Origin of the sequence: Chroococcidiopsis sp. CCALA 051, from assembly GCF_003015105.1 — a bacterium.
Classification (GTDB): domain Bacteria; phylum Cyanobacteriota; class Cyanobacteriia; order Cyanobacteriales; family Chroococcidiopsidaceae; genus Chroococcidiopsis; species Chroococcidiopsis thermalis.
In genome coordinates, this window is the sequence record NZ_PYCI01000007.1 from 1 (window position 1) to 85,146 (window position 85,146).

Sequence of the window (85,146 nt, forward strand, 5' to 3'; positions counted from 1 at the left end):
ACAAGGGAGAGACCAATGACCAATGACCAATGACTATTCCACAGTCGGAATAGTGAAGTGAAACGTACTACCTTTGTCTTTTCCTGCTGATTCTGCCCAGATTTTCCCGTTCCAGCTATTGACAATTTGACGACAAATTGCTAAGCCTAAACCCGTACCTCCTGCGGTGCGACGGAGCGCGCCTTCTTCTTGGTAGAAGCGATCGAAAACAATTTCGAGCCGATTGGGTTCGATACCGCGTCCGGTGTCGGAAACGGTAACTTCTAGCGTCGTGCCACCATTAGTACGTGCGGCGATCGCGATCTGTCCTGTGGGAGGCGTAAACTTGCAGGCGTTATCCAACAGTTTAGCGATTAACTCTACCAACCAGTCTCCATCAACCCTAATCAGAGGAAGTTGGACTGGAATTGTGCTGACGATCTGCGGTAAATCTTCTGGGTTAGAACGGGTGCGGACGCGGCTGAGGGCAAGCTCGACGCACTCATCTAAGGGTAAAGTTTCAGGATGCCATTCTACCCGTCCGCTTTCTAAGTTGGAGAGGGTGAGAAAATCTTGGACTAATTTGCGCATCCGCTCGGAGTCGGTAAGAGCAGTGCTGAGCATGACTTGCCGCAATTCTAAGGGCATATCTGGCTCGGTGGCAAGGCTTTCCAAACAAACTTGGATCGTCGAGAGGGGGGTACGAAGTTCGTGTCCAGTAATCGCGATGAGGTTGCTGCGGGTGCGATCGAGCGCCTCTAATTGCTGGTTGAGGTCTTCTAGATTTGCGTAAGCTTCGGCTTGAATCAATGCTGCGCCTACCTGAGTGGCGATCGCTTCGACTAAAGAAGTTTCATCTGCCGTCCACTGGTGTGGTTGAGAACCACAATAATGAGATTCGACTATTCCCAATAACTTACCTTGGTACAACACTGGCATTAACAACCAAGAACGAATATCCAGCTGTTTTACGAGCTGTTGTAGCAGGGGTGAATCAGTCACGCGGGTGTCAGTTTGAGTATCGACAATACAGATCGATCCTTGCTGACAGGTCATTTCTTGAAATAAGGGATTTTTTTGTAAAGGCATGACTTTTCCTACTACTGAGGAAACGCCAGGTTGTAAATATTCGTGGGCGATCGCCACCCTATCATCGTTAGCTTGGGCGCGATAAATCAAGCAACGGCAGGCAGCCAGGGCAATTCCCAATTCGCGAACTGCGACTTTCAAAATTTCTTGGGGATGTAACGGTAGTCCGGTGGCGCTACCTTTGCGAATCGCAGCGGTAATCGAGTTGATGAGGCGTTCTTTCCGTTCTTGGGCAGCAATCGAGCGGTAGGCTTTGAGTAATTTGTACTGTCCGGCTTGCAGGTACGTTACTAATCTCTGGACGAAAGGATTGGTATCGATCGCCGCAGGATCTAGCGAGGGTAAAGTAATGGGGGCAGCAGTTTTAGACTTTTTCGCTGACGATCGCCTTTGTGGAAATATACCGAAGCGATCGCGCGCGAGTTCGATTTTAGGGGCTAATTCTGGTCTGTAATGTAAAATGCGTTGAAGTAACAGCTCGGCTGCAATACAGCTAATTTGTCGCTCGGAAGTCCAGATACCTTCAAACTGGCGGGTGGGATCCATATCCACCGCTGGTAAATGAGGTGAGGGTTTAATCTGGACTATGCTGGGGCGTTCGCGACAAATCAGGCAAGTGCTATAATTTTGCCCGATCGCGACGAGATGCCATTCTTGACTTAATGATTCTGTTGGATCGAAGGCGATCGTTTCGTAGTATTCGGAAGCATTCGTAAAATCTGTCTCCGGTGCTGCTAGTACGTAGACTTGATTCGTTTGCCGAGCAAGGCGTTTGTAGCGGTGGGCTTCTTGACGATAGAAGCGTTCCCGCTGAAAGCTAGCAATCAGCAACGGTTGGTCTGAAGTCGAAGCAAGCACTTGGTCTTCCATCGCATGGGACAAAGCCGTTAAAGAAGCTTTGAAATAAACTTGGGGTCGCAGTTGGGGTACTGCTACTAGCAGATCGCTTAGCACAGAAGTCAAATTGCTCATGACTGTGTTTGTCGATCGCGTTACCTGCGTACCACCCTGCCAGGAGAACTAGGAAGCGCGATCGCTGCTTGCTTGCATCGAGGGTTCTCTATCAACCATCCTACCGATACTGGGGACTAGGAGCTAGTAGTCAGTTATCAGGGAGCAGGGGGAAGAGAGCTGAGGGAGCGATCGGGAGCTGAGGGAGCTGAGGAGCATGGGGGAGAAAATACCAAATACCAAATACCAAATACCAACAATATCCTTAGATAGATAGATGTTGTAAAAGTCAAGTAAAAATAGTATAAGTTAATCTTTAGAACTAAAAATTCTAAGTATATAAACCTATAGAGGGTTGCATCTAGGCGAGTTTGTGCCTTTTATTAAAACTTATTAAGCGACGAGAGAAATCTTCTGTCGTTTGCGAGTCAGAAGGCTGCCAAAGGAAATTGGCAGCATTCTTCAGATCGATTTGTAGTTACTGCTCAATTACCAGAAAATAATGAAAATCGCTCAGATTGCTCCTCTGTGGGAACGAGTCCCACCCTTTCGCTACGGTGGTATTGAATTAATCGTTAGTTTACTAACTGACGAATTAGTCCGGCGCGGTCATGAAGTCACGCTGTTTGCCTCTGGTGACTCGATTACTACAGCTCAGCTCAAGTCAGTCCACAATAAAGCATTACGTCTCGATCCCAGTGTCAAGGAACCAGGGCTTTACGAGCAAATGATGCTGTTTGAGGTTTTTAGCAACGCCCATCATTTTGACATTATTCATTCTCATGTTGGCTGCGCTGCCTTGCCTTACACTGGTTTTGCTAAAACGCCTACGGTACATACAACTCACGGTATTTTTACTCCTGATAATGAAAAGATGTTTCGGCGTTTTGCTTGGCAACCATACATCAGTATTAGCGAAGCGCAACGAGAACCTCGTCTAGGGTTAAATTACATTCAAACTATCTATAACGGTATTGATACCTCTATCTATCCGTTTCAGGCTCAACCTAGTCAACCAGCTTATCTGGCTTTCGTCGGTCGCATATCTCCTGAAAAAGGTCCGATTGAAGCGATGAAAATAGCCCGCGCTGCTGGTTTACCATTAAAAATGGCTGGCAAAGTCGATCCGGTGGATCGAGAATATTTTCGCGATCGCGTTGAGCCATTAATTGACGGTGAGCAAATTCAGTACCTTGGGGAAATATCTCATGAAGAGAAGGCTCAGCTTTTGGGTGGAGCTACAGTAACTTTGTTTCCGATTACCTGGCGAGAACCGTTTGGTCTAGTCATGATTGAGTCAATGGCAACAGGCACGCCTGTAGTTGGCATGGGTTTGGGTTCCGTACCAGAAGTGATTGCTCATGGTAAAACAGGCTTTGTTTGTCATTCTCTAGAACAAATGGTGGATGTGATTCCCGATGCGATGAAAATAGATCGCCAAACATGTCGCGACTATGCGATCGATCGCTTTAGCGTCCAAGCGATGACGAGCGCATATGAAAAGGCGTATCAAACTTGGAAGGGGTAGGGGAAAATTCAAAATTGAGCAGACGGTGGACGGTTGACAGTTGATGATGAGTGGCTGGTGGCTGGCGACTAGTGACTAGAAACGATTCTAGCCACCAGCCACTAGTCACTAGCTGGCTTTTCTCCCGATGTCAGTACGCCCCTGGAACTAGAAACGATTCTAGCCACCAGCCACTAGTCACTAGTCACTGATAACTGACAACTGTTTGCCTTCGTTACTTTATGAGTTGACCCCTGGATTGAAAGCTAAGATTTTTTAACTTTATCGCAAACATCTTTAATGAGTTGTATTTCTATTTAAGATCTGCTTACAATAATTTACATTGTTCAAATTAGTGTAATTAATTATTGCTGACGCTTATAGAAATTACAGATATAAGCTGCAACTTTAAGCGCAAAAGTCGTAGAGAAAAAGTTGTTGCTGAAGGTGGTAAAGCCAATAAAAAAATTGCGATCGCACGGTCTACTAAGAAGGTTGATAATAATAAAACTGGGTCGCACACCTATAACAGCAAAAAGCCTTTGGTATGACACTGGATACGATAGCAACGCAAGACAGATTAGAAATAAGTGGTAGAGTATTCGTTCCCGCAGAACAATTGCCAATTCCAGAATGGCCCTGCGTGTTGAGCGAAAGACCACAACCGACTTTGACGATTAAAGACGACGATCTATTTTTGGTGACAGATACGCTAGGAAATATTGCTGGCGGCTGTTATAGCGATGATAGTGCAGCTAGCATGGGGTTATTTTGCTGCGATAGCCGATTTCTAAGTCGCTTAGAATTACAGATTGAGGGGCGATCGCCTTTTTTACTCAGCAGTACCGCCGATAAAGGGTTTTCCCTTTCTGTCTTATGTACTAATCCTACAGTAGACAATCGATTGAAAGCTGACACCCTTGGCATTCGTCGCGAACTGGTTTTGAATGGAGCACTATTTGAAGAAATAGAAATTTCCAACTACAGCACGAGTGCCGTCAGCGTTTCTATTAGCCTGAGTTTTGATGCCGATTTTGTCGATTTATTTGAAATTCGCGGCTTCAATCGAGAAAAGCGCGGTAAATTGCTACGGCTTGCCGCAGTAGATGGAAGACAGAAAGAGAAAGGAGACAAGGAGGACAAGGAAGGCAAGGGAGCAATTACCAATTACCAATTACCAATTACCGATTACCAACCTCCAGAAACGCTCACCCTTGCTTACCAGGGTTTAGATAATTCCATTATGGAATCGCGGTTGCAGTTCCAACACACTCAGCCAGATTTATTCAAAGGCTATACGGCAATTTGGCAGCTAGACTTGGCTTCCCACGAAACCAAAAAGCTCGGTTATCGATTGTCAATGGCAATTAACGATCGCTCGGCTTCTACCGTTCACGCTCCCAATACATTAGTCCAAGCCAGAGCAGCGGAAGACTCAGAAGAACAGCACTGGTGTCAGCAAAGTACGCAAATTCGCTCTGATAAGGCTGATTTCAACCATATCGTCGAGCGAGCCGAGCAAGACATGTATTTGCTACGGCAATCTTTTGGCAAGTATAAAACTGTTTCCGCTGGCGTACCTTGGTTTTCTACCCTGTTCGGACGAGATTCGCTGATCGCGGCGGCTCAAACTTTAATGTTAAATCCGGCGATCGCCCGCGAAACTTTGATTTTACTCGCAGCTTATCAAGGCAAAACTGAGGATGAATGGCGGGAAGAGGAACCAGGTAAAATCCTACATGAAATCCGCATGGGAGAAATGGCACGTTGCCAGGAAATCCCCCATACGCCTTATTACGGTACGATCGATGCTACTCCTTTGTGGTTAATGCTCTATGCGGAATACTTTGCCTGGACTCACGACTTAGAAACCCTAGATCGTTTGTGGTCAAATGCTTTAGCAGCAATGGATTGGATCGATCGCCGCCTCAAACCAACAGGATATTTATCCTACTTCCGCAAGTCACGCGGAGGTTTAGCCAATCAAGGTTGGAAGGATTCTGGCGATTGTATAGTTAATCGTCAAGGAGAACTAGCCACAGGGGCGATCGCTCTATGCGAAGTGCAGGCTTATGTCTATGCCGCAAAAGTGCGACTGGCAGAAATTGCTCGGATGAAGAAGCGGCTCGATCTTGCCGAAAAGTGGCAGGATGAAGCCAGAGAGCTGAAAGTTCGATTTAATCGCGATTTTTGGCTGTCCGACCAGGATTTTTGCGCATTGGCGTTGGATGGGGAAGGCAAACCAGTCGATAGTATTACCTCTAATCCCGGGCATTGTCTGCATCTAGGCATTTTTACACCTGAAAAAGCCTACAGCGTTGCCGAACGGCTCCGAGCGCCTGATATGTTTAACGGTTGGGGAATTCGCACTTTAAGCAGTTTATCCCCCGCCTATAATCCGATGGGCTACCATCTCGGTTCGGTTTGGCCTCACGATAATTCTCTCATCGTACTGGGACTGCGATCGCTCGGGCTAGTGGATCAAGCCTTGGACGTATTTCAGGGGTTATTCGACATGACACTTCAGCAACCCTACCAGCGTCCACCAGAACTATTCTGCGGCTACGAACGCAATGGCGATCGCGCTCCCGTCCAGTATCCCGTGGCTTGTTCTCCCCAAGCTTGGGCAACGGGAACCATTTTTCAGTTATTGCAAACAATTATTAATCTCGTACCTGATGCCCCAAATAATTGCTTGCGAATCATCGATCCGGCTTTACCAGACTCCATCAATCGCCTATCCATACACAATCTACGTGTCGGTCCTACCTTACTCGACCTAGAATTCGAGCGTGCTGGCAATACGACTGCCTGTCGCGTGGTCAAAAAACGCGGTAACCTGCGTGTGGTGATCGAAGCGTAAGAGAATTGGTTGTTGATGAGTGGCTGGTGGCTAGTGGCTAAAATCTTTTCTAGTCACTAGCCACTAGCCACTATTCACTGATAACTGACAACTGATTCCTAGTATGATGAACACTAGAGTTGTTTTGTGAATTTGTTGTCACAGATTGTTATGGACGCTATTTTGACACTGGGTTGGGTTGGATTGCTGGTAACTTTTACTTGGTCTATTGCTATGGTCGTTTGGGGTCGTAACGGACTGTAATAAATCCCGTGGATACAATACCAGTTTTTAACATTCTGGCGATCGCGGCGTTTGGTCTTTTACTGGCGGTCACTGGTGGTATCGGCTACCTGACACTGGTAGAATGGCGCGATCGCCGTCGTCGCGATCGGGAAAACAAAGAACTTCGTCGTTCTAGCAAGGCAAAGAAACAACGAAAGTGAATTCCGAATTCCGAATTCCGAATTCTCCTCACGTACCACTTAATCCTAGCTCCTCACCCCTAATTTCCCATTCTCCACGACGAATGAAGCGAGCGTTCTCACACTGGCTTCGAGTTGGCGGATGGTTGAAACGATCCGATAGTTGGTGACGAGGCGATCGCGTGTCAAGTGGCATCGAACGTACCCCCGATAAGTTCCGTTAAAAAATTTGGTGTGGGGGTTTCTGCTCATCGCGATCGTCGCCGTCGGAATAAACTGCTTGGGAAAATTGGAAGAGATAGAAGTGCCGACAAACTCAGTGCCAACGGTGGGGGAATTAGGATTTTTAAAGTCAAGTTTGAGGTCGTGTACCCAACTGGAATGCACGTCGCCTGTAATCACGATGGGGTTAGCAGGTTGGCGTTGCGCTAGAAATTTCAGCAATCGCTGACGCGCTTCGACATAGCCGTCCCACTGATCGAGGTTGAATAACTCCGAACGAGAGCGCGGATCGACATCGAATTGAGCGAGTACGGTTTGTTGAGCAAGAATATTCCACCGTGCTGCGGAGCGAGTTAAGCCTCGAAATAACCATTGTTCCTGCTGGTGTCCCATCATCGTTGCATTAGCAGCGAAAGCTTCCTGACAGCGAGATTTAAATCCGCCGCCGCAGGGCTGCTGAGTCCGGTACTGGCGCGTATCTAAAATATTGAATTGAGCTAAGTCACCAAACGTAAAGCGCCGATAGAGCTGCAACCGAGAGCCTTGGGGTGCGCGATCGCGTCGTAAGGGCATATGCTCGTAATACGCTTGGTAAGCAGCCGCCCGCCGTCGCCCAAAAGCAGATGGCGAGTCGCCGAAGGCAGAGCGATCGCCTGCATAGTTATTTTGTACCTCATGATCGTCCCAAGTCACGATCCACGGAAAGGCAGCATGAGCCGCTTGGAGGTTGGGGTCGGTTTTATATAAAGCGTAGCGGTTGCGGTAATCGGCAAGACTAACAGCGGCGGGAGTACGGTGCGATCGCACGCTATCGGTGCGGGAGCCGCCATCATAGATGTAGTCCCCTAGAAAGACGACTAGCTCCACATCTTCCTTGGCTAAGTTTTGATGCGCCGTATAATAACCGTTCTGCCAATCTTGACAGGAAGCAAAAGCAAAAGTGAGTTGTCCGAGTGCCTCATTCAGCGCGGCAGTGGTGCGCGTGCGTCCAATTGGACTTTCGGCATCCCCTGCTTGAAATCGATACCAATACCAACGTCCGGGTTGTAACCCTTCTACCTCAACGTGGATGGCATGGGCGAATTCTGGAGTGGCGATCGCTTCTCCCTGCTGGACGATTTGCCGCATATTTTCATCAGTTGCCACTTGCCACTGGACGACAACCGATTCGGCAGGCATCCCGCCACCTTCAAGCGGATCGGGTGCGAGGCGCGTCCAAATAACGACACTCTCTGGCAGTGGATCGCCGGAAGCTACACCCAACTTAAACGGATACTGGGAGAATTTCGGTTTCGCGATCGCAGTTTTTGTCTGCCATTGACTCGCGATCGTTCCAGCCGCCAAAGCCGCTGCACCAAGCAGCAACTCCCGCCGCTGCAATTTGTTATTTGTCATTGGTTATGGTCACTGGTCACTGGTCACTGGTCACTGATAACTGGTCACTGGTCACTGATAACTGGTCACTGATAACTGCTCCCTATTCAGCGCGACAGTAATTGTACGATTGTTAAGCCAAGGGCGATCGCCACTGTCAAGCCAGTGATCGTGGTAAAGTTGCGGATCATTTGTAACTGGCGTTCGGTGTCGCGCAAAGAGGATTGCGTCAGACGCAATTCTGTTTCAAGGTTTTGTTGTTTTTCAAAATATTGGGGACTAAAGCCAGCTTGCTCTAATTTTTGAATAAAATCTTCTAATTCTGCATTTAATTTAGTATCGACAATTTCGCTAATCGCCGCGTGCGTTGCCTCGTCAGCCGTCCATTCTTGCCAAAAATGCTTCAGTCGCTTCGATACCTCTTCCCGTAATTCACTGACTTGCTTGGCGAGTTCGGCATTATAGTTACTTAAATGAATATCCGCGCTACCGAGTTCGTCTTGTAAATGTGTTAATTCTCCTTTAAATTCTCGCCAACGGACATCAATTGCAGTTTCGATCGCCGCTAGACGTAAGTTAACATCTGTTTCTAAGTTGATGAGGTCTGCTTTATTTGCTTTGACCTGTTCTAGATTTGCTTGTAATTGTTGGTATGATTGCCCTAGAGCGGCAAATTGAGCTGGAATTTGTGTGAGTGAATCTAAGACAGCAAATGATTGTTTGAGGCGATCGCGCAGCTCTGTTAGTTCTTGTTCCACAGACAATAGTTCGGTCAGATTATTTTTCATAAGATTTTTTTGACTCAGGCTTTAATTTGGACATTAAATAAATTATCCAAAATTCTTCAGTTGCGCCAAACTTTGACGAAGAGCAATGATTTTCTCGTTCAAAGCATTGCAGTTTTCACTGACGGCACGAAGATCCCTGATTTGTTTTAGGACTAATAAAGTGCGATAAGGTTGGGAGCTATTGCCAAATAAGCGCAAAGCTTCTGTAAGTAAAAAAGATAAATCTTGGTTCTGGTTCCAAGGAGCATTGATATGGGTCAACCAGTTAAAGGCAGTAGCTGGATCGACATCTACGCCCGCTTGGTAAAATAACAGTAAATCATCAGACGACAATTTCTGGTCAATTCCTGCTTGAAAGCCGACACCGAGATGTCTTAGGGCTGCATTGCGGTCTGGTGAGTGGCTCTGAGACGATAAAACGCCAGCTAGGTAAAGGGCAGATAAATTGAGCGGTTTTTCCCACAGCTGTTGCTTAACGTAAGCTAGCAATTCTTCTACCCAATTTTGACTGATGGCAAGGTGAATCGTTTCTGATAAAGACTCAGGATCGAAACGATCTAATTGTTGTTCTACCTGACGCTGCCATAGCGACAGCACCTTAGTCTCCGCAGCTACAGTCGTTTTGGCAATTGGCATCGCTTGGATGCGCTCGGTATTCCGTCCTGTAATTTTGCCGCTAATTTTCTCCAGTAACCCAGGACCAATTTGAGTGTATCCTTTGTGTACGGCACGAATCACGTTGACCAGTTCTTCGGCAGGAGTGTCTTTCAACAGATAACCCTTGGCTCCAGAACGCAACGCTTCAGCTAAGTATTCCTCGTCGTCGTAGCCGCTAAGAACGATCGTTTTTGTGGCTGGAAAGCGTTCGGAAATGATGCGCGTTGCTGTCACTCCGTCCATTCCAGGCATCTGAATATCGATCAGCGCGATATCGGGGTTGAGCATGTCTACTTGTTCGACCGCCGCTTGACCGTCGCTAGCACTGCCGATAATATCCATCTCAGGATCGAGTTCTAGCAATGCTTTCAGCCCTTGGCGAATCAGTTTTTGATCGTCTACCAGCAAAATCCGAATCATGCAGCAAACATTGACAAGTTAAAGGGTGGTGACTGGCAAGAGGTTGGCGATCGCTTGCAGTAAGTCGTCCGTGCAAAAGGGCTTGGTAAAATACTCCGTCGCACCCAGACCGAACGCTGTTTGCCGATGCCACTGATTTTCCCGCGAGGTCAATACGATGACTGGGAGTTTTTGCCATTGGGAGGAAGCACGGATTTCCCGTAGTAAGGATAACCCATCTACGCGGGGCATCTCCAGATCGGAAATGGCTAGGTCGAAGCGTTCCTCTGAGGAAGAGAGCTTTTCTAGAGCCTCTTGCCCATCACGGCACTGTACTACTTTATACCCTGCTGCCGTGAGAATCCGCTCTAAAATTCGCCGAAATGCGATCGCGTCATCTACGATCAAAATTTTGGGAATCTCTTCAGTTGTAGCTGAAAATGTCTCCTGTCGGCTGCTTTCTTGACGAATTGTTGCTGGTGCGACCGAAAACTGAGATAGCAGTTCTTGAAACCGATCGGGTGAGAGAACGGGAACGATTTCCCCCGTACCCAGCACCGTACAACCGAGCAGGTAATTCGGAACTTTCACTGTAGCGTCAAAAGGCTTGAGAACTAATTCTCGCTCTCCCAACATCTGATCTACAGCCAGCACGACTGTCTCTGCCTCAATCTCCAACACGAGTCCCAAACGTTGGTCTAGTTCGGTAGCGTTAGCGAAGCTTAACGAAGTTATCGCCCCGCGCCGCCATTGGTAAGGTAAAAACTGTGGTAGATAGTACAGTCGAGCTGGGAGATTGCGCCAAGCGATCGTGCTGCCGTGCTGCAATCCCGTCCCGTATTCCGACAAGACGACAACCTCTTTAACCTGAGAAGCGGGAAACGCCAAGGTTTGCTGCTGGCATTTACACAATAGCAGCGGCAAAATATTTAAGGACATGGGAATGCTAATGGTAAACTTAGTTCCTTGCCCTGCTGTAGTTTCCACGCCAATCGTCCCACGCAAGCGCTCGACTTGCAGGCGAACGATATCTAGTCCTAAACCGCGCCCTGATAAAGTCGTAACTGTGGTGGAGGTGGAAAAACCAGAACGAAACAAAAATTCCAAAATTTGCTCTGAAGAGAGTACAGCAGTTGAGTCGCACAGTCCGAGTGCTTCAGCTCGTTGTCGCACTGCGGTCAAGTCAATCCCGCGCCCGTCATCAGCAAGAGTAATAATCAGTTGATTACCTTCAGTTACAGCAATCAGACTCATCCGCGCTATGGGAGATTTACCACTTGCCTGCCGCTCTGAAGCAGATTCGATCCCGTGGTCGAAAGCATTGCGAAATAGATGCAACAGGGGAATTTTCAACTGTTCGAGGATCGCCCGATCGATCGTGGTTTCCCGTCCTTCGATCGCCAACTGAACGGATTTGCCGTAGCGTTGGCTAAATGATTGTTGGGCAGCGGCAAACTGGTTTGCTAAGCTGCCAAACTTGACTAGGCGCGACTCGGTTAAATCTCCGCGTAAGTCGTCGAGTTGCTGGCGTAACTCTACCAAAGCTTCCCGCATTTCTAGAGAAATAAATTCCACATCCGCCCTAGCTTCTTGCACCTGGACGATCAGCTCTTGCAATTCTTGTAAAGAATTAGATGTGGGTATTTGGTAGTCGGTCGTCAGTAGTTGGTAATTGAGTGGTGCGTGGGGAGAATTCGGAATTCGGAAGTCGGAATTCGGAATTAATTGTGACTTGTGACTTGCGACTTGCGACTTAATAGCTGCTCCCTGCTCCCTGTTCTTTCTGCCAAGTGTGGCAAGTTGGTTGTAAAGAGCTTGCATGTCTTCGCTGAGGGGGTTGAGCTGGGCAGCCCGCTGTTTGAGCGTGAGATCGACCTGATGTAGTTGTTCTTGATATAAAGATAGCCGTTCGTAACTGATAAACAACTCGCCAATGGTGTTATCGATCCGCTCTAGTCGCGATACGGGTATTTTTAAATTTAAACTGCGGATGCCGGAGGCGATCGCCAGGGAATCGTTCAGGAGTTGGGAATCAGTAGGAGGATGCGGTGCGCTCGGATTGAAGGTTTGGGAGTTGAGCAGCAAAAATTCTTCTCCAGTTGCCTCAGCTCTGGGACTCGGTGGCAGCGATTGCAAAAAATTTTCAATTGCTGTTGTTGTAGGTAGTAGGGTTGTTGCTTCTAAGCGATCGACTCCTTCGGGATTGTCGATCGCCGTGACAATCAAGCTACCGATCTGTTCGATGCTCAGGGAGATCAACTCATAGGCTAACTCCTGCTGCTCTACCCGTTCGTGCTGTAAGGCTTGTAATAGGTCTTCTAGGTGATGGGATAGGCGGCTCAGGGTGGTAAATTGAGCGATTCCCGCTCCACCTTTAAGGGAATGAGCTGCCCGCAGCATGGTAGAGTATAACCCGCTCAAATTCACCTCGGGATCTGTTGCTTGCAACTGGCGAATTCCCTGTTCCAAGACTGACAATTGGTCTGGGGCATCTTCGTACAGGAAACAAGTGCGTATTTCTTGAGTAATTGCCTCTAAGCTTGCAGCATCCAGCACCATAGTTAATCTTCTACTCGAAATCGGGACACGGAAAGTTGGAGTTCGCGGGCGACCTCAAGGAGTTCCTGTAGCGTAGATAGCACGGCAGCAGATTCGGTCGAAGTTGTTTGGGCGATCGCTGCTACTGTTTGCATGGTTTGATTGACCATACAGGAGTTATCTGCTTGAGAAACTGTCCGCACGGAAATTGATTGCAGCAATTGGTCGATTTCTTGACCGATCTGTGCCATATCCTGCAAGTTGGTTTTCGTTCTTGTCACCAGTTGGGTTCCTATTGCTACAGAGGCGTTGCTAACTTCCATCGTTTTTAACACATCGCTGGTTCCTTGCTGGATAGTTCGCACCAATCGGTCAATTTCTTTAGTTGCGTCTGTGACTCTTTCTGCTAAGCGTCTGACTTCATTAGCCACGAGGCGAAACCCTTTACCATTTTCTCCAGCTCTCGTTGCTTCGATTGCGGCGTTGAAGGCGAGGACGTTGGTTTTTTCAGAGATTGTCGAGATAATGCTGACGATTTTAGAAATTTCTTGGGAAGATTCCGCTAGCCGTTTGGCTTTTACAGTTGTCTCCCAAACATTGGCGCGGAGTGTTTCCATGCTATTGACAGTCTCGTCCATCGTTCGATCGCTATCTTGGGCTGCATCTAGTGCCTGACGAGCGATGGTGGCGGCGGTTTGGGCGGAACTGGCGATCGCTTGAATCGACTGTTCCATTTCTTCTACCGAAGTCAATGCTTCTGCCACTGTTTCGGCTTGGGTGTTGGCTTCACAGGCAAGTTTTTCTACAGAAGCTTCGCTGTCTACGGCTGAAATTTGCACCTGTTCGGCGGCTGATTTAACTTGCAAGACTATCTCGCGCAAGCTGGCAATAACTGTATTAAATGCATCAGAAATTGCGCCTGTTTCCCCCTGCGAGACTTTAGCTCTGACAGTTAAGTCGCCGTGTTTGACTGTTTCCGTCTCTAACAGCAAGTTTATCATGCCCCGCTGTAACCTTTCTTTTTCCTGACGCTGGCGGGTTTCTGAGGTGCGCATTGCCTCTAGGTTCGCTTCAATGTTTGCCGTCATCGCATTTAATTGCCGCGCTAGAATGCCTATTTCGTCGCCGCGCTGAGAATTTTCTAATCTCTCTCCCTGCTTGCCCTCACCTACTGCCTGAGCGAATTCTGCTAGTCGTCTGAGCGGGCGGGCAAAGGTACTAGCAATTGGAATTGCCATCAATGCTGCTATTAATAGCATTCCCGCTCCAATTCCATAGGCTGTTTTTTGCTGTTGGGCAAGCAGCTCGTCTAATTCTGACATTGGGCGAGCTACAAAGGTCATGCCTACAGGCTTGGCTTTGGTCGGATTGAGTTCTTGCTGGTGGTCGTACAATGGTTGGTATATGCCCAGGTATTCTGCACCAGCAATTGTTGTTTTAGCAATAACTTCTTGTCCTTTACCGAGAACGGTGGCGGCTATAGCTTGAGGAGATCGCGTGCCGATATCTCGGGTTTTGCCGTCGCTAGCCGGAATGTTAGAGGAAATTCGCCAGTCTTGAGCATAGACTGCTGAGATGGGAATGCCCACCCGTTGTTTTAGACTATCGTTATTTAAAAAGTTCCGGTTTTCCACTGAGGCGACAATGACAGTACCCACGACTCGATTGTCGATTTCGATCGGGTGGACGACGACACCCACTAAAGCAGCTTTCCCACCATCGATGCTGGATTGACTCGCAGTTGAAGGCTGTGCTGCTTGAGCTGGCGACTGTAACCTGATATTTGCTTGTTTGTCTTGCCCCAAACGTTTGAGAAAATCTTCCTTCCATAACTCCATGCCTTGCAGCGTTTTGCCCGTGCGCAAGGCATTTTGAACGATGGGAATATCTGCCACATTTATCCCCAAGGGCAAGGACACGGGCTGATATTGTGGTGAGAGTTGAAGTTGTTCGGCGGAGGGGTTGAACGATACTGGGGATAAGGTTTGAATGTATTGGGCTACCGTTCTACCCCGAGCATCGGTGACAATTCTCAAGTTTTTTTCTACCGAGTCGCTTTCATCAGAAACTTTCAAACTCTCCATGTAGGTTTGCAATTGCTGTCGATACGCACTGACTTGGCTTTGACTGTTCAAATCGATCTTCAAAGTTTCGACGAGCCGAGCGATCGTATCTGCCTCTGTCTGTGCCTCGTCCACACTCCACATCACGTAGTCTTCATTGAAGTACGACCCATCCCTTTGTAACGACTGTCTGGCTTTTTGCAGTAAGGTGTCTCGGGTGACTGTGACAATTCCTTGGGTGATGACGACAATTGGGAGGGCGGTGCTAATTATTAAAACAATAGCGAGTTTAGTGCGGAAGTTGAAGTGTTGCCAGGCATTGGTAATTCTACTGCCAGCTACTCTCATTCTCAGCATGAGTGGCTGTGGGCTAACAGTGCTTTCCAGCCCCTCTCCCAAACTTAATTTGGATTCTGACAGTGGTTTGCCCGTTTCCGAGCTATTTGCCTCTCGCCACCCATCAGATCTTTCTAGAGTTTCCAGCGCCTTTCGCGCCACAGAGCCGTAAATCCCATCGGGATCTTGCGCGATCGCTTCTCGGTAAAATGCGGCAGCTTTGATAACATCTCCCGTCTGCTCTAAGGCATTCGCGAGCGTAATTTTATTCACCAAATCTTTTGGTTCGCGTTCGACTTCTGCTGCTAGCGCCGCAATGTGCTGTGGCGTGGGCAGATTTGGATAACTTTTGCTAGATGCTGTCATGGATGTACTGAGGTGCGATCGCAGGTGGATAGAGCCGTAAAAATAGCATTCACATTCAGGGCAGTTACGGGGCGTTCGATCTGGGCAACACCAACGCCATAGAGCTTTAAAGCTGGCGGAAATTCTGCCGGTACGGGCTGAAACTGCTGCGGATCGAGCGAGACAATTCCCTTGAGCAGCGACACCACGCAGCCGACTTGCCGCGAATCTTGCTCTCTTGCCACATGAGCGCTCCCGTTCAGCACGACAAGAGTTAAGTTGGTCTTGGCATGAGCATTTCTGACCGAACTAACTAGCCCCAACAACCCGCTTAAATCTAGTATCCACAACAACTTACCGCGCTGGTTTGCTACCCCTAACAATGTTGATGCTACGCCAGGGATGGGGCAAATTTGCTCTAGCGTTAAGGTTACTACACCTACCGTCTGTTCCAACGGTAATAACAGTTCGATTCCCGGCGATAGCTGAATGTGAAAGTATTCGGTGAGCATTAGAGCCAACTAGGCAGTGGAATGCGGTGACTAACTGAGATGACTACACACTGTCTGGACTAGATCGAGTGGTGCAAAAGGTTTAGCAATATAAGCATCTCCTCCTTGACGTAAAGCCCAAAACCGATCGAATTCCTGATCTTTCGAGGAACAAAAAATAATTGATATATCTTCAAATGTCGGACTAGCACGCAGTTGGCGACATAAATCGAGTCCGCTGATCCCAGGCATAACAATATCTAATACGATCAGATCTGGTCGGTGGTTGGCTGACAACCAGTGCAAAGCAGATTCTGCCGAGTCAACACAAACCACATTTAAGCCAACTTGTTGCAATAAAGCCACTATCAACCGTCGATCGGTCGGGCTGTCTTCAACAACTAAAACGGTTTTCATCTATAAATTTCAGCTAAAGTAAAAAATATCTGGTTGTAGTTGTTGATAGTTGACTTTTTCTAGTTTTCCACCGTGGAAGTAAAATTGGGTTTTGTATTTACTAGCTTATATTTGTTCAGGTGTTAACTTACACTCCTAAAACAGGAACTTATCAAAATTTTGTAAATTTGTCTAGAGATAGCAGCAGATCTTAACCGTAAAATTGTATACAGGTAAGTAGCGAATAGGTAGGTTTCGGGTAGGGGGCAGGAAAGAATTTATACTAATTACTCACCCCTCCCTAACCGCCACTGACTACTCGCTAAACTACCGACCCGCTCATTTACGGGTTATCGATAATGACTTGAATCCCTCGGTCAATTGTTGCATCTGCTTCTGCTGGTGTAACTGGTCTAGGGGTAAATAAATCTCTTTGTACTGGCTTGATTTGGATTGCTCTAGGGGCTGGCAGTTTGGCGGGAGCAGGCGATCGCCTTGTTGTGGTTTCTAGTTCTATCGTGCCTAAAATTTCTGCATTTCCTCGGGCGATCGTTCGTTTCTGTAAACTTTCAACTGTTGAGATGTTATTGATACCAGAGTTGACCTCTGTTTGAGCTAAAACTGGTTGACCCAAGGCGGCTGTTACTAGCAAGATAGCAGTTGCAATAAGAGAAAATCGTAGGTAGAGCATAGCTTTAGCTTGTCAAAACAAGCGCGAGGTTTGAGTAAACTTCTACACTCCATAGGTCGGCAAATAAGTACGTATATTGCAGACACGCACTAACCTAATTCGCACCACCTCTCATTTCTATTTTAGTTGTGCTTTTTAGATTAAACTTATAATTTTTCTTATGGTACTAAAACCGCTCTATAAAAATCTGTATCCAGACTCACTAAGTTTCTCTGTTATTTGTGAGGGGAGTCGAGAGTCGAGAGTCGGAATTAACTGGTCACTGGTCAGGAGTCACTAGTCACTGGTCACTGATAACTGAAAACTGCTGCCAACAAAGATAGAGCGCTCTGGGAACGTGGAAACAACCTTTCCATTTGCCACCTTTAAGGTTTAATAAGACTTGTCCCTGGCGATCTAAGTAACCGAACCATTCGCCATATTCAGGATCGGCAAAATGCGACCAAGTGTAATCGTGCATTTTTTGATACCACTCCCAACACGCTTCGCGTCCCGTCAGGCGATATCCCATTACCAGTGCTACCAATGATTCTAAATGCACCCACCACAGTTTTTGATTCCATTCCAGTTGCTGAGGTGGATGTCCGTTAGCATCCATAAAATAGTATAAGCCACAGTATTCGTTATCCCAGGCAAAATTGAGAATGTTGAGGATTACGTCAACTGCTTGGTTAATCGTTTTCGGATCGTTGTGGCGGCGTGCAATATCCATGATGAACCACATGGCTTCAATCCCATGACCGGGGTTAATGAGTCTGCCATCAAAACAGTCAATATGGGAACCATCTGGAGTCACGTTTTCATACATTAAGCCGCGATCGCGATCTAAAAAATCGGTCATGACTTCGCGCACGGTGACAGCTAAAATTTCCTCTAGGCGATCGCTGGGTAGCAGCCAGTCCATTTCTAGGGACAAGTTGGCTAAGATCATCGGTACTGCTAGCGATTTGAGCGATCGCGTCCCAGGATATGCTTTGTTATATTTGCCTTTGGGATTGTCCTGACGGCGTAAAACGTTGTTGTAAGCTTGCAAGGCGACATCTTTTGCCCAATCTTCTCCTGAAGCTAAGGCATACTTACTAAATGCCATTGCCGCGAAGCAATCGGAAAAGATATTGTATGGCTGTACCAAAGGATTACCAGCGCGATCGAGAGCAAAGTACCAATTACCTTCAGGATCTCGTCCGTGTTTTGCTAGAAAATTTGCGCCGTTTGCGGCAATTTTGAGCCACTCTGGACGTTTTTCTAGTTGGTTATACAACATGGAGAAGATCCAAACTTGGCGATTTTGCAACCAGATAAACTTGTCGGTATCGTAAACTTTCCCCGCGCGATCGAGACAGGTAAAGTAGCCGCCTTGCTCCCAGTCAACTGAATGTCGCTCCCAGAACGGAATTACGTCGTTGAGCAGAGCGTTTTTGTACAGTTCAGCCAGTGCTTGAAAATCTTGCTGCATAAGTTTGGATAGCACGAGGGAGCGATCGCCACTAATTATCACCTTGCTATAAATAATTCACAAGGGCTGGTTCGCGTTTATTCAAGAGCGATCGTAGATGACAATGTTAAATTGCTCCTCCTCAGAAGGAGGTTGAAAGTATTTGGTTATTTCCTCAAAAACCATATCGCTGACAAAAGCTGATTCCGATTGATTTTTACTTCGCTCTTTTAATTGACGTTTGCAAAGGTCATCAGTTGCGTTAATGAAGTATAGCTCGTGGGCTGCATTAGCTTTCTCAAACAATCCGCGAAACCACTTGCGTTGGTTGATTGTATTGGCTGAAAAATCTAGAACGACCGATATTTCTCTAGAGAGAAGATCGCTGATATGGGATGAAATCGCAGTCCGAAGGCGTGGCGAGTATTTAATATAGCTGGGAATATCGACAATTTCGTCAGGATAAAGTTGGGCAAGTAGCTCATCTTCAACGAAAAGAATTGCGTTGTATTCTTTGGCTATCTGCCTTGCTAACGTAGATTTTCCCGCAGCCATTTTTCCACAGAAGAAAAATAGGGTTGATTTGATATTCACTTTAAGTCTTGCTTAGGTTTGGCGATCGTGCTTCACCGTTATGACGACACTTCCTTGTTTGTGTCCTTGTTCGACATATCTGTGAGCCTCGGCAGTTTGTTCCAATGGATAACGCCGATCGATAACTGATTTTATCTTCCCTGCTTCAATCAGCTCTTTGAGGAAAATTAAATCTGCTTTACGCTCGATTGCTGTCCCGCCTATGACTTTCTTGCTGCTGGTCATTGAAGTCCATAGTCCTCGAAGTATCGGGGACAGATTTATGTGGACAGCTCTGAGATAAATTCCTTGTTTCTTGAGCGATCGCAGACAACCTGAAAACGAACTCTTGCCTACCGTGTCAAAAATAATATCGTAGGTCTTACCGCTTTTAGTAAAATCTTCTTGAGTGCGATCGATAACTCGATCGGCTCCCAGAGATTTCACTAATTCTAAATTTGCCGTACTACATACCCCAGTCACTTCTGTGCCAAAGTACTTGGCAAGCTGCACGGCAGCCGTACCTAACGCTCCAGAAGCCCCATAGATCAGAACTTTTTGTCCGCTCTGAATCTTCCCTTTATCTCTCAGGAAAATCAGTGAGGTTGTTGCCCCAAAAGGAATGGCGGCGGCTTCCTCATAGGTCATGTTAGTAGGCTTGATGGCGATCGCTCCTGCTTCAGGCAGACATATGTACTCGGCATTAGCGCCAAGACTGATTCCCGCTCCAGCAAATACGCGATCGCCTGCTTGGAATTGCGTTACATTTTTGCCAACCGCTTCAATTTCTCCAGCTAGCTCGCTCCCCAGGATCGCGTTCTTTTTAGGTTTTAAGAAACCATAGAAAAATCGTACGGCGAATGGGTCAGCCTTGCGTAGGCGCAAATCCGCCGAGGTTACTGTTGTCGCATGTATTCTTATCAATACTTCATTGTCCTTGGGAGTAGGTTTTTCTACCTCCTTTAGCTGCATAACCTCCGGCGATCCGTATTCCGTGCAGACAATCGCTTTCATGAATGCTCCTCTAAGATAGCTTTAGTGTTAGCCCTCAACAAGCACCTTAACGCTCAATACGTTCAAGTTCTTCACGAACAACTCTGCGTAAGGTTTCCTCTAAAGGTTCGCGACTCTGCTGAATATGCTGGCGCAAAGCTTCGTTAATCATAGTTTGATAATTTCCTCCGCCTGCACTGTGAGCTTGTTCGCGAAACCATGCTAAAACCTCGTCATCTAGCCGAATTGTGATCCGAGTTTTTCCAGGTGGTGTTGGGTCAATCGCCCCTCGTTTACCCCGACTAAAATCATATTCTGTTTCCATTGGTAAGCCACCTCAACTGTAGTATGCATAACTGTACATACTACCAATGGAACAGCGCCCCAAGCAGTTATTCGATCGCATTCATCATACTTGTTAAATAAAGTATCATTTTAGGTCATAAAAAAGTAGGGTGGGCAATGCCCACCCTACTAACAAGTAAACATTAAACAACGGATAATTTTTGCTCTTTCTCTTGCATGTATTCGGTGACAATTTGCCGGAATTGTTCGCCTTCGATTGTCTCGTTATCGACTAACAAATCCACTAAGCGATCGACTAAATCGCGATTTTCGCGGATAATTGTCCGCGCTTTTGTAAATGCTTCAGTCGCGATCGCCCTAACTTGATTGTCGATTTTTCTTGCCATTTCTTCAGAATATTCCGATCGCTCCATCCACCCTCCCCCTAAAAATACTTCGTTATCGGGGCTTTCTAAAGCGACTGGACCCAAATTTGACATTCCGTATAATGTCACCATTTCTCGCGCTAGGTTAGCAACCATTTTTAAGTCTCCAGAAGCACCCGTAGTGACTTCTGAATCGCCAAATACTTCGGCTTCAGCAGCTAGTCCTCCCAGGGCGATCGCAATTCGGTCTAAAATCCAAGCGCGACTCCGCAAGTAGCTACTGTCTACATTTTCCTCGTCGGGTACGCTTTGGGCAAAACCACCAATTCCACCCGAACGGGGAATAATTGTCACCTTATTTAAAGGATCGGAATTTTTCAGCAGCGTAATTAATAAGGCGTGTCCGATTTCATGATAAGCCAACAACCGCTTTTTCTTACTATCTAATAATGGTGTCAGCGACAACCCAATCGTAATTCGGTCGATCGCATCCATAATTTCCAACGGTGTAATCGCCTCTTTGCGCCGCCTTGCCGTCAGAATCGCCGCTTCGTTGAGTAAATTCGCTAAATCTGCACCAGAAAAACCAGGCGTGCGTTGGGCGATCGCTTCTAAAGAGACGGAATCATCGACTTTCTTATTACGAGCGTGGACTTGTAAAATTCCCAGTCGTCCTTTATATGCTGGCAGATCCACCGTAACTTGGCGATCGAAGCGACCAGGACGTAATAATGCTGCATCGAGTACGTCAGGACGGTTCGTCGCAGCAATGATGATAATTCCCGTATTGCCTTCAAACCCGTCCATTTCTGTGAGTAATTGGTTGAGAGTTTGCTCTCTCTCATCGTTTCCACCACCAATTCCCGCACCTCTTTGTCTGCCTACCGCATCAATTTCATCGATAAATATTAAGCAAGGGGCATTTTCTTTCGCTTTCTTGAATAAATCCCGTACCCGCGACGCGCCCACACCGACAAACATTTCGACGAATTCGCTACCGGAGATGCTGAAAAATGGGACTGCTGCTTCCCCAGCGATCGCTTTTGCTAGTAATGTTTTCCCCGTTCCTGGAGGTCCGATTAACAAAACTCCTTTAGGAATTTTTGCCCCAACTGCGGTAAATTTCTCTGGCTGTTTGAGGAAGGTGACGACTTCTTGCAACTCTTCTTTGGCTTCGTCAATCCCTGCAACATCGTCAAATTTCACGCCCGTTTTAGCTTCCATCTGGAATCTAGCGCGAGACTTGCCAAAACTTAGGGCTTGGTTAGAAGAATTAGCTGAACGACGTAACAATAGCAACATCAACGCCATCAGAGGCACGATCCAGAGTAAATTTGCTAGCAGACCCACTGCAGCCCTACTATCAGCAGAAGAATTGACTTCCAATGGGACTTGTCTATCTCTAGCTCTATTAATTAATTCTGGATTTTGTTGTAATAACAATACTTCTTTAGGTGGTTCGTCCGCCTTTTGTCCCTTGAGCTGAACTTTAGCAATATTCTGCGCTGGGTCAAGCTCTATTCTGGTAACATCTCCGCGATCGATGCTGCGTAACAATTCGCCGTAATTCAGCGTATTGGAATTTTCTCTTTGCGCCAGTACCGGAGTACCTACAAGCATTGACTGCAATATCATTCCGCTTGCTGCCAAATGCCATAGACTTCGCTTCGCCATATTCATAGCTTTACTACCTGCTGGCGATCGCCGATCTAATGACTGTTTGCGCGAACCTCTCATATTAAAATGCCCTCTGTCGCTGCCTTGACCCATAAACTGTTTTGCAAAGGACGGTAGGTACGATCCACCGTTCTATTTCATACTTAACAGATTGAAGAGATTTTGCCTTAGCTCCAGCTATAAACTCAATTCTTCCAATCTCTAGTGTAACTTCCTGAATTGGTTGTCAGTTATCAGTGTGGAGACGTTACATGTAACGTTTGTACAAATAACGTCTGTACAAAGTTGTCAGCGATCGGTAACCTCTTGCCAATGACTGATGACCAATGACCGATGACTTACTAGTATTTCCTCAAATTTGACATCCCCTGGTAAAAGCCGCTATATTTAATTTAAGCATACTCGTAATGATTATGAGTATCAATAATTGAGAAACTTGACAAAGCCATCAAACTAGTGATGTAGAGAATTTTCTAGTTTTGATTTCGCAATAGTCAAAAAATATCGTCAACAAGGATTGAGATATGGTTAAGATTGTGGGTATCGGTGGCAGCTTGCGGAAAGATTCCTACAGCCAACTCGCGTTAGAAATTGCAGCAAGGCGAGTCGAAGCACTAGGAGCAGAGGTAGAAATTTTAGATTTAAGGCAGATGCAGTTACCCTTTTGTCATGGGGGCGACGAGTATCCAGGCTACCCAGATGTAGAGAGGTTGCAGAATACCGTCCAGCAGGCTGATGGCTTAATTTTGGCTACACCGGAATACCACGGTAGCATTAGCGGCGTGCTGAAGAATGCTTTAGATTTGATGAGTTTCGACCAGCTAGATAGTAAAGTGGCAGGACTAATCAGCGTGTTAGGCGGTCAACCAAATAGCAATGCTCTCAACGATCTGCGGTTAATTATGAGATGGGTTCACGCTTGGGTGATACCGGAACAAATTGCGATCGGACAAGCGTGGAAAGCTTTTGGTGCTGATGGCAAGCTATTGGATGAAAAATTATCGCAACGCTTCGACCAATTCGCCCAAAGTTTAGTTGAGAATACGCGCAAATTGCGTGGTGTTTCCTAAAAGTAGGGGCGCACAGCCGTGCGCCCTTAACACATTAATGATGGTGATGATGTCCGTCGTGGTGATGATGTCCGTCGTGATGGTCGTGGTGATGGTGGTGAGCGGACACAACCGCTAACTGAGGATTAACTGAGAGTGCCTGCTCTGATAACAGTGCTGCGATTTGAGGATTCGCCCATTCTGCTGCCATTTGTAGAAAACGAGAATGAGCATTTACACAAGGCATTTGCACGTAGCTAATAGTGGAATGCTTGCGACGCAAGTTGTGAATGATGTGGTCTACGTCTAGTAGAGTTTCATGATTTTCTGTGGCAAAACCAATTGGCATGAAGACGATCGCCGTTGCGCCCAAATCGATCAGATTTTTTGCTGCTTGAAATGCATTTGGCTGCGTCCATTCAATGAGAGGAGTATCGTGGTTGAGCCAGCCTACAGAGATCAGTGGATAGCGGTGGATGAGTTGTTCTCTAACTAGTTCGTATAGAGCTTCACTTTCTGCAATCCCCGACGTGAAACCCTTGGCTTTGTGGGGACAACCGTGATTCATTAACACGATGCCGATCTGGGAAGGTAAGTAAGCAGACGCAAGCTCGGCGGCGATTTTTTCTTCTACCAACTGCGCCATCAAATTGATGTAGGCAGGTTCGTTGTAGAAAGAAGGAATATAGCGTTGTCCCTTCAGCCAGTGTTCTTCACCATCAGCTAACTTTGCTAAGGCATTATTGACTTGTTCGACAGCAATACCGCTAGTAAAAATAGAATCGACAACCAGTAGAGGATAAATCAGTAGTTTGTCAAATCCTTGTGCCTTGATTTCTGTGAGAACTTGCTCTGGAAGGTAGGGAGCGCAAAAGTTAAAGGCTTTAAAAACTTGGACGCGATCGCCCCATTTAGCTTGTAGCTCTTGCTCGATCCCCGCCCGTTGCTGCTCGAAAATCGCATTATGGGGCGAAACAAAGTGGTTGTGTTGATGCTGCCACTCGTGCAAGTCAAACATTGCCAATAGCTTTGCTAAAGGCGGGTAGATCCACGTTGGCACGGGGGCAAATTTAGCTGTAAGTAGATTTAAAGCTTGTTCGTTATAGTTGGCGAAATCTGCATAGCTTTCAACTTCACCATAACCCATTAGTAAAACGGCAACTCTGTCTTGGTTAGAATTTGGAGCTGGCGCTTGAGGTTGTTGTTTCTCTGGAGTTGCTACCAATTTCCTTGCCTCGCCTGAATAAATGTTCTGCCAGTCTTTGATGCTTGTAGCAGGGAGAGTACAAATTCTCATACCCCGCGATCGCTGGTACTACTCTTACTCACACTAGGTTAGCATCCCCTATGGGGGGATTGGTCTATCTATGGAGGAAATCTTTATGAAGGGGTGAGGAGCGAGGAGCGAGGAGCGAGGGGACAAGGGAGAGGACAAGGGGGATAAGGGGGAGAAGAGAGCTGAGGGAGCAACTACAAATTCAAAATTCACGCATTCAAAATTCACGCATTCAAAATTCAAAATTTCCCCACACCCCACACCCTTTCATCGCGCACCACTCACCACTCTCTTTCCCTCACTCCTCGCTCCTCACTCCTCATTCAAGCAACGATCGCCCGATCGCGTCCTTCCTGTTTAGCGCGGTAGAGAGCAGTATCGGCAGCTTTGAGAATGGCTTCTCCCTCTAATCCGTGTTTGGGAAAGCTAGCGACTCCTAAAGATAGAGTTATTGCTCCTACAGGTTGACCGGAAGATTCGACATGCAGTTGTTTGACAGCGGCGCGAATTTGTTCGGCACGTAATTGCGTTACTCCAAGGGAGGCTTCGGGAAGAATGAGCAGAAATTCCTCTCCACCGTAACGACAAGCAATATCCGAACCTCGGACGTAACTTTGCAAGCAGCGTCCTAATTCCCGTAACACGGCATCGCCAGCATCGTGTCCGAAAGTGTCATTGATCCGCTTGAAGTAATCGACATCGAGCATGATGATGGAAAGTGGCTGTTGCTTGCGATCGCAACGTAGCATTTCCCGCTCTAAAGCTTCTTCCATATAACGTCGATTGAATAAACCAGTCAGCGAGTCGCGAATGCTCTGGTTTTTCAAAGTCTCGCGGAGTTTTAAATTAGCTAAAGTCGGAGCGATATGTTCTGCGACTCCAATCGCCAGTTGCCTTTTGGCAGGGGAAAGAACGCCCTTCTCTAGCGAACCGAGATAAAGCACGCCGAAGGTTTCTCGATGCGCCATCAAAGGCACGCACAAGGACTCAGCTGGTAAGCTGTGGTGTACGTGTTTGCAGAGCAAACCATCGTCGGCATCATCAACCCAATGAGGTTTACCCAAGCGGAGCGCCCAACAATCATCGGGATTAAAAGCTTGCTGATTTGCTAAGAGGGGGACTCCCCAGGTAGCAACTGGTTCTAGTAAACTTTTCGTGTTGCGGTTGAGAAAAATTCCCCCCGATGCTTGCGGGAATAGAGATTGCACGAGTTGAGCTAGGGTAGTGCAAGCTTCTTCCAGCGTCAGACAAGCTTGGAGTACATCAACGGTATAGCTGAGGTAGGTAATTTCGTGGTTGCGCTGTTTGAGTTCGTTGACCCAATTACTCAGTTGCTCGTTAGCTTGCACTCTTGCTGCTTCCGCTTGCTTGCGTTCTGTTACATCAGTACCAGAGGCAATAATGTAACTAATTTTACCGCTGGCATCGTACATCGGTGTGAAAGCAAAGTCAATCGTGATGAAGCGATCGTCGCCTACTTTTGCTTCGCCTTCATAACGCACTTTTTCACCCTGACTGACGCGATCGATCGCCGATCGCAACTCAGCTTGTACGGTAGGAGAGTAAGACCACCAGTAAGTTTGAAGCAGGGATTTACCCAAAACATCTTTGGGCTGAAGATCGGCTGCATCTAATAAAGCTTGATTGGCTTCGATCAGCGTGCCATCAGCCGAGAGAACGGCAACAAAGGAGAATAAGCTATTGATAATGTTACGTAAGTGCTGTTCGCTGTGACGCAGGCTTTCTTCAGCAGTGGAATGAGTCGTAACGTCTATCCCACAGGCGATCGCGTACTCTACTAACCCTTGGCGATCGCGCAGGATCGTATTTGTCCAAGCAATGCGGCGAGTGTGACCATCACGGTTGAGACAGTAACCTTCATATTGGCTTGCCGATTGACTGGTAAGTAAATTTTCCCAGTGAGTTTTGGGCGATTCAGCTTCACCAGGGAGCGAAAATAATTCCCAAAAAAACTTTCCTTTAACTTCTGTTGCCGTGCGAGCGGTCATTTCTTCGCAGGTGCGGTTACAGCGAAGAATTTTCCCTTGCGGGTCGAGAACCAAAATTAAAGCGCCAGAGGTATTGAGGATTGCTTCCGAAAAATCTCGTTCCTGGGCGATCGCTTCGGTAATCTGCTGGCGCTCTCTGATTTCGCGATCTGTAAAACCGTAGACTCCAGTTAAGAGCAACATATTCAAACAAATAGCAGCAGCAAAGGCAAACATGGATTGACGAGTGCGCGTAAATTCTGCTTGCGACTGCTTCTGTAACAGAGTGTACTCCGTGCTTTCCATGTCTTGGACGATCGCTTCAATTTTATCTGCGATCTGCTTCGATTTCTCTAACAGGGTAGTTTGGGAAGCAGCTGTGGCTCCTTTGGTTTTTCTTAAAAAAGTTGCTTGTTCGATTTCCGTAATTTTTTGCTCGATTAAGGGTTGCAGAGTTGACAAACGGCGCTGTTGGTGAGGATTGTTGCCAGTTTCCTGCTGAAGATGGATGACTTTGGTTTGAATATCTCTTGCCGCGTCGTAGTACGGTTCTAAATAGCTAGGTTGTCCAGTAGCGATATAGCGATGTTTGGCGATCGTTGCCTTCTGCATGGAGGCATGGATCTCTTTCAAGTCTTCGAGGACGCGATAGTGCTGGATTTGCTTGTCGTGATTGCGCCCTAGACTCGTCAGAGTGTGATGAGAAACTGCTCCTACTCCAACTAACGTTGCTGAAGCTAAACCCAAGCCAAGCGCCATGCGGGTAAAAAAGCGCTTGTTACTTGAATGTTGGCGATTGACTGTCGGTGTCGATGCAAGGCGATCGCTTCTCTGTTCCAACAACTTCACAACTTGACGACCTAAAGACTGCAATGCTTCTATTTGCTGCAAATCGAGTTCTCGCGCCGTGCGGTCGATCGCGCACAAACTCCCAATTGCGTATCCTTCCGCAACAATCAGGGGAACGCTAGCATAAAAGCGAATGTGGGGCTGGGAACAAACTAAGGGATGAGTAGCAAACTGAGAGTCTGTTGAAGCATCGCTGACAACGAAAACTTCTTTTTGTTGTAGCGCTCGTCCGCACAACGCCAGATCGCGCGAGAGGGAATCGATCTGCCAACCAAAACACGCCTTAAACCACTGGCGATCGAGATCGATAAAACTAATGCTAGCAATGGGAACACCACAAATTAACGCTGCCAAATGCACAATTTCATCAAATTCTGGTTCTGGCGGTGTATCGAGAATTTGACACCGATAGAGAGCTGCTAGTCTGGCGGCTTCATCTTCTAGCAGCGTTGAATTTCCAATAAAAGATTTTGTTTTTGATAACTTTTCTGCTGAGGCATTCAGCCGTTGGTGGGCGGCGGTAATCATCTAAACTCTAGATACTTAAAAACAAGGTTTGTATTCTTCAAAGTTTCGTTTCGAGAAGCCAGGAGTAACTACAGTAAGAACACTGAAAGACTTCTTAAAACTTTCTAAATTCAACTCATGAAAGTCGTTATTTGTGCGGGAATCCACGATTTGCATCTGACTCAAGCATTAATCACAACCTTCGAGTCAAGTTTTACCCCTCTATCGCAGCTAAAAGAAACGGGAAATTTACTGGTTTATTCTCCGCCATATCCGTATTTATCCCTATCTGCCGTAGGGATTTTACAGTTTCTTCACGATCGCCTCGGCAGTCCAAAAACAGCGCCGTCGTTGATTTTCCTCGGTTTCAGCGCCGGAGTCGTAGGCGCACTTGGTGCAGCCTGGGGATGGCAGCTCATGGGAGGCAAAGTACGCGCTGCGATCGCGGTAGACGGATGGGGAGTGCCTTTATTTACCAACTTTCCCTGCTATCGCCTCAGCCACGATTACTTTACCCACTGGAGTTCTGCCCTCTTAGGTGAGAGCAACGATAGCTTTTATGCCGATCCGCCAGTAGAGCATTTGGTACTATGGCGATCGCTGCCAACAATTACAGGTTGGTGGGTACACTCAGATGAGAGTCACGCGCAACACCGCACTTACCTGACGGCAGCTGAATTTTTGTCTATGCTTTTAAAACGACACGGGAAGGAGGGAGTGGCTAGTGGCTAGTGGCTGGTGGAACCAGAATCGATCCCTTGTCTCCCTATTACCCGACTCCCGTACGGGCGGGTTTTCCAAACGAACTCTGATACTAACTACAGACTTTGGGTAAACCCGCCCCTACAATTCCCTGCTCGATCGCTCCCTGCTCCCTAATCTAAATGTTTCCCACCGAACCGCCTGCTAACACAAATGGGTTTCGCGCCCTGTTGCACAACCGAAATTTTATGCTGCTGTGGATCGGGCAACTACTGTCCCAGCTAGCAGATAAAGTTTTTCTCGTCCTGACGATCGCCCTGTTGGAAAACTATCCCCTTGCCGCAGGTATAGAGGATACCAGACGTTCTGACCTATTTATGGCGTTTACCCTACCAGCGATTCTGTTTGGTTCTGCTGGGGGTATCTTGGTCGATCGCGTGCCAAAAAAGCCGATCATGGTTGGTTCTGATGTGGTACGAGGGCTGTTGACACTGATGATCCCGCTTCTACCACGGCAATTTCTGATTTTGCTATTGCTGACTTTTGCGATTTCTACAGTGACGCAATTTTTTGCCCCCGCCGAACAAACAGCGATCCCCTTGCTAGTTAAGCGAGAACAACTCATGTCTGCTAATGCTCTTTTCAGCAGCACGATGATGGGCGCGTTAATTGTTGGTTTTGCTGTGGGGGAACCGCTGTTAAGCTGGGCGAAATCTTCTTTGGGTAATTCAGGACAAGAATTAGTCGTGGGTGGATTATATCTACTATCGGCGGGGATCATGCAGCCGATAAGCTTTCAAGAACGGCAGTCCCCCAGAGAAGAACGACAGAAAAAAAATGCTTGGACTGAGTTTAAAGAGAGTTTGAGCTATTTGCGGCGAAATCGGCTCGTGTTGAATGCCATGTTGCAAATGACAACTTTGTATTGCGTATTTGCTGCTTTAACCGTGCTAGCAATTCGCCTAGCAGCAGAGTTTGGTTTGAAAGAAAAACAATTCGGCTTTTTTCTGGCGGCGGCTGGGGTAGGTATGGTATTCGGTGCGGCAATTTTAGGTCATTGGGGCGATCGCTTGCATCACAAGCCTCTACCTTTGTACGGATTTTTGATGATGGCGTTTGTCTTGGGCATATTTACATTTACCCACAGTCTATTCCTTGCCTTGGGATTGTCTGTGTTGCTGGGTGTTGGGGCTGGTTTTATCGGCGTACCGATGCAAACCCTAATTCAACAGCAAACTCCACCGGAAATGCACGGTAAGGTATTCGGCTTTCAAAACCACGCGATCAATATTGCTTTATCCGCACCTTTGCTGATTACCGAAAGGCTAACCATTGCCTTTGGCTTACGCAGCGTTCTGATCGGGATGAGTGTCGCCGTCACCGCGATCGGGATCTGGGCGTGGCAAAATACTCGTAGAGTTTTGAAAGATGCGATTTAATTGGGGTGTAGAGAGCATAGATAGATGACAACTTTTACTGCAATTATCGAGAGAGATAGGGATACTCAACTTTATATAGGATATGTTCCTGGTTTTCCTGGAGCGCATTCCCAAGGCGAAACTCTCGATGAGTTACAAGAGAATCTACGTGAAGTCATTGAAATGCTTCTGGAAGATGAAAAACCTATTTTCCAAACCGAGTTTGTTGGAATCCAACAAATTGCGGTTCGGTAGATTTATGAGTAATATTCCTGTTTTAAAACCGCAGGAGGTCATTCGGATACTAGAAAACCTTGGATTTGCTGAAGTACGCCAGAAAGGATCGCATAAGCAATTTAGACACTAACGATGGTCGAGGAACAACAGTTCCGTTTCACCAAGGACGCGATATATCACCCAGGCTACTAAGGCAGATTGCCAGCGATATTGATTTAACTATTGAAGAATTATTAAAGTTTCGATAGCGTAGAAGCAATAGCTAATGCTTTGTTACAAGTGACTAGTGATTTTTCCCCCAGGTAGGCGGCTCTCCCCTCGCTCCCTCAGCTCTTTTCCCCCGGCTCCCGACTCCCGCATAGATAAAACTTATCCTATGATTCAGCGCTTTTTATCTATGTCATGAGATCCTCAATATTAGACACTAGAGTAAATTTAATAATTAATCGGCAATTTAAAATACAAAATATAAATACAGGTATCCCCCTAGTTAACTAAGTACTGCGTGAGGTTTCCCGTGCGAGCATCTCGTACCCACAGTGTTTCCATCAAAAACGGTCATCTGAATTCATCGGCAATTTCTACTACGCCTCTAGTTACGCCCAAACGGGCGACTGGGGCTTATGCTCTAATTGACAGTCTCAAGCGTCACGGAGTCGAACATATTTTTGGCTATCCTGGCGGAGCAATTTTACCAATTTACGATGAGCTATATCGGGCGGAGGCTGCTGGTGGGATTCAACATATTTTGGTCAGACACGAACAAGGCGCAGCTCATGCAGCTGATGGCTATGCCCGTGCTACTGGTAAAGTAGGCGTGTGTTTTGGCACTTCTGGACCTGGGGCAACTAACCTAGTGACAGGAATTGCTACAGCCCATATGGACTCGATTCCGATGGTGATTATAACGGGACAAGTCTCCCGCGCCGCAATTGGCACGGATGGGTTTCAGGAAACTGATATTTATGGCATTACCCTGCCAATCGTCAAACATTCCTACGTGGTGCGCGATCCCGCTGATATGGCGAGGATTGTGGCGGAAGCTTTCTACATAGCTAGTACGGGTAGACCAGGACCAGTTTTGGTTGACGTGCCGAAAGATGTGGGGCTAGAAGAATTTGACTACGTACCTGTAGAACCAGGAACGGTGAGGTTGACTGGGTATCGCCCTACTGTCAAGGGAAATCCCCGCCAAATCGTGCAAGCAGTGCAGTTGATCCGGGAGAGCCAGCGCCCATTACTATATGTGGGAGGAGGCGCGATCGCCTCTGGCGCACATGCAGAAATTCGACAACTAGCAGAAATGTTCCAAATTCCCGTCACCACAACTTTGATGGGCAAAGGGATTTTTGACGAACACAATTCCTTGGCTGTGGGAATGTTGGGAATGCACGGTACGGCATACGCCAATTTTGCCGTGAGTGAGTGCGATTTATTAATTGCTGTTGGGGCAAGATTTGACGATCGCGTGACTGGTAAATTAGATGAATTTGCTTCCCGCGCTAAAGTCATCCACATCGATATCGATCCAGCGGAAGTTGGCAAAAACCGCGCCCCAGAAGTACCAATTGTCGGCGACGTGCGGACAGTTTTAGTCGAGTTGCTGCGGCGATGTCAAGAAACAGGGGGATGTCAAAATCCCAACCAAACTCAAGCATGGCTCAAGCGGATCGAGAGTTGGAAAGAAGATTATCCTCTAATCGTGCCGCGTCACGCCGATCGCCTCTCACCTCAAGAAGTGATTGTAGAACTGAGCCAGCAAGCACCGAATGCTTACTACACTACCGATGTCGGACAGCATCAAATGTGGTCGGCGCAATTTTTGAAAAATGGTCCCCGTCGCTGGATCTCCAGTGCAGGTTTGGGAACGATGGGCTTTGGAATGCCTGCGGCTATGGGTGCAAAGGTGGCATTGCCCGATGAAGAGGTGATCTGCATTAGTGGCGATGCCAGTTTCCAAATGAATTTACAAGAGCTGGGAACTCTCGCACAGTTTGGCATTAATGTCAAGACCGTAATTATCAATAACGGTTGGCAGGGAATGGTACGTCAGTGGCAACAAGCATTCTACGGAGAGCGTTATTCTTCCTCGAATATGGAACCATCAATGCCAGATTTCGAGCTGCTGGCTAAAGCTTACGGCATTAAAGGAATGGTAGTTTCTACGCGAGAAGAATTAGCTACGGCGATCGCCCAAATGCTAGCTCACGATGGCCCCGTCTTGATGGACGTGCATGTCAATCGCGAAGAGAACTGCTACCCAATGGTTCCTCCTGGTAAGAGCAACGCTCAAATGGTAGGTTTACCAAAACAACCTAAAGCTGAAAAAGCTGTAGAGGTCGTCCATTGCAGCAATTGCGGCGCACAAAATCTCTCGCGCAATAACTTCTGTCCTGAGTGTGGCACGAAGATTTAAGTTGGTAAGGGGAATGGGTAATGGGTAGTTGGTAGTTGCAATTGCCCATTATCAAAAAGTAGTTTCAGCTTGCAATTGGCACGTTTTTAAATGCACCTGTATCTGGAATAAAAAGATCGATCGCCGTCACACCTTCCGGTATTCTCAACCACACGTAAGCGTCTGATGAGGCATTTTTCCGCACGAAGTACAAATTAACGCTGCCTGACGATCGCTTATAGTCTACTGGTTCGTAAGTTTCACTAGTATCGGGATTACGGGCTTTCGTACCTGCTACATTAATTACGTCGCTAGGGCTAGCATCAGCTGCAAGGCGACGGATTCGCATTTGTACGTTGACGACATCGCGAGTTTTTGCCTCTGGATCTGTGATTCGCTTGACAGCTAATAACTCTAATTTCGCTTTATTGCCAATAGCAGATTGGACGAATTGCCCTGGTTGAATCCCACTTGTAGCGGCGGGTGCAGTTGCTGTAGTGTCAGATGCAGCAGACGACACTGGCGCTGTTGTCTCTGGTTGAGAAGTTCCTGATGTACCAGTGCTAGCGTTACTGCTAATAGCAGCGATTTTTTCTTGCAGCGTAAACACTTGATAGGCAGTGAAGCCACTAAAAGCCAATGCCAAAATTGAGAGGATAACAGCTATACCAGATAAAAAATTACTCATAGTCTATCGTTGTCAATCTTTGTGCTAGTGCTGAATTAAAATGCGATCGCCCATTATGCCCCACAATTAGAGTTGTTGGTACTGCGATCGCAGCTAATAGATATAGTAAAAACCTGGTTTATGCCTCACAACTCCCTAGTACGGGCGCACAGCAGTGCCCCCCTACTGACTCCCGTTAATTCTGACTAATCGGCACATTTCTAAACGTTCCCGTCTCTGGGATAAAAAGATCGAGAGTATTAACCCCCTCTGGTACTTGTAGCCAAACATAAGCATCCGAATAAGTTTGCGGACGCAGATAAAATAGGAATACTGGATTAGTGGCTCGATTTAGAAAGTCAAAGGCTCTGTAAGTCTCGCTAGTTTCGGGGTTACGGGCTGTAGTGGCGCTGACGGTAATTACGTCCTGAAAATTTGGCTGTTTTGTACCCAGCCGCCAAATCCGCATTTTGACATTCACAACATTGCGAGTTGCCAATTCGGGATTATTCAAGCGTTGTGCTGAAATGACTTGAACTTGCGCTTTATTATCCAAAGCTTTACGAATCAAGCCGTTTGGTTGCATTATCAAGCTACCAGTCGCCTGCATTGCTGTTGTATTTGGAGTTGCAGGGCGAGAAACTACTCTAGTAAATTGATTTGCAGTCGCGATCGGCACATTTTTAAACGGCGTAGTTTGATCGACAAACAGATCGATTGTCGTGACTCCCTGCGGTACGTCGAGGACGACATAAGCATCTATGGGTTTATCCTGACGCAGTTTACTGAGTGAAATTCTACCTGAAGATCGCCGCATGAAATCAGTGGCTCGATAGAATTCGCTGGTTTCGGAATTGCTTGCCATAGTCGAACCAACGCTAATCGTACCTTCTATAAGTGGCGTATCTGTAAGTTTTTCAATCTGCATTTCCACATTAACTTCATCTGGCTTGCCAGGGATTCTTTTGACGGCAATAATCGTGACTTGGACTTGATTGCCAAAAGCGGTTTGGACTAAATTGGCTGCTGGAACTTTTGTTGCAGGTGGCACGGAGAATAGATCGCGATGGCTGCCTTTGTCAATTTGAGTGGTGGAGAATAATTTTAAATATTGGGCAAATAATAATCCGCCAATAATGGCGCTACAAATTCCAATAACCAGGGCGATCGCCAATAAAAAGTACGTTTTACTCTCGCGATCGCTGCTTTGAGCCAAATTTGGTATGCTAAGAGTCTTTTTGTCAGGCGATTGTTTAGCGATTTGTACTTTAGTCATATAGTTTTAATCGTCTGTACGCATTTCATCGTCTACACGCAGTCGGCAGTAATTATACGGGTCGGAGATTAAGTAAATCGTACAATATGTATCAGCAAAAACATGATGAAATCTGCTCTTAGAGATATTGTCAAACCAGTTAGCTTACTGCTAACAATTGCCAACGCTCAGATCTACTTGATGTTACCAGCCATAGCTAACAACATTCCACACGCATCTTTACCACATGCATCTTTAAATGCATCCTTCAAAATTGTCCAGCAGCCTTTACGTAACGCAACAAATGCCATTTGTCCCGCTCAATTAGAAACAGCGATCGCCACGGCGATCGATCGCCCCCAACTCAATCGCGCCCGTTGGGGAATTCTAGTCCAAACCGTGAATCGCGGCGATCTGCTATACAGCCGGGACGCTCAAAACTATTTCATTCCAGCATCTAACGTCAAATTATTCACAACCGCTGCCGCTTTGCAAAGACTGGGTTCCCAGTTTCAAATTCGCACTTCTGTTTATCCCACGATCGCAGGTGGTTTACGAGTTATCGGTCGCGGCGACCCTAGCTTAACCGACATCCAGTTGCAAGCATTAGCAAAACAGGTAAAACAGCAGCAATTTCATCGCATCAGCCAGTTAGTGGCAGAAGATGATTATTTTCAAGGTGCGATCGTTAACCCCAGCTGGCAATGGGAAGATATACAAGCAGACTATGGCGCACCTGTCAATAGTTTGATTTTGAATCAAAATACTGTCAAGTTAACGGCGATACCACAACAAGTCGGTCAACCCCTACGCCTCAATTGGTCTGACTTGAGAGAGGGTATGCAATGGCAGATCGAAAATGAAGCGATCGCCGTTCCCGCGTCTAAATCTTCCCTTAACGTCAGCCGCGACTCAGGTGCAGCAATACTCAAAGTCACCGGACAGATGGGAATTGATGCACCATCTGAATCAATAAATTTAGCGGTGGTCGATCCAAAAGCGCATTTTTTACGTCACTTTCAGCGCAGTCTTGCCCGAGCAGGAATTACGTTATCACCTGGGAACGAGCCAGTGCAACAACAAGAGCGGCAGTCTACCCTCGGACTGCGGGAAATAGCATTTGTCGTCTCACCACCGCTATCAGAGTTATTAGTGGAGACAAATCAACAGAGTAACAATCTCTATGCTGAAGCTTTATTGAGAATACTGGGAGTGAGGGTACAGCTAACACCTACGACAGGATCGACGGCTGAAATTGGCTTGCAGAATGTCAAAGAGACTTTGACTACCTTGGGTGTCGATCCTACTGGTTACGTGCTGGCAGATGGCTCGGGGTTATCGCGGCAAAATTTAGCTAGTCCAGTTGCGATCGCCCAAACTCTCAGAGTGATGGCAAATTCACCCCTTGCTACTGTATATCGTACCTCTTTACCGATAGCTGGCGTGAGTGGCACTCTGAAAAGTCGCTTTCAGGGTACAACTGCGCAAGGAATTGTCTTAGCAAAAACAGGGACGATGAGTGGTGTTGTTGCTTTGTCTGGATATATCAATTCTCCCAATTACGAACCTTTAGTTTTTAGTATTATTGTCAATCAATCTGACCAGCCTACATCAGTTTTGCGACAGACAATCGATCGCATCGTGTTGTTTTTAACTCGTTTGCAGCGCTGTTAGTTTAAATTTAAACCCTAATTCAAAACTCGATAATTCTACCTTGACTGAGAGAACCGTTTTCATATTCGCTCAGTTTATTACTAATCGATTGATACCCGTGCGATCGCACGACATCTGAAAATTCACTCATAATAAGTAAGAGCAAAAACTAATTGTAGTAGAATCGTGACCGCATTAGTCAATAACTCAACTTCTCTTTTCCGTCTCTCACCTTTAATTCGGATTACACTGCTGAGTCTATACATAGCTCTCACCATACCATTGCCATTTTTAGCAAAGGTGACAGCCGCACCAGTTCCTCCAATTTGGCTTTGGATAGGAATTAGCATCGGTTTCATCGCCCTATACGCCGCACTTAGCGAACGAGTCATACTAGATGACCAAGGAATTCAGGTGACATATCCCCTATGGGTTCCTAAGTGGTTTCGGCGCGGTTGGTCTTTACCTTGGTCGGAAGTAAAAGAGTTAAAACCCCGTACTACCGGACAAGGCGGACTCGTATACTATTTCCTCAGTCAGGAAGGAAAAGCTTATTTGTTACCGATGCGGGTGGCTGGATTTGCTAAATTGGTGCGGGAAGTACAAGCAAAAACTGAAATCGATACCACGGATGTCATTCCCTTATCGCAGCCTTGGATGTACTTAATTTTGTTGGTATTTACTCTGCTGTTATTATTAGTTGATGCCTGGACAGTTACCACTGCGATCGCATTAAACTAATTCAACTCTGGGGGCGAGGAGTGAGGAGTGAGGTAGCACAATTAAGACTAGAAGGAGTCAGCCTAGCTGCAACAATAGGTTCTCAGTACTTATTGCAGGATATTTCCTTTGAGGCATTTCCAGGCGATCGCATTGCAATTATCGGTGCTTCTGGAGCGGGAAAAACATCTTTGTTGCGGATTGTCAATCGCCTCAGCGAACCTACAGCCGGATCGATTTATTTAGAAGACAAGGAATATGGTCAAATTCCCGCGATTCAGTTGCGCCAGCAAGTGACGCTAGTAATGCAAGAATCAAAACTATTGGGAATGACAGTCAGAGAGGCTTTGCAATATCCTCTAGTTTTACGCAAAATGCCGCGATCGCAAATTCAGCAGCAAATTGCCTATTGGATGGAACGGCTAAATATCCCTGAAGACTGGTTAGAAAAGACGGAACTACAACTTTCAGTCGGACAAAAACAACTCGTTGCGATCGCCCGTGCTTTAGCTACCCAACCGAAAATTCTTTTACTCGACGAACCAACTTCTGCTTTGGATGCAGGTAAAGCATCTCATTTAATCGAAGTATTAATCCAACTAGCAGATAGCGGTCAAACAACAATATTAATGGTCAATCATCAACTCGAATTAGCTAAACAATTTTGTACGCAAGTGTTATTCCTGCAAGCAGGACGTTTGAGCCAAAATGCGTCCAATTCTAGTCAACTTGACTGGGACAAATTAAAAGCGAATTTAATCCAAGCTGAAACAAAAGCAACCCAAGAATGGCTCTAAAGAAAGCCCCCCCTTGTTAAGGGGGTTGGGGGGATCGTTTCAAATATCATCCCTGATTAAGGGGAATAGGGAAGATCTTAAAGCCCCCCTTGTTAAGGGGGGTTGGGGGGATCGTCTCCACCTTGTTAAAAGAGGCTGAGAGATTATTATCAAGCTTCAAAAGTATCTTTCAACACCGTTCTTGCTGCTAAATGATTGCGCGTAGACTTAAGAATATCTGCTTCCCGCTCTAGCCGCGCCGCCGTATCTTGCATTTCTAACAGTGTTTGCTGTTCTGCTGCGACACCGTAAAGATTGCTGGCTACCCAGTAGGATAATTCTGTAGGTAAATCGGGAATATTTTCTGGTAAATCTATCTCCTGTTCTGTCAATTTAGCAGATAGCCTAACCACATCTCGCAGCAGTTGCTCTACTTCTCGTGCCAAAGGTCTAAGGTCTTTTTGTGGTGGATTGTCTTCAATCCATTCCACTAAACCAACTTTGTAAGGTTTTTCTCGCACGTATTCCAAGACCCGAAACCGCTGCTGTCCGAGAGTAGCTACTCTCATCCGGTCGTCCGGTAAACGCTGATACTGAATAATTTCAGCGCAGCATCCAACTCTAGCAGGTTGACCTTGCACGGGATCCCACAATAGTACCCCAAAGCGGCGATCGCTTTCTAGAATTGTATTCATCATAATTCGGTAGCGGAACTCAAAAATGTGTAGAGGTAGGGGGCGATTGGGAAAAAGCACTACCTCTGGCAATGGAAACAGTGGGAGTTCTCGCACCGCTATTTGAGAAGAAGATGTCATTGTCTATTCGTAAAAACGGTAACTGCGCATCCTGTTTTTACTTTAACGGATTTGTTTACAATTAGTTAACAGTTGACGGCTGACAGTTGACGAGCGACCGTCAACCGTCAGTAACTCAACGAGCATTTTACAACTCAAAAAATAGCGTTACAGCTTGACTTCAATATCTACACCCGCAGGTAAGTCGAGTTTCATTAAAGCGTCAATTGTTTTAGAAGAAGGTTGGTAAATGTCAATAATTCGGCGATGAGTGCGAGTTTCAAAATGCTCTCTAGAATCTTTATCAACGTGGGGCGATCGCAGCACGCAATAAATGCGGCGCTTTGTAGGTAAGGGAATTGGACCGATAGCTGTAGCGTTTGTCCGGTTTGCCGTATCAACAATCTTCTCGCAAGAGGTATCGAGTAAGCGGCGGTCAAAAGCTTGTAAGCGGATGCGAATTTTTTGCTGCTGAAGGGTAGCCATTTTTAGTTTTCTTGGTTCGGTTTATTTAGTAATCTCGTTGGAGTTATAAGAAACTCGTTTGGGCTGTCATTGGTCATTGGTCATTCGTCATTTGTATTTACCACCAATGACAAATGATCGGTGACAAACAACAAATTAAAGCAGAAAAGCATTATACCCCATTAGGCTTAGCTTTTCTGCTCTAAGTTAATAGCTGGTCGTTCTACTTCACAATTTTAGAAACAACACCAGCACCAATAGTACGACCGCCTTCGCGAATTGCAAAGCGCATTCCTTGTTCGATCGCGATCGCGTTGATCAATTCTACGGTCATTTTGACGCGATCGCCAGGCATCACCATCTCAGCAGCACTACCATCGTCAGCAGTAAATGCAGTAATTGTGCCAGTTACGTCAGTTGTCCTTACGTAGAACTGGGGACGATAGCCAGCGAAGAAAGGTGTCTTACGACCACCTTCTTTATCTGTTAGCACGTATACCTCAGACTCAAATTGGGTATGAGGTGTAATACTACCAGGCTTGGCAATTACCATACCCCGCTCGATATCTTCCTTCTTCAAACCCCGTAGTAGTACGCCTACGTTGTCTCCAGCCATACCTTCATCCAAGGTTTTCTGGAACATTTCTACACCAGTAACGGTGGTGCTACGAGTGCCTCTGATCCCGACTAATTCTACGGTTTCGCCAACTTTGACTTTACCGCGCTCGATTCTACCAGTTGCAACCGTACCGCGACCGGAGATCGAAAATACGTCTTCTACTGCCATCAAGAAAGGCTTATCAACATCCCGTTCTGGAGTAGGAATGTAGCTATCTACGGCATCCATCAATTCGTAGATTTTATCAACCCACTCATTGTTACCCCGCGCAGTTGTAGGAGTTTTGATCATTGTTTCCAGTGCTTGCAACCCACTACCTTTGACGATGGGAATATCATCGCCAGGGAAGTCATAGGAACTCAAAAGTTCGCGCACTTCCAGTTCTACGAGTTCCAACAATTCTTCATCGTCTACCATGTCTACCTTATTCAGGAAAACGACGATGTTGGGAACTCCCACCTGTTTGGCTAACAGAATGTGTTCGCGAGTCTGGGGCATAGGACCGTCTGCCGCAGATACTACCAGGATCGCGCCGTCCATTTGCGCCGCACCCGTGATCATGTTCTTCACGTAGTCAGCATGTCCTGGGCAGTCTACGTGAGCGTAGTGGCGGTTTTCAGTTTCGTACTCTACGTGAGCGGTATTGATGGTGATCCCCCGTGCTTTTTCTTCTGGAGCTGCATCAATATCGTCGTATTTTCTAGCTTTTGCCTGACCCAAAGCTGCTAGGGTCATGGTGATAGCTGCCGTTAACGTGGTTTTGCCGTGATCGACGTGACCAATTGTACCAATGTTGACGTGAGGTTTAGTTCTCTCAAACTTTGCGCGTGCCATGAGTTCTCGGTTCCTTTTTTATTGAAAGCGATTAGCGATTAGCAATTAGCAATTAGCAATTAGCGATTAGAAGTCAACTAACAGCTAACAACTAACAGCTAACAACTCCATTTATGTCCCTTTGCTTTTAGCAATGATTGCTTCAGCTACGTTGCGAGGTACTTCTTCGTAATGGCTAAACTCCATTGAAAAGATACCCCGACCTTGGGTCTTCGAGCGGATATCTGTAGCATAACCAAACATTTCTGCCAGCGGAACCTTAGCAGTCACTTTGGATAAGCCTTGTTCCGATCCCATGCCTTCGATTTGACCGCGACGAGAGTTAAGGTCGCCCATCACATCCCCCAGGAAGTTTTCGGGGACTTCAACTTCGACTTTCATCATTGGCTCCAGTAGCACTGGCGATGCTTTTGCTACTGCTGCTTTCATTGCCATTGAGCCAGCAATTTTGAAAGCCATTTCCGACGAGTCTACTTCGTGGTAAGAGCCATCGGTCAATGTCGCTTTGACATCAATCAGCGGATACCCAGCTAGTACGCCAGATTCGCAAGTTTCCTTCATCCCCTGTTCTACAGGTCCGATGTACTCTTTGGGTACAGAACCACCAACTATCTTAGAGACAAATTCAAACCCACTGCCTGGTTCGCCTGGTTCTAGGTCAACGACAACGTGACCGTACTGACCTTTACCACCACTCTGACGAATGAATTTCCCTTCTATTTTCGTGACGTGCTTGCGAATGGTTTCGCGGTAAGCTACTTGTGGCGCTCCCACGTTTGCTTCCACTTTAAATTCGCGGAGCATCCGGTCTACCAGAATTTCTAGGTGGAGTTCGCCCATCCCAGCAATTACGGTTTGGTTGGTTTCGGGATCGACATGCACTCGGAAGGTAGGATCTTCTTCGGAAAGAGATTGCAGCGCTTTGGACAATTTGTCCATGTCCTGCTTGGTCTTTGGCTCTACTGCTACCGAGATGACTGGCTCTGGGATAAACAGAGATTCCAAAATGACTGGCGCACTGTCGTCACACAAAGTATCGCCTGTCAAAGTGTCTTTTAATCCTAATGCCGCACCCAAGTCGCCTGCACGCAATTCTTCAACATCGATCCTGTCATCTGCTCGCAATACTACTAAGCGAGAAATTCGCTCTTTCTTGTTCTTAGTAGCGTTGAGGACGTAGCTACCTTTTTTCAGCACGCCAGAATAGACGCGCACGAAAGTCAAGCGCCCGTATGGGTCAGCCATGATTTTGAAAGCGAGTGCTGACAGCGGTGCATTGTCGTCAGCAAAGCGCTCGACTGTCTCGCCATTGACGGTTGTTCCCTGAATTGGCGGAACTTCTGTAGGTGCTGGCAGGTAATCTACAACACCGTCTAGCAAGCGCTGCACGCCTTTATTTTTGAAGGCAGAACCGCATAACACGGGGACAATCGTACCCGCAATTGTGCCTTGTCGCAGCCCTTTACGGATTTCAGCTTCATTCAGTTCTTCACCTTCTAGATACTTCTCTAGTAAGGCTTCATCGGTTTCTGCTACTGCTTCAACTAGCTTCGTGCGATACTCTTGTGCTAGCTCTTGCAGATCGGCAGGAATCTCTACTTCTTGAATATCCGTACCTTGATCGTTGCCGTAGATGTAAGCGCACATCTTGACTAGATCGATCAGACCTTTGAAGTCTGTTTCACTACCAATGGGTAGCTGAATCGGTACTGCGTTGGTGCGGAGGCGATCGCGCACCTGATTGTATACTCGGTAAAAATCTGCTCCAGTCCGATCCATCTTATTGACAAAGATGATGCGTGGCACCTTATACCGATCTGCCTGTCGCCAAACTGTCTCTGTTTGAGGCTGTACGCCACCTACGGAGCATAAGACTGTGATTACGCCATCTAATACCCGCATGGAACGTTCCACTTCAATCGTGAAGTCTACGTGACCAGGAGTGTCGATGATATTAATTTGATGGTCTCTCCAGTTGGTGGTGATCGCAGCAGCAGTAATTGTAATGCCACGCTCCCGCTCTTGAGCCATCCAGTCAGTTACCGCTGTTCCTTCGTGGACTTCACCGATCTTATGGATCATTCCAGAATAGAACAGAATTCGTTCTGTCGTTGTTGTCTTGCCCGCATCAATGTGAGCCGCAATTCCAATATTGCGGATTTTTTCCAGCGGAACGGTACGTGCCACAGCTACCTCCTTGAGTAGTTTTTGCCGCAGGTATCTCTATATTACTCTCTGTTAAGATTCTATACTTTTAGGGAAAGCCGCCACCAAAATAGGGGGATATTGCCTAGTTTTATCGCTTTTTTCGAGCAACTTTTTAGTAGCGGTAGTGAGCAAAGGCTTTGTTGGCATCAGCCATCCGGTGAGTCTCTTCCCGTTTGCGGATCGAACTACCTGTCTCATTAGCAGCATCCATCAATTCGTTCGCCAACTTCATAGACATAGAACGACCGGAACGCTGTCTAGAAAATTGGATCAACCAGCGTAATGCCAGTGCCGTTCCCCGTTCTGGTCTGACTTCCATCGGTACTTGGTAGGTTGCTCCTCCCACCCGACGAGCTTTGACTTCTACTAAAGGTGTAGCATTCCGCACGGCTTTCTCGAAAGTTTCCAGCGGATCGTTGCCAGTACGCTCTTCGATTGTTTTCATCGCATCATAAATGATTCTTGCTGCCAGCGATTTCTTGCCACTGCGCATGACGCGGCGCATCATCATACTAATCAGGCGACTGTTGTATACGGAATCGGAAGGGATGGGGCGCTTTTGCGCTACAGCACGACGGGACATAAGTTATTCTTTACGTTTAGTTTGATTGGGGTTGGCAACAACAGAACTAAGTTTTCATGGCATGGTGGCTTTGAGGTAACTAGCACAAGGCAGTTGAAACATCTAACACCGTTTATTGCGTCGCCGCGATCGCACTTTTGCTTAGCCGAAGCTTTAGCTATTATGACGACAGGTAAAGCTTACTAGTTAGATATGCCGTTATTTTGCCTGCTGGCGCTGACTTTCATTCCGATTTTAGGCATCTCACCTCAAAAAAAGTAAAAATCCTATAACCGCAATGATGTCAGCAGCAGAATTACCTTACTGCTTTGGTCTCTTAGTTCCGTACTTCGAGCGTCCTTGTTTGCGGTCTTTTACTCCAGCGGTGTCCAAAGTACCGCGAATGATGTGATACCGCACGCCTGGTAGATCTTTTACCCTACCACCACGAATCATGACGACGGAGTGTTCTTGCAGGTTATGTCCGATACCGGGAATATATGCCGTAACCTCAAAACCAGAAGTTAGGCGAACCCTAGCAACTTTTCGTAGAGCTGAATTGGGCTTTTTCGGTGTGGTTGTATATACTCTTGTACAAACGCCCCGACGTTGCGGACATTGTTTCAGAGCAGGGGATTTTGTTTTCTTTTTCGCTACTTGACGTTCGTTACGGATGAGCTGCTGTATGGTTGGCATGATTTACAGCGCGTAGTTTTAGCTGCTTAAATTTAACGATCTATGATTATACCGATTTTAGTAAATTTATGTCAAACTGGTGGGATTGATAGTGGGTAATGGGTGATTGGTAGTTGGCAAGAATATTCTCACGCACTACTTCCGACTCCCTCATTCCATAGCAAAAGAGTTACCACAACCACAAGTGGCGATCGCTTGAGGATTAGAGAAGCGAAATCCTCCACCCATTAAATCTTCGGAATAATCGAGTTTTAAATTTTGAATGTAGTTTAAGCTGTCGGCATCGATCGCTACAACAATACCGTTGCAGTCTAGAAGGCAATCGCTCTGCTCTGTTGCCTCGTCAAATTTCAAATCGTAAAACAAACCAGAGCAACCCCCAGCTTGCACGCACAAACGAAAGAAAGCGTCGGGGTTGCTCTGTTTAGATCGAAGTCGTTGAATTTCTTTAGCAGCAGAGGGACTAATTTGAATCATTGAACTAGGCAGTAGGGAGCAGAGAGCAGGGAGTAGGGTGATATGAAGAGTATAATACTAAACCTTAATCCCTAGCCCTTAACCTCTAGCCCCTAGAATAGTCATCTTGAAATCGGACGATATCGTCTTCGCCCAAGTATTCTCCGTTTTGTACTTCAATGAGTATCAGGGGGATTGCGCCGGGATTTTCTAAACGATGGGAGGTACACTGAGGTACGTAGGTAGATTGGTTGTTACAAAGCATAATTTCGCGATCGCCACACACAACCTTGGCAGTACCAGAAACAACAATCCAGTGTTCGCTACGGTGGTGATGCATTTGCAGGCTGAGGCGATGCCCTGGTTTAACTTCAATTCGCTTAATTTTGTATCCGCGCCCTTCTTCTAAAACCGTAAAAGAACCCCAAGGGCGTAATTCCGTAGCGGCGACGCTTTTAGGAGCAACTGCGGTAGGAATCGGTAGAGTAGGCGCGTGAGCCTGGGAAGTTTCTTGAGTTTGAACCATGAATTTTTCTCCTGATAATTGTTATCCACTATTAAAAATAAAAGGAACCAAAGCAAAAGACAGTGACAGTAATAACCGCAGCAATAGCAATGCAATAGCAATAATATGTCGAGTATAGCCTTAGCCCAAGATAGCAGACTTCTTCCGAGGAGTGTCATCAGTAAACTTGCCGATTGGTCTGGGCTACATCAATTCTTTACTTACTAGTCGTTAAGCTTTAAATAATCTTCATCAAAAAAGGTAGTTAGTAGTTGGTAATGGGTAATGGGTAATTGGTAGTTGACAATGATTAGCGCTGATAACTGATAGCTAGTCACTGATAACTGGTCACTGCTTTCTGCTTTCTGTTTCTAGAAAAATGCCAAACCCATTGTGAACGCGGGCTGCGGTGACAGGAGAGCGATTGACGAGTTGTCCCCCTAAGTAAAGGCTGGTGGAACTACCTCCGTCGAGATTGAGAGCATCAATACTACCCATTTGCTGCAAGAGCTTGGCAGTTTCCCATAAAGTAGAACCAGTCCCACCAACTCGGTTGTGAACTGTAGCAATGAGCAAATTACCTGTTGCCGTGACACCAATAGCGCTACGCACGGCAGTTTGGCGGCTGAAGGCATCACTGAATCCTTCTGCTTTGGCGTTAAGAACGATTTGGCGGTTTTGAACTAATAATGGTCCAGCACCGATCGCGTGAGGATATTGGGCAAACTCGCTAGGAACAGTGCCATCGGTCAAGCGTAACAGCGTACCAATAGGTAGTAGATTAGCAGTACTACCAGTCCTGAATGCAAGTAAATAGCCGTTGAGGGGAATGGGAAAGGCTGTTTTTCCGGCTAAACCGCCTGACAGATTAGCGGTAACTTGATTATTTTGGACGATCGCGATCGCTTCGTTATTCGTCAAGGGCGTATAGGTAGTTCCCCAGTCAGAGGTATAACGGGAAATTCCGGCTTGAATATAGCCGCTATTCAGATTGACGATTGGTAAACTTTGCCCCGTAGAAGCGATCGCTGTTTCTTGGCGTTGCAAGCGACCGATTTTAAATTGCCCGGCATCGTTCCAAGCGATCGCGCCTCGGTTGAGAATTGGACTAGACAGCCAGCGCCCCTCGCGACGAATTGCTCCCAAGGGTAATTTATTGTTGCGGTTGAAAAATCCAGCATTAATGGCAGCAGCAGCTGTATAACGTTGAGCGGTGGTCACAATCGGCGCAGTCCCAATCAGAGAATTTACTGCACTCCAAATTGGTCTAAGGGCTAGTCCTGTGGTGCGGGGGTTGACTTCTAACCATGTCACGGGAAAGCGATCGCGACCTAAATTAATATACTTTTGTTGCCAACGCACGCCTCTAGCCCACAAAATATTCCGTTCCACTATCGGATCGGGGCGCAAATCGATAATGACGCGGTTGGGTTGGCTGAGGGTACTGACGCGGGGGAAGATGCCTACAGGTAAATTGAGATCGATCGTGGTGAGATTGGCAGTCGTGCCTAATTTAACGAGAGGAGTCGGTGAAATCTGGCTCTGTTTTGGCAATTGGATGGCTAGATTAGCGTTTAACTGTTGGGCTAATTCAGGATTTATCGCAGCGTCGATTGCTATCTTCCATTGTTGATATGGAGGTGAGAGGGCAGAGACTGCCTGAGATGGTAATTGCTGTTTTGGATCGTCTGGGAGTTCGGCAAGCGGCACTTTTGGTTTAGTGACTGGAGGCTGTTGCGTTAGCTGCCAGGGCGTAGGGCGATCTAAATCTACTACCAAGCGATCGCCCCAAGTTTGTTTACCCTGGCGTAGTCCTGTAATCTTTGCAGCTGGCGTGGTAATCCGCAGAACGTCACCTTCGCTTTGCAGTTGCCAACCTACTTTTGCTGCTAATTGAGATAGATCTAAATAACGATACGCGCCACTGTGCCAGATGCTTGAGACGAGTGGTGGAGTATCAGGAGTCGTAAACCACCGAATCGGTTGTCGGGTTACATCCTGAGTATTCAGTAAGTCTACGCCCAGCTGCATCAATCCTACATCGCTAATTGCCGTTTGAATTCTATTTGTGGCTGGCTGCGCTTCCCACTGTCGCCAAGCTGCGGATAGAATGCGACCGTTCAAGGAGATGCGATCGCCTGCTGCAAGTAGCCCATTTGGTGTGGTGGAACGGCTGGGGGTATTTTGCGGTACGGATGATGGCGTAACAGGTGGGGTTACAGGCGATTGAATTTGAGCATTAGCAGCAGTGAACGTCAGCCACGGTGCTGTAGTTAGCAACCATAATAATGCTGAAGTTGGCAGCAAACAAAATTTTCGTTTCACAGCAGGAGTCAGGATCGAGCAGGAATTTGGGTGCATTAGCACAAGTAGCTATTCCTAACATAAAGATAGCTAACGGTCAATTGTATGACAGTTATCAGTTGTCAGTGTAGAGACGTTACATGTAACGTCTGTGGTAAGAATTCTTCTTAGCTTTTTACCGATCGCAGAAAAGTATCTCATCAGCGATCGGCGATCGCGAAATGACTTTAATGTCCGACGATCGATTGACGACCGATCGGGTTACTGTGAAAGGAGAGTATTTTTTAATACTTAATACTCGTAAAATTTTCTCCAAATAAACTGAGTAGCTCTTAATGGTAGTTTTGTCTTTTTATCGATCGTATAAATATTTTGATAATTGAGTTTCATCAAAATACTTTTGATACACAAATTACTACGGAAACCACTGAAGCTATTTTAGTTCAACGAGGTAAGCTATTTAGCTATATTGTTCTATGCGATCGCAACTTTGTCACGCTAAATATACAAAAAGACTAACTCAAGACTGCCTTGACAGGAAGGCTATGCGAATAAAAGCTATGCCAAGCTAGGCTTTGTAGCAATCTTTTTTTTCTTCGCTAACAGACTATAAACTGCACGATTTAGCAGAAATAGCCCCTAAAATTAGAAATTCTCTTCAACAATAGAGAAAATAAAGAGGTATAGATAGTAGCTAGTAGTGCTAGACAGATTGAACTAACGTTTCGAGCTATCTACTGTTGACGAAAACGTTAAGTTTTGTATTTTCTAGTAATAGAGAAATTTTTGAGGTTGATGAAATGGAGGCAAATTCCTTCGACTTCGCTCCCAAAACTGCTACAGATAAGTACAGTCTTACCTATCGTAATATCTATCGTAACTTTAGAAGATCGTCTATCGATATTGATATTTCAAATAGTTGTGGAGCGAGTCGATCGCGCAAGCAAACTTACTTGCGCGATCGAGAAATTCTCAACAAAATTTTATCGCTTGCGATTCAATCGCTCAATCGCGAAGATTGTTTAGACAACCTACTGTTAGAAATTAGACAAGCAATCCAAACCGATCGAGTCCTCGTCTATGGTTTCGATCGCAATTGGAGTGGCACGATAGTAGCAGAATCGGTAACTGCTCAGTTTCCCAACGCCATTGGTTGCCGGATAGACGATCCTTGTTTCCGAGAAGATTACGCACGACAATATAGTGACGGACGGATACGGGCGATCGCTAATATCTATGCTGCGGATTTGACTGAGTGTCACATCAAAACTTTGGAACAACTTGCAGTTAAAGCAAGTTTAGTCGTACCAATTACAAGCGACAATGGACTGCTAGGTTTGCTAATTGCCCATCACTGCAACGCACCTCGTCACTGGCAGATAGAAGAGGTCGAGTTGTTTAGACAACTTGCCACTATAGTCAGCTCGATCCTGCAACACAAGATCTCACAACAAGAGCGGCAATCTGCTGTGGAGTATGCCCAGAGATTAAAACAAATGACTCAGGTAGTGCAGCAAGCGCACTCATCATCCGATCTGTTTAATGCTGTCACCACAACAATGAGACAGATATTTCAAGCAGATAGAGTATTAGTTTATCGTTTTGTTACAGATGGTAGCGGCATTGTTGTAGCAGAATCAGTTGCTCCTGGTTTGCCTCAAACCCTAAATCATCCGCTCGATCGCTTTTATGGGTACGAAAGCGAGATTCAACAGAGCGATCGTCAGGGAGTACGAGCGATCGCCAACATTCATACTGCTGGACTAACGATAGATCGAATCGATGCCTTAGAACAGTTTGCCGTCAAAGCTCAATTAGTTGCACCAATTGTCAGTAACGGTAAACTGGTAGGTTCGCTCATTGCCCATCAGTGTACTGCACCCCGTACTTGGCAACCAACAGAAATCGATTTATTCGAGCAGATTGCCGTTCAAATTGGCTTGGCACTGGATCGGGTAGCGCTGCTAGAGTATCGAGCCACAGCAGCCAAGCAAGTACAGATGCGGCAACAAATAGCGTTACGGTTGCGACGATCGCTCGCACAGTCGGATATTTTAACAACTGTGACAGACGAACTCAAATCTGCCCTACAAACCGAGCGCGTGGTAGTTTATCGCTGCGATCGCGATCGTGGTAGCACAGTTATAGCCGAATCAGTCACCCCTGGCTTACCCCAAGCTTTAAATCATCGTCTTGACGATCCTTTCTGGCGGAACGATCGTACTGCATACGAGCAAATTGGTTACGCTCGTGCTGTTAACAACATCTATACAGCCGGACTCAGCGATCGCTGCATTCATAATTTAGAGCGCTTTGCTGTTAAGAGTAGCCTTATAGCACCTATCCTGGTACAAAATGAGCTATTTGGCTTGTTAGTTGCTCATCAGTGTTTTGGTTTCAGGGAATGGCAGCAAACTGAAATCGATTTTTGTACTCAAGTCGCGATCGATGTAGGTTTTGCTTTGGAACAAGCACAATTACATGAAAAACTAGCTCAAATCGCCCAAATTGCCATACACCTTGATGGCTACATGCCAACAACAGCGCAAAAACCAGCAACAGCAAAGTCATCATCGCCAACAAATGGCTTCAATTCTGAAGACAAAGAACATGATGCTACGGTTGCATTCTAGTTATCAGTTATCAGTTATCAGTTATCAGTTATCAGTTGATTTTGACTTTTGACTTTTGACTTTTGACTTATCCCCACACTCTACTGGAAAAGCTATGTCTACACCAGGTAAGCTAGAACTAACTGTCAAGATCGATCGCCTACCAGATAATGTGAGAACTATTGCTAATGGCTGGAAGCAGTTTGAAATCGATCTGGATGGTCAAATAATTACGCTAACATTAAAGCCCCATGTTTATAAAAAGCTAGAACAAGCTCAGGAGAATTATCATCAGTGGGTGGCGAAAATTATCGGACAAATGGGTGCAAAGACAGATAAAGGTTTTTTGCTAAAAGATTGCAATGTAACAGTTTATTCTCAAACTCAATCTTCGCCATCCAAGCTTCAGCAAAAGCCGCCCGATCGCCGCGATAAACCTAAAAAAGCCAATAGCAAATTTGTGGAGAAGTATCGGCTATATACTGGAGAAACCTTGAATTTGTTTCAGATTGTGTTTCGCCTGACTCAAGCTGTTTTTCCTGGGGTTTTGCCTTGGGTACTTGTTTTAAGTAGTTATGGCTTTTTAATATCTGTACTTTATAGTTTTGGCATTCCTGTATCAATACCAGAAGAGAGCGATGCAATTACGCGAGCAGTATTAATTTTCAACATTGGCTTACCTTTACTATTAGTTTTTCGTACTAATACAGCCCATGAAAAATTTTGGGAAGGGCGCAAGCTATGGGGTAGTTTAGTGAATACAGTGCGCAACTTAACTCGTGATTTGTGGATTGGTGTCAAAGAGGAGACACCACAAGACCGAGCGCAAAAAGAGTACACTCTTAGATTAATTGTAGCTTTTGCCGTGGCTATGAAACTACATTTAAGAGGCGAACACGTCACTGATGAGCTAAGCGATTTAGTAGCAGAAACTCAGTTTTTTCGGTTGAAATATACAAACCATCCACCCCTACAAATTGCTTTTTGGATTGGAGATTATTTACAAGAGCAACACGATCGCGATCGCTTGAATATTTATCAGTTAACGTCGCTACAAAAATTGGTAGACCAGTTAGTAGATATTTTAGGAGGCTGCGAACGCATTTTAAAAACACCACTACCTTTAATTTACCCGTTAATTTTGAAAAATTTAGTTTTTGTTTATTGCCTTGTTATTCCCCTAGAAATTGTGAAGGAGGTAAATTGGTTTACTAGCAGCATTATTACTTTTGTGAGTTTCATTTTATTAAGTATCGAACAAATTGGTTCTGAAATTGAAGAACCTTTCGGACACAATTCTTGCGATCTACCACTCGATATTATTTGCAATACCATACTGCATAATGTGGAAGATTTAATTGCTCTAGCTCCTCATAATGGTAGTAACAGTAAGGTGCGCTAACATAGTCCGTGTAGAGACGTTACATGTAACGTCTCTACACGGGAAACTATTCTGCTACCCGAGTCCGAGGTTGATAGTAGTAGTGATGGTAAGAAGTTGTAGCTTTGTAATCTTTTACCCCATTACAAATTGCACCTAAAACTTGAGTGCGAGACAGTTTTAACTGATCGAGAGTTTGCATTAGCATCGCACGGTCAGTTTTATCCATCCGCGTGACGATCGCAATTCCTGCGGTTAGAGGAGCCAGCAAACTCGCATCTGCTAAACCTAAAAGTGGTGGAGTGTCGTAAATCACTAAGTCATACTGCTGCCGCAACTGCTCCATGATGTTGCGCATCTTGTGAGAGGATAACAGTTTGGTAGGGTCGGGAGGAATTTGACCTGCGGTTAAGACAAACAAGTTCTCCCAGGCAGGCGATCGCTGAATTAAATCGGCAACTGGTACGTTAGTTGTTATTGCATTACTCAATCCAGCGTCATTGGATAGTTGTAGAATACGATGAATCTGCGGTAGGCGCAGATCTGCATCGACTAGCAACACCCTGCGTCCCATTGCTGCTGCTGCTTGAGCTAGGTGAGTTGAAACAGTAGATTTACCGTCAGCGTGGACGGAAGAACTGATGACGAGAGAGTGGATCGGTGTATCGGAACCTAAAAAGCCGATGTTAGTATACAGCGATCGGAAAGCTTCTATGAAAGGGAAATAGTGGTAGCCATAAGCATTTCTATTGGAACGCGACCTGCTGTTCTCCTGCCTCTGATTCGTTTCTCCATCTGCTAAATTTTTACCCAGGTTTTTATGGAAAGGAATTATGCCTAATATTGGTAGCTTTGTCGCTTCCTTCAACTCATCGGGTGAATGAACGACATTATCGAGCTTTTCTACAAGTAGCGCTGCTCCGATTCCGGCTAAGATACTAGCTACTGTGCCTAAGATGAGGAATCGTGGAATGTTAGGAAAGATAGGTATAGAAGGTAGCTGAGGTGGTGAAATGAGTTGCCAAGGAGTCTCTTTTTGAGCATTTTCGATTTGCAGCGATTCCCGCCTTTCTAGAAAACGGTTCAAACTTTCAGTAGCAATAACTAACTCTCGCTGTAAGTCAGTGTAACGACGTGCCAAATTTGGCATTCCGTCGATTTCTCGATTTAAGCGATCGAGTGCTTGGGCGTTCTTGGCGGCTCTGACTTGGAGTATGGAAAGTTGGCTTAATACTGACGCACGTTGATTTTCTAGTGCCTGCACTCCCTCTTTCTGTAATAGTGGCAGCAGACTTTCCCGTTTCTGTTTCAGCGACTGAATGTACGGACTATCTACTCGATAAATAGTTGCATTCTTGGCAATTTCAGTATCTATATTCTGCAACTGAGCGAGTAAACTCTGATATTGAGGAGCATCTTGCTGGGCTTGCGGTGATATTGCACGACTGGGCGTAGAGGATTCATCTATAGCCGCGATCGCTGGCGATTTTTGAGGGTGGTCAACTGTCGATTGTTGCTGCGAAGTTCCCACCCCATGACGAGCTTTTGCTTCTAGTTCTAGCGCTAACTTAGTGCCAGATTTACTTTGTAAGGCATTGTAGAGTTTTTGAGCTTCCGCTAAATCTTTTTGAATCTCTAATTTCTGAAATTCTAAAGTGCTGTATTTTTCAAATAGCTGTCCTGTTTTTTCTTCGGGAGAAAATAAGCTGTACTGTTCTCTAAATCTTTGTAATTGCAATTGCAAACTGTTAACTCGCGCTTGCAATTGAGGTAACTGAGTATTAACAAATTGAATTCCCTGACGTAAATTCGTTTGCTGCTCTTGTAAGCTGTATTTTAAATATCCTTTGGCTAACTGCTCTAGAGCAAATTGAATTTTCTGTGGATCGGAATCTCGATAGCTAATTTCTAAAATTTTTGTTTCTTGATAGCGAGAAATCTTCAATCCTTCTAGTAAAGAAGCGTAGTTAATATCTGGATACCGCACAGCAATATTGTTAGCGATCGGAGCCAAGACTTCAGGGCTACGTAAAACAATAATCTGTGTACTATAATCTAAAGATTCTTGCCCTTTTGGGCTAGCATTTACAACTGGAACGTTCGATAATCCCGACAATTTATTTTCAGCCTTGACTGGCTCTACCAATACTGATAGTTTTCCTTCATACTCGGACGATCGAGTTAAAGTCCATACCCAGGTAGTAGCACAGCAAGCGATCGCTACACTGGCAATTATCAGCGCTCGACGACGTACAACTGTCAGGAACTGAGACAAACTCCATTCTTCTACTTGAGGTAGCTCTTGATAGCTTGCAATATGGAATGGCAATGACATCTGTGAGTGTTTACCATTTCTTTCTGTTGCTAAATGCTGAGTTCGATATTGCTCTTCCATATTCATGTCGTTATTAGGCAGTTGTATGAAGGAAAAAACAGGAATAGTCCTGCTGGTAAGCTTTAGCTTTCTTCTGTCACGGCTTCTATATTATTAGTTTTAGAACGAACAATTCTTCTTTTTGCTGTTAAAAATGCTTGTTGTAATACATTTGAGTACTGTTTGGCAATAATTTCTGGCGTGAAATTGAATTGAAGATATTGCCGACCTGCCATTCCCATTTGTTTGACAAGTTCGCGATCGCTCTTTAAACGGCGAATAAATTGAGCTAAACCACTAGCATCGCCTGAATTAAAAGCAGCACCACAACCACTTTCTCTTAAGAGATGACGTAAATAGGAATGGGGTTCGCAAATGGCAGCGACGGGACGACCAGCTGCGAGAATGCCATAGAGCTTGCTCGGGGCAACGATTCCTTCCATTTTGGGACTAATACTCACCAAAGATAAATCGCAAGCTGTGAGCGAATATGGTAAATCTTGTTTATCTTGATAGGGCAAGAAGCGACAGTTGTTTAAGCCGAGTTTTTTGACACGTTCAAGACTCGATTGAAATTTTGCTCCTCCTCCGATGAAAACAAACTGAATTGATTCGTCTTGCAATTGTCTAGCTGCTTCGAGAATTGTATCTAGTTCGTGACAGCGACCCATGTTGCCAGAGTACTGCACGGTGAAAGTATTTACCAGTTCGTGCTTTTGAGCAAACCAATTATTTTCTTTTTCTATCGGTACAATCCAGTTGGGATTAGCCCAATTATGAATAACTACAATTTTTTCACTGAGTTCAGGAGAATAAGATAAAATCTTCTCCCGCATGGTTGAACTAAGAACAACAATTTTTTCTGAGTTTTGCCAAACTTTTTGATTGAGCGATCGCCATAGTTTAACTAACCAATTTTTTTTAGAAAGAACATCTAACTCAACCGCAACGTCAGGATATAAATCATACATTAAACAAACATAAGGAAGACCAAACAACAGTTTAGCTATGTAGCCAACAATTGGTAGAAATGCTGGTGCAGTTGTTAGAAGTAGGAGATCTCCATGATTCTTTTGATTTAGCAAATATAAGATAGTTCGCAAAAAGAACAAGCAGCCATTGATTGCTTTACCACGAATCCGGGCATTCCACATTCGAGAAGTTCGCGATCGCCTAATCAAGATTTTTTCAGAACGTTCTAGAATAGGAGCCGCATGTTTTTTAAATGCATATCCTGGTTGTCCGGTAAAAACTCTGACTTGAATACCCAATCGCCCTAAATTCACCGCTAGTTCTTCAATGAGTTGCCCTGTAGCAGCATAGTCTGGCGGGTAAAATTGCGTAATAATATTTAAGTTGAAAGAAGGTGAGAGTTCTTTACTTTTGCTTTGAGCAGGCAAAAATATCTTAAGTTTTTCAATTTGCTCTTGCTGTATATATTTATCTAGCATCTGAAGCTCTGCCTACCTCTGCCAATGCAATTATTTTGTTTAAATAGTAAGGAGTGCAAAGGAAAAGCACTCAATTTTAACGAAAGGCAAAGCTACACAAAAAACTATCTAATAAAATTAAAATTCTCTCTTAAGCTAAAGGGCTATTTTGCTAGGTGATGTAACAAGGTAGCTTTACACGATCGAACTTGAAAAAATCTAACTTTGACCTAGCTTTATGTCCAAGTGTGGTTTTACTGAGAATTCAATTGGAGTTTAACAATCTTCTTAGTTTTTTCAGTAAAAACACTGAAAGTTAAGTGTCTATACTAATTCTAAATCTGCCGCAAATAACCCAAGATTTTTTAGTAACACACCATAGATTTAGAGTAGTGCGTTATACCATTTCTTTAAAACTACGCCACAGAATATCCCCCCAACCCCCCTTGATAAGGGGGGCTAGGGGGGATCGAATCTAGTGCAATAAACAGAATTGGTATTAGCCTATGGCGTAACGCACCCTACGTAGATTTCAAAAAGTAAGAGCCAAAAAGATATCGAGGTGTTTATCTAGAAAATATAAAAATTATTAATTTTTCATAGATCGAGTTTTGGCAATATTACCGAGCTGATAGATTTACCGATCGCAAATCGCTCGTTGTTTGACTGGTTGTGCGGGATTACCTACATAGATTGTCATGGGCTGAAGCGATCGCCCTGCTACGCTTCCTAGACTCAACACCGCTCCTTTACCAACAGTGACACCAGGACCAATCGTCGCCCGCGCTGCAATCCAGCTACTCTGCTCGATGTGAATTGGCGCTGGGATCAGCTTGAAGTCAGAAGCGCTCCAGTCGTGATTGCCAGTACAGAGATAAACACCCTGAGAAATACAAACATGGCTTTCAATGGCGATCGGCGCAACATTGTCGAGCCAAGCATTTTCGCCAATCCACACGCAGTCACCTATAGTTAGCCGCCAAGGAAACTTTACCTGCACTCCAGGTTTAATACAGACAGAGCGACCAACTGTAGCGCCAAAACTACGTAGTATCCAGACTTTTAACTGAGAGATAGGTAGCCAATGACTGCGAAATAAAGGCTCTCCGAGAAAATACCATAGGAGTTGTTTCCACAAGGGAGCGCCAGGAGTGTAAGTACCGAGGGTGTAACGATCGAGATACATGGAATTCAATTGTTCATAGCGGTTTTCAATTGGTTAAAACACACGCTCTGTAGGGGCGCACAGCTGTGCGCCCCTACAAATGTCACGCACGGAATCGAGAATTGCTATTAGATGAAATTTTAAATTTGCGTGATGCCACGATCTTGGCGATCCCCCAACCCCCTTAAAAAGGTGGGCTAGGGGGGATCTAGTTTTAACCGAAAAGTATGGTCAAACTAGCTCCAGTACGACCTGTAAACATCCATAACCAAGTACGACAAATATCACGGCAAATATGAAACCAGGATTCAGGCTGTTGGTTTGATGGAACTGATATAGGAGTTACAGCAATCCCCTGGCTGCCAAAGACAAAAAAGGCGATCGCTTTTGCTCTTGCCATGTGAAAATCGGATGTAATTAAGTAAACATGTTGAAAATACCGTTGTTTAAAATCGGCAACAAGAGAGGTAAAGTTAGTTACGGTATCGACAGCACGGCGATCGATATATATTCGCGATCCAGAGGCACTCGGATCTGGAAAATTGAAGGTTTTGAGATAAGGAGAAGAAATCCAGATTTCTAAAGGTGGATGCCGTAAAGCAAAGTCAACAGCGAAAGTTTCGCGCCTCGGATCGCCACCTAAAGCAATAATTGCTTGGGGCAGTGGCGATCGCCCTAGAGCAATTGCTAGTCGCAGAGGAATAATTCCGAATAGTACGAATAGCACAGCAGCAGTTAACAAACCGACAAAACGGCATCTCTTGTACTGAAAGCGCTGGTTTTTGCTCGAACTGGTAGTTTTTACTCTTGACATTGTTGACGCTATATCTCTGCGTGTTGTCGCTTACGGCAGCGTGGCAAAATTCTCTGGGTTTGGGAAGTTTATAGGAATTGGTTGTCGCTCGATCGCCGCCGTGTAAATTGAGATTAGATTCTGGGCGATCGCTTGCCAAGAATACCGTTGACTTGCCAACAGCCGACCATTCTCTCCTAATTGCTGCCGGAGTTCTGGAGATGAGAGCAGTTGTGCGATCGCATTTGTTAAGGCGGCGATTTGACCTTCAACAACCAGTCCTGCCGATGCTGCGGCAATTTCCGGTGAAATTTGGATGTCGGGAGTCACAACAACTGGTAGCCCTACTACCATTGCTTCTGCTACGGCAATCCCAAAATTTTCGGAGAAGGATGGCAAGACAAAAAGATCGGAGGCTTGTAGGAGAAGATCTTTATCTCGACCCATAACGAAGCCCGTGATGGATGTACGCGAGGAAAGCCCCAGGGATGATACTAACTCGGTCAAGTAGTTGAGATACTGCGGCTCTCCCGAACCTGCCAAAATCAGATGAAAGTTGCGATCCTGAGCTACTAGCTGGCTGAGGGCTTGAATTAACAAATCTGGGCGTTTTTTAGGGTGAAGCCGCGACAGGAACAGGACAACTGGTGTGGTGGTAGGTATACCGTAAGTTTCGTATAGCTTTTGCTTAGCATCAGGTATTTCTACTGGGCGATCGACTCCTAAAGGTAAAGTAAAACTAGGTGTTTGAATGCCAAATTTTCTCACATCCTCGGCTTCGCCTGGAGCAGTGCAATGAATCATATCAGCACAATTGAGATTTTGACGCTCGATCAGAAATGAATATATTCGTTTTTTCAGCCAACTTTGAGACAAAGCCCAAGGCGTTAACTGTCCCATAGTACGCATGGTATAGGGAATTCCTTGCAACCTGGCAATTAGGGCAGCGCAAGCGGGTGCATAGGAAAAAAGATAGTGAGTTTCGATCAGATCGTAATCTCGGGCGTGCTGCCAAAGCCAACGAGTCAGAGCTGCCGAAAAAATAAACTCTTTAAGTGGTGGTGAAAAACGCGGAAAAAACCAAATTGGGACTTGCTCGTACTCTACCCGCCGATGGAGCGGCACGTCTAACAGTTCTGAACCGCGATCGTTCGTGGTGGCAATTTCGGCATCAATGCCATGTTCGCGCAAAGCTCGAACTAGATTGAGAACAACTTGAGTTGGTCCACCCAAAGCCGGATCGATCGAAGGAATAACGTGTAAAACTTTCATTGACTGCTCAAATTGAATTTAATTAAGTTATCCATCGTTTGTTTAAATTGCTCGAATCCGAAAGTATTAATAACTTTCTGTCTTAAAACTTCAGGTTGATAAATAATTGGATGCGAATAAGTGCCTTGCAAAATCTGAATTAAAGTTCGGGCGATCGCGTTGGTATCGTCTGGATCGACTAATGCCCCTAGTTCGCCGTGACAAAGGGCATCAATGGCTCCATCTCGATCTCCTCCTAAAGTGGGTTTGCCACAAGCTAAAGCTTCTAGATAGACAATGCCAAATCCCTCACCTTTACTTGGCATGGCAAAGACATCACACAAGTTATAGTGATCGCCTAGTTCGGCATCGGGAATAAATCCAGTTAAGGTGACACAATCTTTGAGATCGAGTTTGGCGATTAACTGTTCGATCCGATCGCGATCGCTACCCTTGCCAACAATCAGATAACGAACGCCAGGAATCTGACGGCGAATCTCTGGCAAGGCTTGCAGAATTTGGTCGTATCCTTTGTAGCGTTCGCGGCAATCTAACCGAGCAACAGTCAAAATGACTGGTTGTTCTGGTGTCAGTCCGTAACGCTCTAATAAGTATTGCGGCTTTGGCTGAATTTTAAAGCGATCGGCATCAAAAGTGTTAGGTAAAAGCGAGACTTTTGCCGGATCGAGATTTTGCTCTTTGAGCAGGCGATCGCGTGTATAGCTACTGACGGCAAGAATGCGATCGGCATGGTGCAACGCTTTTTGTAAAGCAGGTTTGCGAATATCCCAGGCTTCTACACCGTGAGCGATCGCCCAGTAACGCATACCAGTTAGTTGTTTTAACCAATAGGCTGCAACTGTAAAATTCAGGTGAGTGGCGATCGCTAAACTCGGTCGCTGTCGCAGTCCCGCTCCACAGATCTGAGCTGCAAACCCAATTGTTCGCAATGGCAGAGGTAAAGCACCAGTACAGTGAAACTGGGTATGGCGCGATCGCGCCAGGTCGGATGGCGATCGAGTGTCGTGCTTGAGAAAAACCTGGTAGTGCCAATTCGGATATAAACTTTCTAACGCATCGAGCAAGAAAGCCGAATAGACTTGAATTCCGCCTTTAAATTCAAAAATATTCGGAAACCACAAGTGGCAATTAGTTTGACCTGCTAATTTGGGCATAAAAGCTCCTGGACGCGACTGGCTAACTGCTGTCGATACAATCCCCACGTTAATTGCTCGGCTTTTTGACGAGCCGCTTTTCCCATTTGGGCTAATTCTTCCGGGTGGGAATAACACCATTCCAGCTTTTCCTTTAGAGCTACAACATCGCGAATCGGGATAATGAAGCCTTCTACCCCGTCTGTCAGAATATCTGGACCAGCAGTATTGGGTGTTGTGATGACAGGAATTCCGCAAGCCATTGCCTCTAGCAGTACGAGTCCAAATCCTTCTACAAGCGAGGGAAAAACAAAGACACTTGCGGTACTGTAATATTCGTTTAATGCCGCGTGAGGCAGAGATGGAATGTAGCGAAAAATATCTTGATATTGAGTCAGCCAGTTGTCAGGAAACTCGTTAATGCCGATCGCTAAGAGTTCGGCATCGGGTAGGTGTAGTTCTTGCCAAGCTTGTAATAAGTAATGAAAGCCCTTGCGAGGTCCAACGCGACCGACAAATAGAGCGCGAAACAGTTTGTCAGTTTTAGTTTGCGGGTGGAAATAATCAATCGGTGCGCCGTAGGGAATGACGCTAATTTTTTCTGGTTTGACACCCACATCTAACAGCGATCGCTGGGTGATAGAAGATGCGACAAATACGTGGTCTGCTAGTTGAATTTCTCGTTCTTTGCGATCGATCTTCCATGCAGGTTCTTTGACTGCTTGTAGTGCTGGCGCTAGTTCTGGAAAACGTTCTGCTTCTTGGGCTTGGAGATCTCGACTCATGCGATAAAAGGGAATCGGGAGATCGTACAAGCAGAGAATCCCGTGTTGTTTAGCAACTTCAAATGCGATCGCCGCACCATCTTCGTAGGCATAAACTGCATCTAGATTTTGTAAATGATGTTGGGAAACGTGGCGATCGAGAGACGTATACACCCAATCGATCGGTCCTTGACGACCTAAGTTCAGCAAATGACTTAATTTAGTTTTGACTAATGCTAAACGTATGGCTTCTTGCCAAGGGTGCGATCGCATGGATACATTTACAGGCGCAGTCCACGCCCTCCTGCCTAATTCCAGTGCCACACGACTGCTAATTTTTTGGGGTAATAAGTTTAAATAGCGCGATAAAACTCCCTTGGGATTGTAGGCAATTGTCGTAATAACTTCTTGGAGTAAGTTAGCTTCCCCCAAAGCTAGTGCGGCATTGCGAGCAAAGGGATTACTAGTAGGGTGAATCAGGGAAATACGCGGATGAGACATTGTGTTGTTGCAATAATTGTTGTTCTCGATACCAATTTTCTGTCCGCTCTAATTGAGGTAAGAGAAAGATAAAGCCACTCAAAAACCAGTAATAAGCCAAGAAGGTAGGTTGAGTTACTAGCTGGTCGTAGATTGCAAGTGTCTGGATCAGTAATGCTGTCAGTGCTAATTGACGCAAAAATGGTTTCTTTAATTGACAGAAAATCCGTAACAGCGCTATGAGAAGACTCAATCTCAGTCCGTACCACAGAAAAAAACCAATCGGACCTAACTCCAAAACTATTCTGCCTGGTTCCTCTTCATAGTAAGTCGGAATGGTTGCCCCATCTGGTAAATTTAGCGATCGGCGCATTGCTTGACTCCCCGGTTGGGTTGCTCCAGTGCCGTAGCCGTCGAGTCCTTTATATTGAATAAACTCGAAAGGTTGGGTAAAAGTTGTTGTAATGCGTGCCGTCACATCTTGATTAGAATTTGTCCGTAACAAGAATGCATCAATTGCGGGTTTAAACCAGACCGAAGAGACTAGAGCAATACATATAGTTGGTAATAAGAATTTACTGAGCAGAGATATACTCTTTTCAGGCTGAGTGAATCCTTTAACAGTTATAAAACTAACAAAAAATAGTAATAGGGCAAACACAACGCTACGAGAGCCAGTCATACAAGAGTTAACAGTTACCAAAATTAGTTCAAAAATGGAAACCCATTTCCAGAAAGGTGGTTGGGAGAGTGAGAGGAGAGAAATCAGTAAGCCAAAGCAGATTAATAGATATACTGCATAACCGTCTATGTAAGAAAATGTGCCTGTGACGCGGACAATCTGGGTTGCTCCTGCAACTCCAAATGTAGCTACTTCTTTCAATTGACTGGGAGCATATACGTTGATTGGACTAGTAGCAGGACTAAAGAACTGAGCAATACCTAAAAAACCTACAGGAATGACTAATAAAAGATGAGAACGCAAAAATTTATATAAATCTTGCTCCGATTGAAATAGAGTTGGTAGCATCCACATTAAAGGAATATAAAAGATATATCCTCTGAGTCCAAAAAGCCCTACTAATGGTGAACCTAAACTGGGATTAAAGACTTGCAATACACACCATATGGTGGCAAAAATAATTAAGATAGAAATCGGGCGATTTTGAATTGAAAATCTTCTCGTTGAGAAGACATAGTATTGCAGGTAAGCACCTAAAAGCATTAAGTCTTTTAAAAAATAAATTGTGTCGCTTGCTTGAGGTAAGACCCATTTACGCAATGCACCCTCAATCACAAGAATGAAGAACACAGCTTTAACAGAGTTACGCCAATTCAATGCCGAGATCCCAAAAATAGATAAAATAGCGATCGCAGCAATTACCAATTTCACGCGATAGTCCTCTTAAGAATATGTAAATATACCTTGACAATTTGCTTTGAGGTATTGAGCAAAGTCATCCTAGTTTTGTGCATGTATTACCCAATACATGTGTGACAAAGTTCTGAGCCTGAACTGATAAATTGTGAGTTTGATACCAGGTGTAAGCATGACTCGCGATCGCCTGCGACTCGACGAAATCTGTTATTTCTGTGAGGCGATCGCTGAGAACCCAGTAATGTTTTCCCGGTTCTATGCCATCTTGTAATGATGTATAAACTCTAGGACTCACAGTTAACATTCCATGAGCGCAGTAAGCTGCAAATATACCAGATTTGGCTAAATATTCTAGATGGTAATTAAAGAATCCTGCGAAGGAGTTCAAAAGAATGTCACTAATTTCAGCAGCAGATAGTTTACCTGTTTCTACTATTGGAATACCTTGAATTGAAGAGAGTTCTAAATCTGTTGGCGCTCCGATATCCAAGATTTCTTGAATGCCGAATAACCGACATGCTTGACTAATTTCTTTTAGAGATTGACGATAAGCTCTTTTGCGAATGCTAGGACTACCGAACAGTACTAAGCGTCGAGAACGCTCTGCTAAAGGTGGTACTTGCTTTGGTTCACCCACATTAGAAAAGACGGGTAGTGTGGGAATTTGAGTTTGTTTTTTCTGACTTAAGCGCTCCAGAACTTCTGCATAGTTTTGATTGCTTGTCAAGCAGCGATCGCTCAGTTTTGCTAAACGAGCTGCTAAATTTCTTTGCTGTCCAGATAACCAAAAAGAACTCGTCCAAGGTAACTTTCCAGAAGCATAAACTTCATGGAACATCGTTACTAAATTTGAGTTAGGAGTATTTCTTTTCCAACGTTCCAAGCCTTCAACTAGCCAAATCGGACACCCTCGCTTGGCATAACCGTAGCCGACGTAATGTAATAAGACTGTAGTTGGTTTGCTTGCTAATAAGGATAGTAAAGCTGTGGTGGAACGCTCGTCTACTGAATTAATTAGAAAATCTTCAATTTGAGTATTTCCAGTCCAAGCAGCATCACCAATTGCAAAATGAGTTTTGAGATTGAAATCATTGTAAAGCTGCCGTGCCAGATTTAAGGCATAATCTCCCAAGCCATCTATTGCTGGAGGTAGTCGTGGAACAATCTGAATGATATCCATTAAAGTAGCTGCACTAATTTAAACTATGCTACACGAGTCAATAAAACAGCAACTCCGGTGTGAATTTTTTTTCGCAAGACTAAGGGCAAAGATTGCGTAAAGTTTTCACAAGTATCAACCCAACTAGGAGTAAGAAAATTTAATAATTTTCCTAACTTTAGATGACCGTTAGTTAGTGGATTTGTAAAAATTCTTGTCTCTTGAATCGATAATCCAGCTTGACGAACTATGCTTTCTATCTCATCTAAATGTAATAAAAAGATATGACCGTCTGAATTAGGCTGAAATTGGATTGCTTCAAACTCGCTGGGATCGGGACAATCTGAAAATTTAGGCAAATGGTTCTGAAAATATTCACCATTTGGCGTACTCATGACTATGTGACCACCAGGTTTCACCATCTGAGCTATCTTCTTCAGAAACAGATCGGGATGAGCAACGTGTTCGATAACTTCAGTAATTAAAATTACATCAAATTCAGCATCAAGCCCTAATGTAAAAACATTTCCTGGTTTGTAGTGAATAGTGCCATATTCCCATTTTAGTTTGACGTAATCAACTAATTCTTCTCGTAAATCGTTCCAGGTAACTTCATAGCCGAGTTCTGCTAAAGTCAAACTAAAGTTTCCCTGTGCAGCAGCTACATCTAAAACTTTTGCTCCTGGTCGAGCAACTTTCTGAACTAGCTCTAAAGTATGTTTATATCGATGGGCGTATGCATAACTATATCCGCGATAGCTAGTCTCCCCATACATTTCTATTAAATCGTATGAATAACTTTGCTTCCAGCTTTCTAACCAGTGATTTTGAAGGGTAATAGTTTTCATATCTCAAAAAAAATTGATTTTTAGTTGTTATTAAGTGTTTTCACGTTTGATAATTTATACTGCCAAAGTAGTACGCTCATCTGTAAGTAAGCAAAATGTTCTAAAAAAGCTTCGTCAATTCCATTTAATTTAAAGCTTAAAATTGCCGGAACTGTCTGTTTGACAAAACTCCGTAAAGCGAATAAGAAATAATACACGGAATTAATATTTACCAATTCTTCTGCATGAATTGATAAGTAGATAAATGTCGATTCTCGATGTTGTTTGATTTTGTTCCATCCTCCCTTTGCTCTCCAGGGATGGCATACAGAAGCAGCTGGCACAAAAGAAAATCTATATCCATTCTTTGCTAGTCTGAATCTGAAATCTACATCTTCCATCGCAGCGTAGGGAAATCGTTCGTCAAAACCAGATAGAGAATCAAAGAGTTGCTTTTGTACGGCAAAATTACATGACCATAAATAACCACCTGTCTCGTTAATAGGCGAGGTTTCTGCAAGGCTTTGTCTTGGGCGATCGACATAAGTTCGCCCCTCAAAAACGAGATAAGATTGTTGAGCGATCGTAGCTTGGGCATAGGCTTCTAACCACTGAGGATCTGGGAGACAATCATCATCCGTAAAAACTAGCCACTCACCACTGGCGTATTCTGCCCCATTATTTCGATTTGCTGCCGGACCTTTACGGGAACCAGCTACCCATTTTACCCAAGGAAAACACTCGCGAATCATCTGCTGTGCAGTTGTTTGGAAACCATCATCGGTGACAATAACTTCATATTGCTCTGCTGGTAGTGTTTGAATTCCAGGTGATAGAAGATCTAAGCATTTTGCTAATAAGTCATTGCGTTGATAGGTAGGGATAATAACAGAAAATAAAGGCATTGAATTCATACTTATACTAAGACCTACAAGGCATGTTTATCATAATATTTCTGAAAGGTGTTAATTGTAATTAGAAGCTGTAAGGCGATCTAATAAAGAGTTTTTTATTTTGAAGGTGCGATCGCCTCTGATATTTTGACTAAAAATCTGCTTAACATATGACTGAAGTTTCTCGGTCACTATAGTTTTATCAAAATTCTCATTTAAAACGTTGAAAGCTACTTCTGCTATTTTTTTACGTAAGGCTTTATTTTGAATTGTATCTATTAAAAAGCTCTCGATTTCATTAACTCTATTTGTTTCACAAACAAGCCCACACTTCCAATTCTTCAAGAATTGATTACAAGCAGAATAAGCTGGACCGCAGGCTAAAATGGGTTTACCAGCAGCCATATAATCAGTCAATTTAGTTTGTACTGAAGAACGAGTCATGTGTGCATATTCAGGTAAAAATGATGAAGCCACAAGTAGTAGATCGGCACGCTGGAGATAGCGATTGAGTTCTTGATAGGGAATGATATCGCCATACGTTACTTCCCACTGCTGCCATTTATCTCTGTAGGGATTCCAGAAACATTTGTCTGTGTGCAAGACGAGTTCAATATCTTTTCCATCGCATCTGAGTTGAAAAATTGCTTCAGCGATCGCTGCCAATGCATCGTAGTGCATTGACCAAATGGAGCCAGCATAGACAACTTTAAACGTACCTTCATGAGTTATTGCTGTATCAGGTGGCTGTTTGTCTGATAAGTCAACAGGGTTATGAACGATTAGCGAACTTTGAGGTTTTATCTGATAGCGATTTGATAATTCAATTTGTAATTGTTCGCTAATCATCAACCAACTATCTGCCTGTTTTAAAAGTTGATTAGCCATTTTTTGAACGCTGTTCGACAACCATCGCGAGTTATCGATCGCTATCCAATCATCCATGAAGTAAATTAAGGATGGACAGTGAAAGTATTGAGTTAATTTATAACCCATTAGCAAACATAAAGACGTGACCGGACAAATTAAAATAATTTCCGGATCGAATTCCTCTAGTTTTTGTAAATTTGAAATTGGAAACCAGTCGAGTAGTTGTAGATTTATCCAATTGATTAAAGGATTAAGAAATTTTCCTAATCGATTGTGTACTATGGGTAAACGATGTCCAGCAAAGGAAAGTACTTGGCGATCGAATGGCGAACTTGTCGGGTTAGACTCTAATTCGTGTTCGGGACAAAATAACATCAGTAATTCAGCAGGGTAGTTATCAAATAAATTGACAAGAGTTCGATTAACTCCCTTGCCTTCTTGACTTAAAGTCGCTTCAGTAACTAGTAAGATGCGCGGTAGCTTGTCAACCATAATACGAGCTATGCAACCTCTTGAAGTCTTGTTGTCCAAGTCGTGACAATTTCCGAAAATATTAATTTCAAAGGTTTTGTAATAGACCAATTAGAGTAGTGATTCTGCATTTTACGGAGATCGCTGTAGTAGCAAATATGATCTCCTTCGCGATTTTTATCTACATACTCGTACTGCATCTTTTTGTGAGTTAGTGAAGCTACAAGCTCGAAAGCTTCTAAAATAGAGCAAGTATTGTCCTTACCCCCACCTAAGTTGTACACTTCACCACAACGGGGTGCTTGGATAAACTCTTCAATAAAACGGGCGACATCATAGGAGTGAATATTATCTCGTACTTGTTTTCCCTTATATCCAAAAACTTTGTACGTGCGATTTTCTAAATTACATTTCACTAGGTAACTGAGAAATCCATGCAGTTCTACACCACTATGGTTAGGTCCTGTCAAACATCCACCTCGCAGGCAGCAAGTTTTGAGTCCAAAATATCGACCGTACTCTTGAACCATGACATCAGCTGCAACTTTAGAAGCACCAAAAAGAGAATGCTTCGACTGGTCAATGCGGAACGATTCAGGAATACCATACTGATAGGTTAGCTCGGCATATTCCCAACGGGTTTCTAACTCCTTCATAGCAATCTCATTCGGTGCATCTCCGTACACTTTGTTGGTAGATAAATGTACAAAAGGAGCTTCCGGCGCAAATTGGCGCGTTGCCTCTAACAGATTTAGAGTTCCTACAGCATTAGTGTCAAAATCATCAAAGGGAATTGCCGCAGCTCGATCGTGGCTGGGTTGTGCTGCTGTATGGACGATCGCCTCTGGTCTGAGGCTTTCAATCAGATCTAGAACTCGTTGGCGATCGCGAATATCTATTTCATGATGCACGAAGCCTTTAATCAGAGATTCCAAGCGCTGTTGATTCCAGCGAGTATCTCCTTGGGGTCCAAAAAAAACAGCTCTTTGATTGTTATCAACACCGTGAATTGCCCAACCTTGACTAGCAAAATGTAGGCAAACTTCAGATCCAATAAGTCCCGACGATCCAGTTACCAATAATTTCTTCATTCAAAATTATGCCTTTTTGCTCTTTAAAAAATTTCTGATTTCTAATAAAAAAAACCAGTTTTACCTTAAACTAAGGAGAATAATTTAATATTTTTAGTCATGTCAACTACTTCAGGAGTTACGCAGTCGATCCCCCAACCCCCTTAAAAAGGGGGCTTTATTCCTCCCTTTTTAAGGGAGGTTAGGAGGGATCGTCGAGATCTGTAACTTCAAGTGCGTAACTCCTATACTTATAGCCATCCAAATTAATTTGTGAATGTTTCTTGTGTAGAGAAGTTACATTTAACGTCTCTACATAAGCTATATTTACTAAAGCTATATACATTGAAGTCGTAGAGATTGAAAATCTCGCAGAGATATATACTTCAGATGTAAGTGACTTACGTATTGAACGAAATCGTTGATTTAGTCCTTACTCGCTCGATTTACGAATAAACTGTAATTCTTTCTTTTCCGCGTGTCCAACCGCAATTTTACTGATAATTCTATCTGGCGCGATCGCAACCGTAAATCTACTTAAGTAAATGTACGGCAACTGAATTGTATATATCTCAATAAAATTTGATTCTACAGAATTGCTGCACGATCGCTGCACCGAAGTGCAAGTTAGTAGCGATCGTAGCTACTGCATTCAGCATCTATATATTGATAACCCTATAATAGCGGTTTTCAATTGGATGTAATACATGTCTGGTAGGGGCGCACAGCTGTGCGCCCCTACAAATGTCATCCACACAATCGAGAATTGCTATAAATCGGATTTATACAGTCAGCAACATTGGTGAATCGGATCTTGGATTTAAATCCACGTCTCGCGTGCTGACCAAACACGTATGACCAACGTTAGCGCACCTATCCGTGAAATCTGTGGAATTTACTACGCTTCCATAATGTTATGTCTTTTCCCCCAATCCCTTTATACAACCGAACTCGTACGACCTACCAAGCTACTTTCTTTACAGTTTATTTAACATTTAGCTGTGTTTCTTCACCGTTTTTTGCTTTGAAAGCTAGTTTTTTAGTATTTAATGTAACTATCACTAGTAGTAAAAACACTGAAGACGGAAATGATAATTTTCTATTTTAGATAAAAAATATACCTCTATAATTTCAAACTATTGACTTCCGTAAGGAAGTACTAGATCGCCTGCGGACGCAACAAGGTTGCCATCTTCTCAATACATTTATCTCTTTATAGTTTGCATGAAGTTTATTTACGCGATCGCAGAACGATTAACAAAGTTTTTTTAACTCCAGTTAGACGAAATAAAAACAAATAGTTTGAAAGTGCAGAGATAAGCTTTTTGAATTAATGAATTGCATTGGCGATCGTCGCAAGAAGCATTATATATCTATTGCTAACCAGTAGTTTAGTACTCTCACCAGCTCCTTTAAATATAGGAATTCTAAGTTAAAGATGAGGAAATTTTAAGTACTGAATTATCTTCAACAATATCTCAATTAGCTTTTAGTTTAAAGTCCGCAATCGAACTAGCATTAAATGCCTGCTAAGTAGGCAAATTTTGCCGTGAAAGCTAATGAAAGAACAAACCAAAATTTCTATTTACTCCTATTTATCTCTATTCATATTTGTAATTTGGTAAGGTTCTAATGAAACGACATCTCAAGTATTTCACGCTATCTTTATGCACATTTCTTCTGAGCGCGGGTCAAGCATCTGTACTCATGACGACACTGCCCTTACCAGGGTTACAAACATCAGCTGCTGTTGCTGCGACATCACCCAATACAGAACCAGGCGGATCGATCCTAGTCATCACAACTACTTCCGACCCTTTCAGCAACTACTATGCCGAAATTTTGCGAAATGAAGGACTGAATACATTCAATGTCAGCGATATTTCCTTAGTTTCCTCAGAGATGCTTGCTAACTATGATGTAGTCATTTTGGCAAGGATGACCCTAAACCCCTCTCAAGTGACCATGTTTAGTAACTGGGCAGCTAGTGGTGGCAATTTGATCGCAATGCGTCCTGACAAGCAGCTCAGTAGTTTGCTTGGTCTTACTGATACAGCCTCCACACTCTCAAACGGTTACTTACTTGTAGACACGTCAAAAGCCCCTGGTAGTGGCATTGTTAACCAAACTATCCAGTTCCACGACACTGCCGATCGCTACACTCTCAACGGTGCTACCAGTATCGCCAATCTTTATACAAACGCAACGACTGCAACTTCTAACCCAGCAGTAACTTTGCGTAGTGTTGGTAGTAGTGGTGGTCAGGTTGCTGCATTTACCTACGACTTAGCGCGTTCGGTCGTCTACACCCGTCAAGGAAATCCCGCCTGGGCTGGACAGGAGCGGGATGGTTTCTCACCAATTCGCGCCAATGACATGTTTTTTGGTGCGGCAAGTAACGATCCTCAACCAGACTGGATCGATATGAATAAGGTTGCTATCCCGCAAGCTGACGAACAACAGCGCTTGCTAGCAAACTTAATTCTGAATATGAACCTGGATAAAAAACCCCTACCCCGTTTCTGGTATTTTCCACATGGGAAGAAAGCAGTTGTGCTGATGACTGGGGACGACCACGGTAATGGAGGAACAGTAGGTCGGTTCAACCAATACAAAACCATGAGTCCGGCTGGTTGCTCTGTAGAAGATTGGGAATGCGTTCGCGGCACTTCATATATTTATCCCAATACGCCAATAAGTAATGCACAGGCAGCCGCTTTCACTGCTGATGGTTTTGAAGTCGGGTTACATGTCAACACAAACTGTGCGAACTATACGCCTACTTCGCTTCAAACTTTCTATACACAACAATTGAGTGCGTGGAGTACCCGCTTTCCCAGCGTACCTGCCTCACCTAGCCAACGCCACCATTGTGGTGTTTGGAGTGACTGGGCTACCGCGTCCAAAGTGGAGCTGAGTCAAGGAATACGGCTCGATACCAACTACTATTTCTGGTCCCCTAACTGGGTAGGCAATCGCCCAGGGTTCTTCACTGGAAGTGGTATGCCAATGCGCTTTGCTGACCTGAACGGAACACTCATTGATGTCTATCAAGCAACTACACAGATAACTGATGAGTCGGGACAAACATATCCTTTCACGGTTAATACTCTACTCGATCGCGCACTAGGAGCAGAGGGATATTACGGTGTTTTTACTGTCAACGCCCATACTGATAGCAATATTTCATCCGTATCAGATGCAGTAGTTACCTCAGCACAAGCCCGTGGTGTACCGATTGTTTCTGCCCGTCAAATGTTGACCTGGCTTGATGGTCGCAACAACTCCTCATTTAGTGGATTGGCATGGAATAACAATACTTTAAGCTTTGCGATCGCGCCAGGTACAGGCACAAGAGGGCTACAAGCAATGTTACCAGTGCGATCGGCTGCTGGAACAGTTGCCAGCATTACGCTTAACGGTAGCCCAGTTACTTACACAACCCAGCAAATCAAAGGTATTGAGTACGCCTTGTTCTCAGCTACGAGCGGCAATTACGTTGCTACATACACTAACGCTACTACAGACACGACTCCACCCAGCGTCAGTTCTACTTCACCTAGTAACGGAGAGCCAAATGCTGGTATTGGATCGAGCGTAACAGCCACCTTTAGCGAAACGGTAGATCCAGCAACAATTAATGCAAATACCTTCGTACTGAAAGATTCTACCAATGCGATCGTACCCGCTAGCGTCACCTACAACGCAGCAACCCGCACCGCTACATTGCAACCAAGCAGTTCGTTAGTCACAGGCAGAACGTATACCGCTACCGTCATCGGCGGGACGAGCCAGCCTCGCGTCCAAGACTTAGCAGGCAATCCCCTAGTCGCTAACTTCAGTTGGTCTTTTACCACCACAACATCTAGTTCGTATAGCTTCTGGAATGACACGGCAACTCCCGCTATAGCAGCCAACTCTGACACTCAAGCTGTAGAACTGGGAGTCAAGTTCAAGTCCGATCTCAACGGTTATGTGACGGGCATCCGCTTCTACAAAGGTAGTGGAAATACTGGGACGTACATTGGCAACCTCTGGACGAGTACGGGGCAGCTACTAGCAACCGCCACCTTTAGCAACGAAACTGCTACGGGTTGGCAACAAGTCAAATTTTCTCAACCAGTAGCGATTAACGCCAACACCGTTTACGTCGCCTCCTACCACACTAGCGTCGGTCGTTATGCCATCAACGAAGGTTATTTTGCTACTGCTAGCGTCGATAATCCACCCCTACATTTTCTCCGCGATGGCGAGAGTGGCGGGAATGGAGTCTATAAGTACGGTACAACTGGCTTCCCCAACCAAACCTATCGCGCCAGTAACTATTGGGTTGATGTCACCTTTGCCACCAATGCTACCAATCCACCCCCACCAGTTACAGATACAACTGCGCCCAGCATCAGTGCGACTTCTCCTAGCAACGGCGCGACTAATGTGAGTACTAGCACGAGCATCGCTGCCACTTTTAGCGAAGCGCTCGACCCGGCGACGATTAACAGCAACACTTTTGTGTTGCAGGATGCCAATAACGCGCTCGTCCCTGCCACGGTCAGCTACGATGCCGCTAGCCGCACTGCTACACTGCAACCGAGCAATCTACTGGCAACTGGTGCAACCTATCGCGCTACCCTCAGAGGTGGGACAACTCAACCACGGGTACAAGACCTCGCTGGCAATGCTCTAGCAACAAATTCCACCTGGTCTTTCACCACCGCAGCCGCAGCATCGACTTCTACGTATAGTCTTTGGAACAGTGCAATCATTCCTGCACAAATCGCCACTTTCGATCCTTATCCTGTCGAGGTAGGAGTTAAGTTCAAGTCGAATACGAACGGCTATATCACGGGTATTCGCTTCTACAAAGGCAGTGGTAACACGGGTTTGCACAAAGCAACTTTGTGGACTAGCAACGGACAGCAAATAGCAACAGCAACATTTACAAATGAAACTGCCACGGGCTGGCAGCAGGTCAACTTTGCCCAACCAGTACCAATTACTGCTAACACCGTCTACGTCGCCTCCTATCACACCACAACTGGCAACTACGCTTTCGCGCTGAACTACTTTGCTAATTCTGGGCTTGATAACGGACCATTACATGCTTTGCGTGATGGAGCTAACGGTGGCAACGGCGTTTTCAAGTATGGCAATGGTGGCTTCCCTTCTCAGACATTTCGGTCGAGTAACTATTTTGTCGATGTCGTGTTTACTCCAAATCAGTAAATCTCTATAGCAAACGAAGATCCGCATTTTATCTAAAGCCAGGGAATAGGGTTCCCTGGCATTGTCTATCCACAACTGCTCGAACAGAAAATCAAATGAAAAAAAGATTAATTAGGTTTATTGCAATTGCAAGTGCAGCAATGTTTCTGGTCTTAGGACTGGATGTGGGGTCTAAATTGCAAGTGCAAAAGGCGATCGCTGCCGATATCTGCGCTGCTCCCACCAATGCGATCGCGGCGGAAAATTGTTTAACGGGTAATCCTTCTACAGAGTGGGATATTAGCGGTGTTGGCGATACGAGTATTCAAGGCTTTGCCAGCGATATTAGCGTTAATCGAGGTGAGACAGTCAACTTCAAAATCAAAACTAACGCCACTAGTTATCGCCTCGACATCTATCGCATGGGTTACTATCGTGGCATGGGCGCTCGTAAAGTCACGACCGTTCAAGTTTTAAATCGCCCTCAAAGTCAACCAAACTGCCTCAATGATGGAGCAACGGGACTAGTCGATTGCGGTAACTGGGCGGTGTCTGCTTCCTGGGCTGTACCGACCAACGCCGTATCGGGTATCTACTTTGCCAAGCTCGTCCGTACTGATACTGGGGGAGCTAGCCATATTGTTTTCATTGTCCGAGATGACGCTGGTACGTCCGACCTGCTGTTTCAGACTGCCGATACTACCTGGCAAGCTTACAACAACTATGGTGGCAATAGTCTCTATACCGGATCTCCAGTTGGTAGAGCTTATAAGGTTAGCTACAATCGCCCATTTAACACGCGCGTGGTTGATGGTGGTCAGGATTGGTTGTTTGCCACCGAGTATCCAATGGTTCGCTGGCTGGAAGCTAACGGATATAACGTCAGCTACTTCACTGGAGTAGATAGCGATCGCTACGGCAGCCTGATCCGCAATCATAAAATCTTCTTATCGGTCGGTCATGACGAGTATTGGTCGGCAGGGCAACGCGCCAACGTAGAAGCCGCTCGCGATCGCGGCGTGAATTTGGCTTTCTTCAGCGGTAACGAAGTTTATTGGAAGACGCGCTGGGAAAACGCCATTGATGGGTCGGGGACATCCTATCGTACTCTAGTCGCCTATAAGGAGACCGTAGCCAATGCAAAAATCGATCCGCAACCAGGGATCTGGACTGGTACTTGGCGCGATCCGCGCTTCAGCCCACCAGCCGATGGTGGTCGTCCTGAAAATGCCTTAACTGGCACTCTCTTTACAGTTAATGACGGGGCGACAACTGCTATGAAAGTACCTGAAGCAGATGGTAAGATGCGTTTTTGGCGTAATACGAGTGTTGCCACCCTCTCGCCAGGAAGCACTGCTACACTATCCGATCGCACGCTCGGTTATGAATGGGATGAGGATATTGACAATGGCTTCCGACCAGCTGGCTTAATTCGGATGTCAACAACTACTGTTGACAATGCACCCGTTCTACAAGACTATGGCTCTAGGTTTGGACGGGCTAGAGCAACTCACCATCTGACGCTGTATAAACATAATAGTGGTGCGCTCGTATTTGGCGCTGGAACAGTCCAGTGGTCTTGGGGCTTAGATGGGAATCACGATCGCGGTAGCTCGGTTCCAGATGTGCGGATGCAGCAGGCGACGGTTAACTTATTTGCTGACATGGGCGTGCAGCCCAATACATTGCAGGCTGGATTGGTTCCTGCCACTGCCTCAACCGACATCACCGCTCCTACTTCAACAATCTCATCGCTACCATCTGTCAGCGTACAGGCAGGAAGCCCAGTCACGATTAGTGGTACGGCAAGCGATACTGGTGGTATTGTTGGCGGTGTTGAGGTATCTGTTGATGGTGGTACGACATGGCATCCAGCTACGGGTCGTGCTAACTGGAACTATACTTGGACACCACAAGCAACTGGATCGGTAATCACTAAAAGTCGCGCGATCGACGATAGCGGCAACCTTGAAACTTCTGGAGCAACCACTACCGTTACAGTTGGGGAACGTTCCTGTCCTTGCAGTACCTGGAATGACACGGCAACCCCGACCACAGCAGCCAGCTCTGATGCTCAAGCTGTAGAACTAGGAGTCAAGTTCAAGTCCGACCTCAACGGTTATATCACTGGCATCCGCTTCTACAAAGGCAGTGGTAATACCGGGACGCACATTGGCAACCTCTGGACGAGTGCGGGACAGCTACTAACAACCGCTACCTTTAGCAACGAAACTGCTACAGGCTGGCAACAAGTTAACTTTTCTCAACCAGTGGCGATTAACGCCAACACCGTATACGTCGCCTCCTACCACACCAGCAGCGGTCGTTACGCCATCAACGAAGGCTATTTTACCAGCAGCATCGATAGCCCACCACTACACTTTCTACGCGATGGCGAGAGTGGCGGGAATGGAGTGTACAAGTATGGTACAACTGGCTTTCCCACCAACACCTATCGCGCCAGCAACTATTGGGTTGATGTCACCTTTGCCACCAATGCTACCAATCCCACTCCACCAGTTACAGATACAACTTCGCCCAGCATCAGTGCAGTTTCTCCCAGCAACGGCGCGACTAATGTGAGTACTAGCACGAGCATCGCTGCCACTTTTAGCGAAGCGCTCGACCCGGCGACGATAAATGCCAACACTTTTGTGTTGCAGGATGCCAATAACGCGCTCGTCCCTGCCACTGTCACCTACGATGCCGCTAGCCGCACCGCTACACTGCAACCGAGCAATCTACTGGCAACTGGTGCAACCTATCGCACTACCATCAGAGGTGGGACAACTCAACCACGGGTACAAGACCTAGCAGGTAACGCCTTAGCAACAAACTCTACTTGGTCTTTCACCACCGCAGCCGCAGCATCGACTTCTGCTTATAGTATTTGGAATTCTAACGCAATGCCTATTGTGGTAGCCGACTCCGATACCGCAGCCGTGGAACTCGGCATTAAGTTTGAAACAGATGTCAGCGGCTATATCACTGGCATTCGATTCTACAAGAGTACTGGAAATACGGGCGTACATACTGGTAACTTGTGGACTAGCAGCGGACAACAACTAGCAACGGCAACATTTACCAACGAAACTACTTCAGGTTGGCAGCAAGTCAACTTCGATCGCCCCGTAGCAATTAGCGCCAATACTGTCTATGTTGCTTCTTATCACACTAATGTCGGGCGTTACTCTAGTGATGAGAATTACTTTGCTGTTTCTGGCGCTGACAATGGACCGCTACACTTTCTAGTCAATGGAGCTAGTGGTAGCAATGGAGTTTACAAATACGGCTCCAGCGGCTTCCCCAACCAAACATATAAGGCAAGTAACTACTGGGTTGATGTTGTCTTTACTGCCCAATAACTAAATCCTATTTAGCACGATCTGTAGGGGCGCACAGCTGTGCGCCCCTACACATGTTACGCACGCAATCGAGAATTGCTATAAAAAGTTCCTTAAAAGCGATCGCATTCCTCCTTGGGTAAATGCGATCGCTTTTTTTGCCATAGTAGACTTGCCAGATTTCAAAATTTAGCTGGCTATTACAGTTGCAGGAATTCTTGGATAGCAGACCAACGGGCTTCAAAAGTATGGCACGCTTGCATTAAGGCTAGGGCGTTGGTGCGGAGGCGATCGAGTTCGCCAGGGATATTATAAAGGCGTACTAGTGCTTCTGCCATTAAGTCGGGGCGATATCGGGGTACGAGGATACTATTGAAGTTGTCTTGGATCGTTTCGCGGTTGCCAATAATGTCAAACGCAATGACAACACATCCAGTGGCGAGGGTTTCAATTACAGTTCTAGGACAGCCTTCTCCCCACAAGAGATCCTTACCAATATTCATGCTGAGGAAAACTTCGCAAGAACGCATCCCGGCAAGAACCTCCGCTTCAATGCCCTGAATTCGCTGAAATTCTAAGTCGAGACCCTTCGCTCGAATGGCTTCTTGTATAACTGTGAGATAGGCTTCTGTGTGAGAACCTTCAACCATGTAGCCAATGCGACGAGGTTGCCGTTGCTCTGGAGTCGGAAACCAAAGGGTGCGATCGATCAAATTAGGCAAAAGGGTACAGGCACGCTGGAAGTGAGCCATGTGCCAAGCCTGAATCGTGCGGGAAATAGCAGCTACACCTTTAAGTTTGCCTTGATACAGCTCTGCCAAGGCAGCAAAATCTTGATGCTCGGTAATTGCTAGCTCCATATCCCAAAAGTAAATCTGCTGGCTGGGTTGTATGAAAGCTTTAGCACCTGCGAGAGAAGTCACGCAGCGTACATTCTGAGCCGACTTAAGTTTCTCCTGATATTCAGCTATGGAAAGATGAGGTTGACTATCGAGCAACCAAGGTTCGTAGCTACCGTCATAGGTAACCATGTAAGCTTCGTAGCCTTTTTGACGCAGCAGTTTCACTAGCAGATTGAGTTCTTTAGTGCCACCACAAAATTTTAAGTTGCCTTGGAAACTAGCATCGATACAATAGGAAGCAAAAATAATCGGTTTGCTCACTGGAGTTGCCAGCTGTTGGATTGGTGACTCGTCTGAGATATAAGGGATAGTATTTTCTGGAGCCTTGACAATACCAAGTTTCATTCCAAGACGTTTCATGTTGGCATGAATGCCAGTGAAGCGAAGGAGATTGCTGACTTGATGAATCAATCCGCCGCGTAAATCCTCAAAGAAATAGGGGATAGAACGGGCAATTGCAAGTTTGATCCGAGTACTACCATTACGAGTACGCCAATATGTCCACATAATATAGGAAAAATTTTTATCTTCAGGGTTTAGGATTTTGACTCCATTTTTGTAAGCGGCGGTAGTAGTGCCAGTAAAACCATTCCGGTAGCAAGACGTTAAGTCGTCCAAAACCATGTTTCTTAATGAGTTCAACCCAACTAGAGAAACGCTGCTTTAAAGGCATTAGTCTCAGGCGAGATTGAACGATCTCCTCAATTTCAATGTCTCTTGAGCTAAAAACTTTTTGTAAGAAAACATCTGGCTCGCCGACAAACATTCGATCTACCGTTGGAGTTGATGTTACAGTTAACCGAGGCACAGTTGTCGCACGGCAGTACACATCTTCTAAGTAGCGCTGCCAATGACTCCCCATGTGTCTCTCTGTAATTGTTTGTCGAGTGGCTTCCCCAAGAGATAGTCGGAATTCTTCATCTTCAACCAAGCGGGATAGCGCTGCCGTGTACTCTGGAAGATTGCGTGCAAGGATCAGCTTGTCAGTCAAACCTGGTGCATCAGCACTCAGTATTTTGGACGCATGAGAGTAGGGATAGCGGCTGACCAGAGGCGTACCATAGCTTCCTGCTTCCAATAGCGATGTAATCGAGACGAAAGGAAATGAATCAACATAAATATCGGCAGCTTGGTAGAATACGGCAGTATCTTCGCGCTGCCCGAAAACTTTAATTCTCCCCTGCGATCGCTGGATAGCTACCGACCATTCCTCGGTGTCAACTGGACCAATTACGATTAGAATCGCTCGGTCGTATTTTTCCAATAATGGGACGTGTGCATCCGCAAAGCTAACTCCATCAATCGTTCTGTACTTGAGCGACCGAGCGATAGAGAGCAAGACAACGCTGTCTTCAGCAAAACCAAGTTGTCGTTTTGCCTCCGTGCGGGAAAGCATTCTTTGGGTGGGATTTAAAATAATCGGCAGGATAGCGGTGCGATCGCTCGCTATGCCTCGACGCTCTTGTGATAAGCGCATACCAGATTCTCGCAGATTAGCCACGACATCGCTGATACTCACTCCTTGCCAAAAGCAGTGATCGCCGTAATCTACAAAGATAATCGGTGGAGATTGTTCCCTGTTTGCAAATGCAATTGTTGGCATCACATCGTAACTCCATATATGCAGTACGACTAGATCCGCTGATGCAGCAATGTCGCGTAGTCTTTTCGCCCAAGAGACAAGGTTGCCGATGCTCTTGTCTAGCGCATATATTCTACCCTGGCTGTTATTGACGGCATCCTTCAGAAATTTAGGAACCTCGTGCAGTCCCTGCCGCGTTAATACAAGCGAGTGGGAACGCTCAGTATCCTGCCCAATCCAGCGCCAAAGCATTCTAGAATGTCCGCCAATGCCCATGACGGCAGTGGAAACATGCAATATGTTTCTTGGTGCTTTATTGCATGAGGAATTTTTATTAAGAGTAACGTCGAGCGGTATAGCCTGTCGTCCGATTGTCAGGAGAATTTGCTCTAGTTCAGGGCTAACAAAAAGACCGCAGTGTTGCTCAGTGGCATATAAAGCTGCAATTTCTGCATACACTGCTGCTGTGTGATATTCACCCCTTTGGATAAAGTCTCTCGCCCGAGCAACTAAGTTGCGAAATACCTCGAAGTTTTGTGGAATTAGGCGGCTGCCTTCTTCTCGCCAAAGGCTGAGTGTATCGCTAGCTATTGTCTCCATACAATACTGTTTGCTATCTCCTACTAATCTTTAGTTGGCGCTATGCTCAAACCTGACAAGCAGTTTTCAAAACCGCGATCGCCCGCTCCTGCTCCTCCTCAGTCATCTGATGGAAAAGTGGCAAAACAATTGTCCGATCTTGAGCTTGTTCGCTCTCGATGAGGCGATCGCCACCACACGACCAAGCCTCAATTTGATATGCTGCTTCGCGGTGAGCGCACATAATCCCGCGTCGCGTGGAAATCCCAGCATCAAGCATCGTCTGCATGACTTGTACCTGGTCGCATTCCTTTGGCAGACGGACGCAGTAACCCTGCCAATTACTCCGCGCCCAAACTGGCTCTGTTGGTAATTTCAATCCCTGCACAGCCGCCAGCTTTTCTCGATATCGCTCTGCCAACAGACGACGGCGTGCGACAATCTCCGGCAAGCGCTTGAGCTGTTCCCGTCCCACTGCCGCTTGAATGTCGGTCATCCGGTAGTTGTAGCCCAACATCGGGTAAGTCTCGAAAATCACTTGCTTTGCACCGTGGCGCACCGTGTCAGAAACACTCATGCCGTGTTGTCGCCACAGACGAAACTGTTTGTCCCATTCAGGATTACTGGTGGTTAGCATTCCACCATCGCCAGTCGTAATTACCTTGCGGGGATGGAAGGAAAAACAGGCGATATCACCGTGTGGCTTACCGATTTTTTCCCACTCACCATCCCAGAGAATTTCACTGCCAATAGCGCAAGCTGCATCTTCGATAACTGGCAAATTGTAGCGACGCGCAACCTCCGCAATTGCTTTGAGGTCGCAAGGCATTCCCATTTGGTGGACGACCAGAATCGCGCGAGTGCGCTCGCTCACCACTGCTTCAATTAAAGTGGGATTAATGTTGTACGTATGCGGCTCGATATCCACAAATACGGGGAGCGCACCGCAGTATCGGATACTATTGGCAGTGGCAATATAGGAATGGCTGACGGTAATTACCTCATCCCCAGGTTTTACGCCCACGGCTAACAGAGCCAAGTGCAAAGCCGTGGTGCAATTAGAGACAGCACAAGCAGACTTTGCCCCTACATAGGCTGCAAACTCTTGCTCGAAAGCGGTGACTTCGGGTCCTTGCGTCACCCAACCGGACAGAATCGCCCGCTTCGCGGCATCTGCCTCGGCTTCACCCATCCAAGGTTTGGCAATTGGAATATTCTGCATCTGCTCAGACATGGCATATTTCCTTTGCTTGTTTTTCATCGCTCCACCATTTAACGAGCCGACGCAACCCCTCTTCTAGCGAGATTTGTGCCTCAAAACCCAGCAATTCTCTGGCTTTGCTGACATCTGCCAGTCGGCGCTGTACGGGGTTGACTTTGCGTTCTGCACCATATTCTGGCTGCAAATCCGATCCCATCACTCTAGCCAAACTGTAAGCTAGGTCGTTCAAACTGCTTTCTACACCGCTAGCAATATTAAACACTTCGTCTGTCACATCGGCTTTAGCCGCCAAGATGTTTGCCCTGGCGATATCTTCGATGTAGACAAAATCCATTGTCTGCTTGCCATCACCGAAAATCAGTGGCGCTTGACCTGCGCTCATGCGTTCCATCCAGCGGATCAGCACTTCGGTGTAAACGCCGTAAATATCCATGCGCGGACCGTAAACGTTGAAGTAACGCAAAGCTACATAGTCCAGCCCGTACATTTCATAGAAACTACGTAATAGTCCCTCGTTAAATGTCTTAGCTGCACCGTAAATCGTGCGGTTGTTGTAGGGATGGTGCGCTTCTGTGGTGGGAAATGCTTCTGCCATGCCGTAGATGGAGGCGGAGGAAGCTGCAACTACTTTGCTCACACCTGCATTCACCGCAGCTTCCAAGACGTTGAAAGTACCATTCGCTAACACTTCTAATGCCAGACGCGGTTCTTCAGCACATTGATTAATCCGAATTGCTGCTTGATGAAAGACAACATCGACACCTTGCATTACGTCTGCAAGCAGTTGGCGATCGCGAATGTCACCTGTAACAATCTTCACCGAGCCGCGCTCTAATGCCCAGCTCAAATTTTTTTGATTCCCGCGAGTGAAATTATCAAGAATAATAATCTCAGCGATTCCCTGCTTGACCAAAAGATCGGTAATATGGGAGCCTACTAAACCAGCTCCACCCGTAATGAGTACTTTGTCTATCTGCATTTGTTAAACCTAAAACCTAGTAGAGTCAGGCATTACGCACTTGAAGTTTCAGATCTTGACGACCACCCCCCTAGACCCACTTAAAAAGGGGGGAATAAAGCCCCCAATTCATCGGGGGTTGGGGGATCGACTGCGTAACTCCTGAGAGTATTTATTTGAATTTTGCAACTGTAACTCCGAAGCGATCGCACTCGCTAGTCATCTACTTTTTGCCTCTGCTAAAAAGTAAATAGTGGTTGAGTATTCAATTGGAAGATCTAGACCTAGCTCGAATAAGCCACGTAGTTGCTTGTCGTTACAGGCAGCAAGCATACTATTAGGTAATACCTTGGCAAACATGCCTTTCTGCTCGACGATCTGAAATCCAGCCCCTACAAGTAGCTTTTCCATTTCGTAACACGTAAAAGCATGTTTATGTCCCATGCGTCGGTCTGTCTCACCCAATTCTCCTGGATAGGTTGCTAAGCCCATCTTCACAGCCAAACGTCGGTGTAAACTGAGTGCGTGAGGCACGACAACAGCTAATTTACCCCCTGGTTTAAGCCAGTTCTGCCTCGCCATCTGGAGAATCAGCCCGGGATCGTCTACATGTTCGAGGACAAAGGTTGCTAGAACAGTATCAAAAGTTCGATCTGGCTGGTAGTCTTCAAATAAAGAGCAAACTGGTGTCCAACGCTTACCATCAAGTCTGCTAGCCAGATCTTGTTGCATAGCAGCTAGCAACCCTGACGAGCCATCTACACTCGTCACGTCGGCAAATTTATCGATTAACTTTGGAGTCCAGATGCGATCGCCTACACCTAATTCTAGAATGCGATCGCCATCAAGCCTAGATATTACCAAATCTGAGACGAGATCTAGCACTTTCTGGTCAACTCCTCTATCTGGTGTGGGATTGAGGTACTCAACCGTGATTTGCTCTAATTCTCTGGTCGATTCCAACCGCTTCGATGTTTCTATCACTTTTGTTTCCTCGACACTTGCAATCTTTTGTCCGAAAGGTTTTTCCTTCCGCCTTTTGCTATATCTCTAACGGTGCAGATTGTACTCTCAATACAGCAACTACCTTGCTAGGCTCCGTAACTATTTGCATAGTTTTTCAAGTTCTCTGATGGTTCGTATGCATCACGCCAGCGGAGAAAACGAGCGGGAACGCCAGCAACGATCGCAAACGGTGGCACGTCCTTAGTCACAACTGCTCCTGCACCGACAATACTGCCTTTGCCAACTGTTACCCCAGGCAAAATGACTGCATTCATACCAATATCGGCTCCGGCTTCAATTTTGACCGATTTGATTTCTAAGTCAGTTTGAATAATCGGAACGTCAATCGGTAATCCAGTATGAGTGGAACCCAAAACTTTTGCTCCTGGTCCCCACCCGACATTCTCTTCAATCGTTAAGTCACGCGCATCAAAGTAGCTTTGCGGTCCAATCCAAACGTTGTTCCCAATGATGCATTTACCATCGAAGCGTCCTTGAATGTAGCTCTGCGAACCAATGAACACGCGATCGCCGATCTCAAATGTTTCGAGATGCTTAAAACCTGCTCCACTCTCAATCCGCACTCCATGTCCAAATCGCTGCGCTACGGCTCGCCAGATTGCCCGCCGCATCAGTCCATCAACATCTCCATCACCGATCGCAAAGCGCGAGTACAACTCAAGTAATGCTTTTTGTCCGTACCGATCGAGGAGATATTCTGCTAATCCAATTTCAAAGTTAGGATCTGGTTGAAAGTCTTTCAAGCCATGAACGGCTTTGACTATTCTAGTTCCATCTAGTTCAAACATTGACTTCCTCAACTGTTTTCTGACTAGCTATTTCACTCGATTGATAAACTTTCAAAGGCATATTGCCACCAACTATACATTTGCCTTGGCAACGAAGATCGAATACCCATCGATGTCTCGGACACACTAACTTATCGTTATGAACCTCGACCTGAGAAAGATCTGCTCCCGCGTGAGGACAATAGCGTTGAACGTGGTATTCCTTCTCGCCATCTCTGACTATAAATTCTTCGTTTTCGGCTGCTTGAAGCGTTTTTTCCACTTGAGCAATAAGTTTAGGTTCGTTACCGTAGCGTAAGATTGCAAACAAGGGCCAGTTATAAGCATCTGGTCGGCGTTTTGCTTTGAACCTCATACTTAAGAACAAACTTTCCCAATGCTCTTTACCTTCTACTAGTAAATTGGCGATCGCAGTGTCTATGGTAAATTCATAGTTTGGCGTTTCCGTACACGAGCGCATAATTGCAAACTCGCGATCGCGTGTTTCAACATACACAGAGCCACCATTCACACCAGTCAGCGTAAATTTTACTAGAGCGTTGACTTTCTCAGTTAGGTAAATGCTAGCAGAGAACAACTGCTGAATATAGACGATAAATTCCTGCAAAAATTCTTGATCGGGCTGGGGTAAACTACTTAGATAGGACTGAATAACAGCGGCTCTTTTCTGCTTGTAATTATCTAATACTAACGCTTTTTGCGAAAGTTCAAGCGAGCTAAACTGGCGGGTAATTTCTAGTTGTCTATCGGATGATAATTTTACGACATCCCCAGGTAAAAGTAGACTTAAATTCCCATTTATTTGTTGAGCAAGCTCTTCGTACACATCCCACTGATCGGGAAAAATGCCGTTCTCCTGAAAATTTAAGTGGAACAGCTCGTCTTCCAAAAAGGCGGGAGGTCCAGCATAATGAAAAACATGTTTGGCACAAATATTATTAGCAAAGTCAACAAAACTATCTAACATATCTTGTTTAAGTTTTGCTGCTATTCGTTGTTGTTTTTTAGCTTCATATGCATAAGTTGCTGGATACCACATTGCTCCCGAAAACTGGGCAAAGAGGAAATCGATCCCTAATTTCCTATATTTAGGAATATCTTCATCTGGAATATGGCAATCATTTTTGTGCAAGATCTTCGTATTACCAACTTCAATCAGTAATGCCGAATCTATCTTGTAAAGCGACTCGTCTTTAACAACAGCAACGCTGAAGTTTTCAGCCAGATGATATGATTCCCAATCTTTGAGTTGCAATATGCGGGTAAAACCAAGCTTGGCAATTTCTCTAGCAAAGGTATCTGTCAAAAACTCGGCAATAATAACAGTGACTTTATGCTTGGGAAAGTCTTTCAGAAAATCTCGGTCAAAATGATCGTCATGATCGTGGCTGATATACAAATAATCTGCGTCGTATAAGTCTTGTCGTTCGAGAAAATCATTCGGTGGGTATTGATGCCAACTATGCAAGAAAGCACCGCTTTCGCTCATCCAAGGATCGCATAGTAATGTCACGCCATCAGCTTTGAGGAGAATACCAGCGTGACCAAGAAATTTTAAGGAAAAAGAATCAGACATATTCAGCAATCACCGCATTGATAATCTGGGTTTGTGAATCTGCGATCAATTCTGCATACATTGGTAAGGACAACACTTCCTTTGATGCCGCTTCTGAGTGAGGAAACTCGCCAGCTTGATAACCCAGGTCGGCATAAGCTGGTTGTAGGTGTACCGGAATCGGATAGTGAATGCCTGTTTGGATTCCTTTCTCTTGCAGCTTTTGTTGTAAGGTATCCCGTTGCTGCGATCGCACGGCATAGACATGGTAAACGTGATGGCTGTAAGGCATCGCTGTCGGAGTTTTCACACCTGCATTTGCTAGCGGTTTGTCATATCGTGCGGCGTGCGCTCTGCGTGCCTCTGTCCAGGCATCTAAATGGCGTAACTTCACCCGCAAGATCGCTCCCTGGATGCCATCCATGCGGTAGTTGTATCCCTTAAAGACATGGTGATACTTGCGTTCTTGTCCCCAATCGCGCAGCATCCGCATTTTGCGCTCGTATTCGGGATTGTTGGTGACGACCATACCACCTTCA

General features: G+C 45.5%; 65 protein-coding genes and 1 pseudogene. 18 read left to right on the top strand and 48 right to left on the bottom strand.

What is annotated here, in order from left to right; genetic code table 11:
* Nucleotides 1–33: 33 nt before the first annotated feature.
* Nucleotides 34–2,040, bottom strand: a complete 2,007-nt coding sequence (locus C7Y66_RS02620) for a DICT sensory domain-containing protein (RefSeq protein WP_106544357.1) — start codon at nt 2,038–2,040, stop codon at nt 34–36.
* A gap of 481 nt (nt 2,041–2,521) precedes the next feature.
* On the opposite strand from C7Y66_RS02620, the gene C7Y66_RS02625 reads away from it, so the two are divergent.
* From C7Y66_RS02625 to C7Y66_RS30855, 4 genes are all read left to right on the top strand, one after another.
* Complete coding sequence (locus C7Y66_RS02625; protein ID WP_106544358.1) at nt 2,522–3,547, top strand: glycosyltransferase family 4 protein; 1,026 nt, start codon at nt 2,522–2,524, stop codon at nt 3,545–3,547.
* Nucleotides 3,548–4,073: 526 nt separating this feature from the next.
* Entirely contained in the window at nt 4,074–6,389 is a 2,316-nt protein-coding gene (locus tag C7Y66_RS02635) for an amylo-alpha-1,6-glucosidase (protein WP_106544359.1), read from the top strand.
* A 150-nt stretch (nt 6,390–6,539) separates the two neighbouring features.
* A complete protein-coding gene (gene petN / locus C7Y66_RS02640; protein ID WP_015156680.1) occupies nt 6,540–6,632 on the top strand; it encodes a cytochrome b6-f complex subunit PetN in 93 nt (30 codons plus the stop codon).
* Between the two features lie 8 nt (nt 6,633–6,640).
* Nucleotides 6,641–6,814, top strand: coding sequence for a hypothetical protein (locus C7Y66_RS30855; RefSeq protein ID WP_158265857.1), 174 nt, complete (start codon nt 6,641–6,643; stop codon nt 6,812–6,814).
* 45 nt (nt 6,815–6,859) lie between these two features.
* Here C7Y66_RS30855 and C7Y66_RS02645 read toward each other — a convergent pair whose 3' ends face one another.
* From C7Y66_RS02645 to ftsH, 13 genes are all read right to left on the bottom strand, one after another.
* Nucleotides 6,860–8,410 carry an alkaline phosphatase gene (locus C7Y66_RS02645; RefSeq protein ID WP_106544360.1) on the bottom strand — a complete coding sequence of 517 codons (1,551 nt, stop codon included), beginning with the start codon at nt 8,408–8,410 and terminating at the stop codon, nt 6,860–6,862.
* Between the two features lie 86 nt (nt 8,411–8,496).
* The gene (locus C7Y66_RS02650; RefSeq protein ID WP_015156682.1) at nt 8,497–9,177 is read right to left on the bottom strand and encodes a hypothetical protein; all 681 of its coding nucleotides are present in this window, start codon (nt 9,175–9,177) and stop codon (nt 8,497–8,499) included.
* A 42-nt stretch (nt 9,178–9,219) separates the two neighbouring features.
* Complete coding sequence (locus C7Y66_RS02655; RefSeq protein WP_106544361.1) at nt 9,220–10,254, bottom strand: response regulator transcription factor; 1,035 nt, start codon at nt 10,252–10,254, stop codon at nt 9,220–9,222.
* An 18-nt stretch (nt 10,255–10,272) separates the two neighbouring features.
* Nucleotides 10,273–12,792, bottom strand: a complete 2,520-nt coding sequence (locus C7Y66_RS02660; RefSeq protein WP_106544362.1) for a response regulator — start codon at nt 12,790–12,792, stop codon at nt 10,273–10,275.
* A 2-nt stretch (nt 12,793–12,794) separates the two neighbouring features.
* Nucleotides 12,795–15,536, bottom strand: a complete 2,742-nt coding sequence (locus tag C7Y66_RS02665; RefSeq protein ID WP_106544363.1) for a methyl-accepting chemotaxis protein — start codon at nt 15,534–15,536, stop codon at nt 12,795–12,797.
* Nucleotides 15,533–16,027: a chemotaxis protein CheW gene (locus C7Y66_RS02670; RefSeq protein WP_106544364.1), complete on the bottom strand. Its 495-nt coding sequence runs from the start codon at nt 16,025–16,027 to the stop codon at nt 15,533–15,535. The genes C7Y66_RS02665 and C7Y66_RS02670 overlap by 4 nt, the downstream gene beginning before the upstream one ends.
* Nucleotides 16,028–16,057: 30 nt before the next feature.
* Nucleotides 16,058–16,423 (bottom strand): response regulator transcription factor, encoded by a 366-nt coding sequence (locus C7Y66_RS02675; RefSeq protein WP_015156687.1) that lies wholly within the window; start codon nt 16,421–16,423, stop codon nt 16,058–16,060.
* Between the two features lie 322 nt (nt 16,424–16,745).
* A complete protein-coding gene (locus tag C7Y66_RS02680) occupies nt 16,746–17,093 on the bottom strand; it encodes a hypothetical protein (protein ID WP_106168220.1) in 348 nt (115 codons plus the stop codon).
* Between the two features lie 280 nt (nt 17,094–17,373).
* Nucleotides 17,374–18,549 (bottom strand): AGE family epimerase/isomerase, encoded by a 1,176-nt coding sequence (locus tag C7Y66_RS02685; RefSeq protein WP_106544365.1) that lies wholly within the window; start codon nt 18,547–18,549, stop codon nt 17,374–17,376.
* A gap of 81 nt (nt 18,550–18,630) precedes the next feature.
* Entirely contained in the window at nt 18,631–19,122 is a 492-nt protein-coding gene (locus tag C7Y66_RS02690) for an ATP-binding protein (protein WP_199197215.1), read from the bottom strand.
* Nucleotides 19,123–19,134: 12 nt separating this feature from the next.
* Complete coding sequence (locus C7Y66_RS02695) at nt 19,135–20,115, bottom strand: NAD(P)-dependent alcohol dehydrogenase (RefSeq protein ID WP_106544366.1); 981 nt, start codon at nt 20,113–20,115, stop codon at nt 19,135–19,137.
* 46 nt (nt 20,116–20,161) lie between these two features.
* Entirely contained in the window at nt 20,162–20,419 is a 258-nt protein-coding gene (locus C7Y66_RS02700; RefSeq protein WP_015156691.1) for a BrnA antitoxin family protein, read from the bottom strand.
* A 163-nt stretch (nt 20,420–20,582) separates the two neighbouring features.
* On the bottom strand, nt 20,583–22,502 hold the full coding sequence (ftsH, locus tag C7Y66_RS02705; RefSeq protein ID WP_181245490.1) for an ATP-dependent zinc metalloprotease FtsH: 1,920 nt from the start codon (nt 22,500–22,502) through the stop codon (nt 20,583–20,585).
* A gap of 464 nt (nt 22,503–22,966) precedes the next feature.
* Between ftsH and C7Y66_RS02710 the strand changes: the two genes are divergently transcribed.
* Nucleotides 22,967–23,512, top strand: a complete 546-nt coding sequence (locus C7Y66_RS02710; RefSeq protein ID WP_015156693.1) for an NADPH-dependent FMN reductase — start codon at nt 22,967–22,969, stop codon at nt 23,510–23,512.
* A gap of 34 nt (nt 23,513–23,546) precedes the next feature.
* On the opposite strand, the gene C7Y66_RS02715 is transcribed toward C7Y66_RS02710, so the two are convergent.
* Together C7Y66_RS02715 and C7Y66_RS02720 are read right to left on the bottom strand one after the other, a co-directional pair.
* A complete protein-coding gene (locus C7Y66_RS02715) occupies nt 23,547–24,716 on the bottom strand; it encodes a ferrochelatase (protein WP_041463455.1) in 1,170 nt (389 codons plus the stop codon).
* A gap of 374 nt (nt 24,717–25,090) precedes the next feature.
* Nucleotides 25,091–28,132: a diguanylate cyclase gene (locus C7Y66_RS02720; protein ID WP_106544367.1), complete on the bottom strand. Its 3,042-nt coding sequence runs from the start codon at nt 28,130–28,132 to the stop codon at nt 25,091–25,093.
* A 117-nt stretch (nt 28,133–28,249) separates the two neighbouring features.
* Between C7Y66_RS02720 and C7Y66_RS02725 the strand changes: the two genes are divergently transcribed.
* The 5 genes and pseudogenes from C7Y66_RS02725 (at nt 28,250) to ilvB (ending at nt 32,884) form a co-directional block, all read left to right on the top strand.
* Nucleotides 28,250–28,843, top strand: coding sequence for a hypothetical protein (locus C7Y66_RS02725; protein ID WP_106544368.1), 594 nt, complete (start codon nt 28,250–28,252; stop codon nt 28,841–28,843).
* A 152-nt stretch (nt 28,844–28,995) separates the two neighbouring features.
* Nucleotides 28,996–30,252, top strand: coding sequence for an MFS transporter (locus C7Y66_RS02730; RefSeq protein WP_015156697.1), 1,257 nt, complete (start codon nt 28,996–28,998; stop codon nt 30,250–30,252).
* A 24-nt stretch (nt 30,253–30,276) separates the two neighbouring features.
* Nucleotides 30,277–30,486: a type II toxin-antitoxin system HicB family antitoxin gene (locus C7Y66_RS02735; protein WP_106544369.1), complete on the top strand. Its 210-nt coding sequence runs from the start codon at nt 30,277–30,279 to the stop codon at nt 30,484–30,486.
* 4 nt (nt 30,487–30,490) lie between these two features.
* Nucleotides 30,491–30,716, top strand: a pseudogene (locus C7Y66_RS33285) (type II toxin-antitoxin system HicA family toxin).
* A gap of 329 nt (nt 30,717–31,045) precedes the next feature.
* Nucleotides 31,046–32,884: a biosynthetic-type acetolactate synthase large subunit gene (gene ilvB / locus C7Y66_RS02745; RefSeq protein ID WP_041463457.1), complete on the top strand. Its 1,839-nt coding sequence runs from the start codon at nt 31,046–31,048 to the stop codon at nt 32,882–32,884.
* Between the two features lie 64 nt (nt 32,885–32,948).
* On the opposite strand, the gene C7Y66_RS02750 is transcribed toward ilvB, so the two are convergent.
* Complete coding sequence (locus C7Y66_RS02750; RefSeq protein ID WP_106544370.1) at nt 32,949–33,551, bottom strand: hypothetical protein; 603 nt, start codon at nt 33,549–33,551, stop codon at nt 32,949–32,951.
* A gap of 175 nt (nt 33,552–33,726) precedes the next feature.
* The gene (locus C7Y66_RS02755; protein ID WP_015156701.1) at nt 33,727–34,806 is read right to left on the bottom strand and encodes a hypothetical protein; all 1,080 of its coding nucleotides are present in this window, start codon (nt 34,804–34,806) and stop codon (nt 33,727–33,729) included.
* Between the two features lie 102 nt (nt 34,807–34,908).
* On the opposite strand from C7Y66_RS02755, the gene dacB reads away from it, so the two are divergent.
* From dacB to C7Y66_RS02770, 3 genes are all read left to right on the top strand, one after another.
* Nucleotides 34,909–36,459 (top strand): D-alanyl-D-alanine carboxypeptidase/D-alanyl-D-alanine-endopeptidase, encoded by a 1,551-nt coding sequence (gene dacB, locus C7Y66_RS02760; RefSeq protein ID WP_106544371.1) that lies wholly within the window; start codon nt 34,909–34,911, stop codon nt 36,457–36,459.
* Nucleotides 36,460–36,624: 165 nt separating this feature from the next.
* Nucleotides 36,625–37,179, top strand: coding sequence for a hypothetical protein (locus C7Y66_RS02765; RefSeq protein ID WP_199197217.1), 555 nt, complete (start codon nt 36,625–36,627; stop codon nt 37,177–37,179).
* Nucleotides 37,180–37,199: 20 nt separating this feature from the next.
* A complete protein-coding gene (locus C7Y66_RS02770; RefSeq protein WP_106544373.1) occupies nt 37,200–37,955 on the top strand; it encodes an ATP-binding cassette domain-containing protein in 756 nt (251 codons plus the stop codon).
* 149 nt (nt 37,956–38,104) lie between these two features.
* Here the strand turns inward: C7Y66_RS02770 and C7Y66_RS02775 are convergent, their stop codons facing one another.
* The 9 genes from C7Y66_RS02775 to C7Y66_RS02815 all read right to left on the bottom strand — a co-directional run bounded on the left by C7Y66_RS02775 (nt 38,105) and on the right by C7Y66_RS02815 (nt 47,398).
* Entirely contained in the window at nt 38,105–38,749 is a 645-nt protein-coding gene (locus tag C7Y66_RS02775) for an LON peptidase substrate-binding domain-containing protein (protein ID WP_015156705.1), read from the bottom strand.
* 147 nt (nt 38,750–38,896) lie between these two features.
* Nucleotides 38,897–39,214: a 30S ribosomal protein S10 gene (rpsJ, locus tag C7Y66_RS02780; RefSeq protein ID WP_015156706.1), complete on the bottom strand. Its 318-nt coding sequence runs from the start codon at nt 39,212–39,214 to the stop codon at nt 38,897–38,899.
* A 202-nt stretch (nt 39,215–39,416) separates the two neighbouring features.
* Nucleotides 39,417–40,646: an elongation factor Tu gene (gene tuf / locus C7Y66_RS02785; RefSeq protein ID WP_106544374.1), complete on the bottom strand. Its 1,230-nt coding sequence runs from the start codon at nt 40,644–40,646 to the stop codon at nt 39,417–39,419.
* 111 nt (nt 40,647–40,757) lie between these two features.
* A complete protein-coding gene (fusA, locus tag C7Y66_RS02790) occupies nt 40,758–42,833 on the bottom strand; it encodes an elongation factor G (protein ID WP_106544375.1) in 2,076 nt (691 codons plus the stop codon).
* 133 nt (nt 42,834–42,966) lie between these two features.
* Nucleotides 42,967–43,437, bottom strand: a complete 471-nt coding sequence (rpsG, locus tag C7Y66_RS02795; RefSeq protein WP_015156709.1) for a 30S ribosomal protein S7 — start codon at nt 43,435–43,437, stop codon at nt 42,967–42,969.
* Between the two features lie 300 nt (nt 43,438–43,737).
* A complete protein-coding gene (gene rpsL / locus C7Y66_RS02800) occupies nt 43,738–44,112 on the bottom strand; it encodes a 30S ribosomal protein S12 (protein WP_015156710.1) in 375 nt (124 codons plus the stop codon).
* A gap of 150 nt (nt 44,113–44,262) precedes the next feature.
* The gene (locus C7Y66_RS02805; protein ID WP_106167496.1) at nt 44,263–44,589 is read right to left on the bottom strand and encodes an iron-sulfur cluster assembly accessory protein; all 327 of its coding nucleotides are present in this window, start codon (nt 44,587–44,589) and stop codon (nt 44,263–44,265) included.
* An 85-nt stretch (nt 44,590–44,674) separates the two neighbouring features.
* Nucleotides 44,675–45,094, bottom strand: coding sequence for a phosphomannose isomerase type II C-terminal cupin domain (locus tag C7Y66_RS02810; RefSeq protein WP_015156712.1), 420 nt, complete (start codon nt 45,092–45,094; stop codon nt 44,675–44,677).
* 327 nt (nt 45,095–45,421) lie between these two features.
* Entirely contained in the window at nt 45,422–47,398 is a 1,977-nt protein-coding gene (locus C7Y66_RS02815) for a phosphodiester glycosidase family protein (RefSeq protein ID WP_233222494.1), read from the bottom strand.
* Nucleotides 47,399–47,528: 130 nt separating this feature from the next.
* Here C7Y66_RS02815 and C7Y66_RS30860 point away from each other — a divergent pair, with 130 nt between their 5' ends.
* The 3 genes from C7Y66_RS30860 to C7Y66_RS02825 all read left to right on the top strand — a co-directional run bounded on the left by C7Y66_RS30860 (nt 47,529) and on the right by C7Y66_RS02825 (nt 51,391).
* Entirely contained in the window at nt 47,529–47,672 is a 144-nt protein-coding gene (locus C7Y66_RS30860; protein WP_158265858.1) for a hypothetical protein, read from the top strand.
* A 445-nt stretch (nt 47,673–48,117) separates the two neighbouring features.
* Nucleotides 48,118–50,010, top strand: a complete 1,893-nt coding sequence (locus C7Y66_RS02820) for a GAF domain-containing protein (RefSeq protein ID WP_146149728.1) — start codon at nt 48,118–48,120, stop codon at nt 50,008–50,010.
* A gap of 55 nt (nt 50,011–50,065) precedes the next feature.
* Entirely contained in the window at nt 50,066–51,391 is a 1,326-nt protein-coding gene (locus C7Y66_RS02825; protein WP_233222495.1) for a bestrophin family protein, read from the top strand.
* A 46-nt stretch (nt 51,392–51,437) separates the two neighbouring features.
* Here the strand turns inward: C7Y66_RS02825 and C7Y66_RS02830 are convergent, their stop codons facing one another.
* The 13 genes from C7Y66_RS02830 to C7Y66_RS02890 all read right to left on the bottom strand — a co-directional run bounded on the left by C7Y66_RS02830 (nt 51,438) and on the right by C7Y66_RS02890 (nt 67,470).
* Nucleotides 51,438–53,771, bottom strand: a complete 2,334-nt coding sequence (locus C7Y66_RS02830) for a polysaccharide biosynthesis tyrosine autokinase (protein WP_233222496.1) — start codon at nt 53,769–53,771, stop codon at nt 51,438–51,440.
* Nucleotides 53,772–53,827: 56 nt separating this feature from the next.
* On the bottom strand, nt 53,828–55,195 hold the full coding sequence (locus C7Y66_RS02835; RefSeq protein WP_106544380.1) for a glycosyltransferase family 4 protein: 1,368 nt from the start codon (nt 55,193–55,195) through the stop codon (nt 53,828–53,830).
* A gap of 616 nt (nt 55,196–55,811) precedes the next feature.
* Nucleotides 55,812–56,360 (bottom strand): WcaF family extracellular polysaccharide biosynthesis acetyltransferase, encoded by a 549-nt coding sequence (locus tag C7Y66_RS02840; RefSeq protein ID WP_106544381.1) that lies wholly within the window; start codon nt 56,358–56,360, stop codon nt 55,812–55,814.
* Nucleotides 56,361–56,553: 193 nt separating this feature from the next.
* Nucleotides 56,554–57,153, bottom strand: coding sequence for a YdcF family protein (locus tag C7Y66_RS02845; RefSeq protein ID WP_199197218.1), 600 nt, complete (start codon nt 57,151–57,153; stop codon nt 56,554–56,556).
* A 30-nt stretch (nt 57,154–57,183) separates the two neighbouring features.
* Complete coding sequence (locus tag C7Y66_RS02850; RefSeq protein ID WP_106544382.1) at nt 57,184–58,404, bottom strand: glycosyltransferase; 1,221 nt, start codon at nt 58,402–58,404, stop codon at nt 57,184–57,186.
* The gene (locus tag C7Y66_RS02855; RefSeq protein ID WP_106544383.1) at nt 58,401–59,558 is read right to left on the bottom strand and encodes a glycosyltransferase; all 1,158 of its coding nucleotides are present in this window, start codon (nt 59,556–59,558) and stop codon (nt 58,401–58,403) included. Before C7Y66_RS02855 ends, C7Y66_RS02850 begins: the two co-directional genes overlap by 4 nt.
* Entirely contained in the window at nt 59,546–60,802 is a 1,257-nt protein-coding gene (locus C7Y66_RS02860) for a glycosyltransferase family 4 protein (protein WP_106544384.1), read from the bottom strand. The genes C7Y66_RS02855 and C7Y66_RS02860 overlap by 13 nt, the downstream gene beginning before the upstream one ends.
* Nucleotides 60,765–62,174, bottom strand: a complete 1,410-nt coding sequence (locus C7Y66_RS02865) for a hypothetical protein (protein ID WP_106544385.1) — start codon at nt 62,172–62,174, stop codon at nt 60,765–60,767. Before C7Y66_RS02865 ends, C7Y66_RS02860 begins: the two co-directional genes overlap by 38 nt.
* Before the next feature lie 64 nt (nt 62,175–62,238).
* A complete protein-coding gene (locus C7Y66_RS02870) occupies nt 62,239–63,339 on the bottom strand; it encodes a hypothetical protein (protein ID WP_106544386.1) in 1,101 nt (366 codons plus the stop codon).
* 23 nt (nt 63,340–63,362) lie between these two features.
* A complete protein-coding gene (locus tag C7Y66_RS02875) occupies nt 63,363–64,166 on the bottom strand; it encodes a bifunctional 2-polyprenyl-6-hydroxyphenol methylase/3-demethylubiquinol 3-O-methyltransferase UbiG (RefSeq protein ID WP_106544387.1) in 804 nt (267 codons plus the stop codon).
* Nucleotides 64,167–64,186: 20 nt separating this feature from the next.
* A complete protein-coding gene (locus C7Y66_RS02880; protein ID WP_233222497.1) occupies nt 64,187–65,050 on the bottom strand; it encodes a glycosyltransferase family 2 protein in 864 nt (287 codons plus the stop codon).
* A 60-nt stretch (nt 65,051–65,110) separates the two neighbouring features.
* Nucleotides 65,111–66,400, bottom strand: coding sequence for a glycosyltransferase (locus tag C7Y66_RS02885; protein ID WP_199197219.1), 1,290 nt, complete (start codon nt 66,398–66,400; stop codon nt 65,111–65,113).
* Nucleotides 66,401–66,408: 8 nt separating this feature from the next.
* Nucleotides 66,409–67,470, bottom strand: a complete 1,062-nt coding sequence (locus C7Y66_RS02890; protein WP_106544389.1) for an NAD-dependent epimerase/dehydratase family protein — start codon at nt 67,468–67,470, stop codon at nt 66,409–66,411.
* Between the two features lie 1,611 nt (nt 67,471–69,081).
* Here C7Y66_RS02890 and C7Y66_RS02895 point away from each other — a divergent pair.
* On the top strand, nt 69,082–72,672 hold the full coding sequence (locus C7Y66_RS02895) for a DUF4082 domain-containing protein (RefSeq protein WP_106544390.1): 3,591 nt from the start codon (nt 69,082–69,084) through the stop codon (nt 72,670–72,672).
* Nucleotides 72,673–72,767: 95 nt separating this feature from the next.
* On the top strand, nt 72,768–76,016 hold the full coding sequence (locus tag C7Y66_RS02900; RefSeq protein ID WP_106544391.1) for a DUF4082 domain-containing protein: 3,249 nt from the start codon (nt 72,768–72,770) through the stop codon (nt 76,014–76,016).
* 179 nt (nt 76,017–76,195) lie between these two features.
* On the opposite strand, the gene C7Y66_RS02905 is transcribed toward C7Y66_RS02900, so the two are convergent.
* The 8 genes from C7Y66_RS02905 to C7Y66_RS02940 all read right to left on the bottom strand — a co-directional run.
* Nucleotides 76,196–77,521: a glycosyltransferase gene (locus C7Y66_RS02905; RefSeq protein WP_233222498.1), complete on the bottom strand. Its 1,326-nt coding sequence runs from the start codon at nt 77,519–77,521 to the stop codon at nt 76,196–76,198.
* Nucleotides 77,427–79,079: a glycosyltransferase gene (locus C7Y66_RS02910; protein WP_106544393.1), complete on the bottom strand. Its 1,653-nt coding sequence runs from the start codon at nt 79,077–79,079 to the stop codon at nt 77,427–77,429. The genes C7Y66_RS02905 and C7Y66_RS02910 overlap by 95 nt, the downstream gene beginning before the upstream one ends.
* Before the next feature lie 46 nt (nt 79,080–79,125).
* Entirely contained in the window at nt 79,126–80,292 is a 1,167-nt protein-coding gene (locus tag C7Y66_RS02915; protein ID WP_106544394.1) for a DegT/DnrJ/EryC1/StrS aminotransferase family protein, read from the bottom strand.
* A complete protein-coding gene (locus tag C7Y66_RS02920; protein WP_106544395.1) occupies nt 80,285–81,259 on the bottom strand; it encodes an NAD-dependent epimerase/dehydratase family protein in 975 nt (324 codons plus the stop codon). The genes C7Y66_RS02915 and C7Y66_RS02920 overlap by 8 nt, the downstream gene beginning before the upstream one ends.
* Before the next feature lie 198 nt (nt 81,260–81,457).
* A complete protein-coding gene (locus C7Y66_RS02925; RefSeq protein ID WP_158265859.1) occupies nt 81,458–82,222 on the bottom strand; it encodes a class I SAM-dependent methyltransferase in 765 nt (254 codons plus the stop codon).
* 107 nt (nt 82,223–82,329) lie between these two features.
* A complete protein-coding gene (locus C7Y66_RS02930) occupies nt 82,330–83,052 on the bottom strand; it encodes a DapH/DapD/GlmU-related protein (protein WP_106544397.1) in 723 nt (240 codons plus the stop codon).
* Complete coding sequence (locus C7Y66_RS02935) at nt 83,045–84,628, bottom strand: MBL fold metallo-hydrolase (RefSeq protein ID WP_106544398.1); 1,584 nt, start codon at nt 84,626–84,628, stop codon at nt 83,045–83,047. The genes C7Y66_RS02930 and C7Y66_RS02935 overlap by 8 nt, the downstream gene beginning before the upstream one ends.
* On the bottom strand, nt 84,621–85,146 hold a 526-nt coding region (locus tag C7Y66_RS02940; RefSeq protein ID WP_199197220.1), incomplete at its 5' end, for a DegT/DnrJ/EryC1/StrS aminotransferase family protein. The genes C7Y66_RS02935 and C7Y66_RS02940, both read right to left, overlap by 8 nt.

Bases quoted from the DNA above. Each gene is read 5' to 3' on its own strand.
- C7Y66_RS02620 (WP_106544357.1), bottom strand. From the start codon at position 2,040: ATGAGCAATTTGACTTCTGTGCTAAGCGATCTGCTAGTAGCAGTACCC.
- C7Y66_RS02625 (WP_106544358.1), top strand. From the start codon at position 2,522: ATGAAAATCGCTCAGATTGCTCCTCTGTGGGAACGAGTCCCACCCTTT.
- C7Y66_RS02635 (WP_106544359.1), top strand. From the start codon at position 4,074: ATGACACTGGATACGATAGCAACGCAAGACAGATTAGAAATAAGTGGT.
- petN (WP_015156680.1), top strand. From the start codon at position 6,540: ATGGACGCTATTTTGACACTGGGTTGGGTTGGATTGCTGGTAACTTTT.
- C7Y66_RS02645 (WP_106544360.1), bottom strand. From the start codon at position 8,410: ATGACAAATAACAAATTGCAGCGGCGGGAGTTGCTGCTTGGTGCAGCG.
- C7Y66_RS02650 (WP_015156682.1), bottom strand. From the start codon at position 9,177: ATGAAAAATAATCTGACCGAACTATTGTCTGTGGAACAAGAACTAACA.
- C7Y66_RS02655 (WP_106544361.1), bottom strand. From the start codon at position 10,254: ATGATTCGGATTTTGCTGGTAGACGATCAAAAACTGATTCGCCAAGGG.
- C7Y66_RS02660 (WP_106544362.1), bottom strand. From the start codon at position 12,792: ATGGTGCTGGATGCTGCAAGCTTAGAGGCAATTACTCAAGAAATACGC.
- C7Y66_RS02665 (WP_106544363.1), bottom strand. From the start codon at position 15,536: ATGACAGCATCTAGCAAAAGTTATCCAAATCTGCCCACGCCACAGCAC.
- C7Y66_RS02670 (WP_106544364.1), bottom strand. From the start codon at position 16,027: ATGCTCACCGAATACTTTCACATTCAGCTATCGCCGGGAATCGAACTG.
- C7Y66_RS02675 (WP_015156687.1), bottom strand. From the start codon at position 16,423: ATGAAAACCGTTTTAGTTGTTGAAGACAGCCCGACCGATCGACGGTTG.
- C7Y66_RS02680 (WP_106168220.1), bottom strand. From the start codon at position 17,093: ATGCTCTACCTACGATTTTCTCTTATTGCAACTGCTATCTTGCTAGTA.
- C7Y66_RS02685 (WP_106544365.1), bottom strand. From the start codon at position 18,549: ATGCAGCAAGATTTTCAAGCACTGGCTGAACTGTACAAAAACGCTCTG.
- C7Y66_RS02695 (WP_106544366.1), bottom strand. From the start codon at position 20,115: ATGAAAGCGATTGTCTGCACGGAATACGGATCGCCGGAGGTTATGCAG.
- C7Y66_RS02700 (WP_015156691.1), bottom strand. From the start codon at position 20,419: ATGGAAACAGAATATGATTTTAGTCGGGGTAAACGAGGGGCGATTGAC.
- ftsH (WP_181245490.1), bottom strand. From the start codon at position 22,502: ATGAGAGGTTCGCGCAAACAGTCATTAGATCGGCGATCGCCAGCAGGT.
- C7Y66_RS02710 (WP_015156693.1), top strand. From the start codon at position 22,967: ATGGTTAAGATTGTGGGTATCGGTGGCAGCTTGCGGAAAGATTCCTAC.
- C7Y66_RS02720 (WP_106544367.1), bottom strand. From the start codon at position 28,132: ATGATTACCGCCGCCCACCAACGGCTGAATGCCTCAGCAGAAAAGTTA.
- C7Y66_RS02725 (WP_106544368.1), top strand. From the start codon at position 28,250: ATGAAAGTCGTTATTTGTGCGGGAATCCACGATTTGCATCTGACTCAA.
- C7Y66_RS02730 (WP_015156697.1), top strand. From the start codon at position 28,996: ATGTTTCCCACCGAACCGCCTGCTAACACAAATGGGTTTCGCGCCCTG.
- C7Y66_RS02735 (WP_106544369.1), top strand. From the start codon at position 30,277: ATGACAACTTTTACTGCAATTATCGAGAGAGATAGGGATACTCAACTT.
- C7Y66_RS02750 (WP_106544370.1), bottom strand. From the start codon at position 33,551: ATGAGTAATTTTTTATCTGGTATAGCTGTTATCCTCTCAATTTTGGCA.
- C7Y66_RS02755 (WP_015156701.1), bottom strand. From the start codon at position 34,806: ATGACTAAAGTACAAATCGCTAAACAATCGCCTGACAAAAAGACTCTT.
- dacB (WP_106544371.1), top strand. From the start codon at position 34,909: ATGATGAAATCTGCTCTTAGAGATATTGTCAAACCAGTTAGCTTACTG.
- C7Y66_RS02775 (WP_015156705.1), bottom strand. From the start codon at position 38,749: ATGACATCTTCTTCTCAAATAGCGGTGCGAGAACTCCCACTGTTTCCA.
- rpsJ (WP_015156706.1), bottom strand. From the start codon at position 39,214: ATGGCTACCCTTCAGCAGCAAAAAATTCGCATCCGCTTACAAGCTTTT.
- tuf (WP_106544374.1), bottom strand. From the start codon at position 40,646: ATGGCACGCGCAAAGTTTGAGAGAACTAAACCTCACGTCAACATTGGT.
- rpsG (WP_015156709.1), bottom strand. From the start codon at position 43,437: ATGTCCCGTCGTGCTGTAGCGCAAAAGCGCCCCATCCCTTCCGATTCC.
- rpsL (WP_015156710.1), bottom strand. From the start codon at position 44,112: ATGCCAACCATACAGCAGCTCATCCGTAACGAACGTCAAGTAGCGAAA.
- C7Y66_RS02805 (WP_106167496.1), bottom strand. From the start codon at position 44,589: ATGATTCAAATTAGTCCCTCTGCTGCTAAAGAAATTCAACGACTTCGA.
- C7Y66_RS02810 (WP_015156712.1), bottom strand. From the start codon at position 45,094: ATGGTTCAAACTCAAGAAACTTCCCAGGCTCACGCGCCTACTCTACCG.
- C7Y66_RS02830 (WP_233222496.1), bottom strand. From the start codon at position 53,771: ATGAATATGGAAGAGCAATATCGAACTCAGCATTTAGCAACAGAAAGA.
- C7Y66_RS02835 (WP_106544380.1), bottom strand. From the start codon at position 55,195: ATGCTAGATAAATATATACAGCAAGAGCAAATTGAAAAACTTAAGATA.
- C7Y66_RS02840 (WP_106544381.1), bottom strand. From the start codon at position 56,360: ATGTATCTCGATCGTTACACCCTCGGTACTTACACTCCTGGCGCTCCC.
- C7Y66_RS02845 (WP_199197218.1), bottom strand. From the start codon at position 57,153: ATGTCAAGAGTAAAAACTACCAGTTCGAGCAAAAACCAGCGCTTTCAG.
- C7Y66_RS02850 (WP_106544382.1), bottom strand. From the start codon at position 58,404: ATGAAAGTTTTACACGTTATTCCTTCGATCGATCCGGCTTTGGGTGGA.
- C7Y66_RS02855 (WP_106544383.1), bottom strand. From the start codon at position 59,558: ATGCCCAAATTAGCAGGTCAAACTAATTGCCACTTGTGGTTTCCGAAT.
- C7Y66_RS02860 (WP_106544384.1), bottom strand. From the start codon at position 60,802: ATGTCTCATCCGCGTATTTCCCTGATTCACCCTACTAGTAATCCCTTT.
- C7Y66_RS02870 (WP_106544386.1), bottom strand. From the start codon at position 63,339: ATGGATATCATTCAGATTGTTCCACGACTACCTCCAGCAATAGATGGC.
- C7Y66_RS02875 (WP_106544387.1), bottom strand. From the start codon at position 64,166: ATGAAAACTATTACCCTTCAAAATCACTGGTTAGAAAGCTGGAAGCAA.
- C7Y66_RS02880 (WP_233222497.1), bottom strand. From the start codon at position 65,050: ATGCCTTTATTTTCTGTTATTATCCCTACCTATCAACGCAATGACTTA.
- C7Y66_RS02885 (WP_199197219.1), bottom strand. From the start codon at position 66,400: ATGGTTGACAAGCTACCGCGCATCTTACTAGTTACTGAAGCGACTTTA.
- C7Y66_RS02890 (WP_106544389.1), bottom strand. From the start codon at position 67,470: ATGAAGAAATTATTGGTAACTGGATCGTCGGGACTTATTGGATCTGAA.
- C7Y66_RS02895 (WP_106544390.1), top strand. From the start codon at position 69,082: ATGAAACGACATCTCAAGTATTTCACGCTATCTTTATGCACATTTCTT.
- C7Y66_RS02900 (WP_106544391.1), top strand. From the start codon at position 72,768: ATGAAAAAAAGATTAATTAGGTTTATTGCAATTGCAAGTGCAGCAATG.
- C7Y66_RS02905 (WP_233222498.1), bottom strand. From the start codon at position 77,521: ATGGTTTTGGACGACTTAACGTCTTGCTACCGGAATGGTTTTACTGGC.
- C7Y66_RS02910 (WP_106544393.1), bottom strand. From the start codon at position 79,079: ATGGAGACAATAGCTAGCGATACACTCAGCCTTTGGCGAGAAGAAGGC.
- C7Y66_RS02915 (WP_106544394.1), bottom strand. From the start codon at position 80,292: ATGTCTGAGCAGATGCAGAATATTCCAATTGCCAAACCTTGGATGGGT.
- C7Y66_RS02920 (WP_106544395.1), bottom strand. From the start codon at position 81,259: ATGCAGATAGACAAAGTACTCATTACGGGTGGAGCTGGTTTAGTAGGC.
- C7Y66_RS02930 (WP_106544397.1), bottom strand. From the start codon at position 83,052: ATGTTTGAACTAGATGGAACTAGAATAGTCAAAGCCGTTCATGGCTTG.
- C7Y66_RS02935 (WP_106544398.1), bottom strand. From the start codon at position 84,628: ATGTCTGATTCTTTTTCCTTAAAATTTCTTGGTCACGCTGGTATTCTC.